100 protein-coding genes, 2 tRNA genes, 1 other RNA gene and 2 pseudogenes (1 of these 105 only partly in view) are annotated in these 114,477 nt (G+C 68.7%); 52 read left to right on the plus strand and 53 right to left on the minus strand.

The window, feature by feature from the left end:
• Positions 1-16 precede the first annotated feature (16 nt).
• From METY_RS16120 to METY_RS16145, 6 genes are all read right to left on the minus strand, one after another.
• Positions 17-691 carry a ceramidase domain-containing protein gene (locus METY_RS16120; RefSeq protein WP_103122415.1) on the minus strand — a complete coding sequence of 225 codons (675 nt, stop codon included), beginning with the start codon at positions 689-691 and terminating at the stop codon, positions 17-19.
• A gap of 20 nt (positions 692-711) precedes the next feature.
• Entirely contained in the window at positions 712-1,290 is a 579-nt protein-coding gene (locus METY_RS16125) for a glutathione peroxidase (protein WP_103122416.1), read from the minus strand.
• Positions 1,291-1,363: 73 nt separating this feature from the next.
• A complete protein-coding gene (locus tag METY_RS16130; protein ID WP_244593696.1) occupies positions 1,364-2,968 on the minus strand; it encodes an EAL domain-containing protein in 1,605 nt (534 codons plus the stop codon).
• Between the two features lie 122 nt (positions 2,969-3,090).
• Positions 3,091-5,397 (minus strand): NADP-dependent malic enzyme, encoded by a 2,307-nt coding sequence (locus tag METY_RS16135; protein WP_103122417.1) that lies wholly within the window; start codon positions 5,395-5,397, stop codon positions 3,091-3,093.
• 230 nt (positions 5,398-5,627) lie between these two features.
• Positions 5,628-6,674 carry an ELM1/GtrOC1 family putative glycosyltransferase gene (locus tag METY_RS16140; RefSeq protein ID WP_103122418.1) on the minus strand — a complete coding sequence of 349 codons (1,047 nt, stop codon included), beginning with the start codon at positions 6,672-6,674 and terminating at the stop codon, positions 5,628-5,630.
• Position 6,675: 1 nt separating this feature from the next.
• Complete coding sequence (locus METY_RS16145) at positions 6,676-7,416, minus strand: hypothetical protein (RefSeq protein ID WP_103122419.1); 741 nt, start codon at positions 7,414-7,416, stop codon at positions 6,676-6,678.
• A 170-nt stretch (positions 7,417-7,586) separates the two neighbouring features.
• Between METY_RS16145 and METY_RS16150 the strand changes: the two genes are divergently transcribed.
• Entirely contained in the window at positions 7,587-9,569 is a 1,983-nt protein-coding gene (locus METY_RS16150; RefSeq protein WP_103122420.1) for a hypothetical protein, read from the plus strand.
• 10 nt (positions 9,570-9,579) lie between these two features.
• Here the strand turns inward: METY_RS16150 and aspS are convergent, their stop codons facing one another.
• Positions 9,580-11,352, minus strand: coding sequence for an aspartate--tRNA ligase (gene aspS, locus METY_RS16155; RefSeq protein ID WP_103122421.1), 1,773 nt, complete (start codon positions 11,350-11,352; stop codon positions 9,580-9,582).
• A 196-nt stretch (positions 11,353-11,548) separates the two neighbouring features.
• On the opposite strand from aspS, the gene METY_RS16160 reads away from it, so the two are divergent.
• Positions 11,549-12,163: a hypothetical protein gene (locus METY_RS16160; RefSeq protein ID WP_146035740.1), complete on the plus strand. Its 615-nt coding sequence runs from the start codon at positions 11,549-11,551 to the stop codon at positions 12,161-12,163.
• Positions 12,164-12,222: 59 nt separating this feature from the next.
• Positions 12,223-13,473, plus strand: coding sequence for a ribonuclease D (rnd, locus tag METY_RS16165; protein ID WP_103122423.1), 1,251 nt, complete (start codon positions 12,223-12,225; stop codon positions 13,471-13,473).
• Between the two features lie 48 nt (positions 13,474-13,521).
• Here rnd and ppx read toward each other — a convergent pair whose 3' ends face one another.
• From ppx to METY_RS16185, 4 genes are all read right to left on the minus strand, one after another.
• The gene (gene ppx, locus METY_RS16170) at positions 13,522-15,093 is read right to left on the minus strand and encodes an exopolyphosphatase (RefSeq protein ID WP_244593697.1); all 1,572 of its coding nucleotides are present in this window, start codon (positions 15,091-15,093) and stop codon (positions 13,522-13,524) included.
• Positions 15,086-17,287, minus strand: a complete 2,202-nt coding sequence (locus METY_RS16175; protein WP_103122424.1) for an RNA degradosome polyphosphate kinase — start codon at positions 17,285-17,287, stop codon at positions 15,086-15,088. The genes ppx and METY_RS16175 overlap by 8 nt, the downstream gene beginning before the upstream one ends.
• A gap of 104 nt (positions 17,288-17,391) precedes the next feature.
• Complete coding sequence (locus METY_RS16180) at positions 17,392-18,075, minus strand: HdaA/DnaA family protein (RefSeq protein ID WP_103122425.1); 684 nt, start codon at positions 18,073-18,075, stop codon at positions 17,392-17,394.
• An 8-nt stretch (positions 18,076-18,083) separates the two neighbouring features.
• Entirely contained in the window at positions 18,084-19,274 is a 1,191-nt protein-coding gene (locus METY_RS16185) for an AI-2E family transporter (RefSeq protein WP_103122426.1), read from the minus strand.
• Between the two features lie 213 nt (positions 19,275-19,487).
• Between METY_RS16185 and purM the strand changes: the two genes are divergently transcribed.
• A complete protein-coding gene (gene purM / locus METY_RS16190; RefSeq protein WP_103122427.1) occupies positions 19,488-20,582 on the plus strand; it encodes a phosphoribosylformylglycinamidine cyclo-ligase in 1,095 nt (364 codons plus the stop codon).
• Entirely contained in the window at positions 20,579-21,226 is a 648-nt protein-coding gene (purN, locus tag METY_RS16195; RefSeq protein WP_103122428.1) for a phosphoribosylglycinamide formyltransferase, read from the plus strand. Before purM ends, purN begins: the two co-directional genes overlap by 4 nt.
• Before the next feature lie 152 nt (positions 21,227-21,378).
• On the opposite strand, the gene METY_RS16200 is transcribed toward purN, so the two are convergent.
• The 11 genes from METY_RS16200 to fabD form a co-directional block, all read right to left on the minus strand.
• A complete protein-coding gene (locus METY_RS16200) occupies positions 21,379-22,146 on the minus strand; it encodes a TerC family protein (protein ID WP_103122496.1) in 768 nt (255 codons plus the stop codon).
• A gap of 97 nt (positions 22,147-22,243) precedes the next feature.
• Positions 22,244-22,942, minus strand: a complete 699-nt coding sequence (locus tag METY_RS16205; RefSeq protein WP_103122429.1) for a TerC family protein — start codon at positions 22,940-22,942, stop codon at positions 22,244-22,246.
• 102 nt (positions 22,943-23,044) lie between these two features.
• Positions 23,045-23,467, minus strand: a complete 423-nt coding sequence (gene ndk, locus METY_RS16210) for a nucleoside-diphosphate kinase (RefSeq protein ID WP_103122430.1) — start codon at positions 23,465-23,467, stop codon at positions 23,045-23,047.
• A gap of 237 nt (positions 23,468-23,704) precedes the next feature.
• Complete coding sequence (locus METY_RS16215) at positions 23,705-24,463, minus strand: right-handed parallel beta-helix repeat-containing protein (protein WP_103122431.1); 759 nt, start codon at positions 24,461-24,463, stop codon at positions 23,705-23,707.
• Between the two features lie 133 nt (positions 24,464-24,596).
• Positions 24,597-25,250, minus strand: a complete 654-nt coding sequence (gene gmk / locus METY_RS16220; RefSeq protein ID WP_200819712.1) for a guanylate kinase — start codon at positions 25,248-25,250, stop codon at positions 24,597-24,599.
• 5 nt (positions 25,251-25,255) lie between these two features.
• Entirely contained in the window at positions 25,256-26,146 is an 891-nt protein-coding gene (locus METY_RS16225) for a YicC/YloC family endoribonuclease (RefSeq protein WP_103122433.1), read from the minus strand.
• An 83-nt stretch (positions 26,147-26,229) separates the two neighbouring features.
• Positions 26,230-27,417: an endolytic transglycosylase MltG gene (gene mltG / locus METY_RS16230; protein ID WP_244593698.1), complete on the minus strand. Its 1,188-nt coding sequence runs from the start codon at positions 27,415-27,417 to the stop codon at positions 26,230-26,232.
• Positions 27,418-27,646: 229 nt separating this feature from the next.
• A complete protein-coding gene (fabF, locus tag METY_RS16235; RefSeq protein WP_103122497.1) occupies positions 27,647-28,912 on the minus strand; it encodes a beta-ketoacyl-ACP synthase II in 1,266 nt (421 codons plus the stop codon).
• A gap of 67 nt (positions 28,913-28,979) precedes the next feature.
• Positions 28,980-29,222: an acyl carrier protein gene (locus METY_RS16240; RefSeq protein WP_020185188.1), complete on the minus strand. Its 243-nt coding sequence runs from the start codon at positions 29,220-29,222 to the stop codon at positions 28,980-28,982.
• A 270-nt stretch (positions 29,223-29,492) separates the two neighbouring features.
• Positions 29,493-30,230, minus strand: coding sequence for a 3-oxoacyl-[acyl-carrier-protein] reductase (gene fabG, locus METY_RS16245; protein ID WP_103122435.1), 738 nt, complete (start codon positions 30,228-30,230; stop codon positions 29,493-29,495).
• A 37-nt stretch (positions 30,231-30,267) separates the two neighbouring features.
• Positions 30,268-31,218: an ACP S-malonyltransferase gene (gene fabD, locus METY_RS16250; RefSeq protein WP_103122498.1), complete on the minus strand. Its 951-nt coding sequence runs from the start codon at positions 31,216-31,218 to the stop codon at positions 30,268-30,270.
• A 385-nt stretch (positions 31,219-31,603) separates the two neighbouring features.
• Here fabD and rpsF point away from each other — a divergent pair, with 385 nt between their 5' ends.
• From rpsF to METY_RS16310, 12 genes are all read left to right on the plus strand, one after another.
• Positions 31,604-32,083, plus strand: a complete 480-nt coding sequence (gene rpsF / locus METY_RS16255) for a 30S ribosomal protein S6 (protein ID WP_020185185.1) — start codon at positions 31,604-31,606, stop codon at positions 32,081-32,083.
• Positions 32,083-32,340 (plus strand): 30S ribosomal protein S18, encoded by a 258-nt coding sequence (rpsR, locus tag METY_RS16260; RefSeq protein WP_103122436.1) that lies wholly within the window; start codon positions 32,083-32,085, stop codon positions 32,338-32,340. Before rpsF ends, rpsR begins: the two co-directional genes overlap by 1 nt.
• Positions 32,341-32,516: 176 nt before the next feature.
• The gene (locus tag METY_RS16265) at positions 32,517-33,488 is read left to right on the plus strand and encodes a DUF2232 domain-containing protein (RefSeq protein ID WP_103122437.1); all 972 of its coding nucleotides are present in this window, start codon (positions 32,517-32,519) and stop codon (positions 33,486-33,488) included.
• Positions 33,489-33,523: 35 nt separating this feature from the next.
• A complete protein-coding gene (gene rplI, locus METY_RS16270) occupies positions 33,524-34,126 on the plus strand; it encodes a 50S ribosomal protein L9 (RefSeq protein WP_103122438.1) in 603 nt (200 codons plus the stop codon).
• 222 nt (positions 34,127-34,348) lie between these two features.
• Positions 34,349-35,839 (plus strand): replicative DNA helicase, encoded by a 1,491-nt coding sequence (locus METY_RS16275; RefSeq protein WP_103122439.1) that lies wholly within the window; start codon positions 34,349-34,351, stop codon positions 35,837-35,839.
• 19 nt (positions 35,840-35,858) lie between these two features.
• The gene (gene alr / locus METY_RS16280; protein ID WP_103122440.1) at positions 35,859-36,965 is read left to right on the plus strand and encodes an alanine racemase; all 1,107 of its coding nucleotides are present in this window, start codon (positions 35,859-35,861) and stop codon (positions 36,963-36,965) included.
• A gap of 65 nt (positions 36,966-37,030) precedes the next feature.
• Positions 37,031-37,309 (plus strand): type II toxin-antitoxin system ParD family antitoxin, encoded by a 279-nt coding sequence (locus METY_RS16285; protein ID WP_103122441.1) that lies wholly within the window; start codon positions 37,031-37,033, stop codon positions 37,307-37,309.
• Positions 37,306-37,605: a type II toxin-antitoxin system RelE/ParE family toxin gene (locus METY_RS16290; protein WP_103122442.1), complete on the plus strand. Its 300-nt coding sequence runs from the start codon at positions 37,306-37,308 to the stop codon at positions 37,603-37,605. Before METY_RS16285 ends, METY_RS16290 begins: the two co-directional genes overlap by 4 nt.
• A gap of 4 nt (positions 37,606-37,609) precedes the next feature.
• Complete coding sequence (gene radA, locus METY_RS16295) at positions 37,610-39,025, plus strand: DNA repair protein RadA (RefSeq protein WP_103122443.1); 1,416 nt, start codon at positions 37,610-37,612, stop codon at positions 39,023-39,025.
• Positions 39,026-39,114: 89 nt separating this feature from the next.
• Complete coding sequence (locus METY_RS16300) at positions 39,115-39,783, plus strand: CvpA family protein (protein WP_103122444.1); 669 nt, start codon at positions 39,115-39,117, stop codon at positions 39,781-39,783.
• Between the two features lie 66 nt (positions 39,784-39,849).
• Positions 39,850-41,337, plus strand: coding sequence for an amidophosphoribosyltransferase (purF, locus tag METY_RS16305; RefSeq protein WP_103122445.1), 1,488 nt, complete (start codon positions 39,850-39,852; stop codon positions 41,335-41,337).
• Between the two features lie 250 nt (positions 41,338-41,587).
• On the plus strand, positions 41,588-42,334 hold the full coding sequence (locus tag METY_RS16310; RefSeq protein ID WP_103122446.1) for an SDR family NAD(P)-dependent oxidoreductase: 747 nt from the start codon (positions 41,588-41,590) through the stop codon (positions 42,332-42,334).
• Positions 42,335-42,373: 39 nt separating this feature from the next.
• On the opposite strand, the gene METY_RS16315 is transcribed toward METY_RS16310, so the two are convergent.
• The 5 genes from METY_RS16315 to METY_RS16335 all read right to left on the minus strand — a co-directional run bounded on the left by METY_RS16315 (position 42,374) and on the right by METY_RS16335 (position 47,745).
• Complete coding sequence (locus tag METY_RS16315) at positions 42,374-42,934, minus strand: PQQ-dependent catabolism-associated CXXCW motif protein (RefSeq protein ID WP_444849099.1); 561 nt, start codon at positions 42,932-42,934, stop codon at positions 42,374-42,376.
• A gap of 119 nt (positions 42,935-43,053) precedes the next feature.
• The gene (locus METY_RS16320) at positions 43,054-43,917 is read right to left on the minus strand and encodes a substrate-binding domain-containing protein (RefSeq protein WP_444849097.1); all 864 of its coding nucleotides are present in this window, start codon (positions 43,915-43,917) and stop codon (positions 43,054-43,056) included.
• A 147-nt stretch (positions 43,918-44,064) separates the two neighbouring features.
• Positions 44,065-45,873 (minus strand): lanthanide-dependent methanol dehydrogenase XoxF5, encoded by a 1,809-nt coding sequence (xoxF5, locus tag METY_RS16325; protein WP_103122447.1) that lies wholly within the window; start codon positions 45,871-45,873, stop codon positions 44,065-44,067.
• 440 nt (positions 45,874-46,313) lie between these two features.
• Positions 46,314-47,294 carry a quinoprotein relay system zinc metallohydrolase 2 gene (locus tag METY_RS16330; protein WP_244593700.1) on the minus strand — a complete coding sequence of 327 codons (981 nt, stop codon included), beginning with the start codon at positions 47,292-47,294 and terminating at the stop codon, positions 46,314-46,316.
• A 55-nt stretch (positions 47,295-47,349) separates the two neighbouring features.
• Positions 47,350-47,745 carry a c-type cytochrome gene (locus METY_RS16335; RefSeq protein ID WP_103122448.1) on the minus strand — a complete coding sequence of 132 codons (396 nt, stop codon included), beginning with the start codon at positions 47,743-47,745 and terminating at the stop codon, positions 47,350-47,352.
• Positions 47,746-47,986: 241 nt separating this feature from the next.
• On the opposite strand from METY_RS16335, the gene METY_RS16340 reads away from it, so the two are divergent.
• From METY_RS16340 to METY_RS16355, 4 genes are read left to right on the plus strand one after another with little or no spacing between them, the layout of a single operon-like run.
• A complete protein-coding gene (locus tag METY_RS16340; protein ID WP_103122449.1) occupies positions 47,987-48,583 on the plus strand; it encodes an amino acid kinase family protein in 597 nt (198 codons plus the stop codon).
• Positions 48,580-50,046 carry a DUF6513 domain-containing protein gene (locus METY_RS16345; protein WP_103122450.1) on the plus strand — a complete coding sequence of 489 codons (1,467 nt, stop codon included), beginning with the start codon at positions 48,580-48,582 and terminating at the stop codon, positions 50,044-50,046. The genes METY_RS16340 and METY_RS16345 overlap by 4 nt, the downstream gene beginning before the upstream one ends.
• A 1-nt stretch (position 50,047) precedes the next feature.
• Positions 50,048-50,617: a DUF447 domain-containing protein gene (locus METY_RS16350; protein ID WP_103122451.1), complete on the plus strand. Its 570-nt coding sequence runs from the start codon at positions 50,048-50,050 to the stop codon at positions 50,615-50,617.
• Positions 50,614-51,309 carry a (5-formylfuran-3-yl)methyl phosphate synthase gene (locus METY_RS16355; RefSeq protein ID WP_103122452.1) on the plus strand — a complete coding sequence of 232 codons (696 nt, stop codon included), beginning with the start codon at positions 50,614-50,616 and terminating at the stop codon, positions 51,307-51,309. Before METY_RS16350 ends, METY_RS16355 begins: the two co-directional genes overlap by 4 nt.
• A 73-nt stretch (positions 51,310-51,382) precedes the next feature.
• On the opposite strand, the gene METY_RS16360 is transcribed toward METY_RS16355, so the two are convergent.
• The 3 genes from METY_RS16360 to METY_RS16370 form a co-directional block, all read right to left on the minus strand.
• Positions 51,383-51,865 carry a GNAT family N-acetyltransferase gene (locus METY_RS16360; protein ID WP_103122453.1) on the minus strand — a complete coding sequence of 161 codons (483 nt, stop codon included), beginning with the start codon at positions 51,863-51,865 and terminating at the stop codon, positions 51,383-51,385.
• 31 nt (positions 51,866-51,896) lie between these two features.
• Positions 51,897-52,691 (minus strand): thymidylate synthase, encoded by a 795-nt coding sequence (locus tag METY_RS16365; RefSeq protein ID WP_103122454.1) that lies wholly within the window; start codon positions 52,689-52,691, stop codon positions 51,897-51,899.
• Positions 52,692-52,786: 95 nt separating this feature from the next.
• Entirely contained in the window at positions 52,787-54,457 is a 1,671-nt protein-coding gene (locus METY_RS16370) for a methyl-accepting chemotaxis protein (RefSeq protein WP_103122502.1), read from the minus strand.
• Positions 54,458-54,596: 139 nt separating this feature from the next.
• Between METY_RS16370 and ssrA the strand changes: the two genes are divergently transcribed.
• The 5 genes from ssrA to METY_RS16395 all read left to right on the plus strand — a co-directional run bounded on the left by ssrA (position 54,597) and on the right by METY_RS16395 (position 57,652).
• Positions 54,597-54,951, plus strand: a transfer-messenger RNA (tmRNA) gene (gene ssrA, locus METY_RS16375).
• Positions 54,952-55,047: 96 nt separating this feature from the next.
• Complete coding sequence (locus METY_RS16380) at positions 55,048-55,560, plus strand: SspB family protein (RefSeq protein WP_200819713.1); 513 nt, start codon at positions 55,048-55,050, stop codon at positions 55,558-55,560.
• Positions 55,561-55,675: 115 nt separating this feature from the next.
• Positions 55,676-57,067 (plus strand): class II fumarate hydratase, encoded by a 1,392-nt coding sequence (fumC, locus tag METY_RS16385; protein WP_103122455.1) that lies wholly within the window; start codon positions 55,676-55,678, stop codon positions 57,065-57,067.
• 52 nt (positions 57,068-57,119) lie between these two features.
• The gene (locus METY_RS16390; protein WP_103122456.1) at positions 57,120-57,314 is read left to right on the plus strand and encodes a DUF4169 family protein; all 195 of its coding nucleotides are present in this window, start codon (positions 57,120-57,122) and stop codon (positions 57,312-57,314) included.
• 95 nt (positions 57,315-57,409) lie between these two features.
• Positions 57,410-57,652, plus strand: coding sequence for a ribbon-helix-helix domain-containing protein (locus tag METY_RS16395; RefSeq protein WP_103122504.1), 243 nt, complete (start codon positions 57,410-57,412; stop codon positions 57,650-57,652).
• A 6-nt stretch (positions 57,653-57,658) separates the two neighbouring features.
• Here the strand turns inward: METY_RS16395 and METY_RS16400 are convergent, their stop codons facing one another.
• Both METY_RS16400 and METY_RS16405 read right to left on the minus strand, forming a co-directional pair.
• Positions 57,659-61,204, minus strand: a complete 3,546-nt coding sequence (locus METY_RS16400) for an AsmA family protein (RefSeq protein ID WP_103122457.1) — start codon at positions 61,202-61,204, stop codon at positions 57,659-57,661.
• 114 nt (positions 61,205-61,318) lie between these two features.
• Entirely contained in the window at positions 61,319-62,734 is a 1,416-nt protein-coding gene (locus METY_RS16405; protein ID WP_103122458.1) for an FAD-binding oxidoreductase, read from the minus strand.
• Positions 62,735-62,853: 119 nt separating this feature from the next.
• Here METY_RS16405 and METY_RS16410 point away from each other — a divergent pair, with 119 nt between their 5' ends.
• Together METY_RS16410 and METY_RS16415 are read left to right on the plus strand one after the other, a co-directional pair.
• Positions 62,854-63,411 carry a dihydrofolate reductase family protein gene (locus METY_RS16410; RefSeq protein WP_160147373.1) on the plus strand — a complete coding sequence of 186 codons (558 nt, stop codon included), beginning with the start codon at positions 62,854-62,856 and terminating at the stop codon, positions 63,409-63,411.
• 4 nt (positions 63,412-63,415) lie between these two features.
• Entirely contained in the window at positions 63,416-63,895 is a 480-nt protein-coding gene (locus tag METY_RS16415) for an acyl-CoA thioesterase (RefSeq protein ID WP_103122505.1), read from the plus strand.
• Positions 63,896-63,980: 85 nt separating this feature from the next.
• Here METY_RS16415 and METY_RS16420 read toward each other — a convergent pair whose 3' ends face one another.
• A complete protein-coding gene (locus METY_RS16420) occupies positions 63,981-64,361 on the minus strand; it encodes a DUF1236 domain-containing protein (RefSeq protein WP_103122460.1) in 381 nt (126 codons plus the stop codon).
• A 277-nt stretch (positions 64,362-64,638) separates the two neighbouring features.
• Here METY_RS16420 and METY_RS16425 point away from each other — a divergent pair, with 277 nt between their 5' ends.
• From METY_RS16425 to METY_RS16445, 5 genes are all read left to right on the plus strand, one after another.
• Positions 64,639-67,017, plus strand: a complete 2,379-nt coding sequence (locus METY_RS16425) for an ATP-dependent helicase (protein WP_103122461.1) — start codon at positions 64,639-64,641, stop codon at positions 67,015-67,017.
• 63 nt (positions 67,018-67,080) lie between these two features.
• Positions 67,081-67,908 carry an SHOCT domain-containing protein gene (locus METY_RS16430; RefSeq protein ID WP_103122462.1) on the plus strand — a complete coding sequence of 276 codons (828 nt, stop codon included), beginning with the start codon at positions 67,081-67,083 and terminating at the stop codon, positions 67,906-67,908.
• Between the two features lie 176 nt (positions 67,909-68,084).
• Complete coding sequence (locus METY_RS16435) at positions 68,085-68,957, plus strand: 50S ribosomal protein L11 methyltransferase (RefSeq protein ID WP_103122463.1); 873 nt, start codon at positions 68,085-68,087, stop codon at positions 68,955-68,957.
• Positions 68,958-69,005: 48 nt separating this feature from the next.
• Complete coding sequence (locus METY_RS16440) at positions 69,006-69,323, plus strand: hypothetical protein (RefSeq protein WP_103122464.1); 318 nt, start codon at positions 69,006-69,008, stop codon at positions 69,321-69,323.
• 57 nt (positions 69,324-69,380) lie between these two features.
• Entirely contained in the window at positions 69,381-71,195 is a 1,815-nt protein-coding gene (locus METY_RS16445; protein ID WP_103122465.1) for an aminopeptidase P family protein, read from the plus strand.
• 45 nt (positions 71,196-71,240) lie between these two features.
• On the opposite strand, the gene METY_RS16450 is transcribed toward METY_RS16445, so the two are convergent.
• The 4 genes from METY_RS16450 to lon form a co-directional block, all read right to left on the minus strand.
• Positions 71,241-72,605 (minus strand): glutamate--tRNA ligase, encoded by a 1,365-nt coding sequence (locus METY_RS16450; RefSeq protein WP_160147374.1) that lies wholly within the window; start codon positions 72,603-72,605, stop codon positions 71,241-71,243.
• Between the two features lie 76 nt (positions 72,606-72,681).
• Positions 72,682-72,757 (minus strand) — tRNA-Val (locus METY_RS16455).
• Between the two features lie 128 nt (positions 72,758-72,885).
• On the minus strand, positions 72,886-73,278 hold the full coding sequence (locus METY_RS16460; protein WP_255400979.1) for an HU family DNA-binding protein: 393 nt from the start codon (positions 73,276-73,278) through the stop codon (positions 72,886-72,888).
• Positions 73,279-73,388: 110 nt separating this feature from the next.
• A complete protein-coding gene (lon, locus tag METY_RS16465; RefSeq protein ID WP_103122467.1) occupies positions 73,389-75,815 on the minus strand; it encodes an endopeptidase La in 2,427 nt (808 codons plus the stop codon).
• Positions 75,816-76,209: 394 nt separating this feature from the next.
• On the opposite strand from lon, the gene METY_RS21475 reads away from it, so the two are divergent.
• Together METY_RS21475 and METY_RS21480 are read left to right on the plus strand one after the other, a co-directional pair.
• The gene (locus METY_RS21475) at positions 76,210-77,010 is read left to right on the plus strand and encodes an FAD-dependent oxidoreductase (RefSeq protein WP_244593701.1); all 801 of its coding nucleotides are present in this window, start codon (positions 76,210-76,212) and stop codon (positions 77,008-77,010) included.
• The gene (locus METY_RS21480; RefSeq protein ID WP_244593702.1) at positions 76,974-77,333 is read left to right on the plus strand and encodes an FAD-dependent oxidoreductase; all 360 of its coding nucleotides are present in this window, start codon (positions 76,974-76,976) and stop codon (positions 77,331-77,333) included. Before METY_RS21475 ends, METY_RS21480 begins: the two co-directional genes overlap by 37 nt.
• 288 nt (positions 77,334-77,621) lie before the next feature.
• On the opposite strand, the gene clpX is transcribed toward METY_RS21480, so the two are convergent.
• The 5 genes from clpX to METY_RS16495 form a co-directional block, all read right to left on the minus strand.
• On the minus strand, positions 77,622-78,887 hold the full coding sequence (clpX, locus tag METY_RS16475; RefSeq protein WP_024816355.1) for an ATP-dependent Clp protease ATP-binding subunit ClpX: 1,266 nt from the start codon (positions 78,885-78,887) through the stop codon (positions 77,622-77,624).
• A 210-nt stretch (positions 78,888-79,097) separates the two neighbouring features.
• On the minus strand, positions 79,098-79,739 hold the full coding sequence (locus METY_RS16480; protein ID WP_103122468.1) for an ATP-dependent Clp protease proteolytic subunit: 642 nt from the start codon (positions 79,737-79,739) through the stop codon (positions 79,098-79,100).
• A 90-nt stretch (positions 79,740-79,829) separates the two neighbouring features.
• Entirely contained in the window at positions 79,830-81,206 is a 1,377-nt protein-coding gene (tig, locus tag METY_RS16485; RefSeq protein ID WP_103122469.1) for a trigger factor, read from the minus strand.
• Positions 81,207-81,308: 102 nt separating this feature from the next.
• Positions 81,309-81,393: transfer RNA gene (locus METY_RS16490), tRNA-Leu, on the minus strand.
• 94 nt (positions 81,394-81,487) lie between these two features.
• On the minus strand, positions 81,488-82,936 hold the full coding sequence (locus METY_RS16495) for an NAD(P)H-hydrate dehydratase (RefSeq protein WP_103122506.1): 1,449 nt from the start codon (positions 82,934-82,936) through the stop codon (positions 81,488-81,490).
• A gap of 315 nt (positions 82,937-83,251) precedes the next feature.
• On the opposite strand from METY_RS16495, the gene METY_RS16500 reads away from it, so the two are divergent.
• The 3 genes from METY_RS16500 (at position 83,252) to moxG (ending at position 85,977) form a co-directional block, all read left to right on the plus strand.
• Complete coding sequence (locus METY_RS16500; protein ID WP_020185465.1) at positions 83,252-83,590, plus strand: P-II family nitrogen regulator; 339 nt, start codon at positions 83,252-83,254, stop codon at positions 83,588-83,590.
• 72 nt (positions 83,591-83,662) lie between these two features.
• Positions 83,663-85,072, plus strand: a complete 1,410-nt coding sequence (gene glnA / locus METY_RS16505) for a type I glutamate--ammonia ligase (protein ID WP_103122470.1) — start codon at positions 83,663-83,665, stop codon at positions 85,070-85,072.
• Between the two features lie 317 nt (positions 85,073-85,389).
• The gene (moxG, locus tag METY_RS16510) at positions 85,390-85,977 is read left to right on the plus strand and encodes a cytochrome c(L), periplasmic (RefSeq protein ID WP_103122471.1); all 588 of its coding nucleotides are present in this window, start codon (positions 85,390-85,392) and stop codon (positions 85,975-85,977) included.
• A 43-nt stretch (positions 85,978-86,020) separates the two neighbouring features.
• Here moxG and METY_RS16515 read toward each other — a convergent pair whose 3' ends face one another.
• Genes METY_RS16515 through METY_RS16525 form a run of 3 tightly spaced genes read right to left on the minus strand, consistent with a single transcriptional unit; the run spans position 86,021 to position 89,175 of the window.
• The gene (locus METY_RS16515; protein ID WP_103122472.1) at positions 86,021-86,437 is read right to left on the minus strand and encodes a hypothetical protein; all 417 of its coding nucleotides are present in this window, start codon (positions 86,435-86,437) and stop codon (positions 86,021-86,023) included.
• Between the two features lie 10 nt (positions 86,438-86,447).
• A complete protein-coding gene (locus tag METY_RS16520) occupies positions 86,448-88,037 on the minus strand; it encodes an FAD-dependent oxidoreductase (RefSeq protein ID WP_103122473.1) in 1,590 nt (529 codons plus the stop codon).
• Between the two features lie 4 nt (positions 88,038-88,041).
• The gene (locus METY_RS16525; RefSeq protein ID WP_103122474.1) at positions 88,042-89,175 is read right to left on the minus strand and encodes an acyltransferase family protein; all 1,134 of its coding nucleotides are present in this window, start codon (positions 89,173-89,175) and stop codon (positions 88,042-88,044) included.
• Between the two features lie 176 nt (positions 89,176-89,351).
• On the opposite strand from METY_RS16525, the gene METY_RS16530 reads away from it, so the two are divergent.
• Positions 89,352-91,325, plus strand: a complete 1,974-nt coding sequence (locus METY_RS16530; protein ID WP_200819715.1) for a PhoX family protein — start codon at positions 89,352-89,354, stop codon at positions 91,323-91,325.
• Positions 91,326-91,868: 543 nt separating this feature from the next.
• On the opposite strand, the gene hflX is transcribed toward METY_RS16530, so the two are convergent.
• From hflX to METY_RS16555, 5 genes are all read right to left on the minus strand, one after another.
• On the minus strand, positions 91,869-93,263 hold the full coding sequence (gene hflX / locus METY_RS16535) for a GTPase HflX (RefSeq protein WP_103122475.1): 1,395 nt from the start codon (positions 93,261-93,263) through the stop codon (positions 91,869-91,871).
• A 32-nt stretch (positions 93,264-93,295) separates the two neighbouring features.
• Entirely contained in the window at positions 93,296-93,562 is a 267-nt protein-coding gene (gene hfq, locus METY_RS16540) for an RNA chaperone Hfq (RefSeq protein ID WP_020185473.1), read from the minus strand.
• Between the two features lie 234 nt (positions 93,563-93,796).
• Positions 93,797-94,657 carry a D-amino-acid transaminase gene (locus tag METY_RS16545; RefSeq protein ID WP_103122508.1) on the minus strand — a complete coding sequence of 287 codons (861 nt, stop codon included), beginning with the start codon at positions 94,655-94,657 and terminating at the stop codon, positions 93,797-93,799.
• A 141-nt stretch (positions 94,658-94,798) separates the two neighbouring features.
• Positions 94,799-96,163, minus strand: a complete 1,365-nt coding sequence (ntrX, locus tag METY_RS16550; RefSeq protein ID WP_103122476.1) for a nitrogen assimilation response regulator NtrX — start codon at positions 96,161-96,163, stop codon at positions 94,799-94,801.
• Between the two features lie 55 nt (positions 96,164-96,218).
• Entirely contained in the window at positions 96,219-98,462 is a 2,244-nt protein-coding gene (locus METY_RS16555) for a sensor histidine kinase NtrY-like (protein ID WP_103122477.1), read from the minus strand.
• A gap of 228 nt (positions 98,463-98,690) precedes the next feature.
• On the opposite strand from METY_RS16555, the gene METY_RS16560 reads away from it, so the two are divergent.
• Entirely contained in the window at positions 98,691-99,716 is a 1,026-nt protein-coding gene (locus METY_RS16560) for an ArsR/SmtB family transcription factor (protein ID WP_103122478.1), read from the plus strand.
• Positions 99,716-100,627 carry a methylenetetrahydrofolate reductase [NAD(P)H] gene (metF, locus tag METY_RS16565; protein WP_103122479.1) on the plus strand — a complete coding sequence of 304 codons (912 nt, stop codon included), beginning with the start codon at positions 99,716-99,718 and terminating at the stop codon, positions 100,625-100,627. The genes METY_RS16560 and metF overlap by 1 nt, the downstream gene beginning before the upstream one ends.
• Positions 100,628-100,657: 30 nt before the next feature.
• On the opposite strand, the gene METY_RS16570 is transcribed toward metF, so the two are convergent.
• The gene (locus METY_RS16570; RefSeq protein ID WP_146035741.1) at positions 100,658-100,963 is read right to left on the minus strand and encodes a hypothetical protein; all 306 of its coding nucleotides are present in this window, start codon (positions 100,961-100,963) and stop codon (positions 100,658-100,660) included.
• On the opposite strand from METY_RS16570, the pseudogene METY_RS16575 reads away from it, so the two are divergent.
• Positions 100,944-101,987: pseudogene (locus METY_RS16575) on the plus strand (homocysteine S-methyltransferase family protein); the annotation flags it as partial. The gene METY_RS16570 and the pseudogene METY_RS16575 sit on opposite strands and share 20 nt — an antisense overlap.
• A 107-nt stretch (positions 101,988-102,094) precedes the next feature.
• A pseudogene (metH, locus tag METY_RS16580) lies at positions 102,095-104,859 on the plus strand (methionine synthase); the annotation flags it as partial.
• A 113-nt stretch (positions 104,860-104,972) separates the two neighbouring features.
• On the opposite strand, the gene METY_RS16585 reads toward metH, so the two are convergent.
• Positions 104,973-105,509 (minus strand): GNAT family N-acetyltransferase, encoded by a 537-nt coding sequence (locus METY_RS16585; protein ID WP_103122483.1) that lies wholly within the window; start codon positions 105,507-105,509, stop codon positions 104,973-104,975.
• Positions 105,510-105,626: 117 nt separating this feature from the next.
• Positions 105,627-106,490, minus strand: a complete 864-nt coding sequence (gene murI / locus METY_RS16590) for a glutamate racemase (protein WP_103122509.1) — start codon at positions 106,488-106,490, stop codon at positions 105,627-105,629.
• Between the two features lie 153 nt (positions 106,491-106,643).
• Here murI and METY_RS16595 point away from each other — a divergent pair, with 153 nt between their 5' ends.
• From METY_RS16595 to pgi, 9 genes are all read left to right on the plus strand, one after another.
• Positions 106,644-108,257 carry a peptide ABC transporter substrate-binding protein gene (locus METY_RS16595; RefSeq protein ID WP_444849098.1) on the plus strand — a complete coding sequence of 538 codons (1,614 nt, stop codon included), beginning with the start codon at positions 106,644-106,646 and terminating at the stop codon, positions 108,255-108,257.
• Between the two features lie 46 nt (positions 108,258-108,303).
• Positions 108,304-109,224: an ABC transporter permease gene (locus METY_RS16600; protein WP_103122485.1), complete on the plus strand. Its 921-nt coding sequence runs from the start codon at positions 108,304-108,306 to the stop codon at positions 109,222-109,224.
• A complete protein-coding gene (locus METY_RS16605) occupies positions 109,217-110,335 on the plus strand; it encodes an ABC transporter permease (protein ID WP_103122486.1) in 1,119 nt (372 codons plus the stop codon). Before METY_RS16600 ends, METY_RS16605 begins: the two co-directional genes overlap by 8 nt.
• 147 nt (positions 110,336-110,482) lie before the next feature.
• Positions 110,483-112,135, plus strand: a complete 1,653-nt coding sequence (ettA, locus tag METY_RS16610) for an energy-dependent translational throttle protein EttA (protein ID WP_103122487.1) — start codon at positions 110,483-110,485, stop codon at positions 112,133-112,135.
• 55 nt (positions 112,136-112,190) lie between these two features.
• Positions 112,191-112,478, plus strand: coding sequence for a type II toxin-antitoxin system Phd/YefM family antitoxin (locus METY_RS16615; RefSeq protein WP_103122488.1), 288 nt, complete (start codon positions 112,191-112,193; stop codon positions 112,476-112,478).
• A complete protein-coding gene (locus METY_RS16620; protein WP_103122489.1) occupies positions 112,468-112,833 on the plus strand; it encodes a type II toxin-antitoxin system VapC family toxin in 366 nt (121 codons plus the stop codon). Before METY_RS16615 ends, METY_RS16620 begins: the two co-directional genes overlap by 11 nt.
• Entirely contained in the window at positions 112,830-113,612 is a 783-nt protein-coding gene (gene tam / locus METY_RS16625; protein ID WP_103122490.1) for a trans-aconitate 2-methyltransferase, read from the plus strand. Before METY_RS16620 ends, tam begins: the two co-directional genes overlap by 4 nt.
• A complete protein-coding gene (locus METY_RS16630) occupies positions 113,609-114,205 on the plus strand; it encodes an MOSC domain-containing protein (RefSeq protein ID WP_103122491.1) in 597 nt (198 codons plus the stop codon). Before tam ends, METY_RS16630 begins: the two co-directional genes overlap by 4 nt.
• A gap of 124 nt (positions 114,206-114,329) precedes the next feature.
• Positions 114,330-114,477, plus strand: the 5' end (the start) of a protein-coding gene (gene pgi, locus METY_RS16635; RefSeq protein WP_103122492.1) for a glucose-6-phosphate isomerase. It continues 1,490 nt past the right edge of the window; the window shows 148 of its 1,638 coding nt (coding positions 1-148); it begins with the start codon at positions 114,330-114,332; its stop codon lies off the right edge, out of view.

Here is a 114,477-nt window from a genome sequence, read left to right on the forward strand (position 1 = left end):
CGGGCGGACGCGGCGGCTAGTGGTGCTTCGCCGCGACTTTCGCGAGGCGGGCGCGACCGAAGATTTCGATCAGCGCAAGCAGGACGCAGGCGTTCAGCACATGCCACAGCGGATGCGTCCCGACCGGCGAGTAGGCGCAGGCCGGGCCGTCCAACGTCCGGAACGCCAGCGACGCCGCAAACAGCGCGGCGGCCGCCAGCAGGCCCCTGCCGGCGCTTCGCCGCCAGGGCTCTTTGGCGAGCGAGAGAGCAGCTCCCATGCCGATCAGCGCAAGCAACGCTCCGGCGTAGCCGAGCGACCCGCGCAGCGCGCCGGCCGGCGCGAGAGTGGGCAAGGCGGCTGCGGCGGCGATGAAGGCGGATGTTCCGACGACCGCCCAGAACGCGCCGAGCCCTACGATGCGGCGGAGAACCAGGCAGAAGTAGACCGCGATGAAAAGCTGGATCGGCGCGACGTCGGCGAGCAGCGCCCATCGCGTCGCGAAGGTGTGGAACAGGAAGCTGCCGACGCCGATGACGGCGACGATCGCGGCCAGGACCAGCGCGGGGCGGTCGCCGCGATGCCGCCGTGCGGCGATCGCGGCGGCCATGATGAACGCGGCGTTGGTCGCGGCGTTTGCGGGCTCCGCCCAGAACGACGCGTCGAGCCGTTCGCAGTACACGCCGAGCACGGGATCGCTCCAGGCGGTCATCCCACGCCCCCCGCGAGCGGTCAGCGGACCGAGACGGCGCCCGCGGCGTTCAGTTCGCGCTCGATGGCGGCCACGACCTTCGGATCGGTTGGCTTTGTCGAGGGTCCGAAACTCGCGACCACCCCGCCGTCGGCTCCGATGAGGTACTTGTGAAAATTCCAGCGCGGCGCGCCGTCCGGCGACGAGCGGGCGGCCCAGCGGTAAAACGGATGCGCGTCCCCGCCCGTGACGTGTTGCTTGGCGGCGAATGGGAAGGTCGCGTTGTGGCTCTCGGCTGAGCGGCGGATCGTGGCCGCGTCGCCGGGCTCCTGGCGGAAGTCGTCGCTCGGCACCGCGATCACGGCGAGGCCCCGGTCGCGGTAGCGCGCCCAAAGCTCTCCCAGGTCGCCCAGCTGCCCCGCGAAGCCGCAGCGGGAGGCAGTGTTCACCACGAGAACGGGCTTCCCGACGTAAGCCGCGAGCCGGATCTTGCCGCCCTCCAGCCCGTCGAACGCGAAGGCCGCTGCGGTGGTCTCGCTGCGTTCGGCGGCGTGCGCCGCGGAGAGGCACACGACCAAGGCGACAAGCGCTCCGGCGAAACGCGCGATCATGGACGGCATCTGTCGATCCTCCGCGGGGGCGTGCTTTCGAGATTCGCGCCCGATGCGAAGCTGGATCAGTCGCGCACGGCGATCAACGCGCGTTCATCATCCGCAGCGGCCCGACTCCGAAGCTGCCCGGGGTCCTGGCCGGCGTCTTCATCGCCTCAGGGTTCATCGCCGCCACGAGCTGCAGGAACATGGCGCCCGGGAGCGGGGGCGCGAACACGTAGCCCTGCGCCATACGGACGCCCTTGGCCCGCAGATATTCGAGCTGCTCGAAGCTCTCCACGCCCTCCGCGATGAGCTCGAGGCTCATGTCGTTCGCAAGCTTCACCATGCTGTCGACGATGGCGATCGAGTAGCGGTCGGTGCCGACCGCGTCGACGAACATCTTGTCCATCTTCATGACGTCGACGCCGAGCTTCAGCAGGTAGGACAGCCCGCCGTGGCCGGTGCCGACGTCGTCCAACGCCACCCGGACGCCCAGGGCCTGCAGCTTGGCGATGACGAGCCGCGCGCGCGGGATGTCGTTCAGCGGCTGGCGCTCGGTCACCTCGAACATCAGCTGATTCATGCGAACCGGGGAGCCCTCGAAGATGCGCCGCACGTCGTCGACGATGTCCGAATCGTCGAAATGGCCCGCGAACAGGTTGAAGCCCACCTTGAGTTGCGGCAGGCGCGCGTAGGCGTCCGCGAGCTCGTCGCGCGCAGCCTCCATGAGGGCGAGCGTCATCGGGAAGATCTCGCCGCTCGCTTCCGCGAGCGCGATGAACCGGCCCGGGGGCACGATCGTCCCGTTCCGGCGGCGCCAGCGGACCAACACCTCGCAGCCCGCCAGCTTCCCCGTCGTGATGTCGATCACCGGCTGGTAGTAGGGCACGAACTCGCCGTCGCGGATTCCGTCGGCGATTTCGCGCACGGGACCGCCCATCCGTCGGCGGAAGAGGTAGACGCCGAACGCCACCACGATCGCGAACACGCCGCCGCCGATGTTGGCGTAGAAGAACAGGCCGGCGTTGGCCCGGAGCAGCGCGCTGCCCGGCACCTCGATGTCGACCTTGAAGGGGTAGCGCTGCGACGCCGCGGTGGAGATCAGCGACGGCAGACGCGACGGCCCCTCGTCGGCGACGTCCTCGACAAGCGAGCGCCGGGCGACCGGCGTGCCGTCGACGGTCGCGAGCTGCGCGATGAAGGCGGCGGTCAGCCGACTTTTGAGGAAGTGCGGAAAGAGACGCTCGCCTGGGATCAACACGCGGACGGACGTCTGACCTTCGCTCTCCCAGGTCAGCCGGATGAGCTGCGAGGCTCCCGTTTCTCCGATCGAGACGGTGGCGAGGGTGACGTTCGGGTTGAGCGTGTCGTGTTCCGGCGACGTGCGGCGCACCACGCGCGGCCGGCCGTCCGCCGCGCAGACCGCCGCGCCGGACTTGTCGAGCAGGGCGATCTCCGCGATGAAGCTCGCCCGCTGCTCGGCCTTCTGGAGCACGTCGGTGACGGACGGCGCGCATCCCGCGACGTTCTTGAGGCCGACGCCGATCAACGCAGTAGCGGCGTCGTCGAGCCGGGCCTCAGAGAGCGAGAGCACCTCGCCCGCGACGTAGTCCACTTCGCGCTGGGTTCCGGTGATCAGATTAGCCCCGAGCAGGACGTTGATGCCGATGATCGGGACGGCGGCGAGCGCAATCCCGATCAGCACCGTGTTCCGCCAGGAAGCCCCTCCGTTTCGCACCGACACCCCGCCTCAGAGCCTGCCTCTGCGTCCAGGAACGGCGAAGCGCGCAAGCTCGATGAAAATGCGCGTTCTAGCTTAATGCGAGGCTAACCCCCTGCGGTTTCGCCCACCTGCGCTTCGACGACCGCAAGCGCGGTCATGTTCACGACGCCGCGCGCCGTGACCGAGGGGGTAAGGATGTGCGCCGGGCGGTTGGCGCCGACCAAGATGGGGCCGACAGGGAGCGCGTCCGCCACCGCCTTGATCAGCTGGGCGCTGATGTTGGCGGCGTCGAGGTTCGGGAACACCAGGAGGTTGGCTTCGCCGGACAGGGTCGAGCTCGGCAGCAGCCGCTCCCGGAGCACGGGCGAGAGCGCGACGTCGGCCATCATCTCGCCGTCGACTTCCAGGTGAGGCGCCGCCTCCCGGATGATCGCGAGCGCGTCCCGCATCTTTCGGGCCGAGGGCGTGTCGTGGGAGCCGAAGCTTGCATGCGACAGCAAAGCGATCTTCGGCGTGATCCCGAAGCGCTCAACGCTCTTCGCGCCGTGGATCGCGCTCTCGGCGATGCTGCGTGCGTCCGGCTCCGGCGTCACGTAGGTGTCGGTGAGGAAATAGACGCCGCGGGCCGTGATGAGCAGCGAAAGGGTCGAGTAGTCCGGCGCGCCCGCCTTGCGCCCGATCACCTCGTCGATCAGGCCGAGATGATCGTGGAAGCGACCCTCCAGGCCGCAGATCATCGCGTCGGCGTCGCCGCGGATCACCGCGAGGGCCGCGATCGCGGTCGAGTTCGTCCGCACCACGGTGCGCGCGAGGTCCGGGGTCACGCCGCTGCGGCCGGCGCGCTCCAGATAGAGCGAGACGTAGTCCCGGTAGCGCGGATCGTCCTCGGGGTTGATCACCTCGACGTCGCCCGGCTTCAGGGTGAGGCCCCAGCGCTTGGCGCGGACCTCGATGACGTGGGGACGGCCGATCAATATCGGGGTCGCGATGCCCTCCTCCAGCGACACCTCGGCCGCGCGCAGCGCGCGCTCGTCCTCTCCGTCGGCGTAGATCACTCGCTTTGGCGCCGCCTTCGCCGCCGCGAACACCGGCTTCATTACAAAGCCGGAGCGGAACACAAACCGGTTGAGCTGGTCTTCATAGGCCCGGAAGTCGGCGATCGGCCGGCGCGCGACGCCGCTCTCCATCGCCGCGCGAGCGACAGCCGGCGCGATGCGCAGGATCAGGCGCGGATCGAACGGGCTCGGGATCAGGGACTCGGGGCCGAACAGGCGGGTCTCGCCGCCATAGGCCTTGGCGACCACGTCGGAGGACGGCTCGCGCGCGAGCGCCGCGATTGCGCGGACCGCGGCGGCCTTCATCTCCTCGTTGATCTCGGTCGCCGCGACGTCGAGCGCGCCGCGGAAGATGTAGGGGAAGCAGAGGACGTTGTTGACCTGATTCGGGAAGTCCGAGCGGCCGGTGCAGATCATCGCGCCGGGGCTCGCCTCGCGCGCGACGTCCGGCATGATCTCGGGATTGGGATTGGCGAGCGCGAGGATCATCGGCTTATCCGCCATCCGCGCGACCATCTCCGGCTTCAGCACCCCGCCGGCGGACAGGCCGAGGAAGACGTCCGCGCCGTCGATGACTTCGCCGAGCGTCCGCTTGTCGGTGTCCTGGGCGTAAACCGCCTTCCAGCGGTCCATCAGGGCCTCGCGACCGAGATAGGCCACGCCCTCGATGTCGGTCACCCAGATGTTCTCGCGCTTCGCGCCGAGGGTCACGAGGAGGTTGAGGCAGGCGAGCGCGGCGGCGCCCGCGCCGGAAGTGACGATCTTGACGTCCGCGATGCTCTTGCCCGCGAGCTCGAGGCCGTTGGTGATCGCGGCCGCGACGATGATGGCGGTGCCGTGCTGGTCGTCGTGGAAGACCGGGATGCCCATGCGCTTCTTGCAGGCTTCCTCGACCTCGAAGCACTCGGGGGCCTTTATGTCCTCGAGGTTGATGCCGCCGAAGGTGGGCTCGAGCGCGCAAATGACCTCGACCAGCCGGCCCGCGTCCTTCTCAGCCACTTCGATGTCGAACACGTCGATGCCGGCGAACTTCTTGAACAGGACGGCCTTGCCTTCCATCACCGGCTTGCTGGCGAGCGGGCCGATGTCGCCAAGGCCAAGCACCGCGGTTCCGTTGGACAGCACGGCGACGAGGTTCTGCCGAACGGTCAGCTCTGCGGCCTGGTCCGGATCTTCCGCGATGGCGTCGCATGCGGCCGCGACGCCCGGCGAATAGGCGAGCGCGAGGTCGCGCTGATTGCCAAGCGGTTTGGTGGCCTGGATCTCGATCTTGCCCGGTCGGGCGCCCGTGGCCGCGGAGCCGCGATGATAGACGAGCGCGCCGCTCCGCAGGTCGTCGGACATATTGCTGGACATTGATCGATCCCCTCCGCGGCCGCTCTCTAGGTCGGACGTCTAATGCGGCCTTTTCGCACAGTTTTTGAAATTGGCCACCCTCAACTGAGGGTGACTCGCCCCGCTCTGGTCTCCTCGAGGCCGCGGATCATCGGGCGCTCGCGTCCGCCGCCGCCAACGGCGCGCCCGAGATTTTCTAGTCCGCCGCTGGCATCCGGCGGCGACGGCAGTCGTTCAACCCTTGCAACAGCCTAGACCCCCATCTTCGGCGGCAGCACGGCCGAGAGCACGTCGGCGAGCCTGTCGAGCGGGTTTGTCTCCAATGTGCGCAATCCGTCCAGTCTGTTGATCCAGTCCAGGAGAGCGAGCGCGGAAACGCTGCTCTCGAGGGCCAGATTTGAACGGACGTGAGTCGCAATCTCCCGGGCGTCACGGGCGGGCGGGCGGTAGCCGTCCGGCCGCGCGACGACGGTTGGCCGCCGCGCGGCGATCGCCTCGGCGATCATCGACATCGAGTCGGCCGTCACGATGATGGCGTCGGTTGCGAAAACGTCGGCGTTCGACATCAAGCCGCCCCTGCGAAAATCGATGATCGTCACCTTGGCGCCCCGCGGCGCCAGCTCCGAGACGAAGGCGTCGAACGCGTCCGGGGGCGTGCGGCGCGAATTCGACACGACGACTTCAAGACCTGCCGCCGTCAGGGTCCGAACGATCGCGGCGAAACCCTGGAAGTCTTGGTCCGTAAAGGTGTGAAACTTCGTGACCCCTCCGAGCATGAGGGCGACCCGCTTCCGCTCGGCGCCCCGGCGGGGCGGCGGGAGCAGGTCGGGGTCGATCTCACTCGGGCGGAGCACGACCTCGCCGGGGCCAAAGCCAAGGCGGGGTTGGTCCGGCCGCAGGAGAAGATCGAACTCACGGATCAGCGGAAGCTTTGGAAAGCCGAAGTAGATGGATCGGGCGCCGGTCGCGCGCGCGAGCGCGATGTTCGCCGCGCCGGTCGAAGGGCCGGCGGACACCACGATATCGAACGGCTCGCGCGCAAGAGCCACAGGGGACGGCGCGTCCGCGTGCGCCGCCTCGTACCGCGCCGACCAAAACCTCTCGAACGGCGCCAGCCGCGCGTGAAGGCGGTCCAGCCGGCGGGAGCCCGCGCCGCGTTCGCGAACCCCGAGGGACCGCGTGTGCACCGCTCGCCGGCGCGCTACCGCGGTCAGCACGCCGAGCGTGATGCGGTCATGGCCTGCGACGCCGTCCGACAGCGCGATCGCGCGCAGAGGACGTCCGGTCAGTCCGCTCACGTCATTCCCGCCAGTTGGCCGCGATCCACGGCGTCGGCCGGACGTGCTTGTAGATCCGCTTCACCGGCGGCGCGGGCCAGCGGCCGTCGCGGGCTTCGTCGGGATTGGGCCGACCCGTGAAGCAAATGACCTTGGCGTCCGCGGGCAGCTCGGGCGTCTTGATGAAGTTCAGAGGCCAGCGCGGCATCAGGCTGTGCTTGAAGCTGACGCACCACGGCGCGGGCCAGTACCGCTTTCGCTCCCCGATCGTGCGCGAGATGTAGGTTTGGCTGTTCTGATGACTCGCGATCGTGCCCGCCGGATCCTTCATGAAGGCCTCGTAGATCTCCGGAAAGGCGCCGACTTCGAACCGGTAGACTGAGGTGTTGCCGATCCCTTTTCCCATCTGCGTCCAGTTCTCGGCGACCACGAAGTCCGCCTCGGGCGCGTAGTCGAAAAAGGGGTCGAGGTCGCCGGTGATCACGACGTCCAGGTCGAGGAACAGCACCCGGCCGGATATGCCCTCCAGCGTGCGCGCCCAGAGCGAGACCTTGCGCCACGACTTCCACATGTGGCTCGGCGGCATGTCGATCGGCGGCAGCGGATGAATCTCGACCTCCGGCCGGACGCCCGCGCCGTCATTGGTGTAGCAAACCAGTCGAAACGGACGGCGCGTGTTGCGCGCGATCATCGCGTAGAGCTTGTTGACGTAATCCGCACCGTACAGGCTCCCCCAGCGGATGCAGATGAACGTTTGCGTCATGGAAGGCGGCCTCGGAGTTGCGCAGCGGCGGAGCGGCCGCACCATGCCTGCGAACGGCGCACGCTTTCAAGCCGACCGGTCGTCAAGCGCAGGGCGGAACCGGATCATGCGTGCGAACGCTAAGCGTCGGGCGCGCCGAGCGCCGCGTCGGAGGGAGATCATCCTCGAGCATGAAGAAGCGGCATGGAATTATCGGGGTCGCGCTTGCGCTCGGCCTGACCTTCGTCGGTCTCGCTTTGGCGCCTGCGGTCGCGAACCGCTTCGCCGCCTCGGAAGTGGACAGCGCTCTTGAGCGGATCCGGCGGCTGAACACGGCCGTCGCGAGCCGCGGGGAAGTCGAGTACGACCTGTTCCGGCAGTCGCTCGTCGTCACGAACATCGCGGTGGACTCTCCGGGCGCCGACGGCGCCAAGATCCAGATCGGCCGGCTCACGGTCCAGCGGCCGGGAGGCCGAGAGAATCGCATGGTGGCGGACTCGATCCGCCTCGAGAACGTATCCGTCGCCCTCGCGAACGAAACGCTCGCCATCCCGACCATCGAGATCGCCGGCTACGAGGGCCCGGCCCAGGGTCTCGTCAGTCCGCCCCGGGTCGGGCGAGCGGCGCGCACGCAGGCGGACATGATCGCGCAGGTGTCGATCCGCAGCGGGCGCGTGCCCGAGATGACGAGCGTCAACGCCGACCTGAAGTCCACTCGCACCATCCGCAATCTGGTCCTCGACGCCGCGACCAACGGGGTCGTCAGCCGAGCGACGATCGAGAGCGTCGAGTTCTCGATGAGTCCGCGGCCCGGCGCCGGCGCGGACGCAACCAACACGCTCCGCCTCGGCGCGGCTACGCTTGAGGGCGTCAGCCTGCCGACGCTGATGCGCTTCGAGGCGGGCGACGGACAGGGCGAGCGCGAGATCGCCGTGGCGCGGGCCGAGGTTCAGGGCGCCTCCCTGCGGGCGCCGACCGCATCCTATGGCGTGATGAACGCGACCGTCGGACGGCTGTCGCTCGAGGGCCTGGCGCTGCGCCCCCTCGCCTTCCCGACCCAGGCCATCGATCAGCTGGCCGACAGGACGCGCTCAAGCGACCCGCTGACGCCGGCCGAGGTTCGCCAGCTGATGCTGATGGCCGTCGACGGGGTGCGGGCCGTGGCGATCGACCGGTTCGCCGCCGCCGACGCGGCGCTGTCGTTCGACGACGAGGGGCCCCGCAGCGCGTCCTTCGGACTGCTTGAGGTCGCCGCGGTCGCGGACGGCCGCGTCGGGGGGCTTCGGTTCGAAGCCTTTCGCGCCGGGACGACGGAAACCTCGGCGGCGGCCGGAAGCGGCGCCATCACGGACTTCGACGCCACCGGGCTGCTCGCCTACGCCCAGGAGGTCGGCGACGACAAGATCCTGCTCACGAGCACGCCGCCGGCTGAGAAGATGATGGGCCTGACGCCGCGCGCCGCCTCCGCCGAACTTACGGACGTCGAGATCGTCCGAGCTGGAAACGTGGTTCGCGCAGCCAAGCTGCGCACCGGTCAACGGGGCGCCGTCGCGGCGGCGTTGCCGAACCACATCAGCGTCGCCGTCGAGCGCCTGCGGGCGCCCCTGCCGCCGCGGTGGCGGATCGGCCGCTATCTGCAGGACGCGGGAGTCGAGGAGATCGATCTGAGCTTCGCCGCCGGCGTCTCGCTCGACGCCACCACCCAGATCCTGAAGCTCGAGCAGCTCGCCTACGACGCTCCGGGCGTCGCCGAGGTAAGCCTTACCGGCGCGCTCGCCCACGTCGACCCCAAGGTCGTTGTGGAACGGGGCGGCGAACTGATCCAGAAGCTGTCCGAGGTGACGGTCGAGCCCTTCGCGCTGAAGGTCGTGGACCACGGCGGCCTCGCCGCCGCGCTCGCCTACGCCGCGGACCGGGTTGGCCGTCCGCCCGACGTCTACCGGGAGGAGCTGGCGCAACAGGTCGAGCAGACGGTGGTCGAGATCCTCGGCCCTTCGGCCGACGCGTCGGGGCGCGCGCTCGGGCTGTTCATCCGCAAGGGCGGCGCGCTCGACGTGGCGATCACGCCCAAGGGCGCCGACACGCGCCTGCTTCGCGTGCTCGGCCTGATCGGACTGGGCCCCGTTGGGCTTGCCCAAGCGCTCGACCTGACGATCGTCACCCGGGACGGGTGACCGGAGAGGGTCACGCCTTCGGCAGCGCCGTCCGGAGGTGCAGCTCCTTGAGCTGCTGCGGGGTCGCCGGCGTCGGCGCGCCCATCAGCAGGTCCTCGGCGCGCTGGTTCATCGGGAAGATGGAGATCTCGCGCAGGTTGGTCGAGCCTGTGAGCAGCATCACGATGCGGTCCACGCCCGCCGCCATGCCGCCGTGGGGCGGCGCGCCGTACTGGAACGCGCGGTACATGCCGCCGAACCGGTCGATCACCGTCTGCTCGTCATAGCCGGCGAGCTCGAAGGCCTTCACCATCGTCTCCGGACGGTGGTTGCGGATGCCGCCGGAGGCGATCTCATAGCCGTTGCAGGCGATGTCGTACTGGAACGCCTTGATGGTGAGCGGGTCCTGGTTCTTCAGCGCGTCGAGCCCGCCCTGCGGCATCGAGAACGGGTTGTGGCTGAAGTCGACCTTCTTCTCCTCCTCGTTCCACTCGTAGAACGGAAAGTCGACGATCCAGGCGAGTTCGAACCGGTCGTGGTCCACGAGCTTCAGTTCCTCGCCCACGCGAGTGCGCGCCGCGCCTGCGAACTTGACGAAGGTCGCGGGGTCGCCCGCGACGAAGAAGGCGGCGTCGCCTTCCTTGAGGCCGAGCTGCTCGCGGATCGCGGCGGTGCGCTCGGGACCGATGTTGTTCGCGATCGGCCCCGCGCCCTCGCCGCCCTCGCGCCACATCACATAGCCGAGGCCCGGCTGGCCCTCGCCCTGCGCCCAGGAGTTCATGCGGTCGCAGAAGGCGCGGCTGCCGCCGGTCGGCCCCGGGATCGCCCAGACCTGATTGCCTTCGGTCTCAAGAATGCGCGCGAACACCTTGAAGCTCGAGCCGCGGAAGTGCTCCGAGACGTCCTGCATCACCAGCGGGTTGCGCAGGTCCGGCTTGTCGGAGCCGTACTTCCGCATGGCCTCCGCGTAGGGGATACGCGGCCAGCTCTTCGTGACCGGCTTGCCGCCCGCGAACTGCTCGAACACGCCGGTGATCACCGGCTCGACGGCCGCGAACACGTCCTCCTGCTCCACGAAGCTCATTTCCAGGTCGAGCTGGTAGAACTCCCCGGGCAGCCGGTCGGCCCGCGGGTCCTCGTCGCGGAAGCAGGGCGCGATCTGGAAGTAGCGGTCGAAGCCGCTCATCATGATGAGCTGCTTGTACTGCTGGGGCGCCTGCGGCAGCGCGTAGAACTTGCCGGGATGGATGCGGCTCGGCACCAGGAAGTCGCGCGCGCCCTCGGGGCTGGAGGCCGTCAGGATCGGGGTCTGGAACTCAAAGAAGCCTTGCCCCTTCATCTTGGCGCGCATGGCGTCGATGATCGCGCCGCGGGTCATGATGTTCCTGTGCAGCTTCTCGCGGCGCAGATCGAGGAAGCGGTAGCGGAGACGCGTCTCTTCCGGATAGTCCTGGTCGCCGAACACCGGGAGCGGCAGCTCGGCCGCCGGGCCAAGCACCTCGATCTCCCGCGCGTAAATCTCGACCTGACCGGTCGGCAGCTCGGCGTTCTCTGTGCCGGCGGGGCGGGTGCGGACGGCGCCGTCGATGCGGATCACCCATTCCGAGCGCACCGTCTCACCGAGCTTGAACGCCGGGCTGTCGGGATCGACGACCACTTGCGTCAGGCCGTAGTGGTCGCGCAGGTCGATGAACAGCACGCCGCCGTGGTCGCGGACGCGATGGACCCAGCCAGACAGGCGAACGGTCTCGCCGACATGGTCGGAGCGGAGTTCGCCGCAGGTGTGGGTGCGGTAGCGGTGCATCTTGGTGTCGTCCCAGGTCGTTCGGCGCGCAGCCGGAAAAGCCGCGGGACCACGGCATGGGCGCGGTCCGCTTGTCAAGACGACCCCAACGACACCACCGGAAGGCGCTTGCAATGCGCGCATAACGCGCATTTAATCCGCAACACACTCTAGTCAACGGCGTGAGGGGCGCCACACAATGGAGCGGTTCCGACTCTTGCTCGTGACGAGCAATGAGGCCCTAAAGCTCACGCTGTCGCTCGTCGCGGTCATTTTAGTCGCGATCCTGATCTTCGTTCCAGCGGAGAGGCTCACGGGAACGCCGGTCGGCGACGTGATCTTCAAGATCGCGCGGTCGATCCGAATTGATCCAGAGACGCTTCAGGCGAAACGGGACCTGAAGGTGGCGGAAGCAACGGCTGTAGGCGATCAGGCGGCGGAGACGGCGGTCGAAGCCCGAGGGGCAATTCCGACTGCAGTTCAGGACCGAGTGCAACGCGCAACCGACGCGGCGCTTCGGGCCTCGATAGAAGCGCAACGCGCCGGCGCGCCGGCTGCCTTCACGGGAAATGCTGTGGTTTTTGGCGCTGACCGCCTGCTGCGGGACGCTATCAACGAGGTGACGCCGTTCACGGGGGCGCGGATCTTCCGACGACAGGGCTTCTACCGGAGCGTGCTGCCCGTCGCCACGTCCGACGCCGCACAGATGGCGTTGTCGCAGATGCGCGCGAAGATTCCAGATCGAGCGCCCTATCTGGTTGATCTGGCGAAGTGGTGCCCATCCCCGCGGCAGGAGACCGAAAACGGCGTGCCCATCACAGATTGCCCCTGACATTCGCGCAACGGCGAGACATGACGGTGGCGATCGACTCCGCTATATGCGGAGACGACATGATGATCACTGCAACCGCCGACCTCGCCGCCGCCTGCGCCCGCCTCGCCCGCTCCCCTTACGTGACGGTCGACACCGAGTTTCTGCGCGAAACCACCTTCTGGCCAAAACTCTGCGTCGTGCAGCTCGCCGACGACGAGGGCCCAGTCGTGGTCGACGCGCTCGCGCCGGACATCGACCTCCAGCCGCTGTTTGACCTGATGGCGAATGAGAGCGTGCTGAAGGTGTTCCACGCCGGGCGGCAGGACATCGAGATCTTCCATCATCTCGCGGGACTCGTGCCGCATCCGGTGTTCGACACCCAGATCGCCGCCATGGTGTTGGGCTTCGGCGACAGCGTGTCCTACGACCAGCTGGTGCAGCGGACGACGGGCGTGACGCTCGACAAGTCCTCGCGCTTCACCGATTGGAGCCGGCGCCCGCTGTCGGACGACCAGATCACCTACGCCATCGCCGACGTCACGCACCTCCGGACGGTCTACGCGAAGCTCTCCGCCGACCTCGTAAAGCGGGGCCGCGCCGAGTGGCTGGTGGAGGAAATGGAGGTGCTCACCTCCCCCGCGACCTACCGCGCCGAGCCGGATGACGCGTGGCAGCGGTTTCGGTCGCGGGTAAAGAAGCCGCGCGACCTCGCCGTGCTGATGGAGGTCGCCGCCTGGCGCGAGCGCGAGGCGCAGGGCCGCGACGTGCCGCGCTCACGGGTTCTGAAGGACGACGCCCTGCTCGAGGTCGCGACCCGCGCGCCGAAGACCGCCGACGCGCTCGGCGGCCTGCGCACCTTTCCGCGCGGCTACGAACGCTCGCGGGCGGGGCAGGAGATTCTGGAGGCGGTCGCCCGTGGGCTCGCGCTCGATCCCGCGAGCCTGCCGGAGATCGATCGCGACCGCGGCGGGGCGGGCGCGAACCCGGCGACCGTCGAATTGCTGAAGGTTCTGCTTCGCATGATCGCCGAGCAGAACGCGGTCGCAGCCAAGATCATCGCGAACAGCGACGACCTCGAGCGGATCGCCGCCGACGACGCGGCCGAGGTTCCGGCCCTGCACGGCTGGCGTCGCGAGCTGTTCGGCGACAAGGCGCTCAAGCTGAAGGCGGGCGAGCTCGCGCTCGCGGTCGAGCGCGGACGCGTGGTGACGCTCGCCCGCGATCCGGCGGAGGACGGCCCCCTGCCCGCCCCACAGCCCCGTCGCCGTCGCGGAGGCCGAGGCGAACGCGCCGCCGACCCGGCGAGCGCGCCAGTCGCCGGCGACTGACCCGCTTCTTATCCGGACTGCAAGGCCGAGCGCCGACGAGTTGGCGTCTCAGACCTCGATGATCGCCGTCGGCCGTCCAAGCATCTTGCCGAGCTTGGCCAAGCGGTTGCGCAGGCGGTCACTGGTTAGATCGCCGAGTTCGGCGGGCAGCCGCAGCGTGAGCACGCCTTTGCGCATGGTGAGCGGGGCGCGGGGCAGCACGTCCGGCACCGAGGCCGAGACGAGGTAGCCCACCCGCATCGCGCCGCCGAGGATGCGCGCCCGGTCGAGGATGCGGGTGGAGGCGATCTCGCGTATGCGCGGGCTCGACTCGTCGTCGAGCAGGCCCATGTGGCGGTAGTAGACCGCGAGCGCGATGAAGGCGCGGCCGGGATGGTCGAGCCCTGTCAGCGCGGCGTGAGCGATGGTTTCGAGACTCTGCTGGCCGCGGTAATCGGGATGCGCGCGCCAGGCGATGTCGGCCAGATGGCAGGCTGCGTGCCGCCAGCGCTTCTCTTCGGCCTCCTCGTCGAGATCCACGCTGCGGAACAGCCGGTCGGTCCAGTCCACGAGGTCGAAGCCGTGCCGGGGGGCGCGCGACCGGAGATAGCCGAGATCGATCGCGGTGCTGATCAGAGGATCCTGACGCCGGCCATCGTCGTCCAGCAGCTCGAACAGCAGCCCTTCGCGGACGCCGAGCGCGGACATGACGACTTCGCTCGGCTTGCCGATCCGGATGATGTGCTCGAGCACCAGCGCGCCATAGGCGAGCAGCGGGCGACGTTCGGCGGACACGGTCGAGACGCCCGGCAGCGTCTCGGGATCGACGCGGCGAACGAGGCGGCAGAACTCCAGCGCTTCCTTGGCCGGGATGGTGTAGCCGTGGAGGACGTGGAGCGGGTAGTTCTTCTGCACCATGTGCATGTGAGCGAGCGCCCGCCAGGTGCCGCCGACGGCGTAGAACGTTCGATCTTTCAGCTTGCCGAGCGCCGTAACGCCGTCGAGCGCGTCGCGGACAAGCCGGTCTGCTTTCTTGATGGAGCGCTCGGAGGCGTCCTGAAGGCGCAGGCCCCCGAGGGGGTGCGTCGAGCCCTCGCCGACCTTCGTCTTCGAGATGTTGACGAGCTCCAGGCTGCCGCCGCCGAGGTCGCCCACCACGCCATTCGGCCGGTAGACGCCGGAGACGACGCCGAGCGCCGAGAGCTCCGCCTCGCGCTTGCCCGACAGCAAGCCGACCTTCACGCCGCAGATGCTTTCGGCTTCGGCGATGAAGGCGGCGCCGTTCTCGGCGTCGCGCGCGGCGGCGGTCGCCAGCACGTAGAGCCGCTCGACGCCCATGCCGTCGCTCAGCGCACGAAACCGCCGCAGCGCCGCGAGCGCCTTCGCCATGCTGGCGTCCGACAGCTTGCCGGTGACCGCGACCGAGCGGCCAAGCGCGCATAGCTCCTTCTCGTTGAACAGCGCCGTCGGCGCGCGGGTGAGGCCCTCGTAGACCACAAGCCGGACCGAGTTCGATCCGATGTCGATGATCGCCACAGGCGCGCCGCACGGCAGACGACCCGGCGGCAGGGCGCGCTTGGAGACCAGAGCCTTCCGCCCGGCCTCCACGGCGTCCGCGGACGCGAGAGAGGCCTCAGCCACGCTTGGCCAACCGTCGAGGTGAGCTTGTCTTCACGGATTTCCCTCGTCCCGAGAGGCTCGGATTGGTCATGAAGTACTGGTGCGCGTTGAAGGGCTCTTCGCCCTCCACGGGCACGATGCGGCGCGAGGTCCCGTCCGGCAACAGCGCCCAGCTCTGCTGGTTGTCCTTGAGGTTCGCCACCATGATCTGGTCGAGCACCTGCTCGTGCACGGTCGGATTGAGGATCGGCAGCATGGCTTCGACGCGGCGGTCGAGGTTGCGCTGCATCAGATCGGCCGAGGAGATGTAGACGTGGGCCTGCGGCGACGGCAAGCCGGAGCCGGCGCCGAAGGCGTAGATGCGGCTGTGTTCCAAGAACCGGCCGACGATCGACTTCACCCGGATGTTCTCCGACAGTCCCGCGACGCCGGGCCTCAGCGAACACATGCCGCGGACCACGCAGTCGACCTGCACGCCGGCGCGGCTGGCGTCATAGAGCGAGTCGATGATCTCGGGATCCACGAGGCTGTTGCACTTCACCCAGATCGCGGCTGGACGGCCCGCCTTCGCGTGGGCGATCTCCTCCTTGACGTGGCCGAGGAAGCGCTTGCGCAGGGTGTGCGGCGAGGCCGCCATGCGCTCGAGCTCGGCCGGCTCGGCGTAGCCCGTGATGAAGTTGAACAACCGTCCGACGTCGCGTCCGATCACGGGATCGGCGGTGAAGAACGACAGGTCCGTGTAAATCCGAGCCGTGATCGGATGGTAGTTGCCCGTGCCGACGTGGCAGTAAGTCGTGAGCCCGCCGCCCTCGCGGCGCACCACCAGCGACAGCTTGGAGTGCGTCTTCAGCTCGATGAAGCCGAACACCACCTGCACGCCAGCGCGCTCCAGATCGCGCGACCAGCGGATGTTCGCCTCTTCGTCGAAGCGGGCCTTCAGCTCCACCAGCGCCGTGACGACCTTCCCGGCTTCGGCCGCCTCCGCGAGGGCCTTCACGATCGGGCTGTCGGACGAGGTGCGGTAGAGCGTCTGCTTGATCGCGACCACGTTCGGGTCGCGCGCCGCCTGATTCAGGAACTGCACCACCACGTCGAAACTCTCGTAGGGGTGGTGGACGACGATGTCCTTCTCGCGGATCGCGGCGAAGCAATCGCCGCCCGCGTCTCGGACGCGCTCGGGGAAGCGCGGGTTGTAGGCCTTGAACTTCAGGTCGGGCCGATCAATCGAGACGATCTGGTTGAGATCGCCCAGCGCGAGCACGCCGTCGACGACGAACACCTCGTCGTCGGACACGCCGAGCGCCGCCACCACAAAGGCCCGCAGCTCCGGCGGCATGGTGTTCTCGATCTCAAGGCGGATCACCGAGCCACGGCGCCGCTGCTTCAGCGCGCTCTCGAACAGGCGGACGAGATCCTCCGCCTCCTCCTCCACTTCGAGGTCGCTGTCGCGGATGACGCGGAAGCCGGCCTGCGCCTTGACCTCGTAGCCGGGGAACAGACGCCCGATGAAGAGGCCGATCACCTGCTCGAGCCCAATGAACCGGGTGACGCCGGGTTCGCTCTCCGGGAGGCGAATGGCGCGGTCGATCCGGGCGGGGATGCGGATCAGGGCGTTCAGCGGCCGGGCGTCACGCTGGCGGGCGAGCTGCAGCGCGATGGTGAGCCCGAGGTTGGGGATGAACGGGAAGGGATGCGCCGGATCGACCGCGAGCGGCGTCAGCACCGGGAAGACATAGTTGAGGAAGTAGTCCTCAATCCAGACCCGCTCCGTCCGCGTCAGCGCCGAGGCCTCGACCAGGGAAATGCCGGCCGCCTCCAGCTGGGTGCGAAGCTCCAGCCAGCGGATCTGCTGGTCGCGGGCGAGCGAGGAGACGACCTCGCCGATCTTCGCCAGCTGCTCGGCAGGCGTCAGGCCGTCGGGGCTCCGCTCGACGAGGCCCGAGCGGAGCTGGCCGCGCAGGCCCGCGACCCGGACCATGAAGAACTCGTCGAGGTTGTTCGCGGAGATCGAGAGAAACCGGAGCTGCTCGAGCAGCGGGTGCGAGGCGTTCGAGGCCTCTTCCAGCACGCGCCGGTTGAACCAGATCCAGGAAATCTCGCGGTTCACGAAGCGGGAGGGGTCGCCCTGGCGGTCCGCGGCGACAGGCTCGGGCGCCGACTCCAGCTTGGCTTCGGCGATTGCGGCCCGGGGCGGCACGCTTGCGATCTCGGCCATCGGCTCGGTCTCCGTCGGTGTCGGCGCCGCCGGCGGAGGCGCAGGCTTCCGGACGCGGCGCGGTTGCATACGACGAACGGATGACGGTTTGGCGACGTCCATCTTCAGTCTTCCTGGTCCCTCATGCGGGCGAGGACGTCCGCGGCGAGGCCCCGGCCGACCGGCCTGCTCCGCGCAAGCGATTCCCGATCGAGAGCGTCGACGAGATCGCTCAGCGCGCCAAGCGACCGCTCGGCGTGGCGCGCGACGTATTCGACGACATCCGCCTCGACCACAAGCTGACGATCGTCGATCAGCTTCACAAGCACCGCCTTCATGGTGGCGTCGTCCGGCGCCTCCAGCCGCGCGACGGGGAGAGCGCGCAGGCGGGAGGCTAGGTCCGGCAGCGTGGGCCAGAGCGCGGTCGGCACGCTTCGCGCCGTGACGAGCAGATGCGCCCGGCGCTCCCGCGCGAGGTTGAGCACATGGAACAACGCGTTTTCGTCTGCGCCTTCGGCGCCGTCGAGCAGCACGCGCGGCTCGTCTCCAGCCGCCCGCAGCGCGGCGATCGCCTGGTCCGGCGTCAGCGTAACCGCGGCGCCGCTCGCCCGCGCCCAGATGGCGCCGAGATGACTCTTGCCGGCGCCCGGGCCGCCGACGAGCAGCAGCAGCCGGTCCGGCCAGCGCGGCCATCCCGTCACCAGCGCATGCGCCTCCGCGTTCGGCGGGGCCACGAGGAAGTCCTCGTCGCCGAACCGCGCCACGTGGGGCAGCGACAGCGGAATCTGACGCGGCGCGTCGCGGACCATGCGGCGGCTCAGACGGCGTCCGGGGAGGGCGCGGGCGGCGGCACCGCGACCGGCGGAGCCGCGACCGCCTCGGCGGGCTTCGTCGGGGTGAACTTCGGGCCGAACAGGCTCGCGCCTGTGGGCCCGCCCGGAAGCACCGCGGGACCCTCTTCGCCTGTGAAGAACGGGCTTTCCAGGTAGCGGTGGAGGGCGAACCGGACGAGCACCCCGACGGCGGCGGCCAGCGGCACCGCGACCAGCAGGCCGACGAATCCGAAGAGGTACCCGAAGGCGACGAGGGCGAACATCAGCCACACCGGGTGGAGCCCAACGGAGCGGCCGACGAGACGGGGCTGAAGGATGTTGCCTTCCACGAACTGGCCGAAGACGAAAATGCCGAGCACGAGCGCCACCATGGTCCAGTCCGGCCAGAACTGGACGATCGCGACCGAGACCGAAACAATCAGCCCGGTGATCGACCCGATGTACGGGATGAAGCCGATCAACCCCGCGCCGAGACCGATGAGCAGGCCGAAGTTGAGCCCGACCATGCTCAGCGCGATCGCATAGAACGTCCCGAGCAGCAGGCACACCAGCGCTTGGCCGCGCACAAAGCCGGCCACGCCGCCGTCGATCTCCCGCGCAAGCCTCCGGATGGTCTCGCGGTGCCGCAGCGGCGTCCAGCTGTCGACCGTCTCAACCATGCGGTCCCAGTCGATCAGCATGTAGAAGGCGACGACGGGGGTGACCACGAGCAGGCTCAGAATCGACATCAGCGCCTGGCCGCCGGTCCAGAGCGAGGCGAGGAACGAAGTCGCCCAGTTGACGCCTTGGCTGACGAACGATCCGAACGAAGAGCGCAGCTGCCCCATCCCCTGCCCCACCATGCGCTCCACCCAGGGCTGGCTCGACACCAGCTCCTGAAGCTTCTGCACGGTCTGCGGCAGGCGCTCGATGAAGCTCGCGAGCTGCGACCCCAGCAGCGGCGCGACGAGCATGATGATAGCGACGAACAGCACGAGCACCGAGGCGAGGATCACCACAGTCGCGGCGATGCGCGGAAGGCCGAGCCGCTCCAGCCGGTCGGCGATCGGATCGAGCAGATAGGCCAGCGCAAGGCCGGCTACGAAGGGCAGCAGGATGCCGGAGAACAGGAGCAGGAAGATCGCCAGAACGGCGAGCGCTCCCAGCCAGAACAAAAGCTGCCGTTGCAACGCCATTGGTCGACTTTCGCTGACGGCCCCGGGGCCCGGGCCAAGCCGGCCCGGCTGTGCGGTTGCGCGTCCGCTGAAACGCCTTCGCAGCCGCGAGTTATGCTCCCGCCGCGTCGGGGGTCAAGACGGCTATCGGCGGCGTTCCCCTCGGCCCTGCTGTTGCGCGCATTCCGGCGTCGGTCTAAGGGGTCGGCCCAGAGCGACGCGGAGCTGAGATCCATGGCCGAGAGCACCAAAACCGGCGGCGGCCTGACCTATGCCGACGCGGGCGTCGACATCGACGCCGGCAACGCGCTGGTGGAGCGGCTGAAGGCGCTCGTGCGCGCGACGCGGCGGTCCGGAGCGGACGCGGAGATCGGCGGCTTCGGCGGCCTCTTCGACCTGAAGGCGTCGGGCTATGTCGACCCGATCCTGGTCGCGGCCAACGACGGCGTCGGGACCAAGCTCAAGATCGCGATCGAGACCGGTCTGCACGACACCATCGGGATCGACCTGGTCGCCATGTCGGTCAACGACGTTGTGGTCCAGGGCGCCGAGCCGCTGTTCTTCCTGGACTACTTCGCCTGCGGCAAGCTCTCGGGCGACACGGCCTACGAGGTGGTGAAGGGCATCGCCACCGGCTGCATCGAGGCGGGCTGCGCGCTCGTCGGCGGCGAAACGGCCGAGATGCCGGGCATGTACGCCGACGGCGACTACGACCTCGCGGGCTTCGCCGTGGGCGCGGCGGAGCGCGGCAAGCTGCTGCCGCGCCGGGACGTGGCGGCGGGCGACGTGCTGCTCGGCCTCGGCTCTTCCGGCGTCCACTCCAACGGCTACTCGCTGGTCCGTCGCATTGTGGCGCGCTCGGGGCTCGGCCTCGACGCGCCGGCGCCGTTCGCGCCGGAGACGACGCTCGGCCGCGCCCTGCTCGCGCCCACCAAGCTCTATGTCCGCCCGCTGATCGCCGCGCTGAAGGCTGGCCACGCCATCAAGGCGCTGGCGCACATCACCGGCGGCGGCTTGCCCGACAACCTGCCGCGCGTGCTCCCGGACGGGCTCGGCGCGCAGATCGATCTCTCCGCGATCGTCGTCCCGCCAGTCTTCGGCTGGCTCGCCAGCGCGGGCGGCGTGGCCGAGCCCGAGATGCTGCGGACGTTCAACTGCGGCCTCGGCATGGTCGTGGTGGTCGGCGCCGACGAGGCGGCTTCGGTCGAGGCCGCGCTGAAGGCCGAAGGCGAAGCGCCGGTCCGCATCGGCGAGATCGTGACCATTTCGCGCGCGGACGATCCCGTGCGCTTCACCGGCGCGCTCGCGCTCCACGCGCCCACGCCATGAGCCGCCTGCGCGTCGCGGTCCTGGTCTCCGGCCGCGGCTCCAACATGGCCGCCCTGATCGACGCCGCGGCGGAGCCGGCGTTCCCCGCCGAGATCGTCGCGGTGATCTCCAACCGGCCGAACGCCGGCGCGTTGGCGGTCGCCACGCGCGCCGGGATCGCGACCAGGGTCGTCGATCACAAGGCCTACGCCGACCGGGCGACCTTCGACGCCGCCCTCGACGCCGCCCTGCGCGACGTCGCGCCGGACCTCGTCTGCCTCGCCGGCTTCATGCGAATTCTGACCGACGGCTTCATCGCGGGCTGGGCGGGTCGGCTGATCAACATCCACCCGGCCCTGCTGCCGAGCTTCAAGGGCCTCGACACCCACGCCCGCGCGCTCGCGGCGGGGGTCAGGCTCCACGGCTGCACGGTGCACGTGGTTACGCCGGAGATGGACTCCGGCCCGATCATCGCCCAGGCGGCGGTGCCCGTGCTCGACGGCGACGACGAGGAGTCGCTTGCGGCCCGCGTTCTCGCGGCGGAGCATCTGCTCTACGTCCGGGCGCTGAAGCTTTGGGCCCAGGGCCGCGTTCGGCTGGAGGGCGATCGCGTGCGCGTGGACGCCGGCGACGACGCCCACGCCACGGCCCTGATCTGGCCCTGACGGCCTTCGGACGATCTCCCTCGTCGCAAGCGGCGCTGCCTACGAGGCGTCCAACGCAAAGCAAAACGGCCGGCGCATGAGCGCCGGCCGTTCTCGTTTGAGCTAAACCCGTGTCGATAGGACGAGGAGCCCGAAGGCTCCTCGCGCCGGCCTTACGAGGCGTCCTTGATCGTGCCTTCCACCGTCGCATGGCGCCGGCGCTTGATCACGAAGGCGACGCCGAGCACGAGGATCGCGCCGGCCGCGGCCGCGGCGTAGTGCAGCCACTTCACAGCCGTGACGCCGATGTCATGTTCGGGATCGGGCATCAGCAGCGAAGGATCGAAGCCCTTCAGCCAGTTGATGACGACGACGTCGCCCAGGATCATCTCGCCGGCGATCCAGCCCAGCAGGCCCGCGCCGATCCACACCAGGATCGGGAACTTCTGCAGGATGGCGCTGAGCAGGGTCGAGCCCGCGATGATCAGCGGAATCGTCAGCAGCAGCCCGAAGATGAAGAGCTCGGGATGTCCCTTCGCCGCCGCGGCGATCGCGACCACGTTGTCGAGGCTCATCACGGCGTCGGCGATTGCGATGGTGCGCACCGCGCCCCAAAGGTTGGCGCTCGCCTCCACGTCCGCATGGTCCTCCTGCTCGTCGGTCGCGAGCTTGATCGCGATCCAGAACAGCAGCAGGCCGCCCGCGACCTTCAGGAAGGGCACGCCCAGCAGGAAGGTGATGAAGAAGGCGAAGATGATGCGCAGCCCAACCGCGGCGCCGGCGCCGAGCAGGATGCCGAGCTTGCGCTGATCGGGAGGGAGCTTGCGACAGGCGAGCGCGATGACGACCGCGTTGTCGCCCGACAGCAGCAGGTCGATCCAGATGATCTGCAGCAGAGAGATCCAGAACGTCGGCTGATCGAACGCGAAATTGAATTCCATGCGCATCCCCTAAAGCCGCGCGTTCGCGGCGCATGTTGACGTTCAAGGCGAGCCTGAAGCGCAGCCCCGTGGGGTCACGTCCCGGTCGCAGCGTTCTTCAGGACGTCGCGCTCTGACGGCCGTTGCGGGTCTTCGCCCGCCGGACGAGCCATCCGACCGCCACGACAACAACCGCCAAGGTGACGGCGGCCGTCGTCTCCCAGCTGTGGACGTACTCGCCGCCGAAGCGATCGACCAAGGCGACGTCGTCCACGAGCATCTCGCCGGCGACGAACCCGAGGAGCGCGGCGCCGGCCCACACGATGAGCGGGAACCGGTCCATGACTGCGAGGATGACGGCGCTCCCGGCGACGATCATCGGAACCGAGATACCAAGACCTGCGATGAGAAGCCCGAAGTGATCGCCGGCCACGCCTGCGATCGCGATCACATTATCGAGACTCATAACCACATCTGCGACAGCGATCGTTCCGACCGCGCGCAGCAGGCTCTCCGACGTCTTGACGTCGCCCTCGCCCTCGTCGTTGGGCGTCAGCAGGTCCACCGCAATGTAAAGCAGCGCGAGCGCGCCCACGATCTTGAGGTATGGCACCCCGAGCAGCGCCACGATGATGACCGTGAACAGGATGCGGAGCGCGATCGCGACGCCGGCGCCGAGGATCATCCCCATCCGGCGCTGACCGCCCGGCAGCCCGCGGCAGGCCATCGCGATGACGACCGCGTTGTCTCCCGACAAGAGGGCGTTGATCCAGATGATCTCGCCCAGCGCGAGCCAATCCACCGAGCCGAGTGTCATCGCCTGCCCCCACAAAATAAAACGACCGGCGCGTTTTGTCGCACGCCGGTCGCCGGGCCGCCAGAGGTTGGCATTCCGTATGTCAGTAGACTAAGGGCGGCGTCAGCCGACGATCTCTTCGTCCTTGAAGAAGTAGGCGATCTCCTCCTTCGCGGTCTCAGGCGCGTCGGAGCCGTGCACCGAGTTCGCCTCGATCGACTCGGCGAGGTCCTTGCGGATCGTGCCTTCGGCGGCGTTCGCGGGGTTGGTCGCGCCCATGACGTCGCGGTACGTCGCGACGGCGTTCTCGCCCTCGAGGACCTGAACCACCACCGGGCCGGAGATCATGAAGCTGACGAGGTCGTTGAAGAACGGCCGCTCCTTGTGGACCGCGTAGAAGCCTTCGGCCTGCTCCTTGGTGAGCTGCAGGCGCTTCTGGGCGACGACGCGCAGGCCCGCGGCCTCGATGTAGGACAGCACCTTGCCGGTGATGTTGCGACGGGTCGCATCGGGCTTGATGATGGAGAAGGTGCGCTCGAGAGCCATTGGATCGCCTCGTGGTCTGGAAGGATGCGCGCGAGCCCGGCCCGAAACCGGCCGCCCGCCGCGCGAGAAACTGCGGAAAACGCGCGGGCTTATAACGTGGCGAGGGCCGTGGCGGAAGGGTCTGCGGCTCGCAAGCGGCTCCGCTACCGGGCGTTTTCAAGGCCGAAACGACTGCGGCGGACCGCCGGTCCGCCGCTTTTCGTCCCGCTGATCGCGTCTCCGCGTCTTTCGGCGGCGCTACTTGCGCGCGATGGTCTGCGTGGGAGCCCCGCTTGAGATGACGTTGCCGCCGAACGAGACGGCCGTCGCGCCGCTCTTCACGACGAGGTCGGTCCCGTTGCGCAGGATGTTGTCGGCGAGCGTCACCTCGTTTCCGTTGCCGACCGCGGTGACGCCCCGGACGTTGCCTTCGATCAGGCTGCGGGACACGGCGACCTGATTTGTCCCCGCCGCCGCAGCGACCCGGACGCCGTCCGCGCTCCCCGTCAGGTACGACTCGTCGATCACCACGCGCGCTCCGTCGAGGCCCGACGCGAAGACGGCGTTGTCGCTGAAGTTCCGGATTGCGCATTTGCGGATCGTGAGCTTGCCGCTCCCGATCATCCGCACGCCGTTCAGGCCCGGCGAGAACGGCGTGTTCGCCAGTCCTTCGATCTCCAGCCCCTCCAGCAGGACTTCCGATCCGGCGGGGACGTTGACCGTGATCCCGTTCGAGGCGCTCAGGAGCACCCCGGCGTTGTGAGCCGAGATGATGCTGATCGACTTGGTGATGGTCACCGCGCCGAAGCCGCCGGGATCGAGCGTGTTGATCTCGCCGCCGACGGCGGTCTTCGAGATCGCGCCCGCGAAGGTCTTGCACGGCGCCGTGCGGCTGCACGGATTGACGTCGTCGCCGACGCCGGAAACCCAGGTACGCGTCGCCTGGGCGAAGGCCGACGGCGCCTGGAAGACCGCAGCGGCCGCCACGATCGCGAACAGGATTCCCCGAATGCACATTTTACGTCCCCCGACATGTAATGCGGAGGGCACTATGACCGAATTTCAGCCAAGAGCAGCAGCGGCGCGCTTAGACTTTAGAGCGACCTTACTTTCTCGTGGCAGCACAGCGGAACGCGCTGTCTGTTCGCTGTCAAACGGCCGCGAGGTCCTTCACAAGCTGCGCCGCCTCGTCCATTAGCCGCGGCTGCCGGACGCGGCGGATGCGTTCCGCCTGCAGGATGGCGCGCACCTTGTTGAGGCAGTCCTCGAAATCGGCGTTCACAACCACGTAGTCGTACTCGCCGACATGGTTGATCTCGACGGCGGCGTTGCGCAGCCGGCGGTCGATCACCTCGGCGGAGTCCTCGGCGCGCCGCTCGAGCCGCGAACGGAGCTCCTTGGCCGAGGGCGGCAGCACGAACACGGTCGCCACGTCGCTGCGCATCGCGCCGCAGATCTGCTGCGCTCCCTGCCAGTCGATGTCGAACAGCACGTCGCGCCCCTCGGCCAGCGCGGCCTCCACCGGCGCGCGCGGCGTGCCGTAGTAGTTGCCGTGGACCTCAGCCCACTCCAGCAGCTCGCCCTCGTCGCGCATCGCCTCGAACTCTCGCTGGCGGATGAAATGGTAGTGCACCCCGTCGGCCTCGCTCGCGCGCTTCGGCCGCGTCGTGGCGGAGATCGAAAGCGTGATCTCCTTGTCGGTGTCGAGCAGCGCGCGGGTAAGCGTCGATTTGCCGGCCCCCGAAGGTGACGACAAGATCAGCAGCACCCCTCGACGCGCGGGGCCGGTCTCCGAAGGCGCCATCTCGGTCACTCCACGTTCTGGACCTGCTCGCGGAACTGCTCCACGACGGCCTTGAGCTCGAGACCGATCGCCGTCAGGCTGCGGTCGTTGGACTTGGCCGACAGAGTGTTCGACTCGCGGCCGAACTCCTGGGCCAGGAAATCGAGCCGCCGACCGACTGCGACGCCCTCGCCGAGGAGCTGGCGAGCGGCCGCGACATGGGCGACGAGCCGGTCGATCTCCTCCCGCACGTCGGCGCGGGTCGCGATCAGCGCGGCCTCCTGGTGGAGCCGATCGGGATCGAGCGAGACGCCGGTCCCGAGCAACGCCTTGACCTGATCGGCGAGCTTCTTCGCCACCGCCTCAGGCCGCCGCGCAGGGCAGGCGTCGGCGCTCGCGGTCAGCGTTTCGATGGTCGCGAGACGCTCGGTAAGGATCGCCTCCAGCGCGGCGCCCTCCCCCGCGCGCGCCGCGACCAGGGCGTCGAGCGCGACGGAGAAATCAGCGAGCACAGCCGCCTCCAGCGCGGCGCGCTCCTCGACGTCGTCTTCGGGTTCGACGAACTCCACCACGCCCCGCTGGGCGAGCAGTCCGTCGATAGACACGGGAGCCGCGTCGGGCAGTCGCTCCGCGATCGCCCGCGCCGCCGCGACGACGGCCGCCAGCGCCTCCTCGTTCACGCGCGCGACGCCCGTCCGCGGGGGGCGGTCGACGGTGAGGGTCGCATGCACCGTCCCGCGATGCAGACGCGCGCCTGCCGCCTGCCGCGCGGCCGGCTCGATCGCGTCGAAGCCCGGCGGGGTCCGCAGCCGCAGGTCGAGGCCCTTGGCGTTGACGCTGCGGATCTCCCACGTCCAGCGCAGATCCCCGCGGCTTCCGGCGAGGCGCGCGAAGCCTGTCATGCTGGCGAGGGGCATGGATGGGTCCTCAAGGCTCGCGGCGCACGGCCGAAACGGTTCAGCGCCGCAGGTGTCGAAGGCGGGACGGCGGTCGGCCGACCTCAGCCGCCGCGCCGCCGCTCGGGACGGGCGGGGGGCGTCGAAGAGGCCGGCGCGGCGCTCGAAGGCGGGGTCTCGGCCGCCGCGTCGTCCGGCTCCGGCGCCGCCTCGTCCGGCGCCACGCGGTCGGCGGGAGCCCCGCGCGTCCGCTCGATCTGGCGCCACTTCTGGACGTTGCGGTTGTGCTCGACGAGCGTCCGGCCGAAGGCGTGCCCGCCGGCCCCGTCGGCGACGAAGTAGAGATCGCCGGTCTTGGCAGGCTGCGCCGCCGCCTCCAGCGCCTGGCGTCCGGGGTTCGCGATCGGACCTGCGGGCAGCCCCTTGACCACATAGGTGTTGTACGGCGTGCGCGACTGGATGTCGGTGCGCGTAAGGCTGCGCCCGAGGGTCGCCCGTCCGCCGACCAGGCCATAGACGATCGTGGGATCGGACTGGAGGCGCATGCCCTTGTTCAGCCGGTTGACGAACACAGCCGCAACCCGGGCGCGCTCTTCGGCGACGCCGGTCTCGCGCTCCACCAGAGAGGCGAGGGTGACGAGGTCCGCCGGCGTCTTGACAGGCACGGCTGGGTCGCGCTCGCGCCACACGCGCTCTAGCAACTCCTTCTGCTCCTGCTGCATCCTCGAGACGAGCTGCGCGCGGGACATGCCCCGCGTGTAGCGGTAGGTCTCCGGCAGGAGCGAGCCCTCCGGCGGAATCTCGCGGACGTCGCCCGTCAAAAGGGGCGCCTCTCGCAAGCGTTCGACGATCTGCAGGCTGGTGAGGCCTTCCGGGATCGTTAGCGCGTGCTCGATCGCCTTGCCGGAGACGAGGATCTCCATCGCCTCGCGCATCGAGACGCCGGCGGGGAAGCCGTACTCGCCGTACCGCAGCTTGTCGTTGTTACGATAAAGCCGGACGCCGATCTCGAACACCTTGGGGTGGTCAATGACCCCGGCGCGCGCGAGCTGGTCGGAGATCTCGGAGACGCCCTGGTTGCGCGGGATCAGGACCGACGTTTCCTGCGCGAGCGGCCCCGGCTGATCGAACATCACCTTGCCGTAGTAAAACGCGCCGCCCGCCGCGAGCGCGAGGAGGCTCAGGAAGGTGAATATACCGCTGAGATAGCCGACCACGGCGCTGTGCCGCCGGCGCGCGCGCTTCTTCGCAGGCGGCGGAGGCGGCGGGGTCTCGGGCCCTTTGGACGCCACGCGACGGTCCGCGGGGGTCGCCTCGGACTGCGCCGCCAGGGCCGGCGCGGCCGGTCTGGGCTGCGACGTCGGGGTCACGGGCGTAACCGGAACGGGACGCTTGTTTTCGGGAGCCGTGCCCTCGTCCGTCAACGCGGCCCTCCAGGCCTTGCGGGCGGCTCGCGCGCCGCCGTGGATCGTCCGTTCGACGCCACTCTAGGCGCGAATGTGGCGAATCTCGCCCCGTTGTTCAGGCGTGATGGCGGCGGAACACCAGCGACGCGTTGGTGCCGCCGAACCCGAACGAGTTCGAGAGCGCCACCTCGATCGGCAACGGCTTCGCCGTCCTGGGAACGAGATCGATCGCGGTTTCGACGGAGGGGTCTTCGAGATTGAGCGTCGGCGGCGCGATCTGGTCGCGGATCGCCAGCAGCGAGAAGATCGCCTCGACCGAGCCTGCGGCGCCGAGCAAATGCCCGATCGCGGATTTGGTCGAGGACATCGTCATCTCGGACGCGGCGTTGCCGACGAGGCGGGTGACGGCGCCGAGCTCGATCTCGTCGCCGAGCGGCGTCGAGGTTCCGTGGGCGTTGATGTAGTCGACCTCTCCCGGCGAAACGCCGGCGCGCTTCAGCGCGGCCTTCATGCAGCGATAGGCGCCGTCGCCGTCGAGCGAGGGCGAGGTGATGTGATAGGCGTCGCCCGACAGGCCGTAGCCGATCACTTCGCCGTAGATCTTGGCCCCGCGCGCCTTGGCGTGCTCGTACTCCTCGAGCACGACCACGCCGGCGCCTTCGCCCATGACGAAGCCGTCGCGGGCGCGGTCGTAGGGCCGCGAGCCGCGCTCCGGCTCGTCGTTAAACGAGGTCGACAGCGCGCGGCACGCCGAGAAGCCGGCGACCGCGAGGCGGCAGACCGGCGACTCCGTGCCGCCCGCGACCATCACGTCCGCGTCGCCCAGCGCGATGAGCCTGGCGGCGTCGCCAATGGCGTGCGCGCCGGTGGAGCACGCCGTGACGACTGCGTGGTTCGGACCTTTCAGCCCATGCTTGATCGACACATGGCCGGAGGCCAGGTTGATCAGGCGGCCGGGGATGAAGAACGGAGACAGACGGCGCGGGCCCTTGTCGCGAAGGACGTGGGACGCCTCCTCGATGCCCTGGAGGCCGCCGATGCCGGAGCCGATCAGAACGCCGGTCGCATAACGCTCGTCGTCCGTCTCCGGCTTCCAGCCGCTGTCGGCGAGAGCCTGATCGGCGGCGGCGACGGCGAAGACGATGAAATCGTCGACCTTGCGCTGCTCCTTGGGCTCCATCCAGTCGTCGGCGTTGAACGTCCCGTCGGACCCGTCGCCCCGCGGAATGATGCCGGCAATCCGCGCGGGGAGGTCGTCCACCTGGAACTGGTCGATCTTCCGGACGCCGCTTTCGCCCGCCAGAAGACGCTTCCAGACCGTTTCGACGCCCGACCCGAGCGGGGTCACAAGACCCATGCCCGTGACGACGACGCGCCTCATGCCGTCGCTCACAGGAACTGCTTTCCGTTCACCATGCCACCCGCCGGTCGCCGATCATCGAGCAGGATCAAGCCTGCGCGGCGTTCTTCTCAAGGAACTTGGTAGCGTCGCCGACCGTCAGGATGGTCTCGGCGGCGTCGTCCGGAATCTCGCAGCCGAACTCTTCCTCGAAGGCCATCACCAGCTCGACGGTGTCGAGGCTGTCAGCGCCGAGGTCGTCGATGAAGCTCGCGTTCTCGGTGACCTTGTCGGCGTCGACGCCGAGATGCTCGATCACGATCTTCTTCACGCGTTCGGCAATGTCGCTCATCTACGTAATCCTTCGATGGTTCTCGTTCGGAAGATCGTCTCGCCGGAACATTGCGCCCGACGATCTCGTCTTGAGGCGCGAATCTTCCGAGAGGGCTTTTTGAAGGCGGAAGGCGGTTCCGGCAATCCCTTTTCGTCGTGGCTCGAACGGTGTTGGGGATCCCGCAGTTCCGTGTCGTTCCAGACGCCCCCACAAAGGACCGGCGTCTGGTATCATGTCGCATGGCCGCACGCCAGTCGCGGGGCGGGCCGCGTCCCCGGAAGGGACGGCTCAGACCATGGCGATGCCGCCGTTGACCTGCAGCGTGTGGCCGGTGACGTAGGAGGCCTCGTCGCTCGCGAGATAGACCGCGGCCGCCGCGATCTCCGCGCCCTGGCCGAAACGGCCGAGCGGAATGTGGGCGAGCGAAGCTTCCTTCTGCTTGTCGTTCAGCGCGTCGGTCATCGGGCTCTCGATGAAGCCCGGGGCGATGCAGTTCACGGTAATGCCACGGCTTGCGACCTCGGCCGCCAGCGACTTGGTCATGCCGATCAGGCCGGCCTTCGAGGCCGCGTAGTTGCCCTGCCCCGGATTGCCGGTGACGCCGACGACCGAAGTGATGCCGATCAACCGGCCGCGGCGGCGCTTCATCATGCCCTTGACGGCCGCACGGTACAGCCGGAAGCCCGCGGTGAGATTCACCGCGATCACGTCCGCCCACTCGTCGTCCTTCATCCGGAGGAACAGGTTGTCGCGCGTGATGCCCGCGTTGTGGACGACGACGTCGAGACCGCCGAGCGCGGCCTCGGCCTGGCCTGGAAGCGCGTCGACGGCAGCGCCGTCCTTCAGGTCAGCGGGCAGCACGTGGGCGCGCTCGCCCAGCTCGGCGGCCAGAGCCTCCAGCGCCTCCCGGCGGGTGCCCGACAGCGCGACGGCCGCGCCCTGGGCGTGCAGCGCCCTGGCGATGGCGCCGCCGATGCCGCCGGTCGCGCCCGTGACGAGCGCCGTGCGCCCGGTGAGATCGAACATGAGCCTTATCCTCTGCCGTTCGACGGACGAGTTGAAATCACGCGAACGCGCCGTCGCTCTTGAGACGCGCCACGTCCTCGGGGGCCCCGACGGATTCGCCCGTCGCGCCCTCCGCGTTGCGCTTGACGAGACCGGCCAGCACCTTGCCGGCGCCGATCTCGATGAAACGGGTAACGCCGGCGCTTCCCATAAAGCCGACCGACTCGCGCCAACGGACGGCGCCGGTGACCTGTTCGATCAGGCGCTTGCGGATGTCTTCCGGGTCGTTCAGCGGGCTCGCGGTGACGTTCGCGACCAGGGGCGCCTTGGGAGCGGAGATCTTCACGCCCGCCAGCGCCTCAGCCATGACGTCGGCGGCGGGCTGCATCAAGGCGCAGTGGAACGGCGCCGAGACCGGGAGCAGCACTGCGCGCTTGGCGCCGCGCGTCTTGGCGATGGCGATGGCGCGCTCCACCGCGGCCTTCGCGCCGGAGACGACCACCTGTCCCGGCGCGTTGTCGTTCGCGGCCTGGCAGACCTCGCCCTCCGCCGCCTCGGCCGCGACGGCGCGCGCCGCCTCGAGGTCGAGGCCCAGGAGCGCCGCCATGGCGCCGGCGCCGACAGGAACGGCCTTCTGCATGGCGTCGCCGCGCGTCCGCAGCAGCCGGGCCGCGTCCGCGATCGTCAGGCTGCCGGCCGCCGCAAGCGCGGAATACTCGCCGAGCGAATGGCCCGCCACGAAAGCTGCGTGGCGCGACACGTCGAGGCCCGCCTCGGCTTCCAGCACGCGCATAGCCGCGAGGCTCACCGCCATCAGCGCGGGCTGAGCGTTGGACGTCAGCATGAGCGCGTCGTCCGGCCCGTCGAAGATCACGGTCGAAAGCGACTCGCCCAGCGCTGCGTCAACCTCCTCGAACACCGCGCGGGCCGGCGCGAAGCTGTCGGCCAGCGCGCGGCCCATGCCGACCTGCTGGCTTCCCTGCCCGGGGAAGATCAACGCTATGCTCACGGGGGCGATCCTTGTCGTGTTTTTCTTGGTCGCGGCGTGCAAAGCAGGCCTTGGGCGGAAGTGTCAAGGCGGCGGGGGCGCCCCGATCGTCAAGGTTGACGGCTCAATTCCAAGGAGAAGGTCCCGCCGCGGCGCCTGGCATGGCCGGCGCGCCCGCTGATCCTTGCGTCCGCGCGGCCAATCCACTATAGGGCGCGCTTCGCGTCGTTCGGCTGGGGGCTGAACGGAGAGGTTTTGGGCGTGCCCGTCGTTTAGGCCCGCCCGACCAGGATCGCAGGATCCGATCTCCCGTGTCTCCGCCTTCGAGAATTCGTTCGGGCCTTCGCGGGCTCGGAGGGCTTCGCGCCGGACGGCAGTCGTTCACTGGAAGAAGGTTCGTACCCTCATGCCGCTTTACGAACACGTTTTCCTGGCGCGCCAGGACGTGACGTCGCAGCAGGTCGAGGCTCTCATCGAACAGTACAAGGCCGTGCTCGAAGGGCTCGGCGGTCAGGTCAAGAAGACCGAGTACTGGGGCGTGAAGCCGCTCGCCTACCGCATCAAGAAGAACCGCAAGGCCCACTACACGCTGCTCAACATCGACGCGCCCGCCGCGGCAGTGGCCGAGCTTGAGCGCCAGCAGGGCATCAGCGAAGACATCCTCCGCATCCTGACCCTAAAGGTCGAAGAGCTCGAGGAAGGCCCGTCGGCCATGCTGCAGCGTCGCGACCGCGACGACCGCGACGACCGCCCCCGCGGCGGCGGCCGTGACGGCGAGCGCGGCGGCTTCCGTCGCGACCGTGAAGGCGGCGGCGAGCGTCCGGGCGGCGGCGGTTTCCGCCGCGATCGTGAAGAGCGCGCTCCGCGCAGCGAAGGGGCTGAGTGATGGCGACCACCGTTCCGTCGGCCGGCGGCCAGCAGCGCCGCCCGTTCTTCCGCCGTCGCAAGACCTGCCCGTTCTCCGGCGCCGGCGCGCCGAAGATCGACCACAAGGACGTGCGTCTGCTGCAGCGCTACATCTCCGAGCGCGGCAAGATCGTGCCCTCGCGCATCACGGCGGTCTCCGCCAAGAAGCAGCGTGAGCTCGCCCGCGCCATCAAGCGCGCGCGCTTCCTCGGCCTGCTGCCCTACGTCATCAAGTGAGATCCGGCGGGCGGCGCTGAGCCGCCCGCCTCTTACGTCATCCCGGACGCCACTGTGCGGCGGTCCGGGACGACGACGCATTCCCAAGGCGCGCGTCTCCGGACGGCGCCGTTGGGCGGGGGTTAAGACCTCGCCCTAACCGCTCCGAACGCCGGGGCGGGACAGCAGGACGACCGATGACCAACGCGCCGCTTTTCCTGATAGGCCTCGGAGCCGGACTCGCGTCCGCGCTGCTCTACGCGTCGGCCGCGTCGGGATCGCCGCTGGCGGTCTTCCTGTTCTATGTCGCCCCGCTTCCGATCCTCCTCGCAGGCCTTGGCTGGCGTCACCACGCCGGGCTGATCGGCGCGGCCGTCGCCGCAATCGCCCTGTTTCTCGGGGCCAGCGCATCGGCCGCCGCGCTCCACGCCGTCGGCGTCGGGCTGCCCGCCTGGTGGCTCGCCTATCTCTCCTTGCTCGCCCGTCCGGGCGCCGACGGCGCCGCGACCGAATGGTATCCAATCGGCCGCCTCGTGCTCTGGTGCGCCGTCCTCGGCGCCGCCCTGGTCGCGCTGTCGGTTCCGCTGGTCGCCTCCTCTCTCGAGGAGTACCGCGCGGCGCTGAGGGCGCTGTTCGAGGAGCTGTTCCGCGAGCGGCCTGGAGCGCCTCCGCTTCCCGCGCCGGAGAACCGAGAGGCTCTGATCGCCCTCCTGACGGCGGCGCTCCCGATCATGGCGGCTGCGCTCTGGACGGTGTCCTCGGTCTTCAACCTGTGGCTCGCCGGGCGGATCACCCGCGCGTCGGGCCGACTCGTGCGGCCCTGGCCGCAGATCTCGGCGATGACCTATCCCCGCACGGCGGATCTCGCCTTTCTCGGGGCCTCGGCCGCTTCGCTTCTGCCGGGCCTCGTCGGCTTGGTCGCGGAGCTCTTCGCCGCAACCTTCCTCGTCGCTTTCGCCATGCTCGGCCTAGCGGTGGTCCACGTGACCACCCGCGCCGTGCCGACGCGTGGCCTCATCCTCTTCGGCGTCTACGCGCTGCTGCTGATCCAGCCCTGGGTCGGCGTCTTCCTCGCCGTGCTCGGCGTGGCGGAGCAGACGATCGGCGTCCGCAAGCGCTTCGGCCCGCCGCCGGGGTCCCCGCCCACGGCGACCGCCCCCCTGCCCTGACCGATCCAACCCCTCACTCGTCTTAGGAGACCACCATGCAAGTCATTCTGCTCGAGCGCATCGCCCGTCTGGGCCAGATGGGCGATGAAGTCCGCGTCAAGGACGGCTACGCCCGCAACTTCCTGCTGCCGAACCACAAAGCGCTCCGCGCCAACGAGGCCAACCGTAAGAAGTTCGAAGGCCAGCGCGCCCAGCTCGAGGCCCGCAATCTCGAGCTCAAGCAGGAGGCCGAATCGGTCGGCGAGAAGCTCGACGGCGCGTCGGTCGTGCTCGTCCGCCAGGCCGGCGAGACCGGCCAGCTCTACGGGTCGGTGTCGGCCCGCGACGTCGCCGAAGCGCTGACCAAGGCGAGCTTCAGCGTCGCGCGCAACCAGGTCGTGCTCAACACCCCAATCAAGACGATCGGCATCCACACCGTACCGGTGCGCCTGCACCCCGAGGTCGAGGTGTCCGTCTCGGTCAACGTCGCCCGCTCCGAGGCCGAGGCCGAGCGCCAGGTCCAGGGCGAGGATCTGACGGTCCGCGAGGAAGGCCCGGCGTTCGAGACCTTCTCCGAGGATGACGACGACGACCGTCGCGGCCGCCGCAATCGCGACGACGAGGACGGTGAGCGCGACGGCGACGACGAGGCGCGCTGAGCGCTCTTCGCTTCCGACCTGATCTGCGGACGCCCGGCCTCAGCGCCGGGCGTTTTCGTTGGGGCCGGACGAAAGCACGCCGCCGAGTCAACCGACTCGGGCGCCTCAATAATTCCGCTTGTGTGAATCGGGCACGACGGCAGGTTTCCGGACGCGACGATCCCGCTTCGTTCTCGTCGTGTTAAGGTCTGTGAAACCAGCCGCAGCCGAAGACACCTCCGCATGGCCCAATCCGATTCTCTCGCCCGTCGCCTGATGGACCCGGAGCCCGCCTACCGGCAGGCGCCGTCGAACGTCGAGGCGGAGCAGGCGCTGCTGGGCGCTCTGCTCGTGAACAACGACGCCTTCTGGCGCGTATCCGACTTTCTGGAGCCTGGCCATTTCCACGAGGGCCTGCACCAGCGCATCTACGAGATCGTCACCAGCCTCGTCCGCGCCGGCAAGTCCGCGACTCCGGTCACCATCAAGACCTTCCTGCCGCAGGACCTCGACCTCGGCGGCATGACGACGCCGCAGTACCTCGCGCGGCTGGCGGCGGAGGCGACGACCGTCATCAACGCCGAGGACTACGGGCGCTCGATCTACGATCTCGCCATCCGCCGCTCGCTGATCGGCATCGGAGAGGAGCTCGTGAACGAGGCCTTCGACGCCGGCGTCGACGCCACCCCGCGCGACCAGATCGAGCAGGCCGAGCGCAGGCTGTTCGCGCTCGCCGAAACCGGCCGCTACGACGGCGGCTTCCAGCCGTTCGCCCAGGCGCTCGCGACCGCGGTCGACATGGCGGCGGCCGCCTACAAGCGCGACGGCGGCCTTTCGGGCGTCGCGACCGGGCTGACCGACCTCGACCGGCTGATGGGCGGCCTGCAGGCCTCCGACCTCATCATCCTCGCCGGCCGCCCCGCGATGGGCAAAACCTCGCTCGTCACCAACATCGCCTACAACGTGGCGAGCGCCTACCAGGGCGAACTGCAGCCCGACGGGCGCATGAAGACGGTCAACGGCGGCGTCGTCGGCTTCTTCTCGCTGGAGATGTCGGCCGAGCAGCTCGCGACCCGCATCATCGCCGAGCAGGCCTCGATCTCGTCGTCCAAGATCCGCCGCGGCGACATCCTGGAGAGCGACTTCTTCAAGCTGACCGAAGCCGTCGCCGAGATGCAGCGGGTGCCGCTGTTCATCGACGAGACCGGCGGCCTGTCGATCGCCCAGCTCGCGGCCCGCGCGCGTCGGCTCAAGCGCTCGAAGGGCCTGGACCTGATGGTCGTCGACTACCTCCAGCTGCTGTCCGGCTCGGCCAAGAAAGGCGACAACCGGGTGCAGGAGATGACGGAGATCACGACCGGCATGAAGGCGCTCGCCAAGGAGCTGAACGTGCCGATCATCGCGCTGTCGCAGCTCTCCCGCCAGGTCGAGACCCGCGAAGACAAGCGCCCGCAGCTGTCGGACCTGCGCGAATCCGGCTCGATCGAGCAGGACGCCGACGTCGTGCTGTTCGTCTTCCGCGAGGAGTATTACGTCAAGAACAAGAAGCCTCGCGAAGGCACGCCCGAGTTCGACCAGTGGATGTCGGAGATGGAGAACGTGGCCGGCAAAGCCGAGGTCATCATCGGCAAGCAGCGCCACGGCCCGACCGGCTCGGTGCTCCTGCAGTTCGAGGCGGAGTTCACGCGCTTCGGCAACCTGGCCCAGCTCGATCATCTGCCGGACCAGATGTGAACCGTTCAGGCGACGCGTGATGAGCGACTCCTTCGCAGGCGGCCGGCTGACCATCGATCTCGGCGCGCTCGCCGCCAACTGGAGTTATCTCGCCCGGCTCGACCCCACCTCCGAATGCGCCGCCGTGGTGAAGGCCGACGCCTATGGCCTCGGCATCGCGAAAGCCGCGCCGGCGCTGGCGCGTGCGGGCGCCAAGACCTTCTTCGTCGCGCACCTGTCCGAGGCGCGGGCGGTGCGCGACGCCGTTCCGAACGCCACGATCTACGTCCTGAACGGCCTGCCGCCCGGCGCCTCCGACGCCTTCGCCGCCATCGACGCGCGGCCCGTGCTGGGCTGCGTGGACGAGATCCTTGAGTGGGCGGCCTTCCGGGCCGCGAGTGGAGCGCGAGGCCAGGCCGCGGTCCACGTGGACACCGGGATGACGCGGCTCGGCCTCGACCCGGATCAGGCGCGCGACCTGCTGCCCCGCCTGCCCTTCACGCCGGCTCTGCTGATGAGCCACCTCGCCTGCGCCGACGAGCCGCTGCGGCCCGAGACCGAGCGCCAGCGCGCCTTGTTCGCCGCGCTCCGCGCGCAAGCGCCGGGCGTTCCGGCCAGCCTCGCGAATTCTGCGGGGACGCTTCTGAAGGAGACGGACGGCGGGGGGCTTGGCTTTGATCTCAGACGGCCGGGCGTCGCGCTCTATGGAGCCAATCCGATCGACGGGCGGCCCGCGGCGCTTCGGTCCGTGGTGCGGCTCGAGGCGCGCGTGGCCCAGGTGCGGGAGGCGCCCGCCGGCGCCGTGGTCGGCTACGGCGGGGCGGAGCGCCTTCGTCGCCGCACCAAGCTGGCGATCGTGTCGGTCGGCTACGCTGACGGCGTTCTTCGCGCCGGCGGCTCGGAGGACGGTTCCCCCGGCGCCGCGGCGGCCGTCGGCGGCGTGCCCTGCCCCTATGTGGGCCGGATCTCGATGGACCTCATCGCGATCGACGTCACCGACGCGCCGGAAACGGTCGCCCGCGGCGGGTGGGTCGAGATCCTCGGGGACACGATCGGCGTCGACGCTCTCGCCCGCGCCTGCGGCACGATCGGCTACGAGGTGCTGACGGGACTCGGGCGGCGGCACGACCGCCGGTTCATGGGCTGAGCTCTAAGATTGAACGCGACGAGGCCTGCGTTTATTATCAACAGGTGATAATGAGGGATTAGGTCATGCCACCCAGCTACGCGCTCGGCGACCACTTCGAGGCCCTCGTTCGGAGCCTGGTCGCCTCCGGACGCTACAACAACGCCAGCGAAGTGGTGCGCGCGGGGCTCCGGTTTCTCGAAGACCATGAAGCGACGCTCCGCGCCCGTCAGGCGGCGCTGGAAGCGTCCTTCGAGGACGCTCTGGCGGACGTCGAGGCGGGGCATACTCTCACCGAGCAAGAGGTCCGCGCGAACATCGATCGGCGCCATGAGGCGATGGCTCGGGTCCATGCACGTAGATGAACGTCAGGTTTTCGCGTCAGGCGAACCGGGACCTCGAGGACGCCTATCTCTTTCACGCCGAACGCGATCCTGACCTTGCGCGGAGCCTCCTCGACAACGTGATCTCCGCTGCTCTTTCCGTCCCGACCTTTCCCGATCGCGGCTCGCCCCAGCCCAACGCGGCGGGGCGGCCGCTCCGGCGGCTAATCGAAAAAGGCCACGTGATCGTCTACGTCGTCGACGACAACGGGGTGATTGTTCTTCGGGTCGCTCATGGCGCTCGTGACCTCGACGCCCTGCTTGCGGAGTTCAACTGACCTCATGGCCCGCCCAAAACCCTCCTTCGTCTGCCAGGCCTGCGGCGCGGTGTCATCGCGTTGGCAGGGGAAGTGCGAGGCCTGCGGGGCCTGGAACGCAATCGTCGAGGAGGCCGCCGCCGCGCCGCTGCCCGGCGGCGGGTCGTCAACCGCCGCGCGCGCGCTCGGCAAAGGCCGGGTCATCGTGCTCGAGGGCCTGTCCGGCGCGACCGACGAAGCGCCGCGCCTCGTGTCGGGCCTCGGCGAACTGGACCGCGTCACCGGCGGCGGCTTCGTGCACGGCTCGGTACTGCTGCTCGGCGGCGAGCCCGGCATCGGCAAGTCTACGCTGCTGCTCCAGGCGAGCGCGGCGCTCTCGAACGCGGGACATCGCGTCGTCTACGTCTCCGGCGAAGAGGCGCCGGCGCAGGTGCGGATGCGCGCCCAGAGGCTCGGCCTGCACGGGGCGCCCGTCGCGCTCGCGGCCGAAACCAACGTCGAGGACATACTCGCGACCCTGAAGAACGGCGAGACGCCGAAGCTCGTCATCATCGACTCGATCCAGACGCTCTGGACCGGCCAGGTCGAATCCGCGCCGGGCACGGTCACCCAGGTGCGGGCGGCGGCGCAGGCGATGATCCGCTACGCCAAGACCACGGGCGCCTGCGTCATCCTCGTCGGCCACGTCACTAAGGACGGTCAGATCGCCGGCCCTCGCGTCGTCGAGCACATGGTCGACGCCGTGCTCTCGTTCGAAGGGGATTCCGGCCGCGACTTCCGCATTCTCCGCGCTCAGAAGAACCGCTTCGGCCCGACGGACGAGATCGGCGTCTTCGCCATGACCGGCGACGGGCTGGAGGAGGTGACGAATCCCTCCGCCCTGTTCCTCGGAGATCGGGAGCCCGACGCGCCCGGCACCGCGGTCCTTGCGGGGCTCGAAGGCTCCCGCCCCATCCTCGTAGAGATCCAGGCCCTAGTCGTGCCGACCAGCCTCGGCACGCCGCGGCGGGCGGTCGTCGGTTGGGACGGGCCGCGCCTCGCCATGGTGCTCGCCGTGCTGGAGGCCCGCTGCGGCGTCCGGCTCGGCAGCCATGACGTGCACCTTGCGGTCGCGGGCGGGATGCGGGTGCAGGAGCCGGCCGCCGACCTCGCCGTCGCGGCCGCTCTCGTGTCCTCGTTGATGGGGACCGCGCTGCCGGTCGACGCGGTGTTCTTCGGCGAGATCGGGCTCACCGGCGCGGTGCGGCCGGTGTCTCACTCCGGACCGCGGCTGCGGGAGGCGGCGCGCTTGGGCTTCACCCGCGCCGTCCTGCCGGCCGCCGCCGCCGAAGCCGCGACCGACGCGGGCGTCTCGCCGATCGCCGTTCCCGCGCTCGACGCGCTCGTGGCCCGCTTGGCCGCACGGGCTGATGCGCAGCAAGGTCGCATCAAAGGCGCGTGACGCGGCAAGGTGCGCGCTGTATAGAGAGCGCGCGCCCCGCCCGAAGGTGGTATCCCGCACATGATTCCGAGTCAGGCTCGATCGCGTAGATGACAATCACCCTGCTCGACGTCGTGCTGATCGCCGTGATGCTGATCTCGGCGGGTCTGGCCATGGTGCGCGGCGTCACGCGCGAAGTGCTGGCGATCGCCTCTTGGGTCGCAGCCACCGCCGCTACGATCTACTTCTTCGAGCCGGCTCGGACGCTCGCTCGCGAGCACATCAAATTCAATCCGCCGCAGATCGCCGACGTCGTCGCCGCCGGCGGGATTTTCGTCGTCACTCTCCTCGTCGTGTCCTTCATCACAATGAAGATCTCCGACGCGATCCTCGACAGCCGTATCGGTCCGCTCGACCGGACGCTTGGCTTCGTCTTCGGCGCGGCCCGCGGGCTGCTGCTGGTGGTGATCGCATTCCTGTTCTTCACTTGGCTCGTGCCCGAGAAGGGTCAGCCGGAGTGGTTCCGCACCGCGGGATCGAAGCCCATCCTGCAGAGCGCGGGAGACCAGCTTCTCGCGCTGTTGCCGGACGATCCCGAGAGCACCATCTTGCAGAAACTGAAGCGGCGCGACGGCGAAGGCGGCGACGCGGCGAATCCCGCCGCGCCCGCCACACCGGATTCGGCGCCGCCGGCGGACGACGGCCCGGGAGGGCCGAGCACTCAGGATCGGCAGGGGTTGCAGAACCTGCTCGACAGGAACGGCCGCCCGAGCCAGTGACGCTCGCGCGCGGTTCGCGCGGCCGGATGCGAGAGGCGACAGTACCGCCTCAGGGAGACGAACGTCATGACCGTTTCTGAGCCTTCTCAGGCGCCGAACGTCGTGGAAGACTGGTTCGACCTCGAGTCCGACCGTCTCCATGAAGAGTGCGGCGTCTTCGGCGTCTTCGGGCATCCCGAAGCCGCCGCCCTTACGGCGCTCGGCCTGCACGCGCTGCAGCACCGGGGCCAGGAGGCCGCGGGCATCGTCTCCTACGACAACAAGCGCTTCCATGCGGAAAAGCGCCTTGGTCTGGTGGGCGACCACTTTTCCGACGCCGAGGTTATCCGCCGCCTCCCCGGCCGCGCCGCCATCGGCCACAACCGCTATTCAACGACCGGCGAGACCATCCTCCGGAACGTCCAGCCGCTGTTCGCGGAGTTGGACGCGGGCGGGCTCGCGGTCGCTCACAACGGCAACCTGACGAACGCGCTGACGCTGCGCCGGGAACTGGTGAAGGCCGGCGCCATCTGCCAGTCGACCTCGGACACCGAGGTGATCCTCCATCTAATCGCGCAGAGCCGGCGGCCGCGGATCATGGACCGCTTCGTCAACGCGCTGCGCGAGATCGAAGGCGCCTATGCGCTCGTCGCGCTCTCGACCAAGAAGATGATCGGCGCGCGCGACCCTCTCGGCATCCGCCCGCTGATCCTGGGCGAGCTTGACGGCTGCTACATCCTGACGTCCGAGACCTGCGCGCTCGACATCATCGGCGCGAAGTACATCCGCGACGTCGAGAACGGCGAAGTGGTGGTCATCACCGACGAGGGCGTGCAGTCTCTGCGCCCCTTCCCGCCGCAACGGATGCAGCCCTGCATCTTCGAGTTCGTGTACTTCGCCCGGCCGGACTCGATCGTGCAGGGCCAGTCGGTCTACGAGGTGCGGAAGCGCATGGGCATCGAGCTCGCGCGCGAATCGGCGCCGGACGCCGACGTCATCGTGCCGATCCCGGATTCCGGCGTGCCTTCGGCGCTTGGCTTCAGCCGTGAATGCGGCGTTCCGTTCGAGCTCGGCATCATCCGCAACCACTACGTCGGCCGGACCTTCATCCAGCCGACCCAGGGCGTGCGCGAGCTCGGCGTCCGCATGAAGCACAGCGCGAACCGCAGCCAGATCGAGGGCAAGCGCATCGTGCTCGTGGACGACAGCCTCGTGCGCGGCACGACCTCGAAGAAGATCGTCAAGATGATGCGCGACGCGGGCGCGAAGGAGGTGCACTTCCGTCTTGCCTGCCCGCCGATCCTCTACTCCGACTACTATGGCATCGACACGCCGGAGCGTGAGAAGCTGCTGGCCGCGACCCACAGCCTCGAACAGATGCGCGAGCTGATCGGCGCCGACTCCCTCGCCTTCCTGTCGGTCGAGGGCCTCTACCGCGCGATGGGCTACGACGGCCGCGACGACCTGCGCCCGCAGTTCGCCGACCACTGCTTCACCGGCGACTACCCGACGCCGCTGACCGACCGCACCGGCGAGCACCCCCGCCAGCTGTCTCTGATCGCCGAAGCGAGCTGAGACGGGGTCTCCGCCTCACCCGACCGCGCTGTCGTCCTCCGGCTTGACCGGAGGACCCACTTCGGACGTGAAGATCGACGTCGATGGCGGATGGTGCGGTCAAGCCGGACCGTCGGCTGGGGGTGACGCGTCGTCCGCGGGAGGGCCGCGCGGGTTCTCTTCACGGTCGACCTGCGGTAAGTGACCCACCCTAAGTCCGGACGCGAACTCGCGGCTCGGGCTCGCCCGCTCCCGATCGGACCGACAGCTCATGAGTGAAAAGCCCCTCGCCGGCCGCGTCGCGGTGGTCACCGGAGCGTCCCGCGGCATCGGCTACGCGACGGCGCTCGCGCTGGCGGAGGCCGGCGCCCACGTCGTGGCTACGGCGCGCACGCAGGGCGGTCTCGAGGAGCTTGACGACGCGATCAAGGCCGTCGGCGGCCAGACGACGCTGGCCCCCTTCCCGATCGACGATTTCGACGCCATCGACCGGCTTGGCGGCGCGCTGTACCAGCGCTTTGGGAAGCTCGACGCGCTGGTGGCGAACGCGGGACAGCTCGGTCCGCTCACTCCGCTCGGTCATGTCGAGCCGAAGGACTGGGACAAGATCATCGCGGTGAACCTGACCGCGAACTGGCGGCTGATCCGCTCGCTGGATCCGCTTCTGCGGGCCTCGGACGCCGGCCGCGCCGTGTTCCTGAGCTCGGGCGTCGTGCACAAGGACCGCGCCTATTGGGGTCCCTACGCCGTCACAAAGGCCGGCGTCGAGGCGCTGGCCCGGTCCTACGCCGCCGAGACCCGCACCAATACGCCAGTGAAGGTGACGCTCGTGAACCCCGGGCCGCTGCGCACCAAGATGCGCGCGAGCGCCATGCCGAGCGAAGACCCCGCGACCCTGCGCACGCCGGCGGAACTCGCGCCCAAGATCGTCGCGCTTTGCCTGCCGAGCTTCGCCGAGACCGGAAAACTGTATGATTTTCCGACCGACACCCTGCAGAGTTTTCACGCGCCGGCGTGACCTCCGCCTCCCGCTGAAAACCCCTGAGGCTGAAGCCGTCTACCGCGCACCCGCCGGGGGCGTGTCGAGCCGGTAAGGCGTGGCCGGCTCGAGCGGCAGCTCCGCGGCTTCCCAGCCGTCGGTTCCCTCGGGATACCAACCGACGCGCTGATAACCCCACTCCATCGCCCGCTTGGCGGCGTTCCATGACATCCAGCAGGCGGCCCGGCAGTAGAAGGCGATCGGCTTCGCCTTGTCGCCGCCGGTGAGGGCCGTCAGGCTGTCCGCGAAGAACCGGCTCATGTCGGGAGAAAGCTTGCCGTAGCCCACGTTCACCAGCCAGGGCGTGCCTGGGATGTGGTCGCGGGCGTGGTCGCGCCAGATCGTGCCCGCCGGCAGGTTCGCGGGCTTCTCCGGACGGGGCATGACGTCGATCAACAGCACGGATTTGTCCCGCCAGGCCGCCTCGGCCGCCGCCGTGTCGAGCACGCGCGCGCCCGCCAGAGTCGCGGGCGTCGGGCTGCGGTAGCCGTCCATCTTGTAGTCCGGCGGCTCAGGCGGCGTCGGACCGGCGACCGCATCCTCAGCAGGCGCTGCGACGGCGGGCGACGTCCACCCCAGCCCCGCTAGACACCACAGGGCGAAGCCCGCGATGGCGAGGCGGAGCCCAACGCGCCTGACTCGCCCCGCCGCCGCGGCGTTGCGCGACGCCTGAACCACGCCGCGCACGCCGGCCCGCCTCACCGCGCCACTGTGATCGGCTTGTCCTGCTCGTCGAGCAGCGGCACGCCGTAATCGAGCAAGATCTTGTTGATCTCGTTCTGGTTCTTGGCGATGAACTCGTTCAATCGGTGCTTCCAGTTCAGCTCGTTCGGCCGGATGCCCATCGTGATGCGATAGGTCATCGGCGGCTGCCCGGGCTCCTTCACCAGCGGCACGACGTTGTACTTGCCCTCGCCTTTCACGGTCGCGAAGTAGCCCCCGATCGGACCCCAGAGTATCCCGCCGTCGATTTCGCCGGCGTCGATGTCGCGCAGCATCTGCTCGGCAGGCGAGTCGAAACGCCGATCCACCATCAGAGAATAAGGACGGGCGCGGAGGATGAGACCGTCGCGGACCATGTGGCTCGCGGGAGCCGTGCCGGCGATGACGCCAAGGCGGGTGTCCTTCACCTTGGGATCGGTCAGCGTGTCGACGCCGTCGAGCGCCCCGCCCTTCTTGGAGATCAGCACCCACGCCGATTTGAAATAGGGGTTCGTGTTGAGCACGGGATCGCCGGCGGCGACGTAGCCCATCACGACGTCGCAGCGCTTGCTGCCAAGCGTCATGCGGTAGAAGCCGGTAGCCTGCGGGAACCACGTGTAGTCGACCGGCACGCCAAGATCCTTCGCGAGCAGTTCGGCCAGCTTGTTCTCAAAGCCCTCGCCCTTTTCGTTCGACAGCGGCATGTCCGCCGGATCGGCGCAGACGCGGAGCGTCGCGCGGTTGACGAGGTCGGAGGTCTGGGCCGCGGCGGGCCCGCTCAGGCCGGCCGCGAGGGCTGCGGCGGCGAGGCTTAAGCTGAGAAACGACATCGCGACACGACGTCGACCGAAAGACTCCATGAGGCGCATCCTTCCGCTGCGCGCCGTATTCGGCGCCAGTCTTTATGATCTTCTTAAGCTCAGCTCCAAATACGGAAGAGCCCGGCCACTGGATCAACCAATGGCCGGGCCCCCGATTTTTAGTACGACGTGAAGTCGTCCGTCAGCTTACGAGTTCGGCAGCTTGAACACCGTCAGCTGGCCGCCGAGGGCGGTGTACTGGGCGAGAGCGGCGTAACCGCCGACCGCGCCGAGGCCGTCCGTCGAGTTGGTCAGACCAGCCGCGAGGCCGATGCCGGCCCAGCCGCCGACGCCCGAGAGCACCGCAACGTACTGCTGGCCCTTGTGCTCGTAGGTCATGACGTTGCCGATGATGCCGGACGGGGTCTTGAACTTATACAGTTCCTTGCCCGACTTGGCGTCGACAGCCTTCAGGTAGCCTTCGAGCGTGCCGTAGAACACCACGCCGCCAGCGGTGGCGAGAGCGCCGGACCACACGGAGAACTGCTCCTTGTTGGACCAAACGATCTTACCCTTCTTGCCGTCCCAGGCGATGAAGTTGCCCATGCCGCCATGGCTGTTCGGGGCAGCGTACATCGAGAGGGTCGCGCCGACGTAGGGCTGGCCGGCGGTGTACGAGACCTGGAAGGGCTCGTAGTCCATGCAGACGTGGTTGGTCGGGACGTAGAACAGCTCGGTCTCCGGCGAGTACGCCGCAGGCTGCTGGTCCTTGGTGCCGAGAGCCGCCGGGCAGATGCCCTGCGAGTTCACGTCTTCGCCGTTCTGCTCGGTCGAGTACTTGGCGACGACGAGCGGACGGCCGTAGGTCTTGGACGACTTGTCCATGTCGACCTTCGTCGCCCAGTTCACGACCGGGTCGTACTTCTCGGCGACCAGCAGCTCGCCCGTGGCGCGGTCCAGCGTGTAGCCGAAGCCGTTACGGTCGAAGTGCGTCAGGAGCGGGCGCTCCTTGCCGTCGATCTTCTGATCCGTGAGGATCATCTCGTTGATGCCGTCGAAGTCCCACTCGTCGTGGGGCGTCATCTGGTAGACCCACTTCGCCACGCCGGTGTCGGCGTCACGAGCGAACACGGTCATCGACCACTTGTTGTCGCCGGGGCGCTGCTTCGGGTTCCAGGTCGAGGGGTTGCCCGTACCGTAGTACACGAGGTTCAGCTTCGGATCGTAGGAGTACCAGCCCCAGGTGGAGCCGCCGCCGATCTTCCACTGGTCGCCCTGCCAAGTCTTCAGCGAGCTGTCCTTGCCGACAGGCTTGCCGTGCTCGGTGGTCTTCTCCGGGTCGATGAGCATCTCCGAGTCCGGGCCCATCGAGTAGCCGCGCCAAACGAGCTTGCCGTCGGCGATGTTGTAGGCCGTGACGGAGCCGCGCACGCCGAACTCGCCGCCGGAGATGCCGACGATGACCTTGTCCTTGACCGGGAGAACGGTCGCGGTGTTGGTCTCGCCCTTCTTCGGGTCGCCGTTGACGACCGACCACACCTTCTTGCCCGACTTGGCGTCGAGCGCCACGAGCGTGGTGTCAGCCTGGTGCAGCAGGATCTTGCCGTCGGCGTAGGCCAGGCCACGGTTCACCGTGTCGCAGCACATCACCGGAATGACGTTCGGATCCTGCTTCGGCTCGTACTTCCAGATGATGCGGCCGTTGTCGTTCAGGTCGAGCGCGAACACGTTGTTCGGGAACGGCGTGTGGACATACATGATGTCGCCGATCACGAGCGGACCACCTTCGTGGCCGCGGAGCACGCCGGTCGAGAAGGTCCAGGCCACCTGGAGCTTATCGACGTTCTTCGCGTTGATCTGATCGAGCTTGGAATAGCGGGTGTTGGCGTAGTCGCCCGTCTGGATGCCCCACTGCTTGGGATCCTTGAGGATCGTTGAGACGCTGTCGTTGGCCAGCGCCGGCAGTGCCATAGCGACGGTGCCCAGCAGGCCCGCCGCGATCGCGACATTGCGCATTCGTATTCTCCCTCTTTAACGCAGTCCTTAGGCAGCCGCAGTTTTTACTGCAGCGTAATCTTTATTATTGGACTTGCGCCTTCCTCATCGTGTCACGGCCCGTCGGGATTTTATCCTCGACATTGTCGCCTCGAGGGTCACCCCCGGACTAGACCTACGAACCGCCTTCGCCCCTAGAGGCTCTAGCGTTGAAGCTGAAGACTGCGGGGACCCTAGAACGCTTCCCTAGGGCGCGCAACAGGACTTTAAGATATAAGAGCATTATTATGATTTTGCTGCGCATGCGAACTTATTATAGTGCGTCGCAGTAACGCCAGCTCGTCCTAAATCGCGAAAGCTTCTAAGATTGCGGGCCGGCAGTCCGCGGTCGTTGACGCTAAGACTTTAGTCGCGAAGAACGGACGAACTCAGCCGCTGTGTCTCGTTTCGGGACTTAAAAGTCACCGCCACTCCTGCTCGCGATAGGCTTCGATCGCGTTGCGGCTGTTGAACTCGTCGAACAGCGCCCAGGCGTCGCGCTCGGCGAGCCCGGCCTTCTCGGACGCCTGGCGGAGGGTCGCGCCGTCCGCCATCAGCGCCTCGACGTCCGCGCGCAGCCGATCAAAGTAGCGTCGTTGAGGGCCGAGCGCCTCCGGCCACGACGCCGAGGCCGGACCGTGGCCGGGGACGATTCGCGCCGCCGGGCGGCTCGCGAGCGCGCCCATCACTTTGACCCAGCCTTCGAGCGAGCCGTCGACGCTCGGCAGATGGCCGAGGAAGACGAGGTCGCCGAGGAACCAGGTGCCGGTCGCCTCGTCGAGCACGGTGAGGTCGTTGTCGGTGTGGGCGGTCGGCCAGGGCTCGAGCTTCAGCGCGCGTCCGCCGAGGTCCAGCGTCGTCGGCTCCGCGATCGACGTCGTGGGCAGGACGACCTCCGTCCCGTCAAAGCTCGCGCCGAGCAGCCGCTTGCCGGCGTCGAGGTAGGTCTGCGCCCGGCTCTGGAGCGCCCGAGCCAGCTTGGCGTGGCCGACCACGGTCGTCCCCTCTCCCCGAAAGGCCGCGTCGCCGAGCACGTGATCCGGGTGCATGTGCGTGTTGATGACGTAGCGGATCGGCAGCGCGGTCCGGGCGCGCACCGCGGCGAGCAGCCGCTCGCCGGCGATCCGCGAGTTGCCGGTGTCGATGACGGCCACCGCGTCGCGGCCCACCACGAAGCCGACGTTGGCGATCGCGCCCTTGTTCGACGGCGCGATCAGTTGGATCGGCGCCTCGTAGACGAACACGCCCGGCGCGACCTCCTTGGTCGGGAGCGGCTCCGCGGCTGCGGCGGGAGCGATGGCGACGAGGGCAAGGGCGGCCCAGAACGCAAAAAGCCGCCCGAGGATACGGGCGGCTTCGCGAGCGGCCGACGGCCCCGTGCGCGACGGGAGGCGGTCGTTCATGGCGTGAGCTTTCGTTGGAGCGGGAGCCGGCGGGGCCGCCGTCACGAACCTCCGATTACTTCTTCTTGCCGGTCTCGTCGAACTGGGCGAGGTAGGCGATCACGTTCTTGCGGTCGTCTTCTTTCTTGAGGCCGGCGAAAGCCATCTTGTTCCCAGGAACGAGGGCCTTCGGGTTCTCCAGCCACTTGTCGAGGGTGGCCTCGTCCCAGGTCTTGCCCTCGCCGAAGGTCTTCAGCGCGTCGTCATAGGCGAAGCTGGTGGAGGCGATCTTGCGGCCGACGATGCCGTTCAGCTCCGGGCCGGCCTTGTCGGCGGCGCCTTCGCCGACCGCGTGACAGGAGCCGCACCGCTTGAACACGGCTTCGCCCTTGGCCGCGTCCTGCGCGAAGGCGCCGGTGGCGAGCGTGGAGAGAGCGAGGGCCGCGGCGGCGAGAGTCACATGGCGGATCATTGGTGGGCGTCCTCCGGGGTGTTTGTCGTGACGGCGGCGTGCGCCGCCGATTGGAATTAGAAGCGTTACATGTGGCAGGGCAACCGCTGTGGGAAGGCCGAAATGTCGCAGTCTTTGGTATGGGTTCGCGGCCGCGAATCCCTTCGCGGAGGTCCTGCGCGGCCCGCTCCTTGGAATGTGCGGCGCACGGGGGTAGGAGAGCGTCGAGCCATCCCGCGCCTCCCGAGGAGCCGAGACTTTCATGCTTGAGCGCGCCTCCGCGCCCTCCCCGATCGTGAAGCTCGGCGGCAGCCTGCTGGGCGCCCCGACGCTCCGCGCGGCCCTCGACGCCTGCGCCGCGGCGCGCGCCTTCGTCGTGCCCGGCGGCGGGCCGTTCGCGGACGCTGTGCGCCGCGCGCAATTGGAGCTCGGTTTCGACGACCGCGCCGCCCACGGGATGGCGATCCTCGCCATGGAGCAGACGGCGCTCGCGCTCGCGAGCCTTTGCCCGGCCCTCCCTCTCCGCCGCGAAGCCGACGAAGTCGCGGCCGCGGTGCGGGACGGGTTGGGCGGCCTGTGGGCGCCCGCTCGGATGGCGCTCGCGGCCGAGGTTCCGGCGAGCTGGGACGTGACCTCCGACAGCCTTGCGCTGTGGCTTGCGTTGACGCTCGGCGCCGAACGCCTGGTGCTGGTGAAGTCAGCGCCGGCCCCCGCCGGGGCCGGCCCCAAGGGCTGGGCCGAGGCCGGGCTCGTCGACCCTTTCGTCCCCACGCTCGCCGCGGGCTTCTCGGGCGCGATCGATTGCGTCGAGGCGGCCGATCTCGCCGCCGCGCTCCGCCCCGCGCAGGTTGCGGCATGAGCGGCGAGAAGGTCGCCCTCGTCACCGGCTCGCTGGCGGAGGCGCGCCTCGTCAAGCTCGCGGAGCAGCTCGCGAGCGAGGCGTTGCAGCCGCAGGTCGTCAACGTCGGCGTCAAGGTCGCGGCGCTGATGACCGCCGAGATCATCGAGCGCCGCCTCAAGCTGCCGGAGAACGTCGACCGCGCAGTGATGCCCGGCCGCTTCCGCGGCGATCTCGAGCGCCTCTCCAGCCACTTCGGCGTGCCCTTCGTGCGCGGCCCGGAGGAGCTCGCGGACCTGCCGGCCTTCTTCGGCCGCGGCGGCGTGGAGCCGGACCTGTCGCGCCACGACTGCGCGATCTTCGCCGAGATCGTCGACGCCACCACGCTCGACGTCCACGAGATCGTGGAGCGGGCGCGCGCGCTGCGAGCGGAGGGCGCGGACGTGGTCGACCTCGGCTGCATGCCGGACACGGCGTTTCCGCACCTCGAAGACTCCATCGCCGCGCTGATCGCCGACGGGTGCCAGGTCAGCGTCGATTCGGCGAACCCGGACGAACTCGCCCGCGCGAACCGCGCCGGCGCGCATCATCTGCTGAGCCTCAACGAGCACACGCTCGCCATCGCCGACGAGGGCGCGGCCGTTCCCGTTTTGGTGCCGGCGAACCCCGGCGATCTCGAGTCGCTGCTGCGCGCCATGGACGCGATGGACGCGAAGGGACGGCCCTATCTCGCCGACCCGATCCTTGACCCGATCCACTTCGGCTTCACGGCTTCCGTGGTGCGCTACGCCGAGCTGCGGCGGCTGAGGCCGGAGGCGCCGATCCTGATGGGAATCGGCAACGTCACCGAGCTGACCGACGCCGACACCACGGGAATCAACGCGATTCTCATGGGCATGATCTCGGAGCTTCGGATCCAGGCTGTGCTCGCGGTCCAGGTCAGCCCGCACTGCCGCACGGCGGTCCGCGAGTTCGACCGGGCCCGCCGCGAGTATTTCGCCGCGCGCGAGGCCGGTTCGCTGCCGCAGGGCTTTGGCTCCGGACTGATGGCCTTGCGGGACCGCAAGCCCGTCGCGTCGACCGCGGTCGAGATCGCCGATCTCGCCAAGGAGATTCGCGACCGGAACTATCGGATCGAGGTCAGCGAGGAGGGCGTGCACGTCTTCAACCGCGACGGCCACCGCATCGCGGTCGATCCGTTCGACCATTTCCCGCATCTCGCGGTCGAGGGCGACGCCGGCCACGCGTTCTACCTCGGCGTCGAGACCGCCCGCGCCGAGATCGCCTTCCGGCTCGGCAAACGCTACGCCCAGGACGAGGCGCTAAAGTTCGGCGTTGCGGGCGAAACCGCGCAGAGCCTTGAAGAGGCCCACAAGCTGAGCTTCAAGAACGCTGGCGCGACCTTCGCCGACAAGCGCGCGGAGCGGGCGAAGCGCGCGCCCGACGCCGACGCGACGCAGGGCGAACCCGAGGACCAGGCCTGACGTGATCCGCGAGACCATCGTCACGACGCTCTCGCCCGAGGGCGTCCCCCATGTGGCCCCGATGGGGGCGACCCCGATCGACGGCGGCTGGCTGCTGCAGCCGTTCCGTCCTTCGCGCACGCTCGAGAACTTCCTCGCAACCCGTTGCGGCGTCGTGAACTTCACGGACGACGCGCGGGTCTTTGCGGGCTGCGTCACCAAGCGCCGACCGGAGTGGCCGACCGTTCCGGCCGAGGCGCTCCCCTCCGTCCGGCTCATGGCCGCTCTGGCCTGTGACGAGGTCGAAGTAACCGCGGTCGACGACGAGCACGGTCAGCGGCCGAAGCTGACCTGTCGCACCGTCCGCCAAGTCGCGCTGCGCCCGTTCCCCGGGCTGAACCGGGCGATCGCAGCCGTGCTCGAGGGCGCGGTGCTTGTGAGTCGCCTGCACATGCTGCCCGCCGAGAAGATCGACGCGGAGATCGCCTACCTCCAGATCGCGATCGACAAGACCGCGGGCGAAGCGGAGCGCGAAGCCTGGGGCTGGCTGCTCGACGCCGTGAGCGCGCACAGAGCGAAGGCGGCGTCGTGACCGGCTTCCTGGCGAGCGTCGCGACTCTCGACGAGATGGACGCCGTGCGCATCGGCGGCGCCGACATCGTCGACTTGAAGGACCCGGCCAAGGGCGCTCTGGGCGCCTGGGACTCCTCCGCGCTGGAGGCCGCCGTCGCGCGTTGGCGCGGCTGGGGGTCGGAAGCGCCTCAGCTCAGCGCCACCATCGGCGACCAGCCGATGCGGCCCGGGATCGTGCTGGCGGCGGCGGAGCGGGTCGCGGCCACCGGCGTGCCGCTGGTGAAGCTCGGCGTTCTCGCCGACGGCGCCGCCGCCTGCCTCGCGGCGCTTCGCCCTCTGGCGCTGCGGACCCGGCTAATCGCCGTGTTCTTCGCCGACCTCGGCGTGGACCTCGCCCTGGTGGACGCGGCCGCCGACGGGGGCTTCGCCGGCGTCATGGTGGACACCGCCGACAAGGCCGCCGGCGGCCTGCGGCGCCATATGGACGACGCGGCGCTCGCCCATTTCGTCGCCGCCGCCCGCAAACGAAACCTGCTGACGGGGCTCGCGGGCTCTCTCGCGCTGGCGGACATCGCCCCGCTCGCGACGCTCGCCCCCGACTACCTAGGCTTCCGCGGCGCATTGTGCGCCGGCGGACGAACCGGCCGGTTCGACGCCGAAGCCGTCGCCCGCGTCCGCGACGCTCTGAAAAGCCGCCGCGCCGCGGCTTGACTGCGGCAAGCCCGGCGGCGCGTTCGGGCCTCCGCGACCGTCCTTTGAAGGCCGCCGGCCGCGGAAACGTCTCTCAGTTTTCGCTTGCGGCGCCCTCCAGCGCGTCTCCCGAGAGCCGGTAGACCGTCCACTCGTCCATCGGCTTGGCGCCGAGGCTCTCGTAGAAGGCGATCGACGGGGCGTTCCAGTTCAGCACCCACCATTCGAGCCGCGCCAGCCCTTCGTCGCGGCAGCGGGCGGCGAGCGCCCGGATCAGCGCCTTTCCGATCCCCGCGCCGCGGAACGCGGGCCGCACGAACAGGTCCTCGAGATAGATCCCGTGCCGGCCGCGAAAGGTCGAGTAGTTGTAGAACCACAGCGCAAAACCGGCGGGCTCGCCGTTCCAGCGGGCGATGTCGCAGAACACGCGGGGCGTCGCCCCGAACAGCGCTTCGGCGAGTCCTTCCTCCGTCGCCTCCACCTCGTGCAGCAGCTTTTCGTACTCGGCGAGTTCACGCACGAAGGCGAACACCAGCGCGGCGTCCGCGGGCTTGGCCGGGGCGATGACGAGGCTCAAACGACAGGCTCCACGACGAGTGACGAACGGGTCAGACCGCCACCGGGGCCTTGATGGCGGGATGCGGCTCATAGCCCTCGAAGGCCACGTCGTCGTAGGCCATGTCGAAGATCGAACGCACCGCCGGATTGAGGCGCAGCTTCGGCAAGGCGCGGGGCTGGCGCGCCAGTTGCTCGCGCGCCTGCTCCCGGTGGTTGAGGTAGAGGTGGGCGTCGCCGAGCGTGTGCACGAAGTCGCCGACCCCGAGGCCAGCCTCGTGGGCCACGAGGTGCGTCAGCAGCGCGTAGGAGGCGATGTTGAACGGCACGCCAAGGAAGACGTCCGCCGAACGCTGGTAGAGCTGGCAGGAAAGCCGCCCCTCCGCCACGTGGAACTGGAAGAGGCAGTGGCAGGGCGCGAGCGCCATGGCGTCGAGGTCGGCGGGGTTCCAGGCCGAGACGACGAGCCGGCGGGACGACGGATTGCGCTTCAGCTCGTCGAGCACCCAGGCGATCTGGTCGATCGTCCGCCCGTCGGGCGCGGCCCAGGACCGCCACTGCTTGCCGTAGACCGGGCCGAGGTCGCCATGCTCGTCGGCCCACTCGTCCCAGATGCTGACGCCATTGTCCTGGAGGTAGCGGACGTTGGTGTCGCCGGCCAGGAACCAGAGCAGTTCGTGCACGATCGACTTCAGGTGCAGCTTCTTGGTGGTGACGAGCGGGAAGCCCTGCGTCAGGTCGAAGCGCATCTGCGCGCCGAACAGCGACAGCGTGCCGGTGCCGGTGCGGTCGTCCTTGGCGACGCCCTCGTCGAGGATGTGGCGCAGAAGGCTGAGATAGGCGTGCATGGCGGCGCTCGTCGTTCGTGCTGGGCCGCAGCTTAACATGCGAAGGGCCCCGCGACGGCGTCGCGAGGCCCTTCTTCACAGCTTCGACTTCGGCCTTACGCGGCGCGGACGCCCGAGAGGAAGCCGTCGACCTCCTTGCCGAGGCGCGTCGACTGCACCGCGAGCTCGCCGGCGGCGGAGCGCACCTGCGAGGCGCCGTGTCCGGCCTCGTTGGCCGCGACCTGCATCTCGGCGACGTCCTCGCTGACGCGCAGCGTGCCGCGCGCCGCTTCCGAAATGTTGCGCGCGATCTCCTGCGTCGCGGCCTGCTGCTCCTCGACGGCGGCGGAGACGCCGCTCGCGATGTGGTGCACCTCGGCGATGATGCCGGCGATCTCCTCGATCGCCTTGACCGTCTCCTCGGTCGCGCCCTGGATGGAGCTGATCTGGGCGGTGATCTCGTCCGTCGCCCGCGCGGTCTGACCGGCGAGCTCCTTGACCTCGGCGGCCACCACGGCGAAGCCGCGGCCCGCCTCGCCTGCGCGCGCCGCCTCAATCGTTGCGTTGAGCGCGAGAAGGTTGGTCTGGCCTGCGATGTCCTGGATCAGCTTCACGAACTCGCCGATCTTCTGCGCGCCGCGGGCGAGCAGATCCACCCGCTCGTGCGCGTGACGGACGTTCTCGACCGCGTTGGCGGCGGCCTGGGAGGTCAGCTCGACCTGAGAGCCGATCTCGCGGGCGGAGGCCGCAAGCTCCTCGGTCGCAGCCGCGACGGCCTGGACGTTGTTCGACGCGTCGCTGGCGATCGTGAGCACGGAGCTGGACTGCCGGGTGGTCTGCTCGGCGTTGGCCGCGAGGCTGCGCGAGGTCGCCTCCATCTCCTGGGCCGCGGCGGCGAGGTGCTGGACCAGTTCGCCCACGCTGCCCTCGAAGCGGCCGGCGAGACCGGTCATCTCCGTTCGGCGCTCGACGGTACGGCGCTTGTCGGCCTCCGCCTGAGCTTCGCGAAGGCTGGTCGCCTCCTGCATGGCGCCAGCGAACACCTGCATGCTCCGCCAGATGTCGCCAACCTCGTCCTTGCCCGGCTTGACGTCGGGCAGCCGGTGGTCGCCCGCGGCGAGCCGCTGGATGGCGCCGGTGACGCCCGCAAGCGGCCGCGCGATCTGGCGCTGAACGATCAGGCCGCCCACGACGACCGCGGCGAGCGTGCCGCCCAGCGAAAGGATCAGCAGAAGGGCGAGCCGTTCCGTGTAGAGGGACTCGACCCGCTCGTCGACCGCAGCCACGTCGGCGCGGCCGCGCTCGGTCATCGCGTCGATGCTGGCCTGGAACGCCCGACGATTGGCCCGGTTGCCGTCGTTGTTGCCCTGGGCGTTCGCCGCGGCCGGCGTTTCCTGCGTGCCCAAGCGCACCGTCTCGGTGCGGAACGAGCGGAACGTGGCCGCGTCCCGCGACACCGCGTCGAACAGGGCCTTGTCCTGCGCAGGAACGATCGGCGCCCACTCCTTCAGAAGCACGTCGATCTGGTCCAGCGACGCCATGACGCCATCGCCGAACTTCTTGGCGGCGGCGGCGTCCGGCGCGGCGTAGATGCCGCGGGCGTCCATCACGACCGTCGTCACCAGCCGGTTGAGGCGTTCGCTGTAGAGCGCGCGCGTCGACGCGGACCTCACGTCGTCCACCGCCTGATCGTAGGCTTCAAGCGTCGAATAGCTGACGCCCGCGACGCCAATCGCCACCGCTCCAAGAGCGGCGATCAGCGCAAAGATCTTCGTCCCGATACGCACGCTTCCATCCCCGAATCGCATCAACTTCTAAGCTTCGGATTGTGCGGGGGGATTGATTACACCTTTGCTAAAATGCCGCAGGTCCGGGGCGTTCGGTAATTTCCTTCGACCGGAGGCCGCAGCCCGAAAGAGCGACGCCCCTCTTCCGATCCCGCGCGACAGGGACTATATCAATCGGGCCGGAGCGATCCGGCTATGGTGATAAACGGTCGCCGCAATAAACCCTTCGGACCCGGGGGCAGCACCCGGCGCCTCCACCAAAGCCCATTGGAAGATGGGTTTTGGCGGGGGCGAAACAGGATCGACGGGGGCGTAAAGGGCGAGCTTTCACCCGGCATGGCACCGCCGTTATCGGGCTCAATCTATAGTTGCCAACGACAACTATGCTCCGGTTGCTCAGGCCGCGTGAGCGGTTTGAAACACCGATCTAAAGTCCTAAGGGGTTAGCTCTTTTAGGCGGGGTTCGGAGGTACCTGGCAACAGAAACCTCCACTTCTCCTTGTCGCATCTGTATCGTTTGATCGGCCGCCGCGCTCCGCTCCGCCAGCGCCGGCTGTTTACCCCTGCACGAATCCGCCTAAGTAGCGAACATGACGAACGAGACGCCGCCGATCGCCCAGGACTTCATCCGCTACGACCTGCTCACCCAGCGCGCCTTGCGCGGCGTGGTGCGCGAGGTGCTGGCGAACGTCGCGCGCGACGGCGCGCCCGGCGATCATCATTTCTACATCTCGTTTCGGACGCAGGCGCCGGACGTGAAGCTGTCGGCCCGGCTGCGGGAGCGGTATCCCGCCGAGATGACGGTCATCCTGCAGCACCAGTTCTGGGACCTGATCGTCACGGACCAGGGCTTCGAGGTCGGACTGTCGTTCGGCGGCGTGCCGGAGAAGCTCGGCGTGCCGTTCGATTCCATCGTGGGATTTTATGACCCGTCGGTGCAGTTCGGGCTGAAGTTCGACAATCCGGACGCCGTAGAGAACGCCGGCTCCGACGAGGCCGAGCCGGCCGCGGATCCGGCGCAGAGCGCAGAAGAGAGCCAGCCCGCAGCGACGCCCGAAGGCGGCGCTCAGGTCGTCAGCCTGGACAAGTTCCGAAAGAAATGACTGCGCCTCTTCGTCGCGCTCGGGCGTGACGGGGCGGGAAGCTGCGTGGTAAGGACGCCGCTGCGGCGCAGCATTCGCGTCGCGTCCTTACCCTCCTGATCCGAGAGCGCAGCCGATGACCGCGACCCGCACCGAAACCGACAGCTTCGGGCCGCTCGAGGTTCCCGCCGACAAGTACTGGGGCGCGCAGACCCAGCGCTCGCTGCAGAACTTCAAGATCGGCGGCGAGACCATGCCGAAGCCGCTGGTCCGCGCGCTCGGCGTGGTGAAGCGCGCCGCCGCTCTCGCGAACAAGGACCTCGGCGTGCTCAAGCCCGAGCTTGCGGATCCGATCGCCGCGGCGGCCCAGGAGGTGATCGACGGCAAGTTCGACGAGCACTTCCCCCTGGTGGTCTGGCAGACCGGCTCCGGCACGCAGTCCAACATGAACGCGAACGAGGTCATCTCGAACCGCGCGATCGAGATGCTCGGCGGCGAGCTCGGCTCGAAGAAGCCGGTGCATCCGAACGACCACGTCAACATGAGCCAGTCGTCGAACGACACCTTTCCGACGGCGATGCACATCGCGGCGGCCGAGGAGATCGAGAACCGGCTGATTCCGTCTCTGAAGCACCTCGAAGACGCGCTAGACGCGAAGGCGAAGGCGTTCGAGCACATCATCAAGATCGGCCGCACGCACACCCAGGACGCGACGCCGCTGACCCTGGGGCAGGAGTTCTCCGGTTACGTCGCGCAGGTGCGGCTTGGCATCGTCCGGGCGAAGGAAGGTCTTCAGCACTTGCTGCCCCTCGCCCAGGGCGGCACCGCGGTCGGCACCGGCATCAACGCGAAGATCGGTTTCGCCGAAAAGTTCGCGGAGAAGGCGGCCGAGATCACCGGTCTTCCGTTCGTCACGGCGCCCAACAAGTTCGAAGCGCTCGCCGCTCACGACGCCTACGTCTACGCCCATGGGGCGCTGAACTCGATCGCTGCCGGCCTGTTCAAGATCGCAAACGACATCCGCTTCCTGGGGTCGGGACCACGCTCCGGCCTCGGCGAACTGATTCTGCCCGAGAACGAGCCCGGCTCGTCCATCATGCCGGGCAAGGTGAACCCGACTCAGTGCGAGGCCCTGACGATGGTCTGCGCGCAGGTGTTCGGGAACAACGCGGCGGTGACCTTCGCCGGCAGCCAAGGCCATTTCGAACTCAACGTGTTCAAGCCGGTGATGGCCTACAACATGCTCCAGTCGATCCGCCTGATCGCGGACGCGAGCGTGAGCTTCGCCGACAACTGCGTCGTCGGCATCGAAGCGGACGAGACGCGCATCGCGGAGCTGATGGGCCGTTCGCTCATGCTTGTCACCGCCCTCGCGCCGACGATCGGCTACGACAACGCCACCAAAGTCGCGAAGACGGCGCACAAGAACGGCACCACGCTTCGCGAAGAGGCGGTGAAGCTGGGCTTCGTCACGGCCGAGGAGTTCGACGCCGTGGTGCGTCCGGAGACGATGATCCGGCCGAGTTGAGACCCTCAGGTCTCGATTTCCTGTCCGCAGGCGTGTAAACACCTCCTCCGGAATGGCTGAGATCGTAAATCTGCGCCAGGCGCGCAAGCGGCGGGAACGCGAGGACAGGTCGGCGCAAGCCGCCGAGAATCGCGTCCGCTTCGGCCGGCGGAAGGACGAGAAGGTCGCCGAGGAGGTTCGCCGCGCTCAGGCGGAACGCCTCCTCGATGGCCATCGTCGCGACAACGGGGGCGACGCGGAGCAATGAGCCGCATTGAGAACTTGACCATCGGCATCCCGACCTCGGACGGCATCGTCGTGAACGAGATCGTCCGCGAGATGCCCGAAGCGATCGCGAACGTCATCAACCCTGACATCGTCAAGCGATCGATCGTGGTCGCAGGACACAAGACGAGCGTGAGCCTTGAAGACGCCTTCTGGCACGCGCTGAAGGACATCGCGCGGGAGCGCGGACAGTCGCTGCGCAGCTTGGTCGCTGAGATCGACGCCAGCCGCACGGGCGGCAACCTGTCCTCCGCCGTCCGGCTCCACGTGCTCGACCATTACCGCCGGCGCGCAGGCGCCCTGGGCGCGATCAAGAGCTAACTCGCGTCAGCGACCGCCCTGCGCTTCGCCTTCGGTCGGCGGAGCCAGGTCGAGCGTCGGCGGCAGCGCCGGCTGAGACGGCGCGAGCGGTTGCAGCGCCTTCAAACGCTCCTCGTCCGCCTTCCGCTTTTCGTCCGCGACCCGCCTTTCTTCGGCCCGGCGACGCTCCTCCGCGGCGGCGCGTTCACGCGCGAGCCGGGCGCGTTGCTGGATTTCGGCTTCCATCGCTTCGATCCGCTTCGTCTCGCGCTCCACGGCGCGAACCGAAAGCCAGCTCGTCAGGGCGGTTGCGTCCAGCCTGCGGCGCGGCGCGGCGAGCGGCCCTTGGAACGCGACGCCAAGCTGCGGAGCGTCCGCCCGCCTAGGGCCCAAGGTCAGCGCGGCGTCCAGAGTGAGCCGCGACAGATCGATCGAGATGGCCCCGCCCAGCCGCGCCGCCGCGCCTTCGTCGACGATCGCGCCTGAACGCAGCACGCCGCCCGAGATGGTAAAGGGCGCTCCGAGGCGCGGCGCCGTGAAGTCCGCCCGTCCGATCAGCGGCTCCAGAGCCCCAGCGATCTTGGGCGCTTCGAGCGGCAGCCCCTGCTCGATCATTGGCTCAACAGCGTCGAGCGCGGCGGCGTCAAGGCTTCGGATCGCCGCCGAGCGCAGCGTCGCGGATCCGGCGCCGGCCATGCTCGCCATGATCGCCGAGAGGCTGCGGCCGGAGCCTTGCGCCTCGACCGTGCCCTCAATAGCGCCGATCAGCTTCGACGCGACGCCCTGGCCCGTGAGCCTCTCCAGCCGCACGTCCTTCGCCGCGGCCTTCACCGCAAGCGTCGCCTCGAGCCCCGGCCGGGAAAGATCCAGCGAGCCGGTAACGCCGCCGCCGGCGAGATTGGCGGAGAACCGCTCCACGGAGGTCGCGTTCGGACGCAGCGCCAGCGTGAAACGCACGTCCGTCGCAGGCTCCGCCAGCCCCAGCGACATCCGCCGCGCCGACACCGCAATCCGCCCGTTCAATCCCCGCGCCGGCGAAGGTCCGAATGCGGTGGACGGCCAGACCGACCGGCCGCTCGTTGTCGGGGCGGTCAAGCCCTCCGGCGAGAGGCCGAGAGCCAAAAGGGCGGCGGACGGCGCTTCGTCCACCGTGGCCTCGCCCTCGAAGGCGGCCTTGGAGTCGAAGGGGACGACAAGCCGACCGGACACCGCGCGACCGGCGATCGATCCCTCAAGGCTCTCGAGCGCGGCCTGATCGGCGGTCACCGAGATGCGGGCGGCGACATCGACCGGAACTGCGGGCGTCGCGCCGGGCGTAAGACGCCCCAGAGCTTCGGCGAAGGCGGTAATGTCCGCCGATCTGAAGGTCACGTCGCCGGCCGCGGACAGTCCGGCGACAGGCGCGAGCGCAACGTCACCCCTCGCGGCGAGGTCGAAGCCGAGCGCTGCGAGGCGTCCGTCGCCCGTCATGCCGCGGGCCGGCGCTCCCTTGAACGCCAGCGTCAGGCGTCCCCCTTCCGCGGGCGCCAGCGGACTGGTCGCCAGACCCACCAGTGCGGCGAGTCGCCTCCCGTCCGGCGAGCTAAACTCGAGCGCCACGTCCATGTCGGCGTCGAGCCCGAAGCGCGGCGTCGAAAGCCGCGCGTCGAAGGCTCCGCCGGCGGCGTTTCCCTGCGCTGTGACGCGGTGGCCGGACGCGCCGGTAACGAGCTCGACGGCCGCCTTCGCCGGCTGCAGCGCCGCAGCGCGGCGGGCCAGCGCGTCCGCCGCCGCGCCGGCGCCGTCGATCGCGCGGGCGAGGGCGATGAGCCCGTCGAGCCGCTGCGCGTCGACGTCGAAGGCGAGCCGTCCCTCAGGCCCCTGAGCGCCCGCGCCGATGCGCCCCTGTCCGGAAAGTTTCGCGCCGCCGGCGTCGGCCACCGCAAGCCGTCGGATTTCGAGGCCGTCCGCGTCCAGCGCCGCGTCCAGCGCGACATCTTTCAGCGAGACGCCAAGCAGCGTCAGGGCCTTCGCATCGAGCGTCACGGCAACATCTGTGTCGGCGCCGCGGATCAGTCCGGCGAGGAGCCGATCCGCACCGAGCGCGTCGAGATCGAGCTTGTCTGCCGTGAGCCCCGCTTCCAGGGCCGCGCGCTGGCCATCTTCCGCCGCGCGCCACGCGAGACGCCCCGACGTCACGGCGCCGTCGCCTTCGATCCGCGCGTTGTCGACCGCCAATCCGCCCATCCGCGCGCTGACGTCGCCCTTAACCGAGAGGCGGCGAACTGCGGTCCGCGCGCCCTCGCCGACGCCGCCTTGCAACCAGCGGCGAAGGCTCGCGAGGTCGGCCGCCGCGAAATCGACCTTGCCGGCGAACCCCGGCTCCCCGTCCACGAACACAAGCGCACCGGACGCGGCGAGACGCGCGTCGCCGGGGAGGCCGACTGACGCGCGAGCGACGCGCCAGACATCGTCGTTGGCCACAAGCTCGGCGGAGAGATTGCGGGCGACGTCGCCGGCGAGGACCACCCCGCCGACGTCGAAGGTCACGCGTCCGGGCAGCGGCGGCCGAGCGGCTCCGGCGAATTGAGCCGCGATCTTTTCGATCACGCCGAGGGGCGTCTTGGGACGGTCGGCGCCCGCGAAGCGGTCGAGGTCGAGCTGGCGGGCCCCGAGCGCCAGGTCCACGCGGGGCGCTGCGCCGAGACTTACGACGCCCTTCCCGGCCAGCCGAAGGCCGCGCTCGTCCGGACCGTAGGCCGCGTCAATGGAATCGAAGGCGAGGCGCGCGGCGTCGCCCGCGACCCTCGCCGTGAGCCGCCACGACGCCGCATCGCCCGTCGTCGTGCCGCCCTTCGGACCCGACTTCGTCTCCGGTCGGGCGGCGGACGCTTGGCCTTCGAAACGCGGCTTCGCGGCGATGGTCAGCGCGCCGTCGAGGTCGAAGGTCTCGGGACGTCCGTCCAAGGACGCCGCAAGCTTCAGCCGAAGCACGCCCAGATCGTCCGCCTTCGCGGTCGAAAGCCGAAGCGCGGCGCGGCCCGACGGGGTCGTCGCTCCGCCCTCGAAGCGGAACGGCCCGCGCAGCGAGCCGGCCTCCGCCACGCCGTCGATATCCGTCAGCGCCAGCCGTCCGGAGGGCGTCGCGAGGCGGAGGGCGCCGTCGACGATCTCCGCTCGGTCGAAGGAGATGCGGTCCGCATCGCGCGCGCCCCTCGCGCCGGCTCCAAAGGGCGTCGTCACAACGCCGTCCGCGTCGGACGAGAGGTTCACCACGGGGCGGACGAGCTTCAGGCGCTCGGCCTTCGCTTCGCCCCTCAGGAGCGGGCCAATGGCGAGGGTGATCTCGATCTCGGAGGCCTCGAGCCTTGCGTCGCCCGTGCCCGCCGCGACGCCGCGAAACCGGACGTAGGGACTGGGCAGCAGCCGCGCGTCGACGTCGCCAGAGACGGTCACCGGCGCGCCCACCAGAGAGCTTGCCTGGGCCGCGAAGTCGTCGCGATAGGCGTTCCAGTCGATGAACCACGGACCGATCAGCGCCGCGACAAGCGCAAGCACGAGCGCGAGGCCGAGACCCGTCAGCGCATTGTTCACCAGAGACCGCCGTTTCTTCGCCCATCCCCCGTCGGGGCCGGACCCCGGCCCCGGGCGCGCCGGCCGGGCGGAAAGCCGACGCGCCGCACCGCACTCTATAGGCCCGCGAAGGGCTTACACAGTCACGATCTTTCCAGGGTTCATGATGTTTTGCGGGTCGAGCGCGAGCTTGATGGCGCGCATCGCCGCCAAGGCCACGGCGCCGTGCTCGGCCTCGAGGTACTTCATCTTGGCCTGGCCTACGCCGTGTTCGCCGGAGCAGGTGCCGCCCATGGCGATCGCGCGCTCCACCAGGCGGGCGAGGAACGCCTTGCAGGTCGCGACGTCTGCGGGATCGTCCATGTCGACCAGCGGCTGGCAATGGAAATTGCCGTCGCCGACGTGGCCGACGATCGGCGAAACGATGCCGCTTTCGGCCAGATCGCGCTTGGTCTCGGCCACGCATTCGGCCAGCCGCGAGATCGGGACGCAGACGTCGGTCGGCACGCTCTTCGCCCCGGGCCGCAGCGCCAGCGCGGCCCAGAACGAGTCATGCCGCGCCTGCCACAGCTTGTTGCGCTCCTCCGCCTTGGTCGCCCAGTCGAACGGGCCGCCACCGAACTCCTCGGCGATCTCCCCAAAGCGCTCCGCCTGCTCCTTCACGCTGGCGTCGGTGCCATGGAACTCCACGAAGAGCGTCGGCGTCTCGGCGAGGGAAAGCTTGGAATAGGCGTTCGCCGCGCGCACCTGCACCTCGTCGAGCAGTTCGATGCGCGCCACCGGCAGGCCGGACTGGATCGTCATGATGGTGGCGTCGCATGCCGCCTCCACGCTCGGGAAAGGGCAGACGCCGGCCGAGATCGCCTCGGGAATGCCCTGCAGGCGCAGGGTCAACTCGGTGATGACGCCGAGAGTGCCTTCGGCGCCTACAAGCAGGCGCGTGAGGTCGTAGCCGGAGGAGGATTTCTTCGCGCGGCCCCCGGTGCGGATAATTTCGCCGGAGGGCAGCACCGCGGTCAGCGCCAGAACATTGTCCTTCATGGTGCCGTAGCGCACAGCGTTCGTGCCCGAGGCGCGGGTGGAGGCCATGCCGCCGAGGCTCGCGTCCGCGCCGGGATCGATCGGGAAGAAGAGGCCCTGGTCGCGCAGCGCCTCGTTCAACTGCTTGCGCGTCACGCCGGGCTGAACCACGACGTCCAGGTCTTCGGAATGCACGGCGACAACCGCGTTCATCCGCGCGGTCGAGATCGAAATTCCGCCGAGCGGGGCGTTCACGTGGCCCTCGAAGGAGGAGCCGATCCCGAACGGCACCACCGGGACGCCATGCGCGGCGCAGAGCCGCACGATGCCGGCGACCTCCTCGGTGCTCTCCGGAAACACCACCCCGTCCGGCGGCTGGTTCTCGATCCACGTCAGGGTGTTGGCGTGCTGCTCTCGCACCGAGCGCGAGGTCGAGAAGCGATCGCCGAACCGATCCGAAAGCGTCTCGAGCACGGTCTGGAGAGCGAAACTTTCTGGCCGCAGGGCGCCGGAGGTTGCAGTAGCGGGCATGTTCGGCGATGTCCTTCCCGGTCGCTGGTCCGGCTCGGAGTCGCCGGATTCATATTTGCCCAAAGTCTAGCAGATTTCCCCCGCAACCGCCCCCCGCGGCGCCCCTGGAGCGTCCTTGCGTGCCCCACATTGTCTACTACGCCGCCACCAGCCTCGACGGCCGGCTCGCAGGCCCGGGCGACGCGCTCGCTTTTCTGGAGTCGCTCGCCGACCCGGAGAGCTATGGCGCCGACGCGTTCGAGCCGTTCTTCGAGACGGTGGACGCGATCGTGATGGGCGCGAAGACCTTCGCCGTGCTGCAGGCTGCGATCCTGGCGGGCGACGCCGACGGCTGGCCCTACGGCGACCGACGCACCATCGTGATGACACGCAAGGACCGCATCGCTCCGATGAACGGGGCTGAGGTCGAGGCCTTCGCCGGCAGCCCACGTGAGCTCGCGGAAGCGTTGGACGCCGCGGGAAGCGGCCGCGTCTGGCTCGCTGGCGGCGGCCGGCTGGCGGGAGGGTTCTTCGCCGACGATCTGGTGGACGAAATCGTCCTGACGCTGGTCCCGACCATCCTTGGCGAAGGCCCGGCGCTGGCGGAAGGAAGCGGCATTCCGCTGCGCGACTTCGGGCTTAAGGGCGCCACCCAGGGCGCGAACAGCGTGGCGCTGCGCTATGTGCGGCTCCGCTGAACCCATGACCGACGCCGCCTTCGTCACCGATCCCCTGCCGGTCGAGCGCTCCTACCTCGACCACAACGGCCACGTGAACATGGCCTACCATCTGGTGCTGGTCGATCAGGCGCTCGACCTCGCCTTCGCGGCGTTCGGGGTGGATGGGGCCTACGTCGAAGACCTCGGCCTCTCGACCTTCGCGGGCGAGATGCACGTGCGCTATCTCAACGAAATCAACTTCGGCGACGTGATACGCGGGCGGGTGGTGTTTCTCGAGGCCGACGCGAAGCGGGTGCGATGGGCGGTGGAGTTGGCCCGCGAAGCCGACGGGGCCGTCACCACGACCGTCGAAGGCGTGACGCTGTCCGTGTCGCTCGCGACCCGTCGCGTGACGCCTTTTCCCGACACGGTTCAGCTCGCGATCGCCGCTTTGATCGAGAGCCATGAAACCGCCGCCGCAAAGCTCGACTGGCTCGGCCGCCGCGTCGGCATGCGGCGCTGAGGCTCGCCAGGCCGTCCCAGAATTGAAAAAAGCTCCGCAGCAGGGCTGCGAAGCTTTTTTCCATTCCCCAGAGGGAACGCGAGGTTCAGTCGACGACCTGAACGACCTTGCGGTCGCTGTCGACGATGTAACGCTTCTGGTTGATGACCGTGTAGCTGTAGTCGCTGTCCGGCACGCGATAGACCTCGACGGTCTGGGGCACCGGCTTGCCCACCACCACGTCGCCTTCGTAGACGACCGAGGGGCGCTGCTCCTGCACCACATAAGACCGGACCCGCTCGGGCGGGGACGCGAGAGTGCCGATCACGCCGCCAGCCACGCCGCCGGCCACTGCGCCGACCGGACCGCCGAGGACCGCGCCCGTCGCCGCACCGCCGGCGATGCCCGCCGCCGTGCCTTCAGCCGCGAACGCCGCAGCAGGAGCCGTGGCGAGCGCGACGGCCAGAGCCAAAGTGCTGATCCGCATAATGTCTTTCCTCCTCTTGTCCGCCCGCTCAATAACGCGGATCTTCAAAAGCGGTTCCGCCGGATTTAAACTTATCGGCTGATCAAATTACGGGATGGTTTCTTCGTACCTCTTCGGCCCGCTTGGCCCGCAGCGTCCAGCGGGGTCTCACCCGTTGTGGACAGCGGTGACGCTCTCGCAATCCGGACCCGACGGCGCCATTTTGTTCTCTTATGGCGATTGAGTCGTCGTGGCTCGCGCGCCGCGGCGCGCCTCGCCTCCAGGAGCTGCAAACCCCTTGCCTGATCAGAACGCCCGCCATCCGGACGACGACCTGACGCTGTCTGCGCCCCGCGCCGGAGGCATCGCCGCGCGCGCGGCCGCCGCGCTGCGTCCCGCCTCCGCGCCCGATTACCTTCAGGGGCTCAACCCGGAGCAACGCGAAGCGGTCGAGACGCTTGACGGACCGCTGCTGGTGCTTGCGGGCGCCGGCACCGGCAAGACCCGCGTGCTGACCACGCGCATTGCGCACATCCTGGCGCTGGGCAAGGCGCGTCCGTTCGAAATCCTCTCGGTCACCTTCACCAACAAGGCCGCGCGCGAGATGCGCGAGCGCGTTGGCAAGCTGCTGGGCGAGGCCGCCGAGGGCATGCAGTGGCTCGGCACCTTCCACTCCATCGGCACCCGCATCCTGCGCCGCCACGCGGAGCTCGCCGGCCTGTCGTCAAGCTTCACGATCCTCGACACCGACGACCAGATCCGCCTGCTGAAGCAGGTCCTGACGGCTGAGAACATCGACGACAAGCGCTGGCCCGCGCGCCAGCTCGCCTTCGCCATCGACGGCTGGAAGAACCGCGCGCTCGCTCCAAAGGACGTGCCGGCCGGCGAAGCCCAGAGCTTCGCGGCCGGCCGCGGCGCCGAACTCTACGCCATCTACCAGGCCCGGTTGCGCCAGCTGAACGCGGTCGACTTCGGCGACCTGCTTCTGGAGCCGATCCGGTTGTTCCGCGAGCACCCGGACGTGCTGGAGCAGTACCACCGGCGGTTCAAATACATGCTGGTGGACGAGTATCAGGACACCAACGTCGCGCAGTACCTCTGGCTTCGCCTGCTGGCGAAGGGCTCGTCCAACCTCGCCTGCGTTGGCGACGACGACCAGTCGATCTACGGCTGGCGCGGGGCCGAGGTCGAAAATATCCTGCGGTTCGAGAAGGATTTCCCGGGCGCGAAGGTGGTGCGCCTTGAGCGCAACTACCGCTCGACGGGCCACATCCTCAACGCCGCCTCCCATCTCATCGCCCACAACCAGGGCCGCCTCGGCAAGACGCTGCGCCCGCAGACCGACCTCGGCGAGAAGGTCACGGTCGCCGGCGCGTGGGATTCCGGCGAGGAGGCCCGCCAGATCGGCGACGAGATCGAGGCTCTGCAGACCAAGGGGCACAAGCTCGACGATATCGCGATCCTCGTGCGCGCGTCGTTCCAGATGCGCGAGTTCGAGGAACGCTTCATCACCCTCGGCCTGCCCTACCGCGTCATCGGCGGCCCGCGCTTCTACGAGCGCGCCGAGATCCGCGACGCCCTCGCCTATCTCCGCGTGGTCGCGAGCCCGGCCGACGGCCTCGCCTTCGAGCGCATCTACAACACGCCGAAGCGGGGCCTTGGCGACGCCGCGCTGAAGCAGATGGTCGACCTCTCCCGCGCCGAGGAGGTGCCGCTGCTGGAGGCTGCGCGCCGGCTGCTCGACGGGCCCGACCTGAAGCCGAAGCCGCGCTCCACGTTGAAGGAGCTCGTGCAGTCCTTCGACCGCTGGTCCGGGCTGATCGACAAGATCCCCCACACCGAGCTCGCGGAGCAGGTGCTGGAGGAGAGCGGGTACACCGACATGTGGACCAAGGACCGTTCGGCGGAAGCGCAGGGGCGGCTGGAGAATCTGAAGGAGCTGGTGCGCTCCATGGAGCCGTTCGAGAACCTGCGCGGCTTCCTGGAGCACATCTCGCTCGTGATGGACGCCGACCGCGGCCCGAGCGGGGACGCCGTCACCATCATGACGCTTCACGCCGCCAAGGGGCTGGAGTTCGACACGGTGTTCCTGCCCGGCTGGGAGGAAGGCCTCTTCCCCCACCAGCGCTCGCTCGACGAGAGCGGCCGCGCCGGGCTCGAGGAGGAGCGTCGCCTCGCTTATGTCGGCGTCACCCGCGCGCGCAAACGCGCGAAGGTGTGGTTCGCCTCCAACCGGCGCATCCACGGCATGTGGCAGTCGTCGATCCCGTCGCGCTTCCTCGACGAGCTGCCCGAGGCCGCCGTCGATGTGCTAGAGGCTCCGGCGACCTACGGCGGCGGAGGCGGCGGGATGGGCGGGTCCTACGGCGCAAGCCGGTTCGACCGCGCCGAGCCGTTCAAATCCACCTACGACACGCCGGGCTGGCGGCGCGCGCAGGAGAATCGCGGTCCCGCCTCCCCCGGCCCCGGCGCGCGCCGCAGCGGGCCGATGACGATCGAGGGCGAACTCGTCGCCTCCTCCACCGCGAAGTCCGCCGGCTTCGGAAAGGGCGCGCGCGTGTTCCACCAGAAGTTCGGGAACGGCACCGTGGTCGAGGTCGACGGCAACAAGCTCACCGTCGCGTTCGACAAGGCCGGCCACAAGCGCGTGGTGGACAGCTTCGTGAAGGCTGCCTAACTCAACTCGACGATCGCCGTTCGCCGCGGCGCTCCCGATCGATCGCATCAAAGGAAACCGATCATGCAGACGTCGCCGACCGACGAAGGAAGCCGCGTGATCTCGGAGATCGCGCAGCGTCACGGCTTCAGCCTCGAGGCGGGGCGGGCCATGGTCGCGGCGCTCGAATCCGGCGCCGGGGCAATGGCGCAGTTCAGCCATCACGAACTCGGCGGCATGGGCCAGTGGTCGCGCGGCGGCATGCTGATGATCGGCGACATGTTCAACAACGGGCTGAAGGCGCGGGTCGGCGCTCTCGCCGACGACCTTGCGGTCGCGATGGGCGGCGGCGCGATCCCCGCCCCTCGCCCCGCCCCCGGCCAGTCCTCAGCCGGCTTCGCCAACTGGTGGCCTGAGGCGCTCGGCGACCCATCCGCCACGGGCGCCCAGAACGGGCGGCGCTACGCCGTGTTTCCGGGTACGCGTCGGCTGGCGATCGAGCGAGACGGTCAAGTCCGGACCTACGACACCGGAGACCACAACATCGGCGGCGCCGGCCAGCAGCAGGGCAGCGTCGACAGCCTGAGCTTCTCGACCGACCGCGGCTCGATCGGCGTGCACGATCTTCGGGAGGTGGACGCCTCGGCGACCTCCGCGCCCGAACACGCGCCTCAGTCGCCCGAGGACGGACAGCAGCAGCCAGCGGCCTCGCAGACGTTCACGACGCAGCCTTCTTCGGCGCCGGTGGCGCCCACGCAAGCGGAGGCGGCTCGCGCGCCGGCTCCGATGAAGGAGCGCGAGGGCGGCGACCCGATCGAGCTCATCCGAAAGCTCGCGGCGCTCAAGGACGCCGGCGCGCTGACCGAAGACGAGTTCCAGGCGAAGAAGGTCGAGCTGCTCGCCCGCATCTAAGGCGCCCGACGAAACGCGGCGCTTTAGGGCAGCTCAAGTCGAGCATCCGATGACCGTCCCTGCGTCGCCGCGGATCAGACAGGTTTCCCTGCGCGGATGGACCCGCTATGCCTCCCCGCACAAGGCCGGGACCCGCCGTCGCGGTTCCGCGCAACGCCTCTGAAGGTCTCGTCTCCATGTCCACGCCTCTCGTCCGCCTCCGTCTCGACGAAGCGACCGCCAAGCGCGTCGCGGACGTGCTGGAGGAGGCCTTCCCGTTCGGCGAGGCCTCCATCGCCGCCTTCGAGGTGACCAAGGACGACTGGACGGTCGAGGTCTACGGCGGCCCGGAGGCGACGGCGGACGAGCTCGCCGCCGCCCTCCGCGAGGCGCTTGGACCGGAGAGCGCCGGCCTGCGCATCGAGGCCGACGCCGTCGAAGAGGCCGACTGGGTGGCGAAGAGCCTCGCCGGCCTCGCGCCCGTGCCGGCCGGCCGCTTCATGGTCCACGGGTCCCACGACCGAGACAAGATCCCCGCGGACGTGATCGGCATCGAGATCGAGGCGGCGCTCGCCTTCGGCACCGGCCACCATGGCACCACCCGCGGCTGCCTGCTCGCGATCGACGAGCTGCTGACGGAGCGCCGCTTCGAGCGCGTGCTCGACCTCGGCTCCGGCACCGGCGTGCTGGCGATCGCCATCGGTCTCGCCCAGCAGGCGCCTGTGCTCGCGACCGACATCGATGAGACCTCCGCGCGCATCGCCGGCGAGAACGCCGAGGCGAACGGGGCCGGCGCCTTCGTGGAGTCCATCCACGCCACCAGCTTCGACCATCCCGTCTTTGCGGAGCGCGGCCCGTTCGACCTCATCGTCGCCAACATCCTTGCCGGCCCGTTGGTCGAGCTCGCCCCCGAGGTGAAGCGTCACCTGGCCACCGATGGCCGCGTGGTGCTGTCGGGTCTGATGAACCACGAGGAGGACCGCGTCCTCGCCGCCTATGCGTCGGAGGGTCTCCGCCTGATCTCCTCACGCCAGCTCGAAGGCTGGTCGACGCTGGTGCTGAAGGCGTGAGGCGCCCTCCCGCCCGCGATGTCCTACGCCTGAAGCGCGGGATCTGAGATGAGCGCCAAGCCGAAGCGCGGTCCCGAACGCCGCGTGATGTACGTCGAGAGCAAGAGCGGAACCATCGAGGGCGCAGCCGCCCGGATCGGCTGGGTCGAGTTCTCGAAGACGGGCCAGACGATCTACTACCGCGGGCTGATGCTCCAGAAGGGCGTCGTGCCCCGCGGCAACTGCTTCGACGTGATTACGGGCGACGTGTACTGGGTCTCGGACGTCAAGAAGAGAGGCTCGAACACCCACCCTGACAATCTCGACCTGGAAGTCCAGATCGATCCGGACGCCCTGGACGAGTACCGGCGGATAAGGTCGACTTGATCGTCGGCGACCCTGCCTTCGGCGGTCACGCGCGTGAAACGTTACGGGACAGATTCGATGTTCGAGGCGAAGTTCCAGACCTTCGACGAGACCTCCGACCCGTCCCAGGGCGCGCCGAGGCTCGCGGCGCTTCGGGCGCGGCTCGCGACGCTGAAGCTCGACGGCTTCCTGCTGCCGCGGGCGGATGAGCATCAGAACGAATACCTGCCCCCCTCCGCCGAGCGCGTGGCGTGGCTCACGGGCTTCACCGGTTCCTACGGTTTCGTCGCAGTGCTCGCCGACCGCGCCGCGCTGTTCGTGGACGGCCGCTACACCGTGCAGGCGCGGACGCAGGTCGACGCGTCCGTCTTCGCCACAGTGAACGTCGGCGACACGCCGCCCACCGAGTGGCTGAAGCGCAATCTCACGTCGGGCATGCGCGTGGGCTACGACCCGATGCTCCACACGATCGAGGGGATCGAGCGGCTGGAGAAGGCGGCCGACCACGCCGGCGCGACGCTGGTCGCGGTCGAGGAGAACCCGGTCGACGCGATCTGGACCGATCGGCCCGCCCCGCCCCTGGCGCCCGTGGCGCTCCATGACCCGGCCTTCGCAGGCGAAACGGTCGACAGCAAACTCGGACGGATCGCAGACGAACTCGCTACGGCGCGCGCCGACGCGCTGCTGGTGACCGACGCCCACGCCCTCGCCTGGACGTTCAACATCCGCGGCTCGGACGTCGCGCACACGCCGCTGCCGCTCGGCTTCGCGCTCGTTCCGGCCGAGGGGCGGGCGACGGTGTTCCTCGACGGCCGCAAGCTTTCCAACGTTGTACGCGCGGACCTTGAAGCGAAAGCTGAGGTCGCGGAGCCGACCGCGCTCGATCAGGCCCTCGGTCGCCTCGCGGGCAAGACCGTGCGGATCGACGCATCCGGCGTCGCCGCCGCCTTTGTGCGGAGGCTCGAAGCCGCGGGCGCCCGGGTGCAGCGGGGGGCGGACCCGATCGCCAAGCTGAAGGCGGTGAAGAATCAGATCGAGATTGAGGGCGCGCGGGCGGCGCAGCTCCGGGACGGCGCGGCGCTCTGCCGCTTCCTCGCCTGGCTCGACGCGGAGGCGCCCAAGGGTACGCTGGACGAGATCGGCGCGGCTGAGGCGCTGGAAAGCTTCCGGCGCGAGACCGGCCTGCTGCGCGACGTGTCGTTTCCGTCGATCTCGGCCGCAGGCCCCAACGCCGCCCTGCCGCATTACCGCGTGACGCGCGCGAGCAACGCGCGGTTAACTCCGGGTTTCTTCCTGATCGACAGCGGCGCGCAATACGAGGACGGCACCACCGACGTCACGCGCACCGTGGTGATCGGCCAGGCCACCGACGAGATGAAGGACCGCTTCACGCGGGTGCTCAAGGGGCACATCGCGATCTCGACCGCCGTCTTTCCCAAGGGCGCCTCCGGTGCCCAGATCGACGCCTTCGCCCGCCGCCCGCTCTGGGAGGCCGGCCTCGACTTCGACCACGGCGTCGGCCATGGGGTCGGATCCTACCTGTCGGTTCACGAAGGCCCGCAGCGCATCTCCAAACTCGGGACCACGCCGCTTGAGCCCGGCATGATCCTCTCCAACGAACCGGGCTACTACAAGGAAGGCCATTACGGCATCCGCACCGAGACGCTGGTGCTGGTCGAGCGCCGGACGATTCCCGGCGCCGAGCGCGAGATGTACGGCTTCGAAACCCTGACGCTGGCTCCGATCGACCGCCGGGCCATCGCGCCCGCCCTGCTGAGGGCGGAGGAGCGCGCCTGGCTCGATGCTTATCACGCGCGGGTGCTGGCCGAGATCGGCCGCTTCGTCGACCCGGCGACGGCTGCGTGGCTCGAGGCCGCCTGCGCGCCGCTGTGAGGCGGCCAATGATGTGCGCGAAGTGACCGCCTAAACGCAGGCGCTTCAGCCGCGCGGCGCCAGCCGCTGAGCGGCGCGCGCCCCTCCGATGAAGGGCAGCAGCTTCGCGAGTTCGGGCCCATGGGGCCAGCCCGTCAACGCCAGGCGAAGCGGCGCGAACAGCGCCCGCCCCTTCCGGCCGGTCGCGGCGCCGAGCGCCGCGGTCCAACTCTTCCAGGTCGTCTCGTCCCACGGCTCCGGCGGAAGCCGTTCAAGCGCCTCCGCCAGGAAATCGGCGTCCTCGTCGGAGGGACGCTCCGCGGTCTCGGGCAGCGGCTCGGTCGCGATCCGCCACCAGTCCAGCGCCTCGTCGAGTCGGGCGAGATTGCCGCGAACCGCCTCCCAGAACGCCGCGCCGCCGCCCACGCCAAGGGCCAGAAGGCGGGAGGCGACCGCGGCGTGGTCGAGGCCATGCAGGGTTTTAGCCGAGAGCGCCTGCAGGTCGTCCTCGTCGATCCGCGCCGGCGCCCGCGAGAGCCGTTTCAGATCAACCAGCGTCGCCAGTTCGTCGAGATCGGCGACCGGCCGCACCGCTTCGGCGGAGCCGATGAGCGCGACATAGGCCGCGACCGCCAGGGCCTCGACGTCGCGCTCGCGTAGCGCGCCGAGCGACAGGCTGCCCTCGCGCTTCGACAGGCCGGCGCCGTCGGCGGTCGTCAGCAGATTGTGGTGCGCGAAGGCGGGAGGCGCGGCGCCGAGCGCGGCGAACATGTCGATCTGCACCGCGGTGTTCGCGACATGGTCCTCGCCGCGCACCACCTCCGTCACAGCGAGATCGACGTCGTCGACCACGCTGGTGAAGACATAGAGGAAGGAGCCGTCGTCGCGCCTGACGACGGGGTCGGACAAACTGCCGAGATCGATCTCCTGACGGCCACGAACGCCGTCATCCCAGCCGATGCGGCCGTCGGACAGCCGGAACCGCCAATGCGGCGTCCGACCCTCGGCGAGGTAAGCCTCGCGCCGCGCATCCGTCATCCGGAGGGCGCCGCGATCGTAGACCGGCGGCCTTCCCGAGGCGCGGGCGAGCCGACGCGCGCGGTCGAGCTCCTCCTCGGTCTCGTAGGCGGGATAAACGCGCCCCGCGGCCAGCAGGCGCGCGAAGGCGTCCCGGTAGAGCGCCTCCCGGTCGGACTGGCGCACCTCCACGTCCGGGACGAGGCCGAGCCAGGCGAGATCCTCGCGGATCGCCTCGGCGTATTCCTCGCGCACCCTGGCGCGGTCGGTGTCGTCGAGGCGGAGGACGAAGCGTCCGCCCCGCTTGCGCGCGGTCAGGGCGTTGAGCAGCAGCGTGCGGGCGTTGCCGAGATGAAGGCGGCCCGTCGGCGAAGGCGCGAAGCGGAGCACGTCCGGAGCGCGGGTTACGGTCACGGGAAGGGATCTCCGGGCTTCAACGGTCTGTCGGCGCCGCGCCAAGTCGAGCGGGGATCGCCTGAAAGCCGGAAACTGGTGGGCGGTGACGGGCTCGAACCGCCGACCCTCTCGGTGTAAACGAGATGCTCTACCAACTGAGCTAACCGCCCTCCGGCCGGATATAGAAACGCCGCTCCCTTATGGGAAGCGGCTGGTTCGGCCGGGCAGTGCGACGGGCGCCGGCGGGACGTCTCTTTCCGGACGGAGCCGGAAAGATCGTCCGCGCCGGCGGTCCGCGTCAGGCGTTGACGGCGTCCTTCAGGGCCTGGCCGGCCTTGAACTTCGGCGTCTTGGACTCCGGAATCTTGATGGTTTCGCCGGTGCGGAGATTGCGGCCGACGCCGGCGGCGCGCTTCACCACCGCGAAGGTGCCGAAGCCCACGAGACGGACCTCTTCGCCCTTCTTGAGAGCAGCGATCACCGCGTCAAACGTCGCGTCGACAGCCTTCGCGGCGTCGAGCTTGGTCAGGCCGGACGTCTCCGCAACTTCGGCGATCAGATCGGATTTGTTCATCGTTCCCTCCATGAACACGTCGGGAATCGCGCCAAGGGCGCGTTCCGTTGAACGAGCCCGCGCACACTTTCCGAAAACGGGAGTGGCCGCAAGGACGGACGCGGCGTTTTCCGTCATTTTCTACGCGTTTTGACCGATACCACCCCCTTGAAGAGGTAGCTCAATCCGGAGGCGCTGGAAAAATCTGCGCCGGCCGTCCCGGGTCGGGACGGCCGGCGCAGATGGCGTCAATGGGCCCGCATGCCCGCCGAATCGTCCTCGACGGCGTGCGCCGGCAGGGGGGTCACCGGCTCGTCCCACTCGATCGGCTCCGGCTTGCGCACCAGAGCGCGACTGAGCGCCTCATCGACGAACCGGACCGGGACGATCTCCAGCCGGCTCTTCACGCTGTCGGGGATGTCCGCCAGATCCTTGGCGTTCTCCTCGGGGATCAGCACCGTCTTGATGCCGCCGCGCAGCGCCGCGAGCAGCTTCTCCTTGAGGCCGCCGATCGGCAGCACGCGACCGCGCAGCGTGATCTCGCCGGTCATCGCGATGTCCTTGCGGACCGGGATGCCCGTCATGATCGACACGATGGCGGTCGCCATCGCGACGCCGGCCGAAGGACCGTCCTTCGGGGTCGCGCCCTCGGGGACGTGCACGTGGATGTCCCGCTTGTCGAACGTCGGGGGCTCCACGCCGAAGTCGACGGCGCGGCTGCGGACGTAGGACGCCGCGGCCGAGATCGACTCCTTCATCACGTCCTTCAGATTGCCCGTCACCGTCATGCGGCCCTTGCCGGGCATCATGACGCCTTCGATCGTCAGCAGCTCGCCGCCGACCTCCGTCCAGGCAAGGCCGGTGACCACGCCGACCTGATCCTCGGTCTCCGCCTCGCCGTAGCGATAGCGTTGCACGCCGAGGTAGTCCGCGAGGTTCGCATCCGTCACCTTGACCGACGTCTTCTTCTTGGAGAGCACCAGTTCCTTCACCGCCTTGCGGGCGAGGTTGGACAGTTCACGCTCCAGATTGCGGACGCCAGCTTCCCGCGTGTAGTGGCGGATGACCGCGAGCAACGCCGCCTCGTCGACGGAGAACTCCTTCTCGCCGAGGCCGTGCTTGGCGAAGATCTCAGGCAGCAGATGCCGCCGGGCGATCTCGACCTTCTCCTCCTCGGTGTAGCCGGCGATGCGGATCACCTCCATCCGGTCCATCAGGGCCGGCGGGATGTTCAGCGTGTTCGCCGTCGTCACGAACATCACGCTCGACAGATCATAGTCGACCTCGAGGTAATGGTCGTTGAAGGAGCTGTTCTGCTCGGGGTCCAGAACCTCGAGCAGGGCCGAGGCGGGGTCGCCGCGGAAGTCCATGCCCATCTTGTCGATCTCGTCGAGCAGGAAGAGCGGGTTCGCCTTCTTCGCCTTCTTCATCGACTGGATGACCTTGCCGGGCATCGAGCCGATGTAGGTGCGGCGATGACCGCGGATCTCCGCCTCGTCCCGCACGCCGCCGAGCGACATCCGCACGTATTCGCGTCCTGTCGCCTTGGCGATCGACTTGGCAAGCGAGGTCTTGCCGACGCCGGGAGGCCCGACGAGGCACAGGATCGGGCCGGTGAGCTTGTTGGCGCGGCTCTGCACCGCGAGGTACTCGACGATACGCTCCTTGACCTTCTCGAGTCCGAAGTGCTCCGACTCCAGCAGCTTCTCGGCCGCGGGCAGATCTTTCTTGACGCGGCTCTTGACCCCCCACGGGATCGACAGCAGCCAGTCGAGGTAGTTGCGCACGACGGTGGCTTCCGCCGACATCGGGCTCATCTGCCGCAGCTTCTTGAACTCGGCGTCGGCCTTCTCGCGCGCCTCCTTGGAGAGCTTCGTCTTGGCGATGCGCTCTTCGAGCTCGCCCAGATCGTCCCGGCCGTCGTCGTCGCCGAGCTCCTTCTGGATCGCCTTCATCTGCTCGTTCAGGTAGTACTCGCGCTGAGTCTTCTCCATCTGGCGCTTGACGCGCGTGCGGATGCGCTTCTCGACCTGCAGCACCGAGACTTCGCTCTCCATGAGCGACAGCACCTTCTCAAGCCGCTGGAAGACGTCGACCAGCTCCAGCACCGCCTGCTTCTCGGGGATCTTGACCGCGAGGTGCGAGGCGACGGTGTCGGCGAGCTTCGACGCGTCCTCGATCTGCGTGACGGCCCCGACGACCTCCGGAGAGACCTTCTTGTTGAGCTTCACGTAGTTGTCGAAGTCCGCCGTGACGGAGCGCGCCAGCGCTTCGACCTCGACCGGATCCCCGATTTCGTCTTCGACCGGCTGAACGCGCGCCTCGAAGTAGTCCGTGCGGTCGGTGTAGCCGACCACGCGGGCGCGCGACTGGCCCTCGACCAGCACCTTGACGGTGCCGTCCGGAAGCTTGAGCAGCTGCAGCACGGAGGCGAGCGTGCCGACCTCGTAGATGCCGTCCGAGGCCGGATCGTCGTCCGTCGCGTTCTTCTGGGTCGCGAGCAGGATGGGGCGATCCGCCTTCATGACCTCTTCGAGGGCGCGGATCGATTTCTCGCGGCCCACGAACAGGGGCACGATCATGTGGGGGAAGACCACGATGTCGCGAAGCGGCAGCACCGGATGGACGTCGGCGCCGCCGGCTTCGGCAGGCGCGCGCGATTTGGCAGTGGTCATCGTATGGTCCTTGTCACCGGCCCGCGCCCGACGCCTTGGGAGAGCGTTACGGCGGAGCCACGATTCGGCGCGGTCGTCGGTGCGAGCCTAAGGCCTCGCGGGGCGACCGCCCAAGGGGAAGCGCGCAGCGGAGAAGGGTCTGTGCACGCCTAGTTGAAGGATTAGGTGGCCCTCGCCCCGGGGGGTGTCAAGAACGCGACATGTGACGGACGAGGCAACGCTGCGCCGCACCAACATCTGGTGAGGGCGCTCCCGCGACGGCGCGCCCCGTTCGTCGATCAACCGCGGCGGCAAGAAGGCGGCGTACATATTTGCCCTAATGTTGACACGATCCCGCCACTCGCGAAACTACCCGCGCGGGAACTGAACCACTCACTCACCAAAGGTGCCATCGATGCCCCACATCGCGTCTGCGTTGACGCGCCGCCGTGCGCTGATGGCCCTCGGGGGCGGACTCCTGTCCCCGCTGATCCCGCGCCCGCTTGCGGCGGCCCAGCCGCATTACGACGTGCTCGTCTACGGTGGGACGCCATCGGGCGTCATGGCGGCCTACGCGGCGGCGCGGGAAAACCTGCGGGTGGCTCTCGTGCTCGGCCCAAACCCGCTCGGGGGAATGTGCACGAACGGACTGGGTTGGTCGGACGGGAAGAACCCGCAATGGATCGGCGGTCTCGCGAGAGAATTCTTCCAGCGGGTCGGCAAGCTGTATGGAATGAAGGTCGCGGAATCGCAGTTCGAACCAAGCGTGGCGTTCAGGGCGTTCCGCAGCTTTCTGACGGAAGCCGGTTTCGACGCCTACGCGAACGCGCTTGCCCTCGGCGTCCGGAAGGAGGGCGCCGAGCTTAAATCCGTGACGCTCACCACTGGCGCCACGCTCACCGCGAGCACCTTCATCGACGCCACGTACGAAGGGGACCTGATGGCCCTCGCGGGCGTGACCTATAGCTTCGGGCGCGAGCCGGAGACGACGTTCGCGGAGCCGGCGGCGGGCTACAATCAGTATCCGAGCGTTCGGAGCTACAAGACCCGTGACAGCGCCGGCCGGCTGCTTCCCGGGATCAATCCTTACCGATATCAAGCGGTAGGAACCGCCGACAGGGGCGTGCAGGCGTACACCTTCCGCCTTTGCCTCACCGACGACCCGAAGAATAAGGCTCCGTGGAGGGAAGCATTCCCCGCCCCTACAGCGAGGTAACCTCCTATCAGATCCCTTATCGGTGTCTTTGTCCGCATGGCTGGCAGGCGACCAATTTGCTCGTTTCAGTGTGCGTCGCTTCGACACATGTCGCCATATCCAGTCTCCGCATGGAGCCGCAGTACATGATTATGGGGGAAGCCGCTGGAGTCGCCGCCGCCCTCGCCGTGAAGTCCAAAGCGGCCGTTTATCAGGTCAGCGTATCGGAACTGCAGAAGACGCTGCGGAAATATGGCGCCATTCTCTCGACGGAAGAGGTCGCAAGCAATCGGGGCGCTTCGCTGAGCTTCACGCCGCGTCCGGAGAGCGAAGACGCTCTCTAGGAGGAAATGATTTTCGGCTGCGACTGGAGGCGTCAGCCCACCACTGCTCCGCGTCTCCCGAGACATGACGTCCCGAAGAACGACGCTATCGGTCGAGCGCTAGCGCTCGGCCCCTCCGCCCAAGAATCAATTTCGGCCAAGCGGATCGCCAAAGGACGTCGCCGCTCGCCAGCAGCTGACGTCAGTCTGCGTGGCCGGCCTCTGCCCCGAGAGACGACGCAAACAAAGACGCCCGCGGCGCAGGCCGCGGGCGTCTTTTCGTTCGAAGCGGCTTTGCGCCGACAGGCGTCAGGCGCTGACGCCGGCCTCGCTGGCGCGGTCGGCGTAGATGTAGAGCGGGCGGCCCTTGCCGTCGGCGACGTCGCCCGAGATCACCACCTGCTCGACGCCCTCGAGGCCGGGCAGGTCGAACATCGTGTCGAGCAGGATCTGCTCCATGATCGAACGGAGGCCGCGGGCGCCGGTCTTGCGCTCGATGGCTTTCTTGGCGATCGCGGTCAGGGCTTCCTCGTTAAAGGCGAGCTCGACGTTCTCCATCTCGAACAGCCGCTGGTACTGCTTCACCAGCGCGTTCTTGGGCTCGGTCAAGATCGTCTTCAGCGCGGCCTCGTCGAGGTCCTCGAGCGTCGCCAGCACCGGAAGGCGGCCGACGAACTCGGGGATGAGCCCGAACTTCAGCAGGTCCTCAGGCTCCACGTGGCGGAAGATCTCGCCGGTCTTGCGGTCGTCGACCGACTTCACCTTGGCGCCGAAACCGATCGAGGTGCCCTGCCCCTTGGCCGAGATGATCTTGTCGAGGCCCGCGAAGGCGCCGCCGCAGATGAACAGGATGTTCGTCGTGTCGACCTGCAGGAACTCCTGCTGCGGGTGCTTGCGGCCGCCCTGGGGCGGAACGCTCGCCACGGTGCCTTCCATGATCTTCAGCAGCGCCTGCTGGACGCCCTCGCCCGACACGTCGCGGGTGATCGAGGGGTTGTCCGACTTGCGGCTGATCTTGTCGATCTCGTCGATGTAGACGATGCCGCGCTGGGCGCGCTCGACGTTGTAGTCGGCGGACTGCAGCAGCTTCAGGATGATGTTCTCGACGTCCTCGCCGACGTAGCCGGCTTCGGTGAGGGTCGTCGCGTCCGCCATCGTGAACGGCACGTCGAGGATGCGCGCGAGCGTCTGGGCGAGCAGCGTCTTGCCGCAGCCCGTCGGGCCGATCAGCAGGATGTTGGACTTCGCCAGCTCGACGTCGTTGTGCTTCGTCGCGTGGTTCAGGCGCTTGTAGTGGTTGTGAACCGCGACCGAGAGCACCTTCTTCGCGTGGTCCTGCCCGATGACGTAGTCATCAAGGACCTTGCGAATCTCCTTCGGCGTCGGAATGCCGTCGCGCGACTTCACCAGCGAGGACTTGTTCTCCTCGCGGATGATGTCCATGCACAGCTCGACGCACTCGTCGCAGATGAACACCGTCGGGCCTGCGATGAGCTTGCGCACCTCGTGCTGGCTCTTGCCGCAGAAGGAGCAGTAGAGGGTGTTTTTGGCGTCGCCGCCGCCGACCTTGCTCATCATCTTACCCCTTTCGGGTCCCAAGCAGCGTCCCGTCGCCGCGCTGCTTCATCGGAATGTCATACGCCGATCGAGCTTAATCAATCGGCGCCGTCACGTAGGCACGGTCACGCCGCGACGCAACGCAGATCGTTATGATAGCTTCATGCGGCGGCGCCGCAACCGCGCACGCGCCCGGCGTGTCGGTTGCGGCCCGCTGCGCCTTCAGGGTCACGCCGGCTTCGAATCCGACTCGCCCTCGACCTGGCGCTTCTCGAACACCTGATCGATCAGACCGAAGTCGCGCGCCTGCTCCGCCGACAGCATGGTGTCTCGGTCGAGCGTGCGCTCGATCTCCTCGTAGGAGCGGCCGGTGTGCTTCACGTAGATCTCGTTCAGCCGGCGCTTGATCTTCACGATGTCCTCGGCGTGGCGCTCGATGTCCGAGGCCTGGCCCTGGAAGCCGCCGGACGGCTGATGCACGAGGATGCGGGCGTTCGGCAGCGCCGCGCGCATGCCCTGCTCGCCGGCCATCAGGATGAACGAGCCCATCGAGGCGGCCTGGCCCATGCAGAGCGTCGCGACGGCCGGACGGATGTACTGCATTGTGTCGTAGATCGCGAGGCCGGAGGTGACGACGCCTCCTGGCGAATTGATGTAGAGCGCGATTTCCTTCTTCGGGTTCTCGGCCTCGAGGAACAGCAGCTGGGCGCAGATCACCGCCGCCATGTCGTCGTTGAAGGGGCCGGACAGGAAGATGATGCGCTCTTTGAGCAGGCGGGAGTAGATGTCGAACGACCGCTCGCCACGGTTGGTCTGCTCGATCACCATCGGGATGAGGAAGTTCGTCGTCAGATCCTGAAAATCGCGCATCTCTGAAGTCTCTTCCTCACTGGAGCCGGTCGCCGGCCGCGCAAATCAGCGCGGCCGAGCGCCCTATCGACGCCGCTTGCGGCGCCTGCGTCAAGCCGACCGCGCGTCGGTCTTCGTCTCGTCCGCGTCCGGCTCGGCGAGGAGTTCGTCCTTGCCGACCTTGCGCTCGGAAACCGACGCCTTCTCGAGCACGAGGTCGACGACCTTGTCCTCGAAGATCGGGGCGCGCAGCTCGGCCAGAGCCTCGGGACGCTGACGGTAGAAGTCCCACACCTGCTGCTCCTGGCCCGGGAACTGCCGGGCCCGCTCAACAAGCGCGCGGGTGACCTCGTCGTCGGTGACCTTCACTTCGTGCGTCTCGCCGATTTCCGCAAGGACCAGGCCGAGGCGCACGCGGCGCTCGGCGATCTTGCGGTACTCGGCCTTTGCGTCGTCCTCGGTGGTCTCCTCGTCCGCGAAGGTGCGGCCGGAGCGGGCGAGATCCTGCTCCACCTGACGCCACACGTTCTCGAACTCCTGCTCCACCAGCGTGGGCGGCAGCGCGAAGTCGTACTGGCCGTCGAGCGCGTCGAGCAACTCGCGCTTCACGCGCTGGCGCGACACGCGGGCGTATTCGGTCGAGATCTGGTTGCGGACGGCGTCCTTGAGGCCGGCGACGTCCTCGAAGCCCATGCCCTTGGCGAGCTCGTCGTCGATCGACAGCGCGCCGGGCGCTTCGATTCCCTTAACCGTAACGGCGAATTCCGCCGCCTTGCCGGCGAGGTGGGCCGCGCCGTAGCTCTCGGGGAAAGTCACCTTTACGACCGTCTCGTCGCCGACCTTCACGCCGACGAGCTGCTCTTCGAAGCCCGGGATGAAGGTGTTCGAGCCCAGCGTCAGCGGCTGGTCGGTCGCCGAGCCGCCCTCGAAGGCCTCGCCGTCGATCGTGCCGACGAAGTCGATGGTGACGCGGTCGCCGTCAGCGGCGGCCCCGCCCTCGGCCTTGGGCGTGAAGGACTGATTCTGCTTCGCGATGCGCTCGACCGCCTCGTCGACCTCGGCGTCGTCGACGTCGGCCACCAGCTTCTCGAGCTTGATCTCCGAGACGTCCTTGACCTCAAAGGTCGGCAGAACCTCGAGCTCGACGCCGAGGGAGAGGTCGGACTTGCCCGAGAGCACGCCCTCGACCTCGTCCTTGTCCTCGGGGAAGTTGACCTTCGGCTGCATCGCGAGCTTCAGGCCATTGTCGTCGACAATCTTGCGGTTGGCGTCCGCGACCGCCTGCTCGACGACCTCCGCCATCACCGACTTGCCGTAGAGCTTCTTGAGGTGCGCGAGCGGCACCTTGCCCTTGCGGAAGCCGTTGATGTTGACACGGTCCTTGAGGCTCGTAAGCCGCTCGTTCAGGCGGGCGTCGAGATCCTGGGCCGGCACGACGATCTTGAACTCGCGCTTCAGGCCCTCGTCGAGGGTTTGCGTCACCTGCATGAGAGTGGTCTCTTCGGATCCTCCGCGGGCGGCGCGCTTTTCGAGCTGCGCGCGACCGCGGTCCTTGTGTCTCGGATGGCGGCGGGCTTGAGGTCACGGGCTTGGTGCGGGCGGAGGGGCTCGAACCCCCACGGCTTGCGCCACGGGAACCTAAATCCCGCGTGTCTACCAGTTCCACCACGCCCGCGCCGGGCGCATTGCTCCTCGCGCCGGAACCGGCGCGGAAGCGGACGCTCTATATCATGGCCGAAGCCGCGCGCAGCAAAAAACTGACATGCGCGTCAGTCCAGCGCCGCGAGGACTTCCGGCAGCGCGCCCGGCAGATCATCGGCGATCAGGCCGCGCCCGACGCGCGTCGCGGCCTCGCCGTGAATCCAGACCGCAGCGGCTGCGGCCTCGAAGACGGGCGCGCCTTGCGCCAGCAGGCCGGCGGTAATCCCTGCCAGCACGTCGCCCGCTCCGGCCGTGGCGAGATAGGCCGGCGCGTTGTCGGCGATCGCAGCCCGCCCGTCGGGCGAAGCCACCACCGTGTCCGGCCCCTTCAGCACCACCACGGCGCCCAGCCGGGCCGCAGCCTCGCGCGCCCGCTCGAGCTTCGATCCCGAGGGAGCCGCGTCGCCGAAGAGGCGGCCGAACTCGCCTTCGTGCGGGGTGAGCGCCACAGGGCGGTCGGCCCGCGTCGCGATCGCCTCCGCAAGGTCTCCGGGCCGTCCCGCGAACGCGGTGAATGCGTCGGCGTCCAACACGACGGAGCCTGCAAGGTCGAGCGCCCGGCGGACGATCTGCTCCACGCCCTCGCCCGCCCCGGGGCCGACGACCGCCGCGTCGGTCCGGCGCAGGCCAGCCGCGGCCGCGAATCCCGCGGCGTCGTCCGCCGGTCGCAACATGACGGCGGTGACGTGCGCGGCGTGGATGCGGAGCGCCGCGGGCGGCCCGATCAGCGTCACGGCGCCGGCCCCCGCCCTCAGCGCCGAAACCGCGGACAGACGCGCCGCGCCGGTCGCGAACTCGGGCCCGGTCCACACCACGCAGTGCCCGCGGCCATATTTGTGGCCCTCGGGCTTGGGACGCGGCAAAGCGGCCCGCCATAGCGCCGGGCGGTTGAGGAAAGCGGTCGCGCCGAGACTTTCGACCACGCGTTGCGGCATCCCGATGTCCGCGAGGACGAGGCGGCCGCAGAGCCCACGGCCGGGATAGAGCACATGGCCCGGCTTGAGGCGGACGAAGGTGACGGTGGCGTCCGCCCGGACGATGGGACCCTGCCCGGCGGGCTGGCCGGTGTTCCCGTCGAGGCCGCTCGGGACGTCGACGGCGAGCGTCGGGACCGCGATCGCGCGGAGCCGTTCGGCCGCCTCCGCGGCGGCGCCTTCAAGCGCGCGGGATAGGCCGGCGCCGAACAGCGCGTCGACCACGATGTCGGCGTCCGAAAACTCCGCCTCGTCGAGTGGGACCACGGGTCCCTGCCAGCGGGCGGCGGCGGCCGCCGCATCGCCCGTCAGCCGCCCGCGCGGGACGAACGCGGCGATCGCGACCTCGAGGCCTCGCGCCGCGAGCAGACGGGCCGCAACGTAGCCGTCGCCGCCGTTGTTCCCCGGCCCGGCCATAACGATGACGCGGCGGGCGAGCGGCCAAAGGTCGAGCGCGGCGTCGGCGACGGCGCGTCCGGCGGCCTCCATCAGCTCCGCGCCGCTTGCGCCTGCGGCCGGCGCGCGGCGGTCCGCTTCGGCCATCTCGAACGTCGACAGAAGCTCCAGGGTCAACGGCTCCGCTCCACCCAAAAGCGCTTTCTGCCCAATTCTCGCGCTGACACCGGACCCCGCCTCCGATTTAACCGCTTCTTTATTGTGCATATCGCCATCTAATTCATCAGGAAGGCGGCGGCTGCCCTTTCCCTCGGATGACCTATCTTTCAAACGAGCCGAAGACGCAGCGGTTTCGCAGAGCGTGGAAGATTGGCACGCTAGCTGCTTAAGTGCGCGAGGTCCCGCCACGCGGTTTCACGACCCATCGGCGCGCGGCGACCGACGCCAAGGAGGCCTGGAAACGTGAAGAAAATCGAAGCGATCATTAAGCCGTTCAAGCTTGACGAGGTGAAGGAAGCGCTTCAAGAGGTCGGCGTCCAGGGCATCACGGTCACGGAAGCCAAGGGCTTCGGCCGGCAGAAGGGCCACACCGAGCTGTACCGTGGCGCGGAGTACGTGGTGGATTTTCTCCCGAAGGTGAAGATCGAGGTCGTCATCGGCGACGACCTGCTCGACCGCGCCGTGGAAGCCATCCGAAAGGCTGCCGCGACAGGCCGCATCGGCGACGGCAAGATCTTCGTGTCGGCCGTCGAAGAAGCCATCCGCATCCGTACGGGGGAAGTCGGCGTCGACGCGATCTGAGCCTTGGATACGGCCGCCGATGAGCGGCCGAAGCCCCACTCCTGAACAAGGATAAGGATAATCAAAATGGCAATGACCACGGCCAAGGACGTTCTCGCCTTCATCCAAGAGAACGACGTCAAGTACGTCGATCTCCGCTTCACCGACCCCCAGGGCAAGTGGCAGCACGTCACCTTCGACATCACGATGGTGGACGACGAGTTTTTCGCGGAAGGCCAGATGTTCGACGGCTCGTCGATCGCCGGCTGGAAGGCGATCAACGAGTCCGACATGCTGCTGATGCCGGACGTCGCCACCGCCTGTCTGGACCCGTTCTTCGCCGCCACCACCCTGTCGGTGGTCTGCGACGTGCTCGAGCCCACGACCGGCGAGCCCTACGAGCGCGACCCGCGGGGCACGGTGAAGAAGGCCGAGGTCTACATGCAGTCGCTGGGGATCGGCGACACCGTCTATTTCGGGCCCGAAGCCGAGTTCTTCGTGTTCGACGACGTCAAGTTCGCGGCGACCCCCTACAACACCGGCTTCAAGCTCGACTCGATCGAGCTGCCGACGAACTCCGACACCGACTACGACACCGGCAACATGGGCCACCGTGTCCGCACCAAGGGCGGCTACTTCCCCGTGCCGCCGGTGGACAGCGAGCAGGACATGCGCGGCGAGATGCTGGCCGCGATGGCCGCCATGGGCGCGGTCGTCGAGAAACACCACCACGAGGTGGCCTCCGCCCAGCACGAGCTCGGCCTGAAGTTCGAAAAGATCGTCCGCATCGCCGACCACCTGCAGGTCTACAAGTACTGCATCCACCAGGTCGCGCATTCCTACGGCAAGACGGCGACCTTCATGCCGAAGCCGGTCTACGGCGACAACGGCTCGGGCATGCACGTCCACCAGTCGATCTGGAAGGACGGCAAGCCGCAGTTCGCCGGCGACAAGTACGCCGGCCTCAGCCAGGAGTGCCTCTGGTACATTGGCGGCATCATCAAGCACGCCAAGGCGCTGAACGCCTTCACCAACCCGTCGACGAACAGCTACAAGCGGCTTGTCCCGGGCTTCGAGGCCCCGGTGCTGCTGGCCTACTCCGCGCGCAACCGCTCGGCCTCCTGCCGCATCCCGTGGACGAACTCGCCGAAGGCGAAGCGCGTCGAGGTGCGGTTCCCCGACCCGACCGCGAACCCCTACCTCGCCTTCGCGGCGCTGCTGATGGCCGGCCTCGACGGCATCACCAACAAGATCGATCCGGGCCCGGCGATGGACAAGGATCTCTATGATCTGCCGCCGCGTGAGCTGAAGAAGATCCCGACCGTTTCGGGGTCCCTGCGCGAGGCGCTGCAGAACCTCGATAAGGACCGCGAGTTCCTCAAGAAGGGGGGCGTGTTCACCGACGACCAGATCGACAGCTTCATCGAGCTGAAGATGAAGGAGGTGATCCGGTTCGAGCACACGCCGCACCCGGTCGAGTTCGACATGTACTACTCGGCCTGAGGCCGATCGATCGCGACGGCGGCCTCGCCGCCGAGCTCTCAAGGGCGCCTTCGGGCGCCCTTTTTCGTTGCGCGCAGTCGAACATGGCGATTACGGCCACTTTGACTTTGGTCGCAAGCGCAATCCCGCCCCACCAAGATGATCAGGGCGATCACGAGGCCCTGACGGCAATGTGAGGCCGGCCCTGATCGCAATATCAGCGGTGTCATTTATGTGTCGCGACCACAAGCGGAGAAAATTATACGAACTCATACTTATAATATGAGTTTTATAATTGGCAACTCTTCGATTTTTGAGAAACGAGCGGGAGGAATGACATGGCGAGAGCTTGGATGAAGGGCGCAGCTGCCGCGGCGCTGACGGCGGCGATCGGCGCGGCGGGCGTCATGGGCGCGAAGGCGGCGCTCACCTTCAACAACGCGGTGACGGGCGAGGTGCTGAACCTCGACGACGCTCCGCCTGAGGGCAAGGACACGGAGGCGTTCAAGGCTTTCGTCGAGACGGGCAAGAACGCCTACCTCGGGAACCCGAGCTGCCTCGCCAAAGGAGAGCAGCTGTTCCTCGCCATGTGCTCGGGCTGCCATGGCCAGAAGGGCGAGGGCAAGCTTGGGCCGGGCCTCAACGACAGCTACTGGACCTACCCGCAGGGCGCGACCGACAAGGGCCTGTTCGAGCTCATCTTCGGCGGCGCAAGCGGGCAGATGGGGCCGATGTACGGCTCGATGAACGTCGACGAGATGCTGCTGACGATGGCCTGGGTGCGCCACCTCTACAAGGACAAGCCCGAGGACGCCGGCGAGTGGATGACCGCCGAGCTCAAGGCGTCCTACAAGCCGTTCGACGGCAAAACGCCGCCCCCGAAGCCCGCCGCCGACGCTCCCGAGAGCTGCAAGACCGACGAGTGAGAGACGCAGAGCGTCCGGCCCCGCCCGGGCGCTCCCGCGGCCGTCAGATCAGCGACGGCCGCAGCAGTTTCGCGGCGCAGAGGCTTGCTTCCGTCTCCGACAGCACCCAGCCGTCGATCACGACGCAGCGGCCTTCGGCGAAGTCCGCTGCGCACTGGTCCTGGACCAGCTGCCGACGGGTCGTCGGGCAATCCGTCGCGACCGCCTCGGCGATCAGCGGGCGGAGCTTCATCGCCGCCGCGAGTCCGTCGAAATCCGAAGAGAGGCTCGCCTCGGCCAGCGCGCCCTCCCCGATCCGGCGCGCGACGGCGCCGTCCGGCGGGATGTCCAGCAGCGAGAAGAAGTCCGGGTGGTTGCGCGGCACGAAGCTGCAGGCCACGCGACCGCCGCCATAGGCCGCGAGGCCGAAGGCGCCGACGGCTGCGGTCCCGAGCAGCGCCCGGCGGGTGAGCTTGCCCATGTCGCCCTCCTCAGGCGCTGACCGCGAGGTGCTCGGCGAGGCGGATCGCGAGCGCGGTGATTGTGAGGGTCGGGTTGGCGCAGCCGCCGGTCGTGAACACGGAACTGCCGGCCATGTAGAGGTTCTTCGTCGAATGCACCCGGCAGTCGGCGTCCACGACGCCCTGCCGCGGATCTGCGTGCATGCGGGTGGTGCCCATGTGGTGGTAGCCGGAATAGGCGATGTCGGGGTCCGGCGGGTCGCTCACGCCGAGCTGCAGCCGGCCGAGACCCGCCGCGCCCACCTGCTCGCCGATGAACTGGTGGGTCCGGCGCAGACGCAGCAGGTCCTCGTTCGTCACCCGCCAGTCGAGCGCGATGCGCTGCAGCCCGAACGGGTCGGTGTCCGCGGTCAGCGTCACGCGGCTGTCGGGGTTCGGCGCCTGCTCGGCGTCCTGCCGCAGGCGGAACGCCTGGGCGGGCTTTTCGGGCAGCACGCGCCGCAGGGCGTGGCGGTAGACGCCGGTCGCGACCGAGCCCAGGTCGTCGACCACGTCGCAGGTGCGTTCCGCGAACCGGTCCGGCACATGCCCCCGGCTGAAGGTCTTCAGCATGGTGGAGAACGCCACCCAGCCGTAGTTCCGGAAGTCGTCGCTGTAGACCGCGTCGCCGTAGTCCGCGACGAGGAAGGCCGAGTTGTTGTTGAGGTTTCTGGCCTTCACAACGTCGGGATGGACCTTGAGACCCATCAGGATCTCGGCGCCGTCGTACTTCAGCGAGGTCGGGTAGAGCCGGGTGTCGACGTCGTCCCGGAACAGCAGCATCGAGGTCTCGATCGTCATGTGGTCGGTGTAGAACCGGCCGACGAGATCGTGCTCGTTGCCCAGGCCCGCGGGGCGCTGCTTGCGGGCGTTGAGCAGGATGCGGGCGTTCTCGATGCCGCCGCAGGCGATGACGTAGGTCTTGGCCTTCACGGTCGTCGCCCGGCCGTCGAGCGTGCGAACGGCGACCGATGTGACGACGTCGCCGCCGTCGGCCAGCGTCACGTCGACGAGGTTCGCGTGCGTCCAGCAGGCGATCTTCGGATCGGCCCGCACCGTCTCCATGAACTTCTCGGCGAACCGGGTCGGAGGGCTCTGCTGGTAGACGTCGGTGAGAATTTTCGTCGGGTCGAGCGGCAGCGCGGGAAAGGGCACGATCGAGCGCCAATCCTCCCAATCGTAGCGGTAGGGCCCGAGGTCGAGATAGGGGTGCGCGCGGGCGTAGAAGGGGTCGAGGTCGGCGCGGGTGATCGGCCAGCCGTGGTGGGGAATGTCGGCTCGGGTCTCGAAGTCGAGCGCGTCGAGCGGCGCGCAGAGCCCGGTCCAGTGGCCGGACGTGCCGCCGAACTGCCGGAGGCGCGACGCCGCCACGTCGATGTGGCCGTGCCCGATCACGGCGCCCTCGTAGAGCGCCTGGCTCGACTCCTCGTAAGCCTCGCCGCCCCCTTCGAGCAGGACCACGCTGCGTCCCTTGCGGGCGAGTTCGAGCGCCAGCGTGACGCCCGCGGGGCCCGTGCCGACGACGCAGACGTCGCCCGTGATCTCCTTCGGCGTCTCGCCGCTCTGCAGATCGAAGATCATCAGCTCATTCCGCTCCGGCGGGCCGCAAAGCTTTGCGTTCGCCGCGCTCGGCGATGCGCATGACCAGCTTGCGGCCAGGTTTCTCGACCCATGCGTAGGTGATCTGCGATGCGACCAGGGTCGCGAAGGGTACGCTCAAGCCCAGCGCCGCGCGTTCGGCCAGCCTGTCGCCGAAGCCGAGAATCTCGGCGCTGTTGAACAGCACCGTGAGCACGATCGCATGCGTGAGGTAGATCGAATAGGAGATGTCGCCGAGCCAGTTCAGGACGCGGCCCCGCAGCAGCCCCGGCTCGACCCAGGTGGCGCGCGAGGCGAGCGCAGCGACCAGCACGATCATCGGCGGCCAGAGGGCGTCGTAGGGGGCGTTGAGCGCCACCAGAACCGCGCAGACGCCGAACACCCCGGCCACGGACGCGGCATAGATCCGCGGCGTCATCGCGACCAGCGCCGGCTCGTCGTCGAAGATGCGGCGCAGGAGGATGCCGGCGAAGAACGACGGCGCGATGCGCAGCGCCCCGCCGTCGGCGGTGAGCGAGGTCAGGTCGAGGCCGAAGGCCCAGTGCGAGAACAGCGAGCAGGCAAGGAACAGGACTAGCATCGCGACGACGCGCTGGGGCGTGCCGCGAACGCGATCCGCCGCCGCCAGGAACAGCGGGATCGCGAGATAGGCGCACCATTCCGCGCTTATCGACCATGACGGCCAGTTCCAGGCGAGGTCCGGCGCAAGCCAGGTCGAGTGCAGCATCGCGGCGTTGACGAGGAAGGTGTAGGCCGTGTGCGGGTTGTCCGGCTCGGCGCCCATCAGGCGTCCCGCCGTCACGATCGCTCCCATCACGCACAGCGTGAACATGTGAAGCGGCCAGAGCCGCGCCAGCCGGCGGACCAGAAAGGCGCCGTGCCGGAACCGCCCCTCGCTCCACGGCGGATCGTACATGTGGGCCAGCACGAAGCCGCTCAGCACGAAGAAGAAGTCCACGACGAGCCGCGTGTACTCCACCGGGGCCGGCAGTTCGCCCTGGCCTTTGAGGACAGTCGCGAGCGTGTGCGCGAGCACGACCCAGACGGCCGCGATCCCCCGGGTCGAGACGAGCTCGGGCAACAGCATGCCGGACCTGAAGCTTCGCGGCGGTTCATGCATCGTCACTCGCTGTCCCCCCGGACGTCGACGGGACGAGACTTACTTGAAACTCCTTTACGGACCGCTGCCGCAGTCGTGATGTCACCGCCACGACATGGAAAGTTTTTAGAAACCTTCTTGTCGGCGCCGCCGCAGGGCGTGACGACTCCTTCCAGAACAGCCGGACGGACCCCGCCATGACCGACGACCTTCGCACCACCCGCGCCGTCGCCTGCGAGGACGCCGAGAACGTCGGGCGCAACAGCAGCGCGAATCCGACCCTGGGCGAGATCATCGCCGCGCGCTTCTCGCGACGGGACCTGATGCGCGGCGCGCTTGCGGCGACGGCGATCGCGGCCACGATCTCGCCGCGGGCGCTCGACGCCGCAGGCGCCGCCTCGGCCGCCGAGCCGGCGTCCCGGTTCGACTTCAAGGAGATCGAAGCGGGCATCGACGAGACCCACCACGTCGCGGACGGCTACGACGCCGACGTGCTGCTGCGGTGGGGCGATCCGCTGTTTCCAGACGCGCCCGCTTTCGATCCCCTCGCCCAGACGGCCGAGAAGCAACGCCTGCAGTTCGGCTACAACAACGACTTCGTGGGCTTCGTGCCGCTGGACGGCTCGGCCGACCGCGGCCTCCTGGTCGTGAACCATGAGTACACCAACGAAGAGCTGATGTTTCCGGGGCTCGGGGTGCAGGATTCCAAGTCCGCCGCCCTCGCCGGCATGACGCGCGAGCTGGTGGACATCGAGATGGCCGCCCACGGCGGCTCGGTCGTCGAGATCGCCCGCGCCGGCGGCAAGTGGTCGGTGGTCCCCAACTCCCGCTACACGCGCCGCATCACCGCCGAGACCGAAATCGCGATCCACGGCCCCGCCGCGGGCCACGAGCGGCTCCGGACATCCTACGATCCGGAGGGTCGGCGGGTGCGAGGCATGATCAACAATTGCGCGGGCGGCGTAACCCCGTGGGGCACGTGGCTCACCTGCGAAGAGAACACCAACAACTACTTCTGGGGCAAGGTCGCCGACGACCACCGGGAAGCGACGAACTACAAGCGCATTGGCATCACCGGCAGTCCCTGGCAGGCCTGGGGCCGGTTCCACGACCGCTTCGACGTGGCCAAGGAGCCGAACGAACCGAACCGCTTCGGCTGGGTGGTCGAGATCGACCCGACGGATCCGGCCTCGACCCCGAAGAAGCGGACCGCCATGGGGCGCTTTAAGCACGAGGGCGCCGCGAACGCCCTGTCGGCCGACGGCCGGTTCGTCGTCTACCAGGGCGACGACGAGCGCTTCGACTACGTCTACCGCTTCGTGACGGCCGCGAAGGTCGACATGGCGGACCGCGCGCACAACGCGGACATTCTCGACGACGGCGTTCTGCATGTCGCGCGCTTCGACGCCGACGGCCGCGGTCGCTGGATGCGCCTCGTCCAGGGCGAAGGGCCCCTCACCCCGGTCAACGGCTTCGCGAGCCAGGCCGACGTGGTGATCGAAGCGCGCCGCGCGGCGGACCTGCTGGGCGCCACCAAGATGGACCGCCCGGAAGACGTCGAGGCCAACCCGAAGACGGGCAAGGTCTACGTGATGCTGACCAACAACTCGAAGCGGAAGGCCGACCAGGTCGACGCCGCTAACCCGCGGCCCGAGAACGCCTTCGGCCACATCGTCGAAATCACTCCGGACGGCGGCGATCATGCGGCGGAAGGATTCGCCTGGGAGATCCTGGTGAAGTGCGGCGACCCGTCGATCGCAGCGGTTGGCGCGACCTTTTCCAGCGCGACCAGCGTGAACGGCTGGTTCGGGATGCCCGACAACTGCGCGGTCGACGCGCAGGGGCGGCTCTGGATCGCGACGGACGGCAACGGGGCGAAGAGCACAGGCCGAGCCGACGGACTGTGGGCGCTCGAGACCGAAGGGACCGCCCGGGGCGCTTCAAAACACTTCTTCCGCGTGCCGGCCGGCGCAGAGATGTGCGGCCCCTACTTCACCGCGGACGACACGACGCTGTTCCTCGCCGTCCAGCACCCCGGCGAGAGCGACGACGACAAGGCCCCGGGGACTTTCGAGGTCCCCGCCACCCGCTGGCCGGACTTCGCGACGGGCATGCCGCCGCGGCCGTCCGTGGTGGTGGTGACGAAGCGCGGCGGCGGCGCGATCGCCTGAACCCGCGAGCCGGACGGATCGCCGGGCCGCAGGTCCGCCCTGGGCGGTCCTCGGCCGGCGCCTTTTGCGCGCTTTCGAACATCCCGACGGGGCCGCTTGACGACCGCGAAAACCGGGCGCATGCTTTGATCGTCAACACAGATACGGGAGGTCTAAGACAATGACTCCACCGAAGCGTGTAACGACACCGCGTTGACGCGCACCCTGAGCGCGAAGATTACGCGGCGAAAACATCATTAGGATTTTGAACGGCTGCTGTAGTTTGCGACGTCTTGACATGATCTGTCGGAGATCGGAACGACAGGTACCCTGACGTTTAAGGACTGCGGCCGCCGTAAGAGAGCAGATCGAGAGCTCGCCGGTCCATCAGAAGCCGAGCGCCTCCCAGGAGGCCGGCCCACACCCGAACGGACCCGCGTCATCGACGACACGAAACGCCTCGCCGGCTCAGCCTGCGGGGCGTTTCTGTATGGCATGCCACTCCAATCATTCGCGCGCCCGAGAGCCTGACGCGTCGCCCGACCTGGAGGGCCGCGGGCGGCCTCAATCCTCCCGCGGAGCGCCGCCTTCGACCTTTGCGAAGCGTCGGCGGATGCCCTCGACGCGTCCCGGCTCGACGCGGATCGTGACCTCGACCGCGCCGTCGTCCTGGGGATGTCGCGCCAGCACGTCGGCATGGCCGAACAGCCAGTTCACGCCGGCGCCGTCGTCCGGGGCGACGGTGACCAGCAGCGTCTCCCGCCCGGCCGACAGCCGCTCCTCGATCGCCCCGAGCAGGACGTCTTCGCCCTCCCCCGTGAGCGCGGAGACCAGCACCGGCCGCTCCGCCGCCTCGCGGCGGGAAATGGTTGCAGCGAGGTTCTCGCGCGCGCCCTCGTCGAGCTTATCGACCTTGTTCCAGACCTCCACGACGCGCTTCGTGTCGCCGAGGTCGATCCCGAGGTCCTTCAGCACGCCGGCGACGTCCGCGGCCTGAGCTTCGGTGTCCTCATGCGCGACGTCGCGCACGTGAAGGATCACGTCGGCCTCGATGACCTCCTCCAGCGTCGCCCGGAAGGCGGCGATCAGCTGCGTCGGCAGTTCGGAGATGAAGCCCACCGTGTCGGAGAGGATGGCGTGCGCGCCATGCGGCATCGTGATCGACCTCAGGGTCGGGTCGAGCGTCGCGAACAGCATGTCGGCCGCCACCACCTCGGCGCGCGTCAGCCGGTTGAACAGCGTGGACTTGCCCGCGTTGGTGTAGCCGACGAGCGCGACCACCGGATAGGGCACGCGCTTTCGGCCCGCGCGATGCAGGCCGCGCGTGCGCTTCACCTGCTCGAGCTCGCGCTCGATCTTCAGGATCCGCTCGGTGATCATCCGGCGGTCGGCCTCGATCTGGGTCTCGCCCGGGCCGCCGAGGAAGCCGAAACCGCCGCGCTGGCGCTCCAGATGGGTCCAGGAGCGGACGAGCCGGCTTTTCTGCCAAGTGAGATGGGCGTGCTCGACCTGCAGCACGCCTTCCTTTGTGCGCGCGCGACGACCGAAGATCTCCAGGATCAGGCCGGTGCGGTCGAGCACCTTGGCGCCAAGCGCCTTTTCGAGGTTGCGCTGCTGCACCGGCGTCAGCGCCGTGTCCGCGACGACGAGTTCGATCTCGGACGCCTTGATGATGTCCGCGAACTCCTCGACCTTGCCCTTGCCGATAAAGGTCGAAGGCCGGATCTGCTGGAGCGGGACCAGCTTGCTGTCGAGCACGTCGAGGTCGATCGCCTGGGCGAGGCCGACCGCCTCCTCAAGGCGCGCGGCCGGGCTGCGCTCGGCGGGGTCACCCGGCCGTCGGCCCACCACGGGCGTCATGACAAAGGCGCGGGTCCGGTCGGCCCGCGCGGTCAGATGCCCGCCGCCGGCGTCGCTCACGCCGTCGTCGTCATGGCTGTCGATGTCGTCCTGTCGCATGCGTCTCCGTCACGGCGCCGATGCGCGCGCCGTCAGCGGGCGGCCCGCGCCGGCGCCTCGTCGGCCTCCTCCGGCTCGAAGAGCTGGATCGGATGGCCGGGCATCACCGTCGATATGGCGTGCTTGTAGACGAGTTGCGAGTGCCCGTCGCGACGCAGCAGCACGCAGAAATTATCGAACCAGGTGACGACGCCCTGCAGCTTGACGCCGTTCACGAGGAAGATGGTGAGCGGCACCTTGTTCTTGCGAACGTTGTTGAGAAACGTGTCTTGGAGATTCTGGGAGCGTTCGGCCGCCATGTTCTTCTTCTTCCGTTAGAGGCTCAGGCCAGTTGGGCGCTTCCGCAGCGCCGGCTGGGAACCGACGCTCCGACGCTGAAGGATTTTTTTGGCCGCCCCGCTTTTTTCGCGACGGCGCCGCATGTGGCGGCGCCGCCCTTATTAACGCCACCACGTCCGGATTTCGCAAGAGCGAGATGAGGCCGAGAGCCGGCCGCGGCGCCGCGCGTCCACGGCTTTCGCCGCGGCGCGGCCTCAGCTCTCCGACCGATGGGCGAACTCGTGGAAGCGACGGCGCAAGCCGAGCGCGACGGGCCCCGGCTTGCCGTCGCCGACCGGCGCGCCGTCGATCGCGATCACCGGCGTCACGATCGCGGTCGCCGCGGTGTTGAAGGCTTCCTTCGCCCGCCGCGCCTCCTCGACCGTGAACGGCCGCTCCTCAATCCGCATCTGGAGCTGCTCGGCCATGTCGATCACCGCCGCGCGGGTGACGCCGCGAAGAATGCCGTCGTCCGCCGGCCGCGTCACGATCACGCCTTCGGCGGTGACGATCCAGGCGTTGGTGGAGCCGCCCTCGGTCACGCGGCCCTCTCGGTCGACGAACCAGGCCTCCCGCGCGCCGGCCTCCTTCGCCTGCTGCTTGGCGAGGACGTTGGGGAGGAGGCCGATCGACTTGATGTCCACCCGCGGCCAGCGGTTCTCGGGCACGGTGATCACCTTTACGCCGGCTTCCGCCATGGCGTCGGCCTTGGCCCTGTCGGCCGAACGCGACGTCACCACCAGCGCCGGCGCGGCGTTGGATGGGAAGTAATGGTCCCGGCGCGCGACCCCGCGGGTGACCTGGAGGTAGACGATCCCGTCCCTCACGCGGTTACGACGCACGGTCTCGCGCAGCACGATCTTCAGCGCCGCCTCCCCGAGCGGCGGAGCGATCTTCAGCTCCGCGAGCGAGCGCCACAGCCGCGCGAGGTGGCGCGGCTCGTCGATCAGCCGCCCGTCCCGCACCTCGCAGACCTCGTAGACGCCGTCGCCGAACTGGTAGCCGCGGTCCTCGATGTGGACGCCGGCGTCGGCGTGGCGGACATACTGGCCGTTGACGTAGGCGATGCGGGACATTGAATCGGTTCCGAGAGGTTCAAACTGGAGCGTCATGGTCCGGCTTGACCAAACCATCCATCGTCGACGTCGAGCTCCACGTCGAGGATGGGTCCTCCGGTCGCGCCGGAGGACGACGGCGCATTTTACGTCGATGGGGCGTCAGCCGATCCCGAGCGCCTTGAGCTTGCGGTGGAGCGCCGAGCGCTCCATGCCGATGAACTCGGCGGTGCGGGAGATGTTGCCGCCGAAACGGCTGATCTGCGCGAGGAGGTACTGCCGCTCGAAGATCTCGCGCGCGTCGCGCAGCGCCAGCCCCATCAGCTGCTCGCCGCCCGCGCCGTGCGGCGTCGGCGGGACCATGGTGCCGATCTCGGAGGGCAGCATGCTGGCGGTCACCACCGCCTCCGGATCGCCGCCCGCGAGGATCATCAGACGCTCCACGTTGTTGCGGAGCTGGCGGACGTTGCCCGGCCAGTCGTGGCTCTGCAGCACCGCCATGGCGTCCTCGCCGATGGTGCGCTTGGGCAGGCCCGTCGCGGACGAGATCTGCTCGAGGAAGAAGTCGATCAGCTCCGGGATGTCCTCGCGCCGCTCGGCGAGGCCGGGCACGCGCACCGGGACCACCGCGAGGCGGTGGAACAGATCCTCCCGGAACCGTCCCTCGGCGATCTCGTCCTCGAGGTTGCGCGCGGAGGAGGAGATGATGCGCACGTCGACCGACACGCGGGTGGAGCCGCTCACGCGGGTGAAGGTCTGTTCGACGAGCACGCGCAGGATGCGATTCTGCGTCTCCCGCGGCATGTCCGCGATCTCGTCGATGAACAGCGTGCCGCCATGCGCCTCCTCGAGCGCGCCGATCTTTCGGCTGCCGTTGACGCCTTCGACGCCGAACAGCTCCTCCTCCATCCGCTCAGGCGTGATCGTGGCGGCGTTGATCATCACAAACGGGCCGCCGGCGCGCGCCGAGGCGTTGTGGATCGAGCGCGCCGCAAGCTCCTTGCCGGCGCCTGAAGGGCCGGTGATGAGAATGCGGCTGTTGGTCGGCGCCACGCGGTCCAGCGCGTTGCGAAGCTGGTTCATCACCGTCGAGCGGCCCACGAAGCGGGTGGGATGGGCCGATCCGCGCTTGAGATCGCGCAGCTCCCGCTTCAGCCGGTAGGACTCGAGCGCACGCTGGGCGATCAGCACGAGCCGGTCGGCCTTGAACGGCTTCTCGATGAAGTCGTAGGCCCCGCTTTTGATCGCCGCGACGGCGGTCTCGATGTTGCCGTGGCCGGAGATCATCACGATCGGAAGATCGGGATGCTGGCTGTGGATCTGGTCCAGGATCTCGAGCCCGTCGAGCTTCGAGCCCTGCAGCCAGATGTCGAGGAAGACGAGCTGCGGCCGGCGCTTCTCGATCTCCGCGAAGGCTTCGTCGGAGTTCCGAGCCGTCCGCGCGCCGTGGCCTTCGTCCTGAAGAATGCCGGCGACGAGCTCGCGGATGTCAGCTTCGTCGTCGACGATGAGGATGTCGGTCGCCATGAGAGGACTTGCACACTCCGAGTGGGATTTTCAGGCGGCGGAACGATCGGCCGTATCAGGCCGCCGGAGCCGCGCGGGACGGGACGGTCGAGGACGAGGCCGGCGCCCGGGCTTGGAACCAGAGCCGCACGAGAGCCCCACGTCCGCCGGAGGAGACGTCAGGGGCGTCGAGAAGCTCCACGCCTCCGCCATGCTCCTCCATGATCTTGCCCACGATCGCGAGACCGAGGCCGGTGCCCTTCTCGCGCGTCGTCATATAGGGCTCGAGCAGGCGCTGTCTGTTCTCGGTCGGCAATCCGGCGCCGTTGTCGATCACATCGATGACCGCCAACTCGCCCTCGCGCCGCACGGACACGTTGATCCGGCCGGCGCCGCCGGCGTTCTCGGGAACCGCCTGCACGGCTTCGGTCGCGTTCTTCACGATGTTGGTGACGGCCTGCGAGATCAGCCGCCGGTCGAACATCGCGGGCGCCGGGACGTCGGCGCCTTCGAGTTCGATCCGGATGTCGGGGTAGCCGACGCGCATCATGAAGACGCCCTGCTTGACCACCTTGGCGAGGTCGTCCTCCTCCATCTTCGGCTTGGGCATGCGCGCGAAGGAGGAGAACTCGTCGACCATCCGCTTGATGTCGTCGACCTGGCGGATGATCGTGTCGGTGCACTGGTCGAAGACCTCGCGCTCCTCGACGATGACCTTGCCGTACTTGCGGCGGATGCGCTCCGCCGAGAGCTGAATTGGGGTGAGCGGGTTCTTGATCTCGTGCGCGATGCGGCGCGCGACGTCGGCCCAGGCCGAGGTGCGCTGCGCCGCGACCAGCTCCGTGATGTCGTCGAGCGTCACGACGTAGCCGTGTTCCTGGGCGGTCGAGGTCTCGGTGGTGAAGCGAACGTTGACGGTGCGCTCCCGGCCGGCCCGGAGCAGCGTCACCTGCCCCTGGACCAGCCGCTGGGCCCGGCCGAGCGCGGCGTCCACCAGCGGGCCGAGTTCGGGCGCGGCCTCCTTGAGCGAGAGGCCGAGCAGCTGGGTCTCCTGCGCGCCGAGCAGCTTCTCCGCCGTCCGGTTGATCAGCGTCACACGGCCCGCAGGATCGATGCCGATGACGCCCGCGCTGACGCCGGCGAGCATCGCCTCGGTGAAGCGGCGACGGCTGTCGATCTGGTCCGAGGCCTCCAGCAGCTCGTTGCGCTGGCTGCGAAGCTCGGAGGTCATCTTGTTGAAGGTTTCAGCGAGACCTCCGAGGTCGCCCTGCTTCCGGGTGATCGGAACCTGAACATAGAGGTTGCCCTGGCTGACTTGGTCGGCCGCCGTGATCAGGCGGCGTATCGGGGACACGAGCCGGTTCGCGAAGGCGAGGCCGAGCCAGATGGCGGCGAGCAGGAGAGACAGCGCCACCACGAGATAGAGCAGCGCGAACGTCGCCTGGATGCGCGGTCGGCGGAGGGTGAGCGAAGAGTATTCCTCCGACCCCTGCTCCACCAGCCGCATGTAGCTGTTCGCGCGGGGGTCCACCGGGCGGGCCACGAACAGCACGAGATCGTCGTAGTTCGCGAGCTTGAGCACCGCGCCGATCGCGTTCTGCTTGCCCGGCGCGAGCAGCGTCGGCTCGTCGGTCGGCGCGCCCTGGACGTCGACCAGCGGCGGACGCGGAAACTCGCGGCCAATTTGGATGTTGGCCCGCTCCACCACCGTCATGTCCGGCTTCAGCAGCTGCGCGACCGGCAGGCCGCGAATCTGAGCCTGGGCGGTGAAGAACTCGGCGAAGCGCTGACGGTCGTTGTCAAACAGCGGGCGGGCGCGGTTCACGTCGCTCGCCATGGCGAGGATTTCGCCGCGGATCGAGCGGGCGTGCTCGTTCAGGTAGGCGCGGGCGACGACGAGGGAGTTGTCGACGATCTCCCGGACACGCGTGGAGAACCAGCTGTCGAATCCGCGGTCGATCGTGACCACCGCGAAGATCGCGAGCAGGGCCGCAGGCGTGACCGCGAGCAGCGAGAACAAGCCGACGAGGCGCGCGTGGATCTGGGAGCCGGCCTGCCCGCGACGTCGCGCGATGAGGAACGCCCGCCCCTCCCAGAGGATGATGAGGATCAACAGTCCCGCGAAGGCCGCGTTGACGTAGACGGCGATCTGAGAGGCCCGCTCAGTGGGCTCTATGTCGAACCGTCCCGTGAGAACGACGAAGGTTACGAGCGCCGAGATCAGCGCCGCGGCGACGCAGACCGGACCGAGCAGGCCCGGCCCGCGCCTTTCGGGCGCGGCGGCTGGCAGCTCAGGCGCGGCGGACGCATCGCTCGGCATGAAACCTCTAAACAGGGGCGATTCCCGCATCGTTGCGCCGCACCCGACGTCGCTCCCCCCGAACCCGAGTCGCCGCCGCTTGATGATGCATCATGGGCACAGTGTTGTTCAAATGCGACAACTTCTGGGCGCTATGAACCGGATATCAACGATCACCTCGCCTCGCTCGGGACACAGAGGCTGAAACTCCGTTTGCGCGCGACGTGATAAAGATATAAAGACATCTTTATGTCTAGCTCACCCTCTCCAGCGCTTCGGCTCGGCCTCGACGTCGCCCTGTCCGCTTTGAAAGCCGCGGCGGAGCCGACACGTCTGCGGCTGCTCGCGCTTCTGGCGGAGGGAGAACTCACCGTGTCGGACATGACCGACATCCTTGGCCAGAGCCAGCCGCGGATTTCCCGCCACCTCAAGCTGCTGGTCGAGGCCGGGCTGGTCGAACGGCATCGCGAAGGCGCCTGGGCGTTCTTCCGGCTCTCCGACGGCGCGGGCCACGACGCATCGCTACGCGCCGCCCTGGCGCGACTCGACCCGGCCGATCCCGCGCTGCGTCGGGACCGCGACCGTCTGGCGGAGGTCCGCGCCGCGCACCAGCAGGCCGCTGCGCGCTACTTCAGCGCCAACGCCGAGCGCTGGGACGGCGTGCGGGGGCTTCACGTCTCGGAAGCCGCGGTCGAACGCGCCATTCTGGCCGCCGTTGGCGACGCGCGGATCGAAACCGCCCTGGACCTCGGCACCGGCACCGGCCGTATGCTGGAGTTGCTCAGCCCGCGGGTCGGCCGCGCGATCGGCGTGGACGCCAATCGCGACATGCTGGCGCTGGCCCGCGCCAATCTGGCGCGCGCCGGCGTGACCAATACGCAGGTCCGCCAAGGGGACATTTTCGCGCCGCCGGTCGAGACCGGCGCGTTCGATCTCGTCGTTGTGCATCAGGTGCTGCACTTCCTCGACGATCCGGCGCGCGCCGTGCGGGAGGCCGCGCGCGCGCTGCGGCCGGGCGGCCGGCTGCTGATCGTCGACTTCGCGCCCCATGGCATCGAGGAGTTGCGGGAGCGTCACGCCCACCGCCGTCTCGGCTTCTCGAGCGAGGCGATGGCCGGCTGGCTCGCGGCTTCCGGGCTCGACCTTGTCGCCCATTCCAATCTGCCGCCGCCCGACGGCGACGGCGACAAGCTCACCGTTTCGCTCTGGCTCGCCCGCGATCCGCGGATCGTGTCGGACGCGCTCCCCTCTTCCTCGAACCTCGAGGTCGCCTGATGCCCAACCACCGTCTCTCCCGCGCCGCGCGCCGCCCGGTCCGTGTGTCGTTCGAGTTCTTCCCGCCGAAGACCCCGGAGATGGAGGCCACCCTGTGGCGCTCGATCGAGCGCCTCGCGCCGCTCGACCCCACCTTCATGTCGGTAACCTACGGGGCGGGCGGCTCCACCCGCGAGCGCACGCACGCGACCGTCGCGCGGATGGTGACGGACACCGTCGTACCGCCGGCCGCGCACCTCACCTGCGTCTCCGCCACCAAGGCTGAGGTCGACGCCGTCGTCGACGCCTACCGCGAGGCCGGCGTGCGCCACATCGTGGCGCTGCGCGGCGATCCCGCGAACGGCGTGGGGGGCACGTTCGAGCCGCACCCCGGCGGCTACGCCTCGACCGCCGAGCTCGTGGCCGGCATCCGCCGCCGGGCGCCGGAAATCGAGCTCTCCGTCTCGGCCTACCCGGAGAAGCACCCCGAGAGCCCGAGCCTCGAGGCGGACTTCGACGTCCTGAAAGCGAAGGTCGACGCGGGCGCGAACCGGGCGATCACCCAGTTCTTCTTCGACAACGACCACTACCTTCGCTACGTCGACCAGGCGCGGGCGCGCGGCATCCACATCCCGATCGTGCCGGGCATCGTGCCGGTGTCGAACTTCAAGCAGACCGCGAGCTTCGCCGCCCGCGCCGGCGCAACTGTGCCGGAGTGGTTCGCCGCCCGTTTCGAGGGCCTCGACAACGACGTCCAGACCCGGCAGTTGATCGCCGCGGCCGTCGCCGCCGAGCAGGTGCTCGACCTGGTCGACCATGGCGTGAAGGACTTCCATTTCTACACGATGAACAAGGCGGACCTGGTCTACGCCGTGTGCCACCTGCTGGGCCTACGCCCGACCGCGGCGACGGCGAAGGCCGCGGCGGCCTGAGGCCGTGAATTTGAACGGAACGGCGCCATCTTAGAAGGTGGCGATCACGTAGCTTCCAAGATGGCCGAGCCGGACGACCTCGTGCTGACTCTGCTTCGGGAGTTTCGATGCGATAGACGCCAAATTCGATCCGCGCTTCGACGGGGTCGACGCGCGGATCGCCGAAAAGGACAAGAAGCTCGACGCGATCTGTGAAGCGCTCAGGAGCGAGACGATCCTCTCGGGCGCTACGTCGTGATCGGCGTTGATGATCGGCTGGAGGCGATCGAGAAACGTCTCGATGCGCTGGAAGTGTTGAAGTGAAGGAGTTGAGATCATGAGCGACGTCGAAACCACGCTGCGGAAGCTCGCCTCCGAGCGGATCCTCGTGCTCGACGGCGCGATGGGCACCATGATCCAGCAGCGCAAGTTCTCGGAGGCCGACTTCCGCGCCGAGCGCTTCAAGGACTGGGGCCGTGACCTCAAGGGCAACAACGACCTGCTGATCCTGACGCAGCCGGACGCCATCCGCGAGATCCACCTCGAATACTTCCGGGCGGGCGCCGACATCGTCGAGACCAACACCTTCTCCTCGACCACGATCGCGCAGGCCGACTACGGCATGGAGGCGCTCGCCTACGAGCTGAACGTCGAGGGCGCTCGGCTCGCCCGGCAAGCGGCGGACATCGCTCAGAAGGAGGACGGCCGACCCCGCTTTGTCGCCGGCGCGATCGGCCCGACCAACCGCACCGCCTCGATCTCGCCCGACGTCAACAACCCCGGCTTCCGCGCCGTGACCTTCGACGAGCTGGCGACGGCCTACGGCGAGGCCGCGCGCGGCCTGATCGAGGGCGGCGCCGACGCGCTGCTGATCGAGACCATTTTCGACACGCTGAACGCCAAGGCCGCCGTGTTCGCCATCGAGGAGATCTTCGCCGAGCGCGGCGCTCGCCTGCCGGTGATGATCTCGGGAACGATCACCGACCTGTCCGGCCGCACGCTCTCCGGCCAGACGCCGACGGCGTTCTGGAACGCGCTCAGCCATGCGCAGCCGTTGTCGGTCGGGCTGAACTGCGCGCTCGGCGCCAAGGAGATGCGCGCCCATGTGGCCGAGCTGTCGCGCGTCGCGGACACGCTGATCTGCGCCTACCCCAACGCTGGCCTTCCCAACGAGTTCGGACTCTACGACGAGAGCCCTGAGGCGATGGCCGTCTTCGTCGGCGAATTCGCGAGCGCGGGTCTGGTCAACATCGTCGGCGGCTGCTGCGGCACCACGCCCGCCCACATCGGCGCGATCGCCGAGGCGGTTAAGGGCAAGGCGCCGCGGAAGATCCCGGAGGTCGCGACCAAGATGCGGCTGTCCGGCCTTGAGCCGTTCGAGCTGGTGGCGTGAGACTTCGCTCGTTTCCACGGTCTGCGTGCTGCGAGGTTCCCGCTGCGCGAGCTCCTCAGCTTGAGGATCGTGAAGGATCGCTAGCGCGAACCTCCCTCACGCTGAGGAGCCGTCTGCAGGACGGCGTCTCGAAGCACGCAGCACGCCGATCCAATCGCCTTTCAATGACGGAAGCCCCATGACGACCTCCGCCGCCTCCCGCTTCGTCAACGTCGGCGAGCGCACCAACGTCACCGGCTCCGCGAAATTCCGGAAGCTGATCACGGCCGGCGACTACGCCGCGGCCCTAGACGTCGCGCGCGAGCAGGTCGAGAACGGCGCGCAGATCCTCGACGTAAACATGGACGAGGGCCTTCTCGACAGCGAGAAGGCGATGGTCGAGTTCCTCAACCTGATCGCCGCCGAGCCCGACATCGCCCGCGTGCCCGTGATGATCGACTCGTCCAAATGGTCGGTGATCGAGGCGGGCCTCAAGTGCGTCCAGGGAAAGCCGATCGTGAACTCGATCTCGCTGAAGGAAGGCGAGGAGAGCTTCATCCATTACGCCCGCAAGGTGCGCGCCTACGGCGCGGCCGTGGTCGTGATGGCCTTCGACGAGCAGGGCCAGGCCGACACCTTCGCCCGCAAGACCGAGATCTGCGCCCGCGCCTACAAGATCCTGACCGAGACGGTCGGGTTCCCGCCGCAGGACATCGTGTTCGACCCCAACGTGTTCGCCGTCGCGACCGGGATCGAAGAGCATGCGAACTACGGCGTCGACTTTATCGAAGCCACGAAGTGGATCCGCGAGAACCTGCCCCACGCGCATGTTTCGGGCGGCGTCTCGAACCTGAGCTTCGCCTTCCGCGGCAACGAGCCGGTGCGCGCCGCCATGCACTCCGTGTTCCTGTACCATGCGATCGCGGTCGGCATGGACATGGGCATCGTCAATGCGGGCGCCCTGCCCGTCTATGACGACATCGACCCCGAGCTGCGCGAGCTCGCCGAGGATGTCGTCCTGAACCGCCATCCGGACTCGACGGACCGTCTGCTGGCCGCCGCCGACAAGTTCAAGGGCGGCAAGCAGGAAGCGCGGGTCGTCGACACCAAATGGCGCGACCAGCCTGTGGCGAAGCGGCTGGAGCATGCGCTCGTCCACGGCGTGACGGAGTTCATCGAAGCCGACACCGAGGAGGCGCGCGCGCAGGCCGAGCGCCCCCTGCACGTGATCGAAGGCCCGCTGATGGCCGGCATGAACGTGGTCGGCGACCTGTTCGGCTCCGGCAAGATGTTCCTGCCGCAGGTGGTGAAGTCAGCCCGCGTGATGAAGCAGGCGGTCGCCTACCTCATGCCGTTCATGGAGGAGGAGAAGCGGCTGTCCGGCGCCGACCAGCGGCAGGCCGCGGGCAAGATCCTGATGGCGACGGTGAAGGGCGACGTCCACGACATCGGCAAGAACATCGTCGGCGTCGTGCTCCAGTGCAACAACTACGAGGTCATCGACCTCGGCGTGATGGTCCCGGTGCAGAAGATTCTCGCCGCAGCGAAGGAACACGAGGTCGACGTCATCGGTCTCTCCGGCCTTATTACGCCGTCGCTCGACGAGATGGTGACGGTCGCCTCGGAGCTTGAGCGCGAGGGTTTCGACATCCCTCTCCTGATCGGCGGCGCGACCACCTCGCGCATCCACACCGCGGTCAAGATCCACCCGGCTTACGAGCGGGGGCAGGCCGTTCACGTGCTCGACGCCAGCCGCGCGGTGGGCGTGGTCTCGCAGCTTCTGTCGGCCGAGAACAAGCCGGGCTACGTCGCCGGCGTTCGGGCCGATTATCTCCGGCTCGCGGAGCAGCACGCCCGCGCGCAGGAGGACAAGGTGCGCGCGCCGATCGCCGCCGCCCGCGCCAACCGGCACGTCCTTGACCTCGCCAAGGTGCAGCGGAAGCCCACGTTCCTCGGAACGAAGGTGTTCCACAACATCCCGCTCGAGACGCTGATCCCCTACATCGACTGGACCCCATTCTTCTCGACGTGGGAGCTGCACGGCCGCTACCCTGAGATTCTGACGAGCGAGAAGTACGGCGAGGCCGCGAAGAACCTGTTCGACGATGCGACCGCGATGCTGCGCCAGATGGCCGATGAAAAGTGGTTGGAGGCGCGCGCGGTGATCGGCTTCTGGCCGGCCGCGGCCCGCGGCGACGACATCGTCCTGTTCAAGGACGAGAACCGCTCCGAGGAGCTCGCCGTCCTCCACACGCTGCGCCAGCAGATGGCGCGCTCGAAGGACAAGCCGAACCTCGCGCTCTCCGATTTCGTGGCGAACGAGGCGAGCGGCGTCGCGGACTATGTCGGCGGCTTCGCCGTGACGGCGGGCATCGGCGAGGAGGCGATCGCGCAGCGCTTCGCCCGCGCCAACGACGATTACAACGGCATCCTCGCCAAGGCGCTCGCCGACCGCCTCGCGGAGGCCGCGGCCGAGTACATGCACGCCCAGGTGCGCCGCGAGCATTGGGCCTACGCTCCGGATGAGGCGCTCTCGAACGAGGAGCTGATCGCCGAGACCTACGACGGCATCCGCCCGGCTCCCGGCTACCCCGCGCAACCCGACCACACGGAAAAGGGCCTGCTGTTCGATCTGCTGAACGCCCCGGAAGCAATCGGCCTCACCCTGACCGAGAGCTACGCGATGTGGCCGGGCTCGGCGGTCTCGGGGCTTTACTTCAGCCATCCCGACAGCCGCTACTTCGGCCTCGGCAAGATCGACCGCGACCAGGTGATCGACTACGCCGCCCGCAAGGGCTACGCGCTGGCCGAGATGGAGAGATGGCTTGCGCCGGTGCTGAACTACGATCCCAACCGCATCGCGAAGATCGCCGCGGCGTAAGGGGCGTCGAACTCAACGCCTGTCATGGAGATGATCCGGTCACGCGGGACCATGACGAGCGCTGCCTAAGAACGCTCCCGAATCGGCGTTCGGCCGCCCGGATGACGCGGGGCTTACGCCGCCGCGTGCATGGCCGCCGTCCGGCGGTAGAGCACATGCGGCAGGGCGGCGTGCTGGAAAGGCTTGGCGTAGGCGAAGCCGAGGCGCTCCATCACCGCGAGCGAATGCGTGTTGGTCTCGGTCGTGAAGGCGACGATCTCAGGCAGACCGAGGTTCTCGAAGCCGAGCTGGAGCGCTGCGGCGCCGATGCGGGTCGCGTGGCCCTTGCAGCGAAGCTTCGGCATCAGCGCATAGGCGAGCTCGACCGTCTTCTCGCCGTCGGCCTCGCAGCGACGGATGCCGGCCCAGCCGGCGAAAGCCCCGTCCCGCATGTCGCGCAGGAACCACAAGCCGAAGCCGGCGTCGCGCCAGTGGGCGCGGGCGCGGGTGATGAAGCCGCGCGCCGCTTCGGGCGGGCGGACGCCGCCGAGCGTGACCATGACCGCGGGATCGGCGAAGGCCGCGGTGACCGCGTCCACGTAGCCGTCGTGCGGCACGTCGGCGAGAATGCCCTCGATCTCGAGGATCGTCGGATAGCGAGCGCTGAGCACTGCGGCGCGTCCTGTTTTTCCGCCTGTCGCGGCCGTCTGCGGTTGGATCCGCAGATCAGATGTCAAATGACATAAGACGATCGTGGCATCCTGAAGACAGGATGCACAAGATCGTCTTCAGTCGAGTGGAGAAACGCCGGCTTCGATCGCAGTGAGGCCGCGCGCGGCGAGCGCGCAGACTAGGGGCGACGGCGCCGTCCGGTTCGAGGTGAAAAGCGCGCGGCGTTCGGCCAGCGGTCCCGCGGGCATGGGCGAGGCGCTCAGCAGCGCGGCGACGCGGCGAGCGACCGCCGGCGCCGGGTCGATCCAGGCGACCTCCCAAGGGCTGAGCCCGCGGAAGCGCCGGGTGAGCAGCGGAAAATGGGTGCAGGCGAGGGCGACCGCGTCGGTGCGGCGTCCGTCCTCCTCCACGAAACAGGGCGCGATCTCGGCGGCGAGCGCGGCGTCGTCGATCGGCGCGCCGCGAAGCTCGGCCTCCGCAAAAGCGGCCAGGTTCGGCGCGCCCACGAGCGTGACCTTCACCGATCCCGCGAAGGCGTCGATCATGGCGTGCGTGTGCTCGCTGCGGGCGGCGCCGGGGGTCGCCAGCACGGTGACGAGGCCCGACCGCGTCGCGGCCACGGCGGGTTTCACCGCAGGCACAGTGCCGACGAAGGGCAGAGCGAAGCGGGCGCGCAGCGCCGGCAGCGCGAGCGTGGAGGCGGTGTTGCAGGCGATGACCACGAGGTCGGGAGCCTCGCGGGCGATCAGCTGCTCCATCACCGTCACCACCCGCGTGACGAGACGTTCGGGCGTGAGCGCGCCGTAGGGGAAGGCGGCGTCGTCGGCGGCGTAGACATAGGCCGCGTAGGGAAGCGTCGTAACCAGCTCGGCCAGCACAGTGAGCCCGCCGAGGCCCGAATCGAACACAAGAATGCGCGGCGTCCGGTCGAGCGGCGGAAGCGCCGCATTGGTGAGCCCCGCGAACAGATCCACGCCCATGCCTTCCGCCATGCCCTTCGCAACCGCACCCTGCGACGCTCATTCAACGCCGGGATGGTTACCGAAACGTGGCGAACCGCAAAGGTTTACTGAGCGTTGCAACGCGGCGACAGTCCGCTCCGTGCTTGCGGCGCAGAGACGGCGCCCCCTAGCATGACGCCGCCGCTTCGCCGATCGAGACCCTGCGTGACCCTTCTCCGCCGCCTCGCGCTCGCCTGCCTTGCGCTGCTGTTCGCGTTCGCGGCCTCGGCCGAGGTCGTTTACGACCGCGGCAACTCGGGCGAACCGGAGACGCTCGACCCACATCTCGTCTCCACGGTGCAGGAGGCCAACCTGATGCGGGACCTGTTCGAGGGCCTCACCGCCCACGACGGCCGCGCGAACGTCGTGCCCGGCATGGCGGAACGGTGGGAGGTCTCGGACGACGGCCGGACTTGGGCGTTCACCCTACGGCCCGACGCGCGCTGGTCGAACGGCGACCCGGTGACGGCGGAGGATTTCGTGTTCTCGCTCCGCCGCATTCTCGATCCGGCCTTCGCGGCGAAGTACGCCAACCTGCTCTACCCGATCCTGAACGCCGAGAAGGTCAACAAGAACGGGGCGCCGAAGGAGGCGCTGGGGGTCGTGGCGCGCGACGCCCGCACGCTGGAGATCCGGCTCGAACGGCCGACGCCCTACTTCCTCGAATTGCTGACCCACCAGACGACCTACCCCGTGCACCGCGCAAGCGTCGAGCGCTTCGGCCGCGACTGGGTGAAGCCCGGCCGCATGGTGACGAACGGCGCCTTCCGGCTCGCGGAGAACCTGCCGAACGACCACATCCGGCTGGAGAAGAACCCGTTCTTCCACGCCGCCTCCGAGATCGCGATCGACGTGGTCAACTACGTGCCGCTGGAGGACCGCGGCGCGGCGCTCCGGCGCTTCCAGACCGGCGAGATCCAGTCCTACGACGACGTGCCGGCGGAGCAGATCCCCTTCATCCGCCGCACCCTCGGGGATCAGCTTCGGATCGCGCCCTATGTCGGCGTCTACTACTACGCCGTGAACGTGCGGAAGGCGCCCTTCGCTGATCCCCGCGTCCGTCGCGCGCTCTCCATGGCCCTCGACCGAGAATTCATCGCCGAGAAGGTCTGGGCCGGCACCATGCTGCCGGCTTACGGCTGGGTTCCGCCGGGCTTCGACGGCTACGCTCCGGTCGAGGCCTCGTGGCGGTCGATGTCCCAGCTCGAGCGCGAGGACGCCGCGCTCGCGCTGCTGAAAGAGGCCGGCTTCGATCCCGCAGGAAAGCGGCTCGAGGTCGAGATCCGCTACAATTCGGGCGAGAACCATCAGAACACCGCGACCGCGATCGCGGACATGTGGAAGGCGATCGGGGTGGATGCGCGGCTGATCAACGCCGACGGCAAGACCCACTACGCCCATCTCCAGAACCGCGGCGACTTCGACGTGGCCCGCGCCGCCTGGATCGCCGACTACCGCGACCCGCAGAACTTCCTGTTCCTCGGCCTCAGCGACAACGTCGGCTTCAACTATCCCGGCTGGAGGAGCGCGCCCTACGACGCGCTGGTGAAGGCCTCCGACGACATCGCCGACCCGGCGGAGCGCCTCGACACGCTTCGGAAGGCGGAGGCGATCCTCGTCGACGAGCAGCCCATGATCCCGATTCTGTTCTACGCCTCCAAGGCGCTGGTCTCGCACCGCGTGAAGGGATGGGAGGACAACGTGATGGACATCCATCCCACGCGCTATCTGAGGCTGGACCCGTGAGGGTCCCGCCGTCTCCGAAACGTCGTTTCCGTCCGCGGCGCGCGCAATGATCGCCTTCGTCCTCCGGCGCCTGCTCTGGGCCATCCCCACGTTGTTCGCGGTGGTGACCCTCTCCTTCGTCCTCATGCGCTTCACGCCCGGCGGGCCGTTCAACGCGGATCAGGCGCTTGCGCCTGCGGTGCTCGAAAACCTCAAGCGCGCCTATCGGCTCGACCAGCCGCTCATCGTCCAGTACGGCGACTACCTCGCGCGGCTGCTCCAGGGCGATCTCGGCCCGAGCTACAGCTATCGGGACTTTACCGTCACCGAGCTGTTCGCCCGCGCTCTGCCCTACTCGCTGCAGATCGGCGGCGCGGCGCTCGTTCTGGCGCTCACCGTGGGCGTCGGGCTGGGCGCCCTCGCGGCGAAACGGCAGGGCTCCGCGCTGGACGCGGCCGTTACCACGCTCGCCGGCCTCGGCGTCACCGTGCCGAGCTTCGTCATCGCGCCGCTGCTCTCGCTGGTCTTCGCGGTCTGGCTCGGCTGGCTGCCGGCGGCAGGCTGGGGCCAGGGCGCGTTCGCATACAAGATCCTGCCGGTGGTCGCGCTCGCCCTGCCGCAGATCGCGGCCTTCGCGCGGCTGACGCGGGCCGCGACCATCGAGGCGCTGAAGGCCGACCACATCCGCACCGCTCGCGCCTACGGCCTCCCCGAATGGCGGGTGACGGCGCAGGCGCTGCGCGCGGCGGGCGGCCCGGCGCTGTCCTATCTCGGCCCGGCGGCGGCGGCGCTGCTCACGGGCTCGGTCGTGGTGGAGACCATTTTCGGCATTCCTGGGGTCGGGCGCTACTTCGTGCTCGGCGCGCTCAACCGCGACTACGCGCTGGTGATGGGGACGGTGGTGCTGGTCGCCGTCTTCATCGTCGCCTTCAACGTGGTGGTCGATCTCGCCTACGCCCTGCTCGATCCCCGGATCCGCCATGACTGACGCGACGCTCGCGGCTCCCGCGCGCCGGGGCGGCTTGGGCTGGCGGGCCCTGGGACGTCTCCGGCGGGACCCCGTCGGCCTTGCGGCGCTCGGGCTCCTGCTTGCGGTCGCCGCCCTCTGTCTCGTCGGGCCGTGGCTCTCGCCGCACCCCTACGACCGCGTTTACCGGTCCTATGTGCTCGTTCCTCCAAGCCTCCAGCCCTATCCGCAGGAAGCGACGCTGGAGGACGCTCTGCGGTCGGCGCTGGCGCGCGGCCGCGTGGAGCTCAAAAGCCTTTCAGTCTACGGGGACCGCTTTCGCGCCGAGATCGCGGGCGCCGAGCCGATCGACCCACGGGTGCTGCGCTACGTCGAGCGCGCCGACGAGTTCCGGAACGCAAGGCTCGCGGAGACGCGCGACGGCGGGCGAAGCGCGTCGCTTGAGGGCGAGGTGAACCGCGTGCGCTTCCTGATGGGCACCGACGCCAACGGGCGCGACCTGCTGGCGCGCATCCTCGCCGGGGGGCGCGTCTCGCTCGCGGTCGGGCTGCTCGCGACGCTGACGAGCCTCGTGATCGGCGTCGCTTGGGGCGCGGTCGCGGGCTTCGTCGGCGGCCGGACCGACGACGTGATGATGCGGATCGTGGACGTGCTCTACGCCCTGCCCTTCGTGTTCCTCGTCATCCTGCTTGTGGTGACCTTCGGCCGGAACTTCGCGCTGCTGTTCCTCGCGATCGGCGCGATCGAGTGGCTCGACATGGCGCGCATCGTGCGTGGCGAGACGCTGCGGCTGAAGCGGCGGGAGTTCGTGCAGGCCGCCCGCGCGCTCGGCGTCTCGGAAAGCCGCATCCTGCTGCGCCACATTCTGCCGAACATGGTCGGGACGGTCGTGGTGTTCGCCACGCTGACCGCGCCCAAGGTGATCCTGCTCGAAAGCTTCCTGTCGTTTCTTGGACTCGGCGTCCAGGCCCCGCTGACGAGCTGGGGCGCGCTGATCGCGCAGGGCGCCGGCAGCTTGCAGGGCGCGCCGCACCTGTTGCTGTTTCCCGCCGCTTTCTTCGTGGCGACGCTCGCCGCCCTGAACGTGCTCGGCGACCGACTGCGCGACGCGTTCGATCCAAAGGGTCGGTGAAGCGTCGGGATGAGGCGCGCTTCACGCTTCGGGAAACGCCCCTCCCCTTGCCGCCCCTCGGAGCGGCGCGCTAGAAGACGCCCGACCCACGACATCCGAGCGCCGGCCGCTTCCGCCGCGCGCGCATCCATGCGAGCCCGGGATCCTATGGCGCAGCGCGAATTCATCTATCACATGGCCGGCGTCTCGAAGGCCTTCGGCCCGAAGAAGACGCTCGACAACATCCACCTCTCCTTCTACCCCGACGCCAAGATCGGCATCCTCGGCCCGAACGGCGCCGGCAAGTCGACCCTGCTGAAGATCATGGCGGGGATCGACAAGGAGTTCACCGGCGAGGCCTGGGCCGCGAAGGGCGCGAGGATCGGCTACCTCGAGCAGGAGCCGCAGCTCGATCCGAACAAGACGGTCCGCGAGAACGTCATGGAGGGCGTCGCCTCGAAGACGGCGATCCTTGAGCGCTACAACGAGCTCGCCATGAACTACTCCGACGAGACCGCCGACGAGATGACGGAGCTTCAGGACCGCATCGAGGCGCTTGGGCTGTGGGATCTCGACAGCAAGGTCGAGCAGGCGATGGACGCGCTCGGCTGCCCGCCGGATGACTGGGACGTCACCAAGCTCTCCGGCGGCGAGAAGCGCCGCGTGGCCCTGTGCAAGCTCCTGCTGGAGGAGCCCGACCTCCTGCTGCTCGACGAGCCGACCAACCATCTCGACGCCGAGACGGTGAACTGGCTGGAGAACCATCTCAAGAACTATCCCGGCGCGATCCTGATCATCACCCATGACCGCTACTTCCTCGACAACGTGACCGGCTGGATCCTCGAGATCGACCGCGGCCGCGGCATCCCCTACGAGGGCAACTACTCCTCGTGGCTGGTTCAGAAGCAGAAGCGCATGATCCAAGAGAACCGGATCGAGGAGTCCCTGCAGCGCACGCTGAAGCGCGAGCAGGAGTGGATGGGCAACAGCCCGAAGGCGCGTCAGGCCAAGAACAAGGCCCGCATCCAGCGCTACGACGACCTCGTGGCCAAGGCCTCCGAGGCGGGGCCGACCAGCGCGCAGATCGTCATCCCGATCGCGGAGCGCCTCGGCGCCAACGTCGTCGAATTCGAAAGCATGTCGAAGGGCTTCGGCGACAAGCTGCTGATCGAGGACCTTACCTTCAAGCTGCCGCCGGGCGGCATCGTCGGCGTCATCGGTCCGAACGGCGCCGGCAAGACGACGCTGTTCCGTATGATCACCGGCCAGGACAAGCCCGACAAGGGCGTGATCAAGGTCGGCGAGACGGTGCAGCTCGGCTACGTCGACCAGTCCCGCGACGCGCTCGATCCCAACAAGAACGTTTGGGAAGAGATCTCGGGCGGCACCGACGTGATCTACCTCGGTAAGCGCGAGGTGAACTCCCGCGCCTATGTCGGCGCCTTCAACTTCAAGGGCGCGGCCCAGCAGAAGAAGGTCGGCGACCTCTCGGGCGGCGAGCGCAACCGAGTCCATCTCGCCAAGATGCTGAAGTCTGGCGCCAACGTCCTCCTGCTCGACGAGCCCACCAACGACCTCGACATGGACACGCTGCGCGCGCTCGAGGAGGCGCTCGAGGACTACGCCGGCTGCGCCGTCATCATCAGCCATGACCGCATGTTCCTCGACCGCATCGCGACCCACATGCTGGCCTTCGAGGGCGAAAGCCACGTCGAGTGGTTCGAGGGCAACTTTCAGGACTACGAGGAAGACAAGAAGCGCCGCCTCGGCCCGGACGCGGTCGAGCCCAAGCGCATCAAGTACCGCCAGTTCGCACGATGAGATGACGATCGGCGCGCTTCGTGCTAGCTAGCTTAGCTAGCCACGGAGCGCGCCCATGAGCGTCACCAACATCCATCAGGCGAAGACCAACCTCTCGAAGCTGATCGAGGCGGCGGAGCGCGGCGAGGAGGTGATCATCGCCCGCAACGGCAAGCCGGTGGCCGCGATCGTGCCGATTTCGCCGCCGAACCTCAATGAAAAGGATACGCCGGGCAAGCGGATCGAAGGCATCTGGGCGGGAAAGCTCGCTGTAAGCGATCCTGACTGGTGGAAGAACGACGACGAATTTATCGACCTCTTCTACGACGTCAGTAAATTCGCGAAAGATCCTGATGCTGCTTGATAGCAACGTGCTGATCTTTCTGACCACTCGATCCCCCATTCTCCCGCCGGGCGCGCTGTCGGCGATACGGGAGGCGTCGTATCTCGCCGTGAGCATGGCGACCGTGTGGGAATTGGAGATCAAGAAGGGCATCGGAAAGCTGAACGACATCCTGAAGTGGGACGAGCTCCAAGCTGACGGCCTTCAACTCCTCCCCATCGAGGTCGAAGACGCCGTCCTCGCCGGCTCCCTCCCCCTCCACCATCGCGATCCCTTCGACCGCATGATCATCGCGCAGGCCAAGCGCCGGGGGCTCCCGATCGTCACGCGCGACCGCGCCTTCGAAGACTACGGCGTACCGGTGATCTGGGCATGACGCTGAAGGAAGACTGGTCCGCCACGACCTACCTGCGGTTCGAAGACGAGCGCACCCGTCCCTCGGCGGACCTTCTCGCGCGCATTCCGGTCGCGACCGCGGGCCTCGTCGTCGATCTCGGCTGCGGGCCGGGCAACTCGACGGAGCTGCTCGGCCGCCGCTTTCCACAAGCGGAGGCCATCGGCGTGGACGCCTCTCCGGACATGCTCGCCGCGGCGCGCAAGCGCCTGCCCGCGGCCAGCTTCATCGAAGCTGACGTCGCGACCTGGGCCCCGGAGCGCCCGGCGGACGTGATCTTCGCCAACGCCGTGCTGCAGTGGCTGCCGAACCACGCCGTCCTGCTGCCGCGGCTCATCAGCCTGCTCGCCCCGGGCGGTGCGATCGCCATCCAGATGCCGGACAATCTCGACGAACCGTCGCACCGGGCGATGCGCGAAGTCGCGCTTGATCCCCGCTGGCGCGAGCGTCTAGCGGGAGCCTCCGCCGCACGGACGACGCTGCCGTCGCTGGAGGCCTATTACGACATGCTGCGGCCGCATGCGGCCCAGGTCGACGTCTGGCGCACCACCTACGCCCACCCGCTCGACGGCGCCGAGGGGATCGCGGACTGGCTGAAGGCGACAGGTCTCCGTCCGTTCCTCGACCCGCTGGACGGCGGCGAGCGGGAAGCCTTCGTCGCGGCCTATGTGGAGCGCGCGCGCCGTCTCTATCCCGCGCTCTCTGATGGCAAGGTTCTGTTGCGCTTTCCCCGGCTGTTCATCGTCGCGACGCGGGCATGAGCCGCGACCTGCTGGGCGGGGTCGTCGTCCATCCCGGCCGCCGTCTGACGGCGCGGCTCGCCCAGACTCTCGCGGTCGCCGACGCCGGAAGCTTCGAGACCGCGCCGGCCGCCGGGCTGACGCTGACCCTCGAGGGCGTGCCCGGCGATCCGCACGCCGGCTTCACGCGCCGCGCCGGCCCGCGAGAGCCTTGGCATCCCCGCGGAACCGAGATCCGCTCCGGCCGGCAGCTCTCCATCGTTTCCGTCGAGGAGCTTGCGGAGATCGCGGCCGCCTTGGGACGTTCCGCCGTCGAGGCGGGCTGGATCGGCGCCGACCTCGTCCTGGAGGGCCTCCCGAGCCTGTCCTTTCTCCCGGCGGGAACGCGACTGTTCTTCGAGAGCGGCGCCTGCGTTGTGGTCGAAGCGCAGAACGCGCCGTGCCGCCACGCCGGTCGGGCCATCGCCCGACGGACGGGACAACCGGGCGACGAGCTCAGCTTCCCGAAGATCGCCAAGCGCCTGCGAGGCGTGGTGGCGAGCGTCGAGCGCGCCGGCGAAGTCACGGCCGGCTCCGGCGTCGTCGTCCGCGTGCCCGAGCAATGGCTCTATTAGAACGAAACTCGGCCTTGCGGCCGCCGCGCCCCAGCTCGGCGATGTTCAAATCGCTCGCGACCCCTATGTTCCGCAAGGCGCGCGAGCCCGACGTCCCGCGCGCGCCTTTCGGAGATTCGCACGCATGACCGATGTCGCCGTCCTGTTCGATCGCCTCGCCGAGCTTCGCCGCGAGACCGAGGGCCTGACGCTCCGAAAACTCTTCGCCGACGACGCTGAGCGGTTCGCCCGCTACTCGGTGAAGCTCGACGATCTGCTCTTCGACTACTCGA

Origin of the sequence: Methylopila sp. Yamaguchi (assembly GCF_002897035.1) — a bacterium.
Taxonomy (GTDB): domain Bacteria; phylum Pseudomonadota; class Alphaproteobacteria; order Rhizobiales; family Methylopilaceae; genus Methylopila.

Excerpts from the sequence above, each read along its gene's own strand:
- METY_RS16545 (WP_103122508.1), bottom strand. The coding sequence starts at position 94,657 with ATGTCCCGCATCGCCTACGTCAACGGCCAGTATGTCCGCCACGCCGAC.
- METY_RS16185 (WP_103122426.1), bottom strand. The coding sequence starts at position 19,274 with ATGGCGTTGCAACGGCAGCTTTTGTTCTGGCTGGGAGCGCTCGCCGTT.
- METY_RS16515 (WP_103122472.1), bottom strand. The coding sequence starts at position 86,437 with ATGGGCAAGCTCACCCGCCGGGCGCTGCTCGGGACCGCAGCCGTCGGC.
- METY_RS16440 (WP_103122464.1), top strand. The coding sequence starts at position 69,006 with ATGAGCGCCAAGCCGAAGCGCGGTCCCGAACGCCGCGTGATGTACGTC.
- purF (WP_103122445.1), top strand. The coding sequence starts at position 39,850 with ATGACCGTTTCTGAGCCTTCTCAGGCGCCGAACGTCGTGGAAGACTGG.
- METY_RS16415 (WP_103122505.1), top strand. The coding sequence starts at position 63,416 with ATGACCGACGCCGCCTTCGTCACCGATCCCCTGCCGGTCGAGCGCTCC.
- fabG (WP_103122435.1), bottom strand. The coding sequence starts at position 30,230 with ATGTTCGATCTCACCGGGCGCACGGCGCTCGTCACGGGCGCGACCGGC.
- METY_RS16135 (WP_103122417.1), bottom strand. The coding sequence starts at position 5,397 with ATGTCCAGCAATATGTCCGACGACCTGCGGAGCGGCGCGCTCGTCTAT.
- radA (WP_103122443.1), top strand. The coding sequence starts at position 37,610 with ATGGCCCGCCCAAAACCCTCCTTCGTCTGCCAGGCCTGCGGCGCGGTG.
- METY_RS16405 (WP_103122458.1), bottom strand. The coding sequence starts at position 62,734 with ATGCCCGCTACTGCAACCTCCGGCGCCCTGCGGCCAGAAAGTTTCGCT.
- METY_RS16340 (WP_103122449.1), top strand. The coding sequence starts at position 47,987 with ATGCTTGAGCGCGCCTCCGCGCCCTCCCCGATCGTGAAGCTCGGCGGC.
- METY_RS16495 (WP_103122506.1), bottom strand. The coding sequence starts at position 82,936 with ATGGCCGAAGCGGACCGCCGCGCGCCGGCCGCAGGCGCAAGCGGCGCG.
- lon (WP_103122467.1), bottom strand. The coding sequence starts at position 75,815 with ATGACCACTGCCAAATCGCGCGCGCCTGCCGAAGCCGGCGGCGCCGAC.
- METY_RS16480 (WP_103122468.1), bottom strand. The coding sequence starts at position 79,739 with ATGCGCGATTTTCAGGATCTGACGACGAACTTCCTCATCCCGATGGTG.
- alr (WP_103122440.1), top strand. The coding sequence starts at position 35,859 with ATGAGCGACTCCTTCGCAGGCGGCCGGCTGACCATCGATCTCGGCGCG.
- murI (WP_103122509.1), bottom strand. The coding sequence starts at position 106,490 with ATGGGCGTGGATCTGTTCGCGGGGCTCACCAATGCGGCGCTTCCGCCG.
- purM (WP_103122427.1), top strand. The coding sequence starts at position 19,488 with ATGGCCGAGAGCACCAAAACCGGCGGCGGCCTGACCTATGCCGACGCG.
- METY_RS16285 (WP_103122441.1), top strand. The coding sequence starts at position 37,031 with ATGCCACCCAGCTACGCGCTCGGCGACCACTTCGAGGCCCTCGTTCGG.
- METY_RS16215 (WP_103122431.1), bottom strand. The coding sequence starts at position 24,463 with ATGTGCATTCGGGGAATCCTGTTCGCGATCGTGGCGGCCGCTGCGGTC.
- METY_RS16460 (WP_255400979.1), bottom strand. The coding sequence starts at position 73,278 with ATGACGGAAAACGCCGCGTCCGTCCTTGCGGCCACTCCCGTTTTCGGA.
- tam (WP_103122490.1), top strand. The coding sequence starts at position 112,830 with ATGACGCTGAAGGAAGACTGGTCCGCCACGACCTACCTGCGGTTCGAA.
- METY_RS16205 (WP_103122429.1), bottom strand. The coding sequence starts at position 22,942 with ATGACACTCGGCTCGGTGGATTGGCTCGCGCTGGGCGAGATCATCTGG.
- METY_RS16595 (WP_444849098.1), top strand. The coding sequence starts at position 106,644 with ATGACGCCGCCGCTTCGCCGATCGAGACCCTGCGTGACCCTTCTCCGC.
- METY_RS16630 (WP_103122491.1), top strand. The coding sequence starts at position 113,609 with ATGAGCCGCGACCTGCTGGGCGGGGTCGTCGTCCATCCCGGCCGCCGT.
- METY_RS16150 (WP_103122420.1), top strand. The coding sequence starts at position 7,587 with ATGAAGAAGCGGCATGGAATTATCGGGGTCGCGCTTGCGCTCGGCCTG.
- METY_RS16200 (WP_103122496.1), bottom strand. The coding sequence starts at position 22,146 with ATGGAATTCAATTTCGCGTTCGATCAGCCGACGTTCTGGATCTCTCTG.
- aspS (WP_103122421.1), bottom strand. The coding sequence starts at position 11,352 with ATGCACCGCTACCGCACCCACACCTGCGGCGAACTCCGCTCCGACCAT.
- METY_RS16620 (WP_103122489.1), top strand. The coding sequence starts at position 112,468 with ATGCTGCTTGATAGCAACGTGCTGATCTTTCTGACCACTCGATCCCCC.
- fumC (WP_103122455.1), top strand. The coding sequence starts at position 55,676 with ATGACCGCGACCCGCACCGAAACCGACAGCTTCGGGCCGCTCGAGGTT.
- METY_RS16345 (WP_103122450.1), top strand. The coding sequence starts at position 48,580 with ATGAGCGGCGAGAAGGTCGCCCTCGTCACCGGCTCGCTGGCGGAGGCG.
- METY_RS16310 (WP_103122446.1), top strand. The coding sequence starts at position 41,588 with ATGAGTGAAAAGCCCCTCGCCGGCCGCGTCGCGGTGGTCACCGGAGCG.
- METY_RS16560 (WP_103122478.1), top strand. The coding sequence starts at position 98,691 with ATGTCTAGCTCACCCTCTCCAGCGCTTCGGCTCGGCCTCGACGTCGCC.
- ndk (WP_103122430.1), bottom strand. The coding sequence starts at position 23,467 with ATGGCTCTCGAGCGCACCTTCTCCATCATCAAGCCCGATGCGACCCGT.
- METY_RS16420 (WP_103122460.1), bottom strand. The coding sequence starts at position 64,361 with ATGCGGATCAGCACTTTGGCTCTGGCCGTCGCGCTCGCCACGGCTCCT.
- METY_RS16145 (WP_103122419.1), bottom strand. The coding sequence starts at position 7,416 with ATGACGCAAACGTTCATCTGCATCCGCTGGGGGAGCCTGTACGGTGCG.
- rplI (WP_103122438.1), top strand. The coding sequence starts at position 33,524 with ATGCAAGTCATTCTGCTCGAGCGCATCGCCCGTCTGGGCCAGATGGGC.
- clpX (WP_024816355.1), bottom strand. The coding sequence starts at position 78,887 with ATGAGCAAGGTCGGCGGCGGCGACGCCAAAAACACCCTCTACTGCTCC.
- METY_RS16225 (WP_103122433.1), bottom strand. The coding sequence starts at position 26,146 with ATGCCCCTCGCCAGCATGACAGGCTTCGCGCGCCTCGCCGGAAGCCGC.
- METY_RS16120 (WP_103122415.1), bottom strand. The coding sequence starts at position 691 with ATGACCGCCTGGAGCGATCCCGTGCTCGGCGTGTACTGCGAACGGCTC.
- moxG (WP_103122471.1), top strand. The coding sequence starts at position 85,390 with ATGGCGAGAGCTTGGATGAAGGGCGCAGCTGCCGCGGCGCTGACGGCG.
- hflX (WP_103122475.1), bottom strand. The coding sequence starts at position 93,263 with ATGCGACAGGACGACATCGACAGCCATGACGACGACGGCGTGAGCGAC.
- METY_RS16330 (WP_244593700.1), bottom strand. The coding sequence starts at position 47,294 with ATGAACGACCGCCTCCCGTCGCGCACGGGGCCGTCGGCCGCTCGCGAA.
- METY_RS16125 (WP_103122416.1), bottom strand. The coding sequence starts at position 1,290 with ATGCCGTCCATGATCGCGCGTTTCGCCGGAGCGCTTGTCGCCTTGGTC.
- METY_RS16180 (WP_103122425.1), bottom strand. The coding sequence starts at position 18,075 with ATGGTCCGCGACGCGCCGCGTCAGATTCCGCTGTCGCTGCCCCACGTG.
- METY_RS16600 (WP_103122485.1), top strand. The coding sequence starts at position 108,304 with ATGATCGCCTTCGTCCTCCGGCGCCTGCTCTGGGCCATCCCCACGTTG.
- METY_RS16240 (WP_020185188.1), bottom strand. The coding sequence starts at position 29,222 with ATGAGCGACATTGCCGAACGCGTGAAGAAGATCGTGATCGAGCATCTC.
- METY_RS16290 (WP_103122442.1), top strand. The coding sequence starts at position 37,306 with ATGAACGTCAGGTTTTCGCGTCAGGCGAACCGGGACCTCGAGGACGCC.
- ntrX (WP_103122476.1), bottom strand. The coding sequence starts at position 96,163 with ATGGCGACCGACATCCTCATCGTCGACGACGAAGCTGACATCCGCGAG.
- METY_RS16300 (WP_103122444.1), top strand. The coding sequence starts at position 39,115 with ATGACAATCACCCTGCTCGACGTCGTGCTGATCGCCGTGATGCTGATC.
- METY_RS16445 (WP_103122465.1), top strand. The coding sequence starts at position 69,381 with ATGTTCGAGGCGAAGTTCCAGACCTTCGACGAGACCTCCGACCCGTCC.
- fabF (WP_103122497.1), bottom strand. The coding sequence starts at position 28,912 with ATGAGGCGCGTCGTCGTCACGGGCATGGGTCTTGTGACCCCGCTCGGG.
- METY_RS16615 (WP_103122488.1), top strand. The coding sequence starts at position 112,191 with ATGAGCGTCACCAACATCCATCAGGCGAAGACCAACCTCTCGAAGCTG.
- METY_RS16175 (WP_103122424.1), bottom strand. The coding sequence starts at position 17,287 with ATGGCCGAGATCGCAAGCGTGCCGCCCCGGGCCGCAATCGCCGAAGCC.
- METY_RS16555 (WP_103122477.1), bottom strand. The coding sequence starts at position 98,462 with ATGCCGAGCGATGCGTCCGCCGCGCCTGAGCTGCCAGCCGCCGCGCCC.
- METY_RS16520 (WP_103122473.1), bottom strand. The coding sequence starts at position 88,037 with ATGATCTTCGATCTGCAGAGCGGCGAGACGCCGAAGGAGATCACGGGC.
- hfq (WP_020185473.1), bottom strand. The coding sequence starts at position 93,562 with ATGGCGGCCGAACGCTCCCAGAATCTCCAAGACACGTTTCTCAACAAC.
- METY_RS16530 (WP_200819715.1), top strand. The coding sequence starts at position 89,352 with ATGACCGACGACCTTCGCACCACCCGCGCCGTCGCCTGCGAGGACGCC.
- glnA (WP_103122470.1), top strand. The coding sequence starts at position 83,663 with ATGACCACGGCCAAGGACGTTCTCGCCTTCATCCAAGAGAACGACGTC.
- METY_RS16335 (WP_103122448.1), bottom strand. The coding sequence starts at position 47,745 with ATGATCCGCCATGTGACTCTCGCCGCCGCGGCCCTCGCTCTCTCCACG.
- metF (WP_103122479.1), top strand. The coding sequence starts at position 99,716 with ATGCCCAACCACCGTCTCTCCCGCGCCGCGCGCCGCCCGGTCCGTGTG.
- METY_RS16275 (WP_103122439.1), top strand. The coding sequence starts at position 34,349 with ATGGCCCAATCCGATTCTCTCGCCCGTCGCCTGATGGACCCGGAGCCC.
- ettA (WP_103122487.1), top strand. The coding sequence starts at position 110,483 with ATGGCGCAGCGCGAATTCATCTATCACATGGCCGGCGTCTCGAAGGCC.
- METY_RS16265 (WP_103122437.1), top strand. The coding sequence starts at position 32,517 with ATGACCAACGCGCCGCTTTTCCTGATAGGCCTCGGAGCCGGACTCGCG.
- rpsF (WP_020185185.1), top strand. The coding sequence starts at position 31,604 with ATGCCGCTTTACGAACACGTTTTCCTGGCGCGCCAGGACGTGACGTCG.
- METY_RS16525 (WP_103122474.1), bottom strand. The coding sequence starts at position 89,175 with ATGCATGAACCGCCGCGAAGCTTCAGGTCCGGCATGCTGTTGCCCGAG.
- METY_RS16390 (WP_103122456.1), top strand. The coding sequence starts at position 57,120 with ATGGCTGAGATCGTAAATCTGCGCCAGGCGCGCAAGCGGCGGGAACGC.
- METY_RS16605 (WP_103122486.1), top strand. The coding sequence starts at position 109,217 with ATGACTGACGCGACGCTCGCGGCTCCCGCGCGCCGGGGCGGCTTGGGC.
- METY_RS16430 (WP_103122462.1), top strand. The coding sequence starts at position 67,081 with ATGCAGACGTCGCCGACCGACGAAGGAAGCCGCGTGATCTCGGAGATC.
- tig (WP_103122469.1), bottom strand. The coding sequence starts at position 81,206 with ATGCAGGTGACGCAAACCCTCGACGAGGGCCTGAAGCGCGAGTTCAAG.
- METY_RS16380 (WP_200819713.1), top strand. The coding sequence starts at position 55,048 with ATGACGAACGAGACGCCGCCGATCGCCCAGGACTTCATCCGCTACGAC.
- rnd (WP_103122423.1), top strand. The coding sequence starts at position 12,223 with ATGATGATCACTGCAACCGCCGACCTCGCCGCCGCCTGCGCCCGCCTC.
- METY_RS21475 (WP_244593701.1), top strand. The coding sequence starts at position 76,210 with ATGCCCCACATCGCGTCTGCGTTGACGCGCCGCCGTGCGCTGATGGCC.
- purN (WP_103122428.1), top strand. The coding sequence starts at position 20,579 with ATGAGCCGCCTGCGCGTCGCGGTCCTGGTCTCCGGCCGCGGCTCCAAC.
- METY_RS16320 (WP_444849097.1), bottom strand. The coding sequence starts at position 43,917 with ATGGAGTCTTTCGGTCGACGTCGTGTCGCGATGTCGTTTCTCAGCTTA.
- gmk (WP_200819712.1), bottom strand. The coding sequence starts at position 25,250 with ATGGCGCCTTCGGAGACCGGCCCCGCGCGTCGAGGGGTGCTGCTGATC.
- METY_RS16365 (WP_103122454.1), bottom strand. The coding sequence starts at position 52,691 with ATGCACGCCTATCTCAGCCTTCTGCGCCACATCCTCGACGAGGGCGTC.
- rpsR (WP_103122436.1), top strand. The coding sequence starts at position 32,083 with ATGGCGACCACCGTTCCGTCGGCCGGCGGCCAGCAGCGCCGCCCGTTC.
- xoxF5 (WP_103122447.1), bottom strand. The coding sequence starts at position 45,873 with ATGCGCAATGTCGCGATCGCGGCGGGCCTGCTGGGCACCGTCGCTATG.
- METY_RS16435 (WP_103122463.1), top strand. The coding sequence starts at position 68,085 with ATGTCCACGCCTCTCGTCCGCCTCCGTCTCGACGAAGCGACCGCCAAG.